At 66.7% G+C, this 105669-nt stretch carries 96 protein-coding genes and 1 pseudogene; 33 read left to right on the plus strand and 64 right to left on the minus strand.

The genetic code is table 11. The annotated features are described in order from the left end of the window. Positions 1-43 precede the first annotated feature (43 nt). The 6 genes from AC1DES_RS09890 to AC1DES_RS09915 all read left to right on the plus strand — a co-directional run bounded on the left by AC1DES_RS09890 (position 44) and on the right by AC1DES_RS09915 (position 7021). A complete protein-coding gene (locus AC1DES_RS09890; protein ID WP_476895528.1) occupies positions 44-775 on the plus strand; it encodes a GntR family transcriptional regulator in 732 nt (243 codons plus the stop codon). 186 nt (positions 776-961) lie between these two features. Continuing rightward, on the plus strand, positions 962-1666 hold the full coding sequence (locus tag AC1DES_RS09895; protein WP_476895529.1) for a hypothetical protein: 705 nt from the start codon (positions 962-964) through the stop codon (positions 1664-1666). A gap of 81 nt (positions 1667-1747) precedes the next feature. Beyond that, positions 1748-2170: an alternative ribosome rescue aminoacyl-tRNA hydrolase ArfB gene (arfB, locus tag AC1DES_RS09900; RefSeq protein WP_476895530.1), complete on the plus strand. Its 423-nt coding sequence runs from the start codon at positions 1748-1750 to the stop codon at positions 2168-2170. Between the two features lie 134 nt (positions 2171-2304). Continuing rightward, positions 2305-4755 carry a phosphoketolase family protein gene (locus tag AC1DES_RS09905; RefSeq protein WP_476895531.1) on the plus strand — a complete coding sequence of 817 codons (2451 nt, stop codon included), beginning with the start codon at positions 2305-2307 and terminating at the stop codon, positions 4753-4755. Positions 4756-4860: 105 nt separating this feature from the next. Beyond that, the gene (locus tag AC1DES_RS09910; RefSeq protein ID WP_476895532.1) at positions 4861-5778 is read left to right on the plus strand and encodes a helix-turn-helix transcriptional regulator; all 918 of its coding nucleotides are present in this window, start codon (positions 4861-4863) and stop codon (positions 5776-5778) included. After that, positions 5771-7021, plus strand: a complete 1251-nt coding sequence (locus tag AC1DES_RS09915; protein WP_476895533.1) for an MFS transporter — start codon at positions 5771-5773, stop codon at positions 7019-7021. Before AC1DES_RS09910 ends, AC1DES_RS09915 begins: the two co-directional genes overlap by 8 nt. Positions 7022-7074: 53 nt before the next feature. On the opposite strand, the gene AC1DES_RS09920 is transcribed toward AC1DES_RS09915, so the two are convergent. Further along, positions 7075-7629, minus strand: a complete 555-nt coding sequence (locus tag AC1DES_RS09920) for a cysteine hydrolase family protein (protein ID WP_476895534.1) — start codon at positions 7627-7629, stop codon at positions 7075-7077. A gap of 139 nt (positions 7630-7768) precedes the next feature. Between AC1DES_RS09920 and AC1DES_RS09925 the strand changes: the two genes are divergently transcribed. The 4 genes from AC1DES_RS09925 to AC1DES_RS09940 all read left to right on the plus strand — a co-directional run bounded on the left by AC1DES_RS09925 (position 7769) and on the right by AC1DES_RS09940 (position 10676). Beyond that, on the plus strand, positions 7769-8593 hold the full coding sequence (locus AC1DES_RS09925; protein ID WP_476895535.1) for an alpha/beta fold hydrolase: 825 nt from the start codon (positions 7769-7771) through the stop codon (positions 8591-8593). Then, positions 8586-9179 carry a TetR/AcrR family transcriptional regulator gene (locus AC1DES_RS09930; RefSeq protein WP_476895536.1) on the plus strand — a complete coding sequence of 198 codons (594 nt, stop codon included), beginning with the start codon at positions 8586-8588 and terminating at the stop codon, positions 9177-9179. The genes AC1DES_RS09925 and AC1DES_RS09930 overlap by 8 nt, the downstream gene beginning before the upstream one ends. A 272-nt stretch (positions 9180-9451) precedes the next feature. Beyond that, positions 9452-10117 carry a cysteine hydrolase family protein gene (locus AC1DES_RS09935; protein ID WP_476895537.1) on the plus strand — a complete coding sequence of 222 codons (666 nt, stop codon included), beginning with the start codon at positions 9452-9454 and terminating at the stop codon, positions 10115-10117. After that, complete coding sequence (locus AC1DES_RS09940; RefSeq protein ID WP_476895538.1) at positions 10110-10676, plus strand: phosphotransferase; 567 nt, start codon at positions 10110-10112, stop codon at positions 10674-10676. The genes AC1DES_RS09935 and AC1DES_RS09940 overlap by 8 nt, the downstream gene beginning before the upstream one ends. Before the next feature lie 231 nt (positions 10677-10907). Here the strand turns inward: AC1DES_RS09940 and AC1DES_RS09945 are convergent, their stop codons facing one another. Together AC1DES_RS09945 and AC1DES_RS09950 are read right to left on the minus strand one after the other, a co-directional pair. Then, entirely contained in the window at positions 10908-11534 is a 627-nt protein-coding gene (locus AC1DES_RS09945; protein WP_476895539.1) for a cation efflux transmembrane domain-containing protein, read from the minus strand. A gap of 86 nt (positions 11535-11620) precedes the next feature. Next, complete coding sequence (locus AC1DES_RS09950; protein WP_476895540.1) at positions 11621-12421, minus strand: glycoside hydrolase family 16 protein; 801 nt, start codon at positions 12419-12421, stop codon at positions 11621-11623. Here AC1DES_RS09950 and AC1DES_RS09955 point away from each other — a divergent pair. Then, on the plus strand, positions 12420-12899 hold the full coding sequence (locus tag AC1DES_RS09955; protein WP_476895541.1) for a DUF6278 family protein: 480 nt from the start codon (positions 12420-12422) through the stop codon (positions 12897-12899). The two genes, AC1DES_RS09950 and AC1DES_RS09955, sit on opposite strands and share 2 nt — an antisense overlap. Before the next feature lie 26 nt (positions 12900-12925). Here the strand turns inward: AC1DES_RS09955 and AC1DES_RS09960 are convergent, their stop codons facing one another. Beyond that, positions 12926-15106, minus strand: a complete 2181-nt coding sequence (locus AC1DES_RS09960; RefSeq protein ID WP_476895542.1) for an elongation factor G-like protein EF-G2 — start codon at positions 15104-15106, stop codon at positions 12926-12928. A 125-nt stretch (positions 15107-15231) separates the two neighbouring features. On the opposite strand from AC1DES_RS09960, the gene AC1DES_RS09965 reads away from it, so the two are divergent. After that, on the plus strand, positions 15232-15669 hold the full coding sequence (locus tag AC1DES_RS09965) for a DUF3054 domain-containing protein (RefSeq protein WP_476895543.1): 438 nt from the start codon (positions 15232-15234) through the stop codon (positions 15667-15669). Positions 15670-15768: 99 nt separating this feature from the next. Then, positions 15769-16050, plus strand: a complete 282-nt coding sequence (locus AC1DES_RS09970; RefSeq protein WP_476895544.1) for an Lrp/AsnC family transcriptional regulator — start codon at positions 15769-15771, stop codon at positions 16048-16050. 852 nt (positions 16051-16902) lie between these two features. Here the strand turns inward: AC1DES_RS09970 and AC1DES_RS09975 are convergent. Together AC1DES_RS09975 and trpD are read right to left on the minus strand one after the other, a co-directional pair. Continuing rightward, the gene (locus AC1DES_RS09975) at positions 16903-17406 is read right to left on the minus strand and encodes a hypothetical protein (protein WP_476895545.1); all 504 of its coding nucleotides are present in this window, start codon (positions 17404-17406) and stop codon (positions 16903-16905) included. A gap of 261 nt (positions 17407-17667) precedes the next feature. Then, positions 17668-18729, minus strand: coding sequence for an anthranilate phosphoribosyltransferase (gene trpD / locus AC1DES_RS09980; protein ID WP_476895546.1), 1062 nt, complete (start codon positions 18727-18729; stop codon positions 17668-17670). Positions 18730-18877: 148 nt separating this feature from the next. Between trpD and ctaE the strand changes: the two genes are divergently transcribed. From ctaE to qcrB, 4 genes are all read left to right on the plus strand, one after another. Beyond that, positions 18878-19516 carry an aa3-type cytochrome oxidase subunit III gene (gene ctaE, locus AC1DES_RS09985; protein ID WP_476895547.1) on the plus strand — a complete coding sequence of 213 codons (639 nt, stop codon included), beginning with the start codon at positions 18878-18880 and terminating at the stop codon, positions 19514-19516. A gap of 83 nt (positions 19517-19599) precedes the next feature. Then, positions 19600-20388, plus strand: coding sequence for a cytochrome bc1 complex diheme cytochrome c subunit (qcrC, locus tag AC1DES_RS09990; RefSeq protein WP_476895548.1), 789 nt, complete (start codon positions 19600-19602; stop codon positions 20386-20388). A gap of 98 nt (positions 20389-20486) precedes the next feature. Beyond that, a complete protein-coding gene (qcrA, locus tag AC1DES_RS09995; protein ID WP_476895549.1) occupies positions 20487-21557 on the plus strand; it encodes a cytochrome bc1 complex Rieske iron-sulfur subunit in 1071 nt (356 codons plus the stop codon). Continuing rightward, entirely contained in the window at positions 21535-23214 is a 1680-nt protein-coding gene (gene qcrB / locus AC1DES_RS10000) for a cytochrome bc1 complex cytochrome b subunit (protein WP_476895550.1), read from the plus strand. The genes qcrA and qcrB overlap by 23 nt, the downstream gene beginning before the upstream one ends. A gap of 170 nt (positions 23215-23384) precedes the next feature. Here the strand turns inward: qcrB and AC1DES_RS10005 are convergent, their stop codons facing one another. Next, positions 23385-24176 (minus strand): GntR family transcriptional regulator, encoded by a 792-nt coding sequence (locus tag AC1DES_RS10005; RefSeq protein ID WP_476895551.1) that lies wholly within the window; start codon positions 24174-24176, stop codon positions 23385-23387. Between the two features lie 181 nt (positions 24177-24357). Here AC1DES_RS10005 and AC1DES_RS10010 point away from each other — a divergent pair, with 181 nt between their 5' ends. Continuing rightward, positions 24358-24663, plus strand: a complete 306-nt coding sequence (locus AC1DES_RS10010) for an HPr family phosphocarrier protein (protein WP_476895552.1) — start codon at positions 24358-24360, stop codon at positions 24661-24663. A 150-nt stretch (positions 24664-24813) separates the two neighbouring features. On the opposite strand, the gene AC1DES_RS10015 is transcribed toward AC1DES_RS10010, so the two are convergent. The 5 genes from AC1DES_RS10015 to AC1DES_RS10035 form a co-directional block, all read right to left on the minus strand. Continuing rightward, a complete protein-coding gene (locus AC1DES_RS10015) occupies positions 24814-25215 on the minus strand; it encodes a cytochrome c oxidase subunit 4 (RefSeq protein ID WP_476895553.1) in 402 nt (133 codons plus the stop codon). Further along, positions 25212-26933 (minus strand): aa3-type cytochrome oxidase subunit I, encoded by a 1722-nt coding sequence (gene ctaD / locus AC1DES_RS10020; protein WP_476895554.1) that lies wholly within the window; start codon positions 26931-26933, stop codon positions 25212-25214. Before ctaD ends, AC1DES_RS10015 begins: the two co-directional genes overlap by 4 nt. A gap of 10 nt (positions 26934-26943) precedes the next feature. Next, the gene (ctaC, locus tag AC1DES_RS10025) at positions 26944-27816 is read right to left on the minus strand and encodes an aa3-type cytochrome oxidase subunit II (protein ID WP_476895555.1); all 873 of its coding nucleotides are present in this window, start codon (positions 27814-27816) and stop codon (positions 26944-26946) included. Between the two features lie 198 nt (positions 27817-28014). Further along, the gene (locus tag AC1DES_RS10030) at positions 28015-28404 is read right to left on the minus strand and encodes a HesB/IscA family protein (RefSeq protein ID WP_476895556.1); all 390 of its coding nucleotides are present in this window, start codon (positions 28402-28404) and stop codon (positions 28015-28017) included. A 171-nt stretch (positions 28405-28575) separates the two neighbouring features. Further along, positions 28576-30006 (minus strand): M20/M25/M40 family metallo-hydrolase, encoded by a 1431-nt coding sequence (locus AC1DES_RS10035; RefSeq protein ID WP_476895557.1) that lies wholly within the window; start codon positions 30004-30006, stop codon positions 28576-28578. A gap of 105 nt (positions 30007-30111) precedes the next feature. Between AC1DES_RS10035 and AC1DES_RS10040 the strand changes: the two genes are divergently transcribed. Continuing rightward, entirely contained in the window at positions 30112-30711 is a 600-nt protein-coding gene (locus AC1DES_RS10040; protein ID WP_476895558.1) for a DUF3043 domain-containing protein, read from the plus strand. Positions 30712-30816: 105 nt separating this feature from the next. On the opposite strand, the gene AC1DES_RS10045 is transcribed toward AC1DES_RS10040, so the two are convergent. Continuing rightward, a complete protein-coding gene (locus AC1DES_RS10045; RefSeq protein WP_476895559.1) occupies positions 30817-31890 on the minus strand; it encodes a quinone-dependent dihydroorotate dehydrogenase in 1074 nt (357 codons plus the stop codon). Positions 31891-32007: 117 nt separating this feature from the next. On the opposite strand from AC1DES_RS10045, the gene AC1DES_RS10050 reads away from it, so the two are divergent. Together AC1DES_RS10050 and AC1DES_RS10055 are read left to right on the plus strand one after the other, a co-directional pair. Continuing rightward, a complete protein-coding gene (locus AC1DES_RS10050) occupies positions 32008-33714 on the plus strand; it encodes an FAD-binding dehydrogenase (RefSeq protein WP_476895560.1) in 1707 nt (568 codons plus the stop codon). A 9-nt stretch (positions 33715-33723) separates the two neighbouring features. Next, a complete protein-coding gene (locus AC1DES_RS10055; RefSeq protein ID WP_476895561.1) occupies positions 33724-34716 on the plus strand; it encodes an alpha/beta hydrolase in 993 nt (330 codons plus the stop codon). Between the two features lie 22 nt (positions 34717-34738). Here AC1DES_RS10055 and AC1DES_RS10060 read toward each other — a convergent pair whose 3' ends face one another. From AC1DES_RS10060 to leuA, 3 genes are all read right to left on the minus strand, one after another. Then, positions 34739-35542 carry an isoprenyl transferase gene (locus AC1DES_RS10060; RefSeq protein ID WP_476895562.1) on the minus strand — a complete coding sequence of 268 codons (804 nt, stop codon included), beginning with the start codon at positions 35540-35542 and terminating at the stop codon, positions 34739-34741. A 62-nt stretch (positions 35543-35604) separates the two neighbouring features. After that, a complete protein-coding gene (recO, locus tag AC1DES_RS10065) occupies positions 35605-36357 on the minus strand; it encodes a DNA repair protein RecO (RefSeq protein WP_476895563.1) in 753 nt (250 codons plus the stop codon). Between the two features lie 98 nt (positions 36358-36455). Next, entirely contained in the window at positions 36456-38195 is a 1740-nt protein-coding gene (leuA, locus tag AC1DES_RS10070) for a 2-isopropylmalate synthase (RefSeq protein WP_476895564.1), read from the minus strand. A gap of 252 nt (positions 38196-38447) precedes the next feature. Between leuA and AC1DES_RS10075 the strand changes: the two genes are divergently transcribed. Further along, complete coding sequence (locus AC1DES_RS10075) at positions 38448-40400, plus strand: M13 family metallopeptidase (protein WP_476895565.1); 1953 nt, start codon at positions 38448-38450, stop codon at positions 40398-40400. 39 nt (positions 40401-40439) lie between these two features. Here the strand turns inward: AC1DES_RS10075 and AC1DES_RS10080 are convergent, their stop codons facing one another. The 5 genes from AC1DES_RS10080 to AC1DES_RS10100 form a co-directional block, all read right to left on the minus strand. Then, the gene (locus AC1DES_RS10080; protein ID WP_476895566.1) at positions 40440-42008 is read right to left on the minus strand and encodes an LCP family protein; all 1569 of its coding nucleotides are present in this window, start codon (positions 42006-42008) and stop codon (positions 40440-40442) included. Positions 42009-42126: 118 nt separating this feature from the next. Beyond that, complete coding sequence (gene era / locus AC1DES_RS10085) at positions 42127-43086, minus strand: GTPase Era (RefSeq protein ID WP_476895567.1); 960 nt, start codon at positions 43084-43086, stop codon at positions 42127-42129. Next, positions 43070-44413, minus strand: a complete 1344-nt coding sequence (locus AC1DES_RS10090; RefSeq protein WP_476895568.1) for a hemolysin family protein — start codon at positions 44411-44413, stop codon at positions 43070-43072. Before AC1DES_RS10090 ends, era begins: the two co-directional genes overlap by 17 nt. Continuing rightward, a complete protein-coding gene (gene ybeY / locus AC1DES_RS10095) occupies positions 44410-44883 on the minus strand; it encodes an rRNA maturation RNase YbeY (protein ID WP_476895569.1) in 474 nt (157 codons plus the stop codon). Before ybeY ends, AC1DES_RS10090 begins: the two co-directional genes overlap by 4 nt. Next, on the minus strand, positions 44880-45968 hold the full coding sequence (locus AC1DES_RS10100) for a PhoH family protein (protein WP_476895570.1): 1089 nt from the start codon (positions 45966-45968) through the stop codon (positions 44880-44882). Before AC1DES_RS10100 ends, ybeY begins: the two co-directional genes overlap by 4 nt. Positions 45969-46433: 465 nt before the next feature. Between AC1DES_RS10100 and AC1DES_RS10105 the strand changes: the two genes are divergently transcribed. Further along, the gene (locus tag AC1DES_RS10105; protein ID WP_476895617.1) at positions 46434-47309 is read left to right on the plus strand and encodes a GerMN domain-containing protein; all 876 of its coding nucleotides are present in this window, start codon (positions 46434-46436) and stop codon (positions 47307-47309) included. Between the two features lie 78 nt (positions 47310-47387). On the opposite strand, the gene AC1DES_RS10110 is transcribed toward AC1DES_RS10105, so the two are convergent. The 3 genes from AC1DES_RS10110 to hrcA form a co-directional block, all read right to left on the minus strand. Then, positions 47388-48170 carry a 16S rRNA (uracil(1498)-N(3))-methyltransferase gene (locus AC1DES_RS10110; RefSeq protein WP_476895571.1) on the minus strand — a complete coding sequence of 261 codons (783 nt, stop codon included), beginning with the start codon at positions 48168-48170 and terminating at the stop codon, positions 47388-47390. Between the two features lie 2 nt (positions 48171-48172). Continuing rightward, on the minus strand, positions 48173-49303 hold the full coding sequence (gene dnaJ / locus AC1DES_RS10115) for a molecular chaperone DnaJ (protein WP_476895572.1): 1131 nt from the start codon (positions 49301-49303) through the stop codon (positions 48173-48175). 87 nt (positions 49304-49390) lie between these two features. Further along, the gene (gene hrcA, locus AC1DES_RS10120) at positions 49391-50404 is read right to left on the minus strand and encodes a heat-inducible transcriptional repressor HrcA (protein ID WP_476895573.1); all 1014 of its coding nucleotides are present in this window, start codon (positions 50402-50404) and stop codon (positions 49391-49393) included. 310 nt (positions 50405-50714) lie between these two features. Between hrcA and AC1DES_RS10125 the strand changes: the two genes are divergently transcribed. Continuing rightward, complete coding sequence (locus tag AC1DES_RS10125) at positions 50715-51566, plus strand: DUF3097 domain-containing protein (RefSeq protein ID WP_476895574.1); 852 nt, start codon at positions 50715-50717, stop codon at positions 51564-51566. Positions 51567-51694: 128 nt separating this feature from the next. Beyond that, the gene (locus tag AC1DES_RS10130; RefSeq protein WP_476895575.1) at positions 51695-52114 is read left to right on the plus strand and encodes a DUF4870 domain-containing protein; all 420 of its coding nucleotides are present in this window, start codon (positions 51695-51697) and stop codon (positions 52112-52114) included. Positions 52115-52191: 77 nt separating this feature from the next. Here AC1DES_RS10130 and hemW read toward each other — a convergent pair whose 3' ends face one another. Beyond that, a complete protein-coding gene (hemW, locus tag AC1DES_RS10135; protein WP_476895576.1) occupies positions 52192-53430 on the minus strand; it encodes a radical SAM family heme chaperone HemW in 1239 nt (412 codons plus the stop codon). A gap of 45 nt (positions 53431-53475) precedes the next feature. Continuing rightward, a complete protein-coding gene (lepA, locus tag AC1DES_RS10140; RefSeq protein ID WP_476895577.1) occupies positions 53476-55329 on the minus strand; it encodes a translation elongation factor 4 in 1854 nt (617 codons plus the stop codon). 262 nt (positions 55330-55591) lie between these two features. Here lepA and AC1DES_RS10145 point away from each other — a divergent pair, with 262 nt between their 5' ends. Both AC1DES_RS10145 and rpsT read left to right on the plus strand, forming a co-directional pair. Beyond that, on the plus strand, positions 55592-56188 hold the full coding sequence (locus AC1DES_RS10145; RefSeq protein WP_476895578.1) for a type II toxin-antitoxin system PemK/MazF family toxin: 597 nt from the start codon (positions 55592-55594) through the stop codon (positions 56186-56188). 283 nt (positions 56189-56471) lie between these two features. After that, on the plus strand, positions 56472-56732 hold the full coding sequence (gene rpsT / locus AC1DES_RS10150; protein ID WP_226775157.1) for a 30S ribosomal protein S20: 261 nt from the start codon (positions 56472-56474) through the stop codon (positions 56730-56732). A gap of 103 nt (positions 56733-56835) precedes the next feature. On the opposite strand, the gene holA is transcribed toward rpsT, so the two are convergent. From holA to AC1DES_RS10165, 3 genes are all read right to left on the minus strand, one after another. Continuing rightward, complete coding sequence (holA, locus tag AC1DES_RS10155) at positions 56836-57852, minus strand: DNA polymerase III subunit delta (RefSeq protein ID WP_476895579.1); 1017 nt, start codon at positions 57850-57852, stop codon at positions 56836-56838. Then, a complete protein-coding gene (locus AC1DES_RS10160; RefSeq protein ID WP_476895580.1) occupies positions 57786-59498 on the minus strand; it encodes a ComEC/Rec2 family competence protein in 1713 nt (570 codons plus the stop codon). The genes holA and AC1DES_RS10160 overlap by 67 nt, the downstream gene beginning before the upstream one ends. A gap of 436 nt (positions 59499-59934) precedes the next feature. After that, positions 59935-60846 (minus strand): helix-hairpin-helix domain-containing protein, encoded by a 912-nt coding sequence (locus tag AC1DES_RS10165; protein WP_476895581.1) that lies wholly within the window; start codon positions 60844-60846, stop codon positions 59935-59937. A gap of 214 nt (positions 60847-61060) precedes the next feature. Here AC1DES_RS10165 and AC1DES_RS10170 point away from each other — a divergent pair, with 214 nt between their 5' ends. Beyond that, on the plus strand, positions 61061-61450 hold the full coding sequence (locus AC1DES_RS10170; protein ID WP_476895582.1) for a hypothetical protein: 390 nt from the start codon (positions 61061-61063) through the stop codon (positions 61448-61450). A 3-nt stretch (positions 61451-61453) separates the two neighbouring features. Here the strand turns inward: AC1DES_RS10170 and AC1DES_RS10175 are convergent, their stop codons facing one another. The 6 genes from AC1DES_RS10175 to AC1DES_RS10200 all read right to left on the minus strand — a co-directional run bounded on the left by AC1DES_RS10175 (position 61454) and on the right by AC1DES_RS10200 (position 70151). Continuing rightward, complete coding sequence (locus AC1DES_RS10175; RefSeq protein ID WP_476895583.1) at positions 61454-61639, minus strand: hypothetical protein; 186 nt, start codon at positions 61637-61639, stop codon at positions 61454-61456. A gap of 146 nt (positions 61640-61785) precedes the next feature. After that, positions 61786-62841, minus strand: a complete 1056-nt coding sequence (locus tag AC1DES_RS10180) for a DegV family protein (protein ID WP_476895584.1) — start codon at positions 62839-62841, stop codon at positions 61786-61788. Between the two features lie 124 nt (positions 62842-62965). Then, positions 62966-65497: a leucine--tRNA ligase gene (leuS, locus tag AC1DES_RS10185; protein ID WP_476895585.1), complete on the minus strand. Its 2532-nt coding sequence runs from the start codon at positions 65495-65497 to the stop codon at positions 62966-62968. Positions 65498-65898: 401 nt separating this feature from the next. Continuing rightward, positions 65899-67413: a glycerol kinase GlpK gene (glpK, locus tag AC1DES_RS10190; RefSeq protein WP_476895586.1), complete on the minus strand. Its 1515-nt coding sequence runs from the start codon at positions 67411-67413 to the stop codon at positions 65899-65901. Between the two features lie 57 nt (positions 67414-67470). Then, the gene (locus AC1DES_RS10195) at positions 67471-68220 is read right to left on the minus strand and encodes an MIP/aquaporin family protein (protein ID WP_476895618.1); all 750 of its coding nucleotides are present in this window, start codon (positions 68218-68220) and stop codon (positions 67471-67473) included. A 158-nt stretch (positions 68221-68378) separates the two neighbouring features. Then, a complete protein-coding gene (locus AC1DES_RS10200) occupies positions 68379-70151 on the minus strand; it encodes a glycerol-3-phosphate dehydrogenase/oxidase (RefSeq protein ID WP_476895587.1) in 1773 nt (590 codons plus the stop codon). Positions 70152-70275: 124 nt separating this feature from the next. On the opposite strand from AC1DES_RS10200, the gene AC1DES_RS10205 reads away from it, so the two are divergent. The 4 genes from AC1DES_RS10205 (at position 70276) to AC1DES_RS10220 (ending at position 74229) form a co-directional block, all read left to right on the plus strand. Next, positions 70276-71238 (plus strand): sugar-binding transcriptional regulator, encoded by a 963-nt coding sequence (locus tag AC1DES_RS10205; RefSeq protein WP_476895588.1) that lies wholly within the window; start codon positions 70276-70278, stop codon positions 71236-71238. A 101-nt stretch (positions 71239-71339) separates the two neighbouring features. Continuing rightward, positions 71340-72209 carry an aldo/keto reductase gene (locus AC1DES_RS10210; protein WP_476895589.1) on the plus strand — a complete coding sequence of 290 codons (870 nt, stop codon included), beginning with the start codon at positions 71340-71342 and terminating at the stop codon, positions 72207-72209. A gap of 11 nt (positions 72210-72220) precedes the next feature. After that, positions 72221-73147 (plus strand): alpha/beta fold hydrolase, encoded by a 927-nt coding sequence (locus AC1DES_RS10215; protein WP_476895590.1) that lies wholly within the window; start codon positions 72221-72223, stop codon positions 73145-73147. Beyond that, positions 73144-74229: a glycosyltransferase family 4 protein gene (locus tag AC1DES_RS10220; protein ID WP_476895591.1), complete on the plus strand. Its 1086-nt coding sequence runs from the start codon at positions 73144-73146 to the stop codon at positions 74227-74229. The genes AC1DES_RS10215 and AC1DES_RS10220 overlap by 4 nt, the downstream gene beginning before the upstream one ends. A 170-nt stretch (positions 74230-74399) precedes the next feature. Here the strand turns inward: AC1DES_RS10220 and AC1DES_RS10225 are convergent, their stop codons facing one another. From AC1DES_RS10225 to AC1DES_RS10360, 28 genes are all read right to left on the minus strand, one after another. After that, the gene (locus AC1DES_RS10225; RefSeq protein ID WP_476895592.1) at positions 74400-76604 is read right to left on the minus strand and encodes a primosomal protein N'; all 2205 of its coding nucleotides are present in this window, start codon (positions 76602-76604) and stop codon (positions 74400-74402) included. Between the two features lie 175 nt (positions 76605-76779). Then, complete coding sequence (metK, locus tag AC1DES_RS10230) at positions 76780-78015, minus strand: methionine adenosyltransferase (protein ID WP_476895593.1); 1236 nt, start codon at positions 78013-78015, stop codon at positions 76780-76782. 77 nt (positions 78016-78092) lie between these two features. Then, positions 78093-79439, minus strand: a complete 1347-nt coding sequence (locus tag AC1DES_RS10235; RefSeq protein WP_476895594.1) for a bifunctional phosphopantothenoylcysteine decarboxylase/phosphopantothenate synthase — start codon at positions 79437-79439, stop codon at positions 78093-78095. 40 nt (positions 79440-79479) lie between these two features. After that, a complete protein-coding gene (gene rpoZ / locus AC1DES_RS10240) occupies positions 79480-79740 on the minus strand; it encodes a DNA-directed RNA polymerase subunit omega (protein WP_011692102.1) in 261 nt (86 codons plus the stop codon). A 39-nt stretch (positions 79741-79779) separates the two neighbouring features. Then, positions 79780-80352 carry a guanylate kinase gene (gmk, locus tag AC1DES_RS10245; protein WP_476895595.1) on the minus strand — a complete coding sequence of 191 codons (573 nt, stop codon included), beginning with the start codon at positions 80350-80352 and terminating at the stop codon, positions 79780-79782. A gap of 26 nt (positions 80353-80378) precedes the next feature. After that, positions 80379-80714 carry an integration host factor, actinobacterial type gene (gene mihF / locus AC1DES_RS10250; RefSeq protein WP_476895596.1) on the minus strand — a complete coding sequence of 112 codons (336 nt, stop codon included), beginning with the start codon at positions 80712-80714 and terminating at the stop codon, positions 80379-80381. A 180-nt stretch (positions 80715-80894) separates the two neighbouring features. Next, on the minus strand, positions 80895-81761 hold the full coding sequence (gene pyrF, locus AC1DES_RS10255) for an orotidine-5'-phosphate decarboxylase (RefSeq protein WP_476895597.1): 867 nt from the start codon (positions 81759-81761) through the stop codon (positions 80895-80897). Beyond that, positions 81754-85095 (minus strand): carbamoyl-phosphate synthase large subunit, encoded by a 3342-nt coding sequence (carB, locus tag AC1DES_RS10260; protein WP_476895598.1) that lies wholly within the window; start codon positions 85093-85095, stop codon positions 81754-81756. The genes pyrF and carB overlap by 8 nt, the downstream gene beginning before the upstream one ends. Then, complete coding sequence (gene carA, locus AC1DES_RS10265) at positions 85095-86396, minus strand: glutamine-hydrolyzing carbamoyl-phosphate synthase small subunit (protein ID WP_476895599.1); 1302 nt, start codon at positions 86394-86396, stop codon at positions 85095-85097. The genes carB and carA overlap by 1 nt, the downstream gene beginning before the upstream one ends. Then, complete coding sequence (locus AC1DES_RS10270; protein ID WP_476895600.1) at positions 86377-86895, minus strand: PH-like domain-containing protein; 519 nt, start codon at positions 86893-86895, stop codon at positions 86377-86379. Before AC1DES_RS10270 ends, carA begins: the two co-directional genes overlap by 20 nt. Then, positions 86895-88262 carry a dihydroorotase gene (locus AC1DES_RS10275; protein ID WP_476895601.1) on the minus strand — a complete coding sequence of 456 codons (1368 nt, stop codon included), beginning with the start codon at positions 88260-88262 and terminating at the stop codon, positions 86895-86897. Before AC1DES_RS10275 ends, AC1DES_RS10270 begins: the two co-directional genes overlap by 1 nt. Beyond that, entirely contained in the window at positions 88262-89284 is a 1023-nt protein-coding gene (locus AC1DES_RS10280) for an aspartate carbamoyltransferase catalytic subunit (RefSeq protein ID WP_476895602.1), read from the minus strand. Before AC1DES_RS10280 ends, AC1DES_RS10275 begins: the two co-directional genes overlap by 1 nt. Beyond that, positions 89281-89880 carry a bifunctional pyr operon transcriptional regulator/uracil phosphoribosyltransferase PyrR gene (gene pyrR / locus AC1DES_RS10285; RefSeq protein WP_476895603.1) on the minus strand — a complete coding sequence of 200 codons (600 nt, stop codon included), beginning with the start codon at positions 89878-89880 and terminating at the stop codon, positions 89281-89283. The genes AC1DES_RS10280 and pyrR overlap by 4 nt, the downstream gene beginning before the upstream one ends. 220 nt (positions 89881-90100) lie before the next feature. Next, positions 90101-90511: a transcription antitermination factor NusB gene (gene nusB, locus AC1DES_RS10290; RefSeq protein ID WP_476895604.1), complete on the minus strand. Its 411-nt coding sequence runs from the start codon at positions 90509-90511 to the stop codon at positions 90101-90103. Then, entirely contained in the window at positions 90511-91074 is a 564-nt protein-coding gene (efp, locus tag AC1DES_RS10295; protein ID WP_090581102.1) for an elongation factor P, read from the minus strand. The genes nusB and efp overlap by 1 nt, the downstream gene beginning before the upstream one ends. Before the next feature lie 144 nt (positions 91075-91218). Then, the gene (locus tag AC1DES_RS10300) at positions 91219-91737 is read right to left on the minus strand and encodes a tetratricopeptide repeat protein (protein WP_476895605.1); all 519 of its coding nucleotides are present in this window, start codon (positions 91735-91737) and stop codon (positions 91219-91221) included. Then, positions 91737-92828 carry a 3-dehydroquinate synthase gene (gene aroB, locus AC1DES_RS10305; protein ID WP_476895606.1) on the minus strand — a complete coding sequence of 364 codons (1092 nt, stop codon included), beginning with the start codon at positions 92826-92828 and terminating at the stop codon, positions 91737-91739. The genes AC1DES_RS10300 and aroB overlap by 1 nt, the downstream gene beginning before the upstream one ends. After that, a complete protein-coding gene (locus tag AC1DES_RS10310; RefSeq protein WP_476895607.1) occupies positions 92828-93448 on the minus strand; it encodes a shikimate kinase in 621 nt (206 codons plus the stop codon). Before AC1DES_RS10310 ends, aroB begins: the two co-directional genes overlap by 1 nt. Beyond that, positions 93448-94647: a chorismate synthase gene (gene aroC / locus AC1DES_RS10315; RefSeq protein WP_476895608.1), complete on the minus strand. Its 1200-nt coding sequence runs from the start codon at positions 94645-94647 to the stop codon at positions 93448-93450. Before aroC ends, AC1DES_RS10310 begins: the two co-directional genes overlap by 1 nt. Positions 94648-94673: 26 nt before the next feature. Next, a complete protein-coding gene (locus AC1DES_RS10320; protein ID WP_476895619.1) occupies positions 94674-95558 on the minus strand; it encodes a shikimate dehydrogenase in 885 nt (294 codons plus the stop codon). Next, the gene (gene mltG / locus AC1DES_RS10325) at positions 95555-97249 is read right to left on the minus strand and encodes an endolytic transglycosylase MltG (RefSeq protein ID WP_476895609.1); all 1695 of its coding nucleotides are present in this window, start codon (positions 97247-97249) and stop codon (positions 95555-95557) included. The genes AC1DES_RS10320 and mltG overlap by 4 nt, the downstream gene beginning before the upstream one ends. Continuing rightward, positions 97246-97830 carry a Holliday junction resolvase RuvX gene (gene ruvX / locus AC1DES_RS10330; protein ID WP_476895610.1) on the minus strand — a complete coding sequence of 195 codons (585 nt, stop codon included), beginning with the start codon at positions 97828-97830 and terminating at the stop codon, positions 97246-97248. The genes mltG and ruvX overlap by 4 nt, the downstream gene beginning before the upstream one ends. 11 nt (positions 97831-97841) lie before the next feature. Then, positions 97842-100520, minus strand: coding sequence for an alanine--tRNA ligase (alaS, locus tag AC1DES_RS10335; RefSeq protein WP_476895611.1), 2679 nt, complete (start codon positions 100518-100520; stop codon positions 97842-97844). A gap of 147 nt (positions 100521-100667) precedes the next feature. Next, the gene (locus AC1DES_RS10340) at positions 100668-100934 is read right to left on the minus strand and encodes a DUF6167 family protein (protein WP_476895612.1); all 267 of its coding nucleotides are present in this window, start codon (positions 100932-100934) and stop codon (positions 100668-100670) included. Positions 100935-100954: 20 nt separating this feature from the next. Next, complete coding sequence (locus AC1DES_RS10345; protein WP_476895620.1) at positions 100955-101329, minus strand: DUF948 domain-containing protein; 375 nt, start codon at positions 101327-101329, stop codon at positions 100955-100957. A 166-nt stretch (positions 101330-101495) separates the two neighbouring features. Next, a complete protein-coding gene (gene rpsD, locus AC1DES_RS10350; RefSeq protein ID WP_476895613.1) occupies positions 101496-102122 on the minus strand; it encodes a 30S ribosomal protein S4 in 627 nt (208 codons plus the stop codon). A gap of 199 nt (positions 102123-102321) precedes the next feature. Continuing rightward, positions 102322-102696, minus strand: a complete 375-nt coding sequence (locus AC1DES_RS10355; RefSeq protein ID WP_476895614.1) for a cupin domain-containing protein — start codon at positions 102694-102696, stop codon at positions 102322-102324. Between the two features lie 249 nt (positions 102697-102945). Continuing rightward, positions 102946-104355, minus strand: a complete 1410-nt coding sequence (locus AC1DES_RS10360) for a replication-associated recombination protein A (RefSeq protein WP_476895615.1) — start codon at positions 104353-104355, stop codon at positions 102946-102948. Between the two features lie 54 nt (positions 104356-104409). On the opposite strand from AC1DES_RS10360, the gene AC1DES_RS10365 reads away from it, so the two are divergent. Continuing rightward, complete coding sequence (locus tag AC1DES_RS10365) at positions 104410-105066, plus strand: acVLRF1 family peptidyl-tRNA hydrolase (RefSeq protein WP_476895616.1); 657 nt, start codon at positions 104410-104412, stop codon at positions 105064-105066. Between the two features lie 185 nt (positions 105067-105251). On the opposite strand, the pseudogene AC1DES_RS10370 reads toward AC1DES_RS10365, so the two are convergent. After that, a pseudogene (locus AC1DES_RS10370) lies at positions 105252-105669 on the minus strand (HNH endonuclease signature motif containing protein); the annotation flags it as partial.

Consider the following 105669-nt stretch of genomic DNA (forward strand, 5'->3'; position numbering starts at 1 on the left):
CAAGCACTACCATTCTAGTGTGTCAAGAGAATAGACTGAGAGCATGGCATCCGATAAACACAGCAAGGTACAGCCGCCGAGACTGTCCGTGCGCGACCAGACTTTGGAAACGCTGCGGCGTCGCATCATTTCCCTGCAGCTCCCTCCGGGCGAGCCACTCTCCGAAAACGAGCTGGCGCAGGAACTGGGCATCAGCCGTACGCCGGTGCGGGAAAGCCTGATCCTGCTCAGGGAAGAGGGGCTGGTGCAGGTGTACCCGCAAATCGGTTCCTTCGTCTCGCTCGTGGATCTGGGAAGGGTCTCAGAAGCGCAGTTCGTCCGCGAGGCCATCGAATGCGCCTCCCTGCGCGAACTCTCGGTCGACCATGCAGGCATTGCCGGGCTTCGCGTGATACTTCAAGGCCAAGCCGACGCGGATGCCAGCAGCGACGTGGAGGAGTTCTTCCGCCTGGACGAGGAATTCCACCGCGAGCTCCTCCGGCTGGCAGGGCACGAATCCGCTTGGGCCGCCGTCAACTCCGCCAAGGCGCACCTGGACCGGGCACGACGCCTCAGCCTCCTGGAGACGAGGCCCGTCGCGACGCTCATCCAACAACACACCGCAGTAGTGGACGCACTGGAAGCCAACAACCTGGCCGACGCCGACAGCTCCCTCCGCCTGCACTTGCGCGGCGTTTTCGAGGATGTTCAACGGATCCAACAAGCAACCCCGCAACTGTTTTCCGACGGCGCCGCCCTGCGGCCGACCCGCAGAAGTGTCGCCCGCCTGGCCTGACCGGACCCCTTGCGGAGATCCTGAACCCCTGGTCGGCAGGGACCATCCTGGGGCGGCATACGCCTGCTCCGGATTTGCACCTCGATCCGAGTTCATCTATCTGCGTCCCATGTCAGGGCAGGTCACCGCGGAGTATTCTCCATCTATGGGCGGTCAACGCCCGCCCAACATCATTTGGGGGCCAAGTTGGAGTCGCACACCCTGCTTCGTTCACTGGCCGCAGCTTCTCTGTTGGCCGGGTTGCTCCTCGTCGGGGCTGCCTGCGCAGATCCGCAGGCGGAGGCACAGCTTTCCGCTACGGCACCGGTGGACACCTCGACGCCGGCGACAACACCGCCGCCGGACGGGCACATCTCCTTCACCTATCCGGCAGGTTGGACTGTTCGCACCGAACAGGGACCTTACCTGAGCGCGGAGACCAACGCAGGAGCTGTCAACGCCGTCGTCTCGGATGCGTCCGGATCCGAGGTGGCACACGTCCTCAGCGGGATGTACGGTGACGGCGCCGCCGGCAGGGTGCAGCGGACTGTCCTGGAACACGTTCCGGTGGAAGGGATCACGGCGGCCGCCGGGGAACCCGTCGAGTTCGGCTTCGTCATGGACCAGGGCTTATCCGCGCCCTCCCCTTACCCCGGGGAACCTGCCGCGCCTGCCGATGGCAGCCTCAGGTACTACTTCATGGATGTCCGGCGCGCTGGTGAGTTCCAGCCGGCGCAGATCAGTTCCGGATCCAATCAGGTCACCCTTCCAAACGGGGTCATGTCAGCTTTTGTTGTCTTCGACCCTGCTAAACAGCCTGTCTTCGCAACGCCTGACGCAGCGAGGGCCTGGATGGCGAGTCAGCAGTACGCCCAGCTAAAGGCCCTTCTGCTCAGCCTCAGGTACGCCTAGGCCAGGCTCGCCGCGGTGCGACCCCGGAGGCAACATACGAGCTGCCTGGGACGGGGGCCCGGATCGTGCAACGCTTGGTGCATGGATCTGGAGGTTTCGCCCGCACTCACGATTCCCGCGTCGGAACTCGGCTGGCGGTTCTCGCGCTCATCCGGGCCGGGTGGCCAACACGTCAACACCTCGGACAGCCGCGTCGAACTCTCGTGGAACGTCACCACCACGGCGGCGCTTTCGGATGGCCAGCGGCAGATGCTGGTCAGACGCCTCGGACAACGCCTCATCGCCGGGGTGGTCACCGTGACCGCCTCCGAACGGCGCTCTCAGCTGCGCAATCGCGAGATCGCCCTGGCCAAACTCTCCGACCTCGTGGCCGAGGGCCTCGCCCCCGAAGCGGCCCGCCGCCGGGCGACCAAACCCACCCGGGGCTCAAACCGGCGGCGCCTCGCCGCAAAGGAACAGCGGTCGGCGACGAAACAGCAACGAAAGCGGCCTTCTGCCGAATAGCGCCCACAGTCGATATCACCGGAGCAGGCCGACGTCAGTGTCCTATCCGAATGAGTTGCCCTAAAGGGCCGAAGGTGTTGCTATGGTCACTGACCATGCCCCGAATGAGTCCCCATACAACGGAGGTCTTGCCAATGAGCCACCTGGATCAGGTCCCGGCCAGCACCAGACACGATTCTGCCAAGGACCATCAACCGGGACATCCAGCTCTAGACGACGAGTTGGCCTTAGTGGACCGCTGGTGGCGTGCCGCCAACTACCTCTCCGTCGGACAGATCTACTTGCGCTCCAACCCGCTCCTGCGCAGTCCCCTTCGCGCGGAGGACACCAAGCCACGCCTGTTGGGGCACTGGGGAACAACCCCGGGACTGAACTTCATCTACGCGCACCTCAACCGTGTCATCCGCCGGGATCGGCAGGACATGCTGTTCATCGCCGGCCCCGGCCATGGAGGCCCCGCAGTGGTCGCCAACGGCTGGCTGGAGGGCACGTATTCCGAAATCTACAACCACGTGGGAACCGATGAGGCCGGCATGGCAGAGCTGTTCCGGCAGTTCTCCTACCCTGGCGGGATCCCCAGCCATGCCGCCCCGGAAACTCCAGGGTCCATCAGCGAGGGCGGGGAACTCGGCTACTCGCTGGCCCACGCCTACGGCTCGGTCTTTGACAACCCGGACCTGATCACCGCCGTCGTGATTGGTGACGGCGAAGCGGAGACGGGGCCGCTGGCTGCGAGCTGGCACTCGCACACCTTTTTGGACCCGGTCGCGGACGGGGCGGTGCTGCCCATCTTGCATCTGAACGGCTACAAGATCGCTAACCCCACCATCCTGGCCCGGATGCCGGAAGCCCAGCTCGAGCAACTCTTACGCGGTTACGGCCATGTGCCACATTTCGTGACAGTTCCCGATCCGGAGGCGACTGCCGCCGCACACAAAGATTTCGCCGCGGCGCTCGACGACTGCCTGACCGAAATCCGAACCATCCAGGACCGGCACCGCACCGCGGACCGCACCGAAGATTCGGCTGGACGGGCCTCCCCCTCCGTGACGGGCTGGCCGATGATCGTCCTGCGCTCGCCCAAGGGCTGGACCGGTCCCCGGACGGTGGACGGCCTCCGGGTCGAAGGCACCTGGCGCAGCCACCAGGTGCCTTTGTCCGAAGTCCGCACCAACCCCGACCACCTCGCCCAGCTCGAAAGCTGGTTGAAGTCCTACCGGCCGGATGAGCTCTTTGACGAAGACGGCCGGCTGCGCGCCGCGGTCGCGTCCAATGCGCCCTCGGGCAGGCTCCGCATGAGCGCCACGGACCATGCCAACGGCGGTACGTTGCTGCGTTCCCTGGCACTTCCGGACTACGCCGATCATGCCGTCCCGGTGCCCCGGCCCGGCGTCGAGCGGATCAGCCCGATGGTCACTCTGGGATCCTGGCTCGGAGAGGTCATCACCGGCAACCCGGACAATTTCCTCCTCTTCGGCCCGGATGAGACCGCGTCGAACCGCCTGCAGAACGTTTTCGAGGTGACGGACAAGGTGTGGCAGTCCAGGATCGACGACGTCGACGAGCATCTGGCCCGGGCAGGAAGGGTCCTTGAAGTGCTCAGCGAGCACCTGTGCCAGGGCTGGCTCGAGGGATATCTCCTCACCGGACGGCACGGAGTCTTCAACTGCTATGAAGCCTTCATCCACATTGTCGATTCGATGTTCAACCAGCATGCAAAATGGTTGAAGGTGCACCGGGAACTGCCGTGGCGGCGGCCGGTCGCGTCGCTGAACTACCTCCTCTCCTCCCATGTCTGGCAGCAGGACCACAACGGCTTCTCCCACCAGGACCCCGGGTTCATCGACCATGCCGTGAACAAGAAGGCCGAAGTCATCCGTGTCTATCTGCCACCGGACGTGAACACCCTTCTTGCCGTCATGGAACACTGCCTGGAATCCAGGGACTACATCAATATTGTGGTCAGCGGCAAACAGCCCTCTCCCACGTGGCTGGGCCCCGGCGAGGCTGCCCTCCACTGCCGGCGGGGCCTGGGCATCTGGGACTTCGCCGGCTCGGAAATTCCGGGTGAAGAACCCGATGTGGTGATGGCCTGCGCCGGGGACGTTCCCACGATCGAAACGGTGGCTGCGGCCCGGCTCCTCGCCGGGGAACTGCCCGGCCTCAAGATCAGGGTCGTCAATGTGGTGGACCTCATGCGGCTTCAGGAGGCCGGCGAGCACCCGCACGGACTCTCAACGCCGGACTTCGAGGGCACCTTCACGGCAGACCGGCCGATCATCTTCGCCTACCACGGCTATCCGGCCCTGATCCATCGGCTCACGTACCGGCATGGCAGCCAGGAACGGCTGCATGTGCGCGGCTATCAGGAAGAGGGCACCACCACAACACCATTCGACATGGCCATGCTGAACGGCATAGACCGCTTTCAACTCGCCCTCGACGTTCTTGACCGGGTGCCGGGGCTGCGCGGGCGTCATCCGGGTCTGCACCAATCCCTTCAAGACCGCAGACTCCGGGCACGGAACCACACCCGCCAGCACGGCGAGGACCCTGAAGAGATCCGCAACTGGGCCCTGGACTGACGGTCCCAAACGCCGCCCATGACGGTCCTCGCCATGGGGGTTCTGACGAGGCAGGCCCTGACAGGGACTGCCTCGGTGTCGCCTTCGGGACGTACCGTGGTGTGCATGAACAACCGGAATGAGATTCGGGATTTCCTCGCCTCCCGGCGGGCAAAGCTCACGCCCGAGCAGGCGGGACTGCCCAACTTCGGTGGGGTGCGGCGCGTACCCGGGCTGCGCCGGGAAGAGGTATCGCTGCTGGCCGGCGTGAGCGTCGAGTACTACACCCGGGTGGAGCGCGGCAGCCTTGCCGGCGTGTCCGACTCGGTCCTGGAGGCTATCACGCGGGCGCTGAAGCTGAACGAGGCCGAACGCGAGCACCTGTTCAACCTCGCCCGGGCCGCGGGCCCCGCCGCTCGTAAGCGGCGACAGCCCGCGCAGGCGATCCACCCGAGCGTGCAGCGCATCCTCGACGGCATGACGGGCATTCCCGCATTCGTCCAAAGCGGCCGTCTGGACATCGTCGCCATCAACGACCTTGGCCGTGCCTTGTATTCGCCAGCGTTCGAGGATCCGGCACGGCCCGTGAACTTCGCCCGGTTCGCGTTCCTCAACCCCCGCTCGCAAGACCTGTATCCGGACTGGAACCTGGCGGCCGACACGTCTGTAGCGATGCTGCACACCGAGGCCGGCCGCAACCCGTTCGACAAGGGCCTGGCTGACCTCGTCGGGGAACTGTCGACCCGCAGCGAGGACTTCCGCCAACGGTGGGCACAGCATGACGTCCGCCTGCACCTGCACGGGATCAAGTCGTTCCGGCACCCGGTGGTGGGCGACCTGGAAGTTCACTTCGATGCCCTGGAACTGCCGGCCGCACCGGGTTTGACCATGATTACCTACACTGCCGAGCCAGGCTCGCCTTCCGAGGATGGTTTACGGTTGCTGGCCAGCTGGGCGGCAACCACCAAAGAAGCCTGTGAAGGCCGAATAGCCCCTGCCCACCGTGAGAGGGCCGACGACGGCGGTCACCGGGGACGTGACTGACGTGCGCCCGGAAACCTTGCCCTACGGGGACCCGGGCGCTGTTGAGGAGGCGACAGCTTCTGCCCCAGCGACTGTCCCTGCCCGGCGGGACCGGCTGCCCTGGGCCGCACTGCTGGTCATGGCCCTGATGGGGTTTATCCTCATCGCCACTGAAACGATGCCCGCCGGCCTGCTGCCGCAAATCGCCGCGGGCCTGAACATCACCGAGGGCACCGCGGGGCAGTTCGTCAGCGCCTATGCCCTGGGAACAGTGGTCGCGACGATGCCCGCGGTTGCCCTGACCCGGGGCCTGCGCCGAAAGCCCGTTTTCGTCGTCGGCATCCTGGGATTCCTTGCTGCCAACATCATCACCGCGGTTTCCAGTGACCTTGCGCTCTCTCTGGGGGCGCGGATCCTCGCCGGCGCCTTCTCCGGGCTGATATGGGGGATGCTGGCCGGATATGCACGCCGCATCACGGCTCCCGAACACGCCGGCCGGGCTCTGGCGGTCGCGTCGATCGGGACCCCGATCGGCTTGGCACTCGGAACTCCCTTCGGTTCCTGGCTGGGGACAACATTCGACTGGCGCTGGTCCTTCGGCGTGCTCTCGGTCCTGACGATCATCACGGCCGTACTCGCCGCCGCCGCGGTCCCCGATGCCGCCGGTCAACGTACCGCGTCCCGCGTCCCGCTGATCCGCGTCCTCGCCATTCCCGGCGTCGCGGTCATCCTCGCTGTCATCGTCGCGTGGATGCTTGCGCACAACATCGTCTACACGTACATCGCGTCCTACCTCCGCTCCGCCGGCCTTCAACTCCCGGTCGACATCGCCCTCGTGACGTTCGGCGTCGCCGCGCTGATCGGCATCGGCATCACCGGTGCCGTGATTGACCGCGCCCTCCGGGCCCTGGTCGTCCTCAGCATCGCCCTGTTCATCACCGCCGGCGTGATCTTCATAGTCGGTCACGAGTCACTCGTCGCTGTCCTCATCGCAATCGCCCTCTGGGGCATCGCCTTTGGCGGTGCGGCAGCCCAGCTGCAGACCGCGATCGGCACAGCAAGCGGCGAGAACGCCGACGTCGCGAACTCCATGCTCGGCGTCGCCTTCAACCTCGCCATCTTCGCCGCCGGTGTCACCGGCGCCGTCCTGATCAGCAGCTACAACGGCATGGTTCTGCCCGCCGCCATGATCGGGCTCGCCCTCACCGCCCTCGTCATCGCTTTGGCGGGACGCCGCACAGCGTTCCCTACCGGACGTCCTTGACCTTTTCACCGGCCTCCTGCAACCTGGCCTGACCCGGCCACGTGGCAACCTGCTCAGCAGCCGAACGTCACGTCCTTCGTCGCTGCGACCCGGGCGGTTCGGCCCGGCGCCGACTGACTCCGCCAATACAGATTCGTATGCGCGATAACCTGGTCCGGCGGCGGCGCGCCCCATGCGCTCTGGTCCTCCGTCGTGTGTGCGTCGCCGACGAGCGTCACGTCATATCCCCGCACAAAAGCGCCATGGATTGTGGACCGGATGCACTCATCCGTCTGGGCGCCCGTGACAATAACCCGTCCTACGTGGGCTTTCGCCAGGACCGCTTCCAAGTCGGTGTCCTCGAAGGAATCGCTGTATTTCTTGTGAACGAGCGCTTCCGAGTCCTGGGGCGCCAGCTCCGGCACAATCTCCCATGCGCCGCTCCCCTTCTCCAGCTGTTCGTCCGAGTGCTGCACCCAGACGACCTGGACCCCTGCGTCGCGGGCCTTGCCGATGAGAGTTCCGATGTTGGCGACCACCGCGTCGCGCTGATGCGTGCCGGCCACTACGCCATTCTGGGCATCGATCACTATCAAGGCCGAGTTGGGCCGATCGAACAGCGTAGTCATGAGGTCCTCCTGTTGGCTTGGGCACACCCTGGCGACAAATATTAGTGCGCCGGGACTTTCCCGGGAACCTCTTGTTATTCAAAACTAATGAGATTAGTATCTTAGCTACATAGCGTAGTAAACCTCAGGAGCTGCAGCCATGCATGAACCCACCACACTCCACCGGCACTACTTGGCCCGCCCGGGCGGCCGAATTGCGTACGACCTTCAAGGTGAAGGTCCCCTCGTCGTATGCGTGCCAGGTATGGGAGACCTCCGGACGGTCTACCGCTTTCTGGCTGAAGCGCTCACCCAGTCCGGCTACAAGGTCGCCGTCATGGACCTGCGGGGGCATGGCGGGAGCGATGCGACTTTTGCCGAGTACGACGACGTCGCCACCGGAAACGACATCATTGCCCTGGTCACGGAGCTTGGCGGGCCGGCAGCGGTCATCGGCAACTCCATGGGCGCGGGGGCCGCAGCGTGGGCGGCTGCCGAAGCGCCGCACCTCATCACCGCGCTCGTCCTGATCGGTCCCTTTGTCCGCAACCCGGCCATGAACCCCGTCATGGCCGCTGTTTTCAGGCTGGCGCTGCTCCGGCCATGGGGTCGGTTGATGTGGCGCGGCTACTTCAAGAGCCTCTATCCAGGGCGCAAGCCAGCTGGTTTTGAGGAGCATGCCAAGGCGGCGGACGACAGCCTGCGACGGCCCGACTACTGGCAGGCTTTCACCAGGACCACCCATACGTCCCATGCGCCGGTCGAGGCGCGACTGGCCGAAGTGAACGTACCGAGCCTGGTGATCATGGGCGAGAAGGATCCGGATTTCGCCGATCCGAAGGCGGAGGCCGCACATGTCGCCGATCGACTCCACGGCAAGGTGTTCCTGGTCCCGGACGCGGGTCATTACCCCCAGGCGGAGGCAGCCGGGTCCGTATCCCCCGCCGTCGTGTCGTTCCTGAAGGGACTCCCGGCCGGTGGCTAGGGCAGGACTGACCCAGGCGCGGGTAGTGGAGGCCGCCGCGACCCTGGTCGACGCCCATGGCCTGGGGCCGCTGGGTCTGGCCACCCTTGCAAGGGAGCTCGGAGTGAAAACCCCGAGTCTTTACAACCACGTCGCAAGCCTCGACGCGCTGCATCGGGAATTATCGCTCCTGGCCCTTCGTGAACTCGCCGCTGACCTCGCGGCCGCCGCGGTGGGGCGTAGCCGTGAGGCCGCACTCCGCGCGCTGGCGTCCGCTTACCGCAGCTACGCCAGGCAACATCCGGGCCGCTACGCATTCAGCGTTCGCGCACCCGAAGCGGACGACGGCGAACACCTCGCCGCGGCGGCGGCCGTGCTCGACGTCGTGACGGCCGCACTCAGCGGCTACAACCTGACCGGCGACGATGCCGTTGACGCGGTCCGCGCCCTCCGGGCAGCACTCCACGGGTGGGCCGGCCTGGAGGCTGCCCACGGATTCGGCATGCCCCGCGATGTTGACGAGAGTTTCGACCGGATGGTCGACAGTTTCGACATCATTCTTGCCTCGTGGTCGCGCCCGCTGCCGCGATCCTCGCCGGCGGACTAGCCAGCCGCAGCCGAAATTCCCCATCCCCGCAACGACCCCGCACCTCGAGAGGCAAGAACAATGAACGTTTTAGGAGCCGAAGACCTCCTGCGTCTGGACTCCCGGCATCGCGCCGAGCTGGCCGCCGGCTGGCCGCCGCCCGGTGGCCATCGAGTTCACCGGCATGTCCACCGCACGGCCAGGGCCGCATTCGTGGCCCTGCATAGCGGTCCGGCAGCCCGTGACAAGGCTGCCCGGCCTAGTGGCAGCGCCAGAGGAAGGAATCGATCCCGTTGAACCGTGCCCTCCTCGTCATCGACGTGCAGAACGAATATATTTCCGGCAATCTCCCCGTCAGCTACCCGCCCCTTGCCGTGAGCCTGGTGAAAATCGGCGCAGCGATGGACGCGGCACGAGACGCAGGCATCCCTGTGGTCGTCGTCCAACAGACGGCCCCGGAAACGTCGCGCATTTTCGCGCGGGGCAGTCACGGATTTGCCCTTCACGCAACGGTCGCGGGCCGCCCGAACGACCATCTGATCCAAAAGACCCTGCCGTCCTGTTTCGCAGGCACGGACCTGGCCGGGTGGCTCGCCGGACACGGCGTCGATACGGTCGTCATCTGCGGGTACATGACCCAGAATTGCGATGAATCCACTGCCCGGGACGCCGTACACCGGGGCCTTGGCGTTGAGTTCCTCTCCGACGCCACCGGAACGCTCGATATGGCAAACCACGCCGGCGCGCTGACGGCGGAAGGGCTGCACAAAGCTGTCCTCCTCGTTTTGCAATCACGTTTCGCCTCCGTGCTGACCACAGATCAATGGATCGACGCCCTGGCGCAGGGCACGGCGGTGCCGAAGCCGGACATCTTCGCCAGCACCCAGGCCGCGCGCGACGCCGCCGGGAGTGGCGCGGCCTCGACAGCCCGAGGGGCGTTAGATTGGACCGGTGGATGAGGGAGAGGATCTTGCCGGCGGTAATTCGACTCTCGTAACGCGCATTGGCCAGACCGTTCGGCGGGGCGCCGGGCCATGGACGCCAGCCGTACATGCATTCCTCGACGTCCTCCGGGCCGCGGGCATCACCGAAGTCCCCGAAGCACTCGGCATGGACCACCATGGCCGTGAAGTCCTCACCTTCATGCCGGGCGAGGCAGCGCACTATCCGCTGCCGCAGTGGGTGTGGGATCCGTCGATCCTGCACGACGCCGGGACTCTCCTGCGACGCATCCACGACGCCAGCGTTGGGATTGTCCGAGCGGACCTCCAATGGCAATTGCCGACCCATCAACCGGCAGAGGTCGTGTGCCACAACGACGTCGCACCTTACAACATGGTCTTCCGGCACGGACAACTGGTAGGGCTCATCGACTTCGATACAGCATCGCCGGGCCCAAGAGTCTGGGACTTCGCCTACCTGGCATACCGGCTCGTGCCGTTGGGAGAAAATGGCGGCGGGGCGGCCCCAGGCGGAAATGGTAGATGGTCACGGCTCGATGCCTTGACCAAGGCCTAGGACCTCCCTTTCGAGCCCCGGGAGGTCCTTGAAACCCTCGCAACCAGGCTGGATGAACTAGCGGAACTCACGGAGCGCCGCGCTGCGGCTACCGGACGGGCAGAATGCCTCGACCACTCCGCAATGTACCGCCGCGATCGCGACAGGGCAGCCGGGCTGGCTGATGGACTGCGCGGGGACGGACAGACGCCTCCTGGTGCCTCGATTCTGAGTGCACATTCAGTTGCGCGTTCATCCCGGGGCCTCACCGGCGGTGTGCGTCCAGGCGTGGCGTGCCTCGCGGACGGCGTAGTAGATGATGACGGCCCCGGCGAAGGGGTCGGCCCACCACCATCCGAAGAGGGAGTTCAGGACCAGCCCGGCCAGGACCGCACCCGCCAAGTACGCATCGACCAGGGTCACTTTCCCTTCGGCGCGCAGCACCGGATTGCCCAAGGCCTCCCCGGTGAGGATCTTGCCCCGGGCCAGGGCGAGCATGACGACGAAGGTCAGGGCCGTCCACACGATACCCAATCCGGAGGTGACGGGCCGCAGTCCGGCGGCAACGACAATGACCAGCTGGATGACAAGGTACGCGGCGAGGACCGCGAAGGCCGCCCCGATCAGGTGCATCGCCCGGGTCTCGCGATCTTTGTGGATGCCTTTGAGCTGCCAGACCACGACCAGTGAAGCGAAGACCTCGATCAGGGAATCCAGACCGAACCCGGCCAAAGCCGGCGATCCGGCGCCAAGGGCGGCGGCGGCCAGGACGCCGAGGCCAAGCACGTTCCAGCCCAGGGTCGCGTATTCAAGCCGCAGACCGCGGCGAAGAAGGACGTCGTGGTTCAACGTGGTGGCAGAGCCGTCAAGACTGGTCATGGGCTTCTGTTTCCTTACGGTGGGCTGCCCCTGATCATGCGGGCCGCTCCAGGCTGCAGGGGTTGAGTGGCGCGGTGGGCATCGCGTCAGTTGTAGACGCGGATCCAGTCGACCTGCATCTGACTGGGCACGGTGGCAGTCCCGTCCGGGAACCAGTCTAGCTGGACCGTTTGGTGCATCCCGGCCATTGGCTGGTGTGCGGGGTTCGTGTCGGTGAACCATTGCACGCCGTCGACGTATCCGGTGATGCCGGAAGCGGTCCACTGGACCGCGTAGTTGTGCCACTGGGCGGTATCGGCCGGCTGCGCTGCCTGAGTCTGGAAGCTCGAGCCGCTGCATGCGTAGTGCAAGAAGAACTTGACCCTGTTCGTGTCGGACGTTCCTTCGGCGTAATCAACCTCGGCACAGTTAGGGGACGTGTTGTTGTTCGGCCACAGGATCAGGACGGGGTGGTATTTGGGATCCCGGACACTGGTTCTCATCCGGGTTTCCCAGCGGCCGTACTGCTGCCGGGCAAACTTGGCTGACATGCCGCCGGTAGTGCCGGACAGGTCACCACTGACGGTAGCGACGCTGCCGTCCACGTTCCAGGCCAGCGGGCTCCGGATCCCGTTGCCCGCATGCCCCGGACCGTTATAGACGTTCCACTTCAGCGGGTCCGGCGCGCCCGTATAGGAAAATTCGTCCCCGGCAATTACCGGACCCCAGCCGAAGACGACGGCGGCCTGCGTACCGTCCGCTGATTGGGCGCGGTTCACGGTGATCATCGTCCCGAGCATGTTTCGACTGCCGGCAAGGAGATCATCGATCGTCGTTGGACCGCTGCCGACGGTGCGGATGGCCGCGCTGAAGCCCTGAACATACCCGTAAGAGTAGTCTGCCGCCATGGACAATACTGCCGACGGTGTCGCTGACGATCCGGAGCCGCTGGAGGACCTCCCGCCCGGCACGAGCCGATACTTTGCCGAGTATAAGCCGGTTGATCCCCACGCCGTCAGGAAAGCACCCCCCACAAATGTCGGCGGCTATGAAGACTTACGGAGGGAGTTCCGGGTAAAGGGCCGGGAACTCCCGCGCTCGCCCTTGGGCCTGGCCGCCGTCGACCTTTTCATCGAGGAGGCCCGCGGCAGTGAAGCCCTGGCCGGGCTCGCCAGGGCGGTCGGCATGTTCTACGGCGATGTCCTGACCCACACGATTCCCGGGGCACACTGGGAGGTCATTGTCGAAGGCAGCCCGGCTGTCAGAGTCACGCGTAAGACATCCGTCAACGTCGTCGGAGTCGCCGAACGGCGGATCGGCATCGGTACGCCGACACTGGTGCAGAACTACTCACATGTCCGTGACCTGCTCGCCGGCGAGGTTTGATCCCGAAGTTCAACCGCGCGGCGGCTTCACACCTTCTTCGCCGCGGGAGCAGCGGTGGGGGGCACCGGTTCGTGCCGCAGGTAAGTCCGGCGGAAGCGGCCGCTGCCCGCGGTCAGAGCACGCAGGTCACGCGCGTACTGCAACAGTTCCTGATCCGGGACCTCGGCACTGATGTCGGTGCTGCCTCCCCCGCCGGACGAGGTTCCGGTCAGGCGTCCACGGCGGGCGGACAAGTCGCTCATCACAGCCCCGACGTATTCGTCTGCAACGCTGATGGTGACGGCCGAGACAGGTTCCAGCAGCTGGATGCGGGTCGCGGCCGCGGCCTCCCGCAGGGCCAGCGCCCCGGCCGCCTGGAATGCCGCGTCAGAGGAGTCGACGCTGTGCGTCTTTCCGCCGACCAGCGTCACGCGGATGTCCACTACCGGGAATCCCGCGGACACGCCTTTTTGCATCTGTGACCGCACGCCCTTCTCCACGGAGGTGATGAACGCCCCGGGAATCACGCCGCCCACCGTCTTGTCCACGAACTCGAACCCGGCACCGCGGCCGAGAGGCTCGACGTCGATGTCACAGATGGCATACTGCCCGTGGCCTCCGGATTGTTTCACATACCGTCCGTGGCCGGCGGCCGGTGCAGCGAACGTCTCCCGGAGCGGCGTCATAACTCCGACTGTCTGCAGGTTCACGCCCTGGTCGCGCAGTCGGCCCAGCACGACGTCCGCGTGCGCCTCACCCATGCACCACAAAATCAGCTGATGTGTTTCGACGTTCCTTTCCACCCGGAGGGTCGGGTCGCCGGCGGTAACTTTTCCCAGGCTCTTGGCCAGGGCGTCCTCATCACCGTGCGAGGCAGCCTCAATCGCTACAGGCATCAGCGGTTCCGGCATCTCCCAGGGCTGGATCAGCAGCGGCATCTCCTTGGCCGAAATGGTGTCACCTGTCTCGGCGGTTCCCAGTTTGGTGAGCGCACAGATGTCGCCCGCCACGCAGTAGGGCACCGGCCGCAGGCTGGCACCGAGCGGGGAGTAGAGGTGGGCGATCCGCTCGTCACTGTCATGGTCTTCATGGCCCCGGTCCGCCAGCCCGTGCCCGGCCACATGCACTTCGGTGTCCTCCCGCAGCGTGCCGGAAAAGATGCGGACCAGGCAGACGCGGCCCAGGAACGGATCGGTGGTCGTGCGCACCACCTCGCCTGCCAGCACGCCGGCCGGATCACAGTCCAGCCGCCCGGCCGGCGTGCCGTCAAGGTCGGACACTTTCGGCAGTTCCCGCTCGATCGGTGCCGGGAACGCACGGGTGAGGACCTCTAGGAGCTCGGACATACCGACGCCGGTCTCCGCAGAAGTGGCGAGCACGGGATAAAAGGATCCACGGGCCACTGCTGTCTCCAGATCGTCGGCCAGCGCCTCGGGCGCGATCTCTTCGCCGCCGAGGTACCGGTCCATCAGCGTCTCGTCCTCGCTCTCGCCGATGATTCCTTCGATGAGCGCCGTCCGTGCGGTCTCCGACGCGGCACGTTCGACGTCGGTCGAGTCCCGGCGGGTGGGCCCCGTGTCTGTCGGAGCAGGTCCTGAAACAGTCCCCGACAGGATCCCGAGCAATCCGGTAACCGCGCCGGCCGAGCCGACCGGGAGGTAGAGCGGCATCACGGAGTCGCCGAAGGCGGACCGGCATCGGGCCAGGGCCGCGTCGAAGTCCGCCCGCGGATGGTCGAGCCGGCTGATCACGACCGCGCGGGGCATACCGAGCCGGGCACACTCGCTCCAGACGGCCGCGGTCGCGGCGTCGACGTCGTCAACCGCGGACACGACAAACAACGCGGCGTCCGCCGCGCGGAGTCCGGCGCGCAGTTCGCCGGTGAAGTCCGTGTGCCCCGGGGTGTCCAGGAGGTTCAGTTTGACGTCCCCGACCACGACAGGCACCACCGAGAGCGTCACGGAACGCTGCTGATGGATCGCGGCCGGATCCGAATCGCTGACGGTGGTGCCGTCGGCGATCGACCCCATCCGCGTAATGGCACCGGTGGCGGCCAGAAGTGCCTCGACCAGCATCGTCTTGCCCGCCCCGGAACGACCCACGAGCGCGACGTTTCGGATTTTCTCCGGGCGCTCAGGGGGCGGGCCGTCGGACGCGTCGGCGCGCCTGAGATCAGATGCGCCCCGGCCAGGGGTTCTCACGGGGACTTTTGCGCCTTTCGCAGGCATGAGTACCTCCTGGAGTCGTATCCATCATCAGCATCGTGCCTCGTAGGCGCATCCTGTTAAGGATTTGACACCCTGCGGGGACCCGACAGCAAGGGCCCCGGCCCGGCCGGACTAGGCTTGGAGGCATGCCTTCGTCATCACCGCTCCCCCGCCCGTCAGCCGACGGGTCCACCAGAACATTCACGCCCAAACGGCCGGCCGTGCTCGCCGCCTGCGCCGATGCGCTCCTGATCCTCCTCTTCGCCGCCATCGGCCGCGACGCCCACCAGCGCGGGGACATCATCACCGGCGTTTTCGCCACGGCCTGGCCGTTCCTCGCCGGAGCGGCCGTGGCCTGGCTGGCGCTGCGCCTGTGGCGCGCTCCCATGGCGCTTTGGCCGGCCGGCGTCGGTGTCTGGCTCGGCACCGTGGTTGTGGGCATGCTCCTGCGGGCAGTCACGGGCCAGGTCGTGGTCGTGCCGTTCGTGATCGTGGCATTGATCAGTCTCGGGGTATTCCTGCTCGGCTACCGGCTGGGAACGGCCGGCGTGAGACGCTTCAGGACACGCCGCCGTCAGGCCTGATGTACTAGGCTTGCAGGAGCATGGCACGGGCCGCCAAGGGCCCGGCAAGGGCCCGGAAACGGGCGAGTAACGGCGCAACAGATCCGGAAAGGTTCACACGTGGTCACCGCTTTCGTCCTGATCAAGACAGACGCCTCCCGCATCCCGGAGACCGCGGAGGAAATCTCCGCCATTCAGGGCATCAGCGAGGTCTATTCCGTGACCGGTGAATGGGACCTCATCGCCATCGCCAGGGTTGCCAAGCATGAGGACCTGGCGGATGCAATCGCGGACAAGCTCTCCAAGGTGCCCGGCGTCGTGCACACCACCACTCAGATCGCCTTCCGGGCCTACTCGCAGCACGATCTCGATGCGGCCTTCGCGCTCGGGTTCGAGGAGTAACCGCGCCGTCACGGACAAAGAACGCAGGGCCCGGCAGATTGAACTGCTCCCCGAAAGTTGGACTGAAAATTCAGTTCTGACTTACGGGGAGCAGTTTCATGTTGAAGGGCAGTGCGTTGTCGGAGGAGCAGCGCAAGGCCGCGGTGGCGTTTGAGATCGGTTGGGGCTCCAGGGCTGTAGCAACCAAGCTTGGGGTGGGTCGGAAGGCAGTCCTCCGGTTGCACGACAGATGGCGCATCAAGGAAGAACCCCAAGGTACCCGCGGAACCGGAGCTGCAGCGGCTGTGGCGTGAGAATGAGCGCTTACGTGCAGAGCTGGCCTGCCTGGGCAGAGTGAAAGCCTTGGGGGTCGGGGAACAGCGCCAAAGGTCCGCGCTGTCATCGCTCTCAAAGCCGAACACCGGTTGGAAGTTCTCCTGGACGTAGCCGGGTTAGCCCGGTCCACGTTCTTCGACCACCAGTCCCGCCTCCAAGGACCCGATCCACGGGCGCCCCTGAAGGCCGCTAATACAGAGATTTTCAAGAAGAACCATGGCCGGTGCGGGCACCGCCGGATCCATATTGAACTGCTCAAATCGGCGCTTCGCCCAATCTGGAGCTGGCCAATGCCTCGCTGCGCGACGCTCTGGCGATACTGAAGGACGGACAGAAGCCACTCGTGCACTCCGATCAGGGATTCCACTATCAGCACAACTCCAGGCGCGCACTCTTGGAGGACGCAGGCGCGGTCCAATCGATGTCCCGCAAAGCGAACTGCTACGACAACGCCGTCATGGACAATATCTAACGATGGGCACGTGAGGCGTTGGCGGGACTAAGAGGCCGGCGAGCGAGAGAGGTGGTTTCCTGGCATTAGGACGATTTGGCACCGTTCAGCGATCTGAATTTGCCGCCGAGTTCCTGAGCCAGTCCCCTGAGGTCTTTATCGCTTGGAGGCTCACCCAGTGCTTCCGACATGTCTACGACCATCCAGTTCGCGCCCTCCACGATGGACAGAGGCTGAGCTGAATCACCGTACAGCTGGTGCTCGGCACCTCGGGCGTCTTCCGTCCTGAACCACTCGACTTGGACGCGGTTTGCACACACGACGTATTCAGCCGTGAAACCTGCAAGGTCCGGATTGATGATGGGATCTGTCTTGGGCTCATCATCGCAGCCGATCACGCCGTCAACGGCTCGACGGGCATCATCGACAGAATCGAATTCCTTGAGCTGCGGAGCGGCTGGGGGTTGCGTGGTTGTGGACTGCTGCGGCGCGGCTGCCTGCTCGCCGGTGACCGCGCAGCCTGTGAGACCGACGATCACACCGAAGACTGCGATGGCTACCGTGTCCCTGCGTCTGCCCTTGACCATCATTGATACCCCGTCCCCCCGGAGGTTGGTTCGGCCATCCTTGCATACGACCTTCGTTGCGTACAGGAAAAGAACGGACCTGAAAGAGCTGCACACAGAAAGGCCCCGCCCTCTTTTGGACGGGGCCTTTGGGGAGTGGCCGATCACTGGCCGCTAGAGTGGAACTCGCACATTAACGAGTCCAACTTTTGGGGACCAGTGCAGAATGCCGGGCCCTGCGTTGTTTGCGTCTTCCTGCCGGAGAAGTCCCCGGCCGCGTTACCCTTAGGCAGCCTGCGAGAGGGCGACCCATCTGTCCAGCACGGCCTTGGCGGCGCCGGACTCGATGGACTCCTCGGCACGCTTCAAAGCAGTAGCCATGCGGTCCGGGAACGGACCGGCGGCGTCGAGGTCGTAGGCCACCAGACCGGCGGCAGCGTTCAGCAGCGCAGCTTCGCGGGCGGGCCCCGGAGCGCCGGCCAGGACGGCACGCACGACGGCGGCGTTGGCCGCCGCGTCACCGCCCCGCAACTCATCGAGCGTCGCCTGGCGGATGCCGAGCCGGCGCGGATCGAACATCTGCTCCGTCACCCCGCCGTTCCGGATTTCCCACACCCGGGACGGGCCCGTGGTGGTCAGTTCGTCGAGCCCGTCGTTGCCGCGGAACACGAGTCCGCGGCTGCCCCGTTTGGCCAGCACACCGGCCACCAGCGGGGCCATTGTTTCATTGGCGACGCCGACAGCTGACGCTTGCACGTTGGCGGGATTAATCATGGGACCCAGGAAATTGAACGCGGTCGGCACCCCGAGCTCGCGGCGGGCGACCGCGGCATGGCGCATCGAGGGGTGGAACACCTGCGCGAAGCAGAACGTGATCCCGGCCTCCTCCGCGTTCAGTGCTACACGCGGAATCGGCAGGTCCAGCCTGACGCCCAGGGCCTCAAGGACGTCGGCGGAGCCCGAGGTGGAGGACGACGCACGGTTGCCGTGCTTGACCACCTTGGCCCCAGCGCCGGCAGCGATCAGGGCCGCCATGGTGGAGATGTTGACCGTGTTCTGCTGATCTCCGCCGGTTCCGACAATGTCAAGCTTTTCGCCTGCGATATCGATGGGGTTGGCGTTCGCGATCATCGCCTCGACCAGTCCCACTACTTCATCCACCGTCTCGCCCTTGGCGCGCAGCGCCACCAGGAATCCGGCCACCTGCACGGGAGTGGCCTCACCCGACATGATGGAATTCATCGCCCACTCGGTGTTCCCGGCGGTGAGGTCAGTGCCGTTGATGAGTGCGTTGATGAGCCGGGGCCAGGTGTTGCCTGCCGCCTGTGCAGATGCCTGAGAAGTCACCTCCTGATGCTATCGAGGTGGGCGGCGCAAAGACCAATGTGAACGGTGCCGGGAACTTTTCCGCGCGAATTCGCGTCTTTGTAGAAAAAGTCCTCCGAAAACGCGGTTTGCGTTGGGCAGGACAGACTTTTATAGACATAATGTCTATGTGACATCTGCGACCCATGCCCCCAGTACCCCGGCGCACCCGACGCTGAACCGCCCGAACATGGTTTCTGTTGGAACCGTAGTGTGGCTGTCCAGTGAGTTGATGTTCTTCGCCGGTCTCTTCGCCATGTACTTCACACTCCGTTCGACTTCCGGACAGATGTGGGCCGAAGAGACAGCCAAGCTCAACTTTCCCTTTGCGCTCGTAAACACCATCGTCCTCGTGGCAAGTTCCTTCTCTTGCCAGATGGGCGTCTTCGCTGCCGAGCGGCTCCAGCCGCGCCGCACCGGAGGACGCCTGAGCTTTACCCGCTGGGGGATGAACGGATGGTTCATCCTCACGTTCCTCATGGGCGCCTTCTTCGTGGCCGGCCAGTCGACCGAGTACGCCATGCTTGTTTCCGAGCACGTCACGCTGTCCGCCAATGCCTACGGCTCGTCCTTCTACATCACGACGGGCTTCCACGGCCTGCACGTCATCGGCGGCCTGATCGCGTTCCTGCTCATTATCGGCCGCTCCTTCGCTGCGAAGAAGTTCGGCCACTTTGAGGCAACGTCGGCGATCGTCACCTCGTACTACTGGCACTTCGTGGACGTTGTCTGGATCGGCCTCTTCCTGGTCATCTACGTCCTCAAGTAGGCTGCTCCACCCTTTTTTACAAGAGGTAGAATTTCAGAATCGGCTCCCGGAGCCAACGCAGGATCGAATAAAGGAACCACCACGTGAAGGCACTCTCGCAGAAGCGACGTCACCCACTGGCAGCCATTGCATTGCTGCTGCTGGGCCTCTTGGTCACTGGTGGGCTGTACGCCGTTGCCACCACCGTCAACCAGGCCAAGGCCGACACCACGAGCGCCAGCGCAAGTGACGTAGCAGAAGGCGGCAAGCTCTTTGCGGCCAACTGCGCCACATGCCACGGCATGGGTGCCAGCGGTTCGCAGTCCGGACCTTCCCTGGTCGGCGTCGGTGCAGCCGCCGTTGACTTCCAGGTCGGCACAGGCCGCATGCCCATGGAGATGAATGGCCCGCAGGCCTACAAAAAGCCCGCCCAGTTCAACGACCAACAGACCCAGCAGCTGGCCGCATATGTCGCCTCGCTCGGCCCCGGCCCGTCCATCCCCGAAGCAGGTGTCCTCGATGAGAAGGGCGACGCCGCCAAGGGCGGCGAGCTGTTCCGCACAAACTGCGCCATGTGCCACAACGCCGCCGCTGCCGGCGGTGCACTGACCCGGGGCAAGTTCGCCCCGGCCCTGGCGGACGTCTCCGGCAAGCACATCTACGAGGCCATGGTCTCCGGCCCGCAGAACATGCCGGTCTTCAATGACGCCAACGTCTCCCCTGAGGGCAAGCGCGACATCATCACCTTCCTGAAGCAGATTGAAGCCAACGGTTCACCCGGCGGCAATGACCTTGGCGCTTTGGGACCGGTCTCCGAAGGCCTCTTTGTCTGGATCGCCGGCCTGGGCGTCATCATCGCCTTCACCATCTGGCTGACGTCCCGGTCGTCCTAACCGGACTTGCACCTGTAAGAATTTCTGCTGATGCGTCAGCAGTTCGAATTGAAAACTAACTCGGCACACGCCGGGACGAGAGAAGGATGAGGCGAATTATGGGCAACCATAGTGACGGCAGTCCGAGCCACTCGGGCACCGTAGCTACGGCTGGTCAGAATGAGGTGGAGAAGTTCCAGGATCCTGGAATTCCCCCGCACCGTTTGCGCCTGGCTGACACGAACCCGAGGGCCGCTAAGCGAGCAGAACGGCAGGTAGCCCTTCTTTTCGGGACCTCGGTCGTTGGCACCCTGATATTCCTGGTGGCGTACTTCGCCATCGACCTTGGAAGTGATTCCACGATCGCCGACATTCGGCTCCAGAATATACTTCTGGGTGTCGGCACCGCCTTCGCGATGCTCGGCATCGGCACCGGAATCGTCCACTGGGCCAAGGCACTCATGCCTGACCATGAGGTTTCGGAAGAGCGCCACGCGATCCGCACCGAGGAAGACCGCCTTGCTGCCGTCCGGATTGTGGACGACATCGTGGAGGAAACCGGCATCAAGCGCCGTCCACTGATCCGCAACACCCTTCTGGGCGCCGTCGCACTCGCTCCCCTGCCGGCACTTGCCGTCTTCGGTGATCTCGGTCCCCGTCCCGACGACAAACTGGCACACACGATGTGGGCGCCTGAGGGCGGCAAGCTCAAGCGGCTCACCCGGGACCCTGATGGCACCCCCATCAAGGCCACGGACGTCACCATCGGCTCCGCCTTCCACGTGATTCCGGAAGGCCTGAACGAGCTCCAGGAAGGCAAGCTGAACGCGAAAGCCAAGGCCGTCGTCCTGCTCATGCGCCTGAACCCGGACTCCCTCACGCCCTCCGCGGGCCGTGAAAACTGGAGCTACAACGGGATCGTCGCCTACTCGAAGATCTGCACCCACGTTGGTTGCCCTGTTGCCCTGTACGAGCAGCAGACCCACCACCTGCTGTGCCCGTGCCACCAGTCAACCTTCGACCTGACCCAGGAATGCAAGGTTATCTTTGGCCCGGCCAGCCGGCCTCTCCCCCAGCTGCCTATCGCAGTCGACGACGAAGGCTACCTGGTCGCTACCAGCGACTTCCATGAACCTGTAGGACCGAGTTACTGGGAGCGTGATGAGCATGAGCGCAACAACAACGCCTAATGCCCCCGCCTTCGTCGCCAAAACCAAGGGCGGCCGCATCACCGACTTCGTTGACGAGCGCGTCGGCGGATCTGGCATCCTCCGTGAATTTGGCCGCAAGGTCTTCCCGGACCACTGGTCGTTCATGTTCGGCGAAGTCGCGCTGTACTCGTTCGTCATCCTGCTCCTGTCGGGCACCTTCCTGACATTCTTCTTCGACCCGTCAATGGCCGAGACGCACTACGCCGGCTCCTACACGCCGCTGCGGAATGTCGAAATGTCCTCCGCGTACAACTCCTCGCTGGACATCTCGTTCGATGTCCGCGGCGGCCTGTTCATGCGCCAGGTGCATCACTGGGCGGCACTGCTGTTCGTAGCGTCAGTCTCGGTCCACATGCTGCGCGTGTTTTTCACGGGTGCATTCCGCAAGCCCCGCGAAATGAACTGGGTAGTGGGCGGCGTCCTGCTGATCCTCTCGATGGCTGCCGGCTTCACGGGCTACTCGCTCCCCGATGACCTGCTCTCCGGCAACGGCCTGCGCATCATCGACGGCGTCATCAAGTCCATTCCCGTGATTGGCACGTACATCTCGTTCTTCCTCTTCGGCGGCGAGTTCCCCGGTACGGCCATCATCAGCCGCCTGTACACGCTCCACATCCTGCTGGTGCCTGCGCTCATCCTGCTGATGATCGTGATGCACCTGTTCATGGTGGTCGTGCACAAGCACACCCAGTACCCCGGCCCGGGACGCAACGACGGCAACGTCGTGGGCTACCCACTCGGGCCGGTCTACGCGGCCAAGGCCGGCGGCTTCTTCTTCATCGTCTTTGGCGTCATTGCCCTCATGGCAGGGTTCTTCACCATCAACCCGATCTGGAACTACGGGCCGTACGACCCCTCACCCGTGTCCGCGGGCACGCAGCCTGACTGGTACATCGGTTTCGTTGACGGTGCCTTGCGCCTGATGCCGGGCGTGATCGGTAACTTCCACTTCGAGTACGTGATCTTCGGCCATGTGCTGACGCTGAACGTCTTGCTGCCGGCGCTGGTTCCGGCCGGCATCATCTTCACGGTGCTGTTCACGTACCCGTGGCTGGAACGCTGGATCACCAAGGACAACCGCGAACACCACGTGCTGGACCGTCCCCGGAATGCTCCCACGCGAACCGCAATCGGTGTTGCCGGCTTCACCTGGTACTGCGTGATGTGGGCCGCCGCCGGTTCCGACTTGATCGCCACGAACTTCCATGTCGCGCTGAACGATGTGACCTACTGGCTGCGTACCTTGTTCTTCATCGGCCCTTTCATCGCCTTCGCAGTCACGAAGCGCGTAGCCCTGGCCCTGCAGCGGAAGGACCGCGAAATCGCCCTTCACGGCCGTGAAACGGGACGCATTGTGCGCCTGCCGCACGGTGAGTTCATCGAGGTCCACGCCCCGCTGGACGAGTACAAGCGCTACAAGCTGGTCGGCTTCGAATCGCCGGTTCCGCTCCCCGCAGTGCCGAACGAACACGGCGTGGTGGACCGCAAGGAGAAGCGCCGCGCTATGCTGTCCCGCATGTTCTTCGAGGACCGTGTCGCTCCGGCCACTCCGGCCGAGCTTGAGACGGCCCATGGCCACCACGGCGGCCACGAGCCTATCGAGTCTGCAGAGTCCCAGAAGACCCTCAGTCACTAAGTAGCTCTTCGGTCAGTACAAGCAGTAGGCCCGGTCCCGGTGGGACCGGGCCTACTGCGTTTCCGGAACCGGCGCGGGGATCCTTCCCGCCCATATTCGTCCGCGGGCTGGGCCATCGGCGGCGCCGCGCTGCGTGGACAGGCGTGTTGCCTGGAGGGGCGTTGCCTGACTCAGGGGCGGTACCCGGAGGCATAGTTGCGGGTAGGACGCACGCCGGGGCGCTGCAGAGGCACCCAGAGCTTGTAGCGGTCGGCACGGTAATAGGACACCGAATAGTCGACCATGGCCCGGGCGACGAACGCGTGGCGCTGAATCTTCAGCAGCGGCGAACCGACCTCAACGTTGAGCAACCGCGCCGTTGACGGCGACGAGGCCGTCGCCTCGATCATGTCCTCGCCCCATTCCATCACGAGCCCGTACCGTTCACTCAGCACGTTATAGAGCGACGTAGGCGGCTCGCCGTCGAGCAGTCCGGGGACCCGGTGCGCCGGAATGAAGTTCTCGTCCACGCTCATGGGCTCGTTGTCGGCCAGCAGCAGGCGGCGAAACCGGACAACGGGCGTCCCCTCCTCCAACTGAAGTTCGCGGGCCAGGAAGGCACTCGCCCCGATCTGTTCGAAGCTGAGGACTTTGGCGGCCGGGACCATGCCGCGTCGCTGCATCTCTTCGCTGTAGGACGTCAGTTTGACCTGGAGATCGAGCTTGGGTTTGCGGACAAAGGTGCCAAGGCCCACCACACGCTCGATCACCTCCTCGCCCACAAGGGCGTCGATGGCCTGCCGGACGGTCATGCGGGCGAGCCCGAACCGCTCCGCGAGATCGCGCTCGGACGGCAAGGCAGAACCGGGCGGACAGGCAGCCACGATGTGGGACCGAAGGATTTCCCGCAGCTGGACGTAGATGGGCACGCCGCTTTGCCGGTCGATCTCGCCGCCCATCCGTGCAGCGTTATTGGACGCCATGGTTCCGCCGGGAGAATTCGCTCATATATCAAGGGTAGGGCAAGCCCAGGTCAGGTCTAGACCACTCCGGCCGGGGCTGTCGTCCCTGCTGCTCCCCCGACGCTACCCTTGGAGGAACGGAGGGACCGCGCGCTGAAGCGCCGCCACAACCCTCGACGTATGGGATGACAGAGGAGGCCCGTTGCCGACACGGAACGCTACCGTCCGGGCAGCCGTAGGCCTCCACGCGCGGTCCGCCGCAGTGTTTGTCCGGGCCGTCACGGCCACCGGGCTCCCGGTCACCATCAGCAAGGATGGAAAGCCCGGCGTCGACGCCCGCTCGCTGCTGGAGGTCATGACGGAAGACTTCCACTGCGGCTGCAAAGTCGCACTCGCCGTGGCCCTCGACGCCCTGCCGGCCCGTTACAGCCCCGCTGACGCCGTGCGTGCCCTCGAGGACCTGGGCGCACTGCTGGAGTCGCCCAGCACCCCCCGGGCGTCCGCGTAGGAGGCGCCCACGGCGGCGCGGCAAGCGCCCGGCGACGCTGCCGGCGTCGTCCGGCCCGGCGTCGTCCGGCAGGCGGCACAAACGACGGCGGGCCCCACCATTGGTGGGGCCCGCCGTCGTTTGCGCTATGAAATTAAGTCCTGCAGGACGCTAGTGTGCGTGGTCGCCGCGGCTGTACTCGTAGACCCAGCCTACGAGTGCGACGATAGCGAGGCCACCGGCAATGAACGTGATCCAGAATCCCACGGCGAGGCCGAGGAATCCACCGGCGCATGCCAGGCCCAGGACCATCGGCCACCAGCTCCACGGGCTGAAGTGGCCCTGCTCGCCGGCTCCTTCGTGGATCTCGGCGTCGCTGCGGTCCTCGGGGCGCATGCCGACGCGTCGGCCGGTGAACCCGAGGTAGGCGCCAATCATGCCGACCAGTCCGCCAACCAGCAGGATCGCCAGGGCACCGACCCATTCCGACCAGTGGGTCAGGTAGCCATAGATGAACGCCATCGGGACGAAGAAGAAGGCACCGAGGCCAAAAATCCTTGATTCGATCTTCACTTTGCGGTGTCCTTCTGGTCGGCGTTACCGAGCGCTGCTGCTGCCGGGGAAGGAGAGTCAGCGGTGTAAGACAGGGAGAGCTCCGGGTGGTGGAGGTCCAGGGCAGGACGCTCCGAGCGGATGCGCGGCAGTGAGGTGAAGTTGTGCCGCGGGGGCGGGCAGGATGTAGCCCACTCCAGGGAGGCGCCGAAGCCCCACGGGTCATCGACTTCAACGCGTTCGCTGCTGCGCCAGGTGATGTACACGTTCCAGAGGAACGGGATCATCGAGGCGCCGAGAACGAACGAGGAGATGGTGGAGAACTGGTTCATCCAGGTGAAGTTGTCCTGCGGCAGGTAGTCGGCGTAGCGGCGGGGCATGCCCTCGACGCCGAGCCAGTGCTGGATCAGGAACGTGCCGTGGAAGCCCAGGAAGAGCATCCAGAAGTGGATCTTGCCGAGGCGTTCGTTGAGCATCTTTCCGGTCCACTTCGGCCACCAGAAGTAGAACCCTGCGAACATCGCGAACACCACGGTGCCGAAGACGACATAGTGGAAGTGTGCCACCACGAAGTAGGAGTCCGAGACGTGGAAGTCCAGCGGCGGCGAGGCCAGGATGATGCCCGTCAGGCCGCCGAACAGGAAGGTCGCCAAGAAGCCGATACTCCAGAGCATGGGTGTCTCAAAGGTGATGGAGCCTCCCCACATGGTGCCGATCCAGTTGAAGAACTTCACGCCGGTCGGAACGGCAATCAACATCGTCATGAAGGAGAAGAACGGCAGCAGTACCGAGCCGGTGACGTACATGTGGTGTGCCCACACGGTGACGGAAAGCGCGGCAATGGAGATCGTTGCGTAGACGAGGCCCTTGTAGCCGAAGATCGGCTTCCGGCTGAACACCGGGAAGATCTCCGAGACGATACCGAAGAACGGCAGCGCGATGATGTAAACCTCGGGGTGGCCGAAGAACCAGAACAGGTGCTGCCAGAGGACGGCGCCACCGTTGGCGGGGTCGAAGATGTGCGCCCCGAAGCGGCGGTCAGCGCCGAGTGCGAACAGTGCGGCGGCCAGCGGCGGGAAGGCCATGAGGACGAGGATTGCCGTCACGAGAACGTTCCAGGTGAAGATCGGCATGCGCCACATGGTCATGCCCGGGGCGCGCATGCAGATGATCGTGGTAATGAAGTTGACCGCGCCAAGGATGGTGCCGAAGCCGGACAGGGCCAGGCCGAAGACCCAGAGGTCGCCGCCGATGCCGGGGCTGAACGTCGTGTTGGACAGCGGGGCGTAGGCGAACCAGCCGAACGACGCCGCGCCCTGGGGTGTGATGAACCCGGAGACGGCGATGGTGGAGCCGAAGAGGAAGAACCAGAAGGCGAGGGCGTTCAGGCGTGGGAAAGCGACGTCGGGCGCGCCGATCTGGAGCGGCATGATGACGTTGGCGAAGCCGGCGAACAGCGGCGTTGCGAACATCAGGAGCATCACCGTGCCGTGCATGGTGAAGAGCTGGTTGTACTGCTCTTTGGTCTGCAGGATCTGCATTCCCGGTTCGAAGAGCTCGGCGCGCATCAGCAGCGCCATGATGCCGCCAAGGCAGAAGAACACAAAGGAGGCAATCAAGTACATGTACCCGATCGTCTTGTGGTCGGTTGAGGTGATCCAGTTGACGACGATGCGTCCCTTGGACCTGGGTACTACGGGAGCCTCGAGGACCCCGGCGGATTGAGTGTAAGTTGCCACGTCGCTCCCCTTACTTGGTTTCGGTCGGGACCGGGTTGCGGTCGTACTCGTCACCGAGCAGGCCGGTGTTCCCGTCCTGGCGCAGCTGGTTCAGGTGGGTGTCGAATTCTGACTGGGAGACAACCTTGACGCGGAACAGCATTTCCGAGTGGTACTCGCCGCAGAGTTCGGCGCACTTGCCGTCGTAGGTCCCCTCCTTGGTGGGGGTGAACCTGATGTAGTTCGTCTTGCCGGGGATCACGTCCCGCTTCTGCAGGAACGCCGGGACCCAGAAGGAGTGGATGACGTCGCGGGCGTTCAGTTCGAGGTCGACCGACTTGTTGACCGGAAGGTAGAGCGTGGGAAGCTTTTCCTTGTCCACCTCGTTGCCGGTCAGGTGCGCCTGGACGCCGGCTTCGTGGACGTCGCCCGTGATGACGTCGCCCTTCTTGTAATTGAAGTCCCACGCCCACTGCTTTGCACGGACGTCGACCGTGACGTCGGCGGGCTTGGAGCGGTCATCGATTGACTGGACGTCACGGTCGGTGAAGTAGAAGAACACCAGGACCATGAACAGCGGGATGGTTAGGTAGAAGACCTCCAGCGGCAGGTTGAAGCTGCTCTGCCGGGGGAATCCTACGGTGCCCTTCCGGCGCCGGTACGCGACGATGCACCAGATCATCAGGCCCCAGGTGATGATGCCGACGACCAGCGCGGCAATCCATGAGTTGACCCAGAGGTCCATGATGGTGCCAGTGTTGCTGGTGGTGTCACGCTCGGTGGGCAGCCACCCCTTCTGTACCTCTGGTGAACATCCAGTCAAAGCCAACGCGCCGGCTAGTGCCAAGCCAGTGATCGTAGTGATCTGTTTGCGTCGGCTGCCGGTTCGGTTCTGCGAACTCACAGACGGCCCTTCCTACTTGTTGCTGTCGCCCTACCGCCATTGACGGCCAGGGCACACGAAAAGTTTTACTACTCGGTGTAGAGCTTACCGCTCCCCGGGAGTTTTCGCCCACATGTCCGCACCGTGCGTCGGGACCCATTTTTTGGGTCCCCGCTACCGGAATCCGGACGGCACTAAGGCCGGGCAGTATGCCCGGCCTTAGTGGAAGGAATCACCGCAGGCGCAGGAGCCGCCGGCATTCGGATTGTCGATCGTGAACCCCTGCTTGGAGATGGTGTCCTCGAAGTCGATGCTGGCCCCGCTGAGGTAGGGGACGCTCATCTTGTCGACGACTACTTCGACGCCGTCGTAGTCGCGGACGGCATCTCCGTCGAGGAGCCTCTCATCGAAGTAGAGCTGGTAGATCAGGCCGGAACAACCGCCGGGCTGCACGGCGACGCGGAGGCGCAGATCAGTGCGGCCTTCCTGCTCGAGGAGGCTGCGGACCTTGCCGGCCGCGACATCGGTCAGCTGGACCTCGTGGGTGGCCAGGTCACCGGCCGCCGTGACGGTGCTGTCGGCGCTGTTTTCATTGGTTGTAGTGCTCATGGCCTACCTTCTTGCAACGGTGGTGGCGGCTCCGCTCTCACGGCGCCCGCCCCTACTTAAACGGTATGGGCTACAGCTACATGCTACGTCGATCAGCCCTGTAGCTCTAACTCCTGACGTAACCGTCGCAGCCGGCTGGATGTTCCCCCGGAATACACGCCGGCCGCCCGGTCAGGCCGCGCCTTCCTCGTTCAGGCGTGCCAGCAGGAGCGCCTCGGCGATGATGGCGTTCCGGAAGTCGCCCAGGTGGAGGGATTCGTTGGCGCTGTGCGCGCGGGAATCCGGGTCCTCCACCCCGGTCACCAGGATCTGCACGTCAGGGTACAGATCTGTCAGGTCGGCGATGAAGGGAATGGAGCCCCCGATCCCCATCTCGACCGCCGGTACGCCCCACGCCTCCCCGAGGGCCCACATGGCAAGGCTCGCGGCCTTGGAGGCCGTGTCTGTCAGGAACGAGTTGCCGCTCTCCCCCGGGGTGAATACCACTTCGGCGCCGAAGGGCGCGTGGGACTGAACGTGATTCCGGACGGCTTCCATGGCGGCCGCCGGATCCTGGCCGGGGGCCAGCCGCATGCTGAACTTGGCACGGGCCCGCGGCAGCAGCGTGTTCGAGGCGACATCCACCGCGGGGGCGTCAAAGCCGATGATGGACAGTGCGGGCTTGGTCCACATCCGTGAGGCAATGCTGCCGGTACCGGCGAGCTTCACGCCGTCGAGCACGGAGGCATCCGCGCGGTATTCGGCTTCGGTGAGGTCAACGTCGACGTCGTCCCGGCTAACCAGGCCTTCAATAGCCACGCTGCCCTCGTCATCGTGCAGCGTCGCGATGAGGCGGGCGAGAAGCGTCGGAGCATCCAGGACGGGGCCGCCGAACATCCCGGAGTGCACGGCGTGATCCAGGACCCTGACCTCGATGGTGCCGTCCACGAGGCCGCGCAGGCTCGTAGTCAGGGCCGGCACTCCGACCTTCCAGTTGCTCGAGTCGGCGACGACGATCACGTCCGCGCGCAGCATTTCCCGGTGGGTCTCAAGGAAGGTCCGGAACGTCGGCGATCCGGCTTCTTCCTCTCCTTCGAAGAAGAACGTCACTCCAAGGCCCAGCTCATCCCCCAGCACCCGGGTCACTGCGGAGTAGGCTGCAATGTGGGCCAGGATGCCGGCCTTGTCGTCCGCGGCACCGCGGCCGTAGAGGCGTCCGTCGCGTTCGACGGCGGTGAACGGCCCGGTTTCCCACAGCGCAAGATCGCCGGTGGGCTGCACGTCGTGGTGGGCATAGAGAAGGATGGTCGGCTTGCCCTCGGCGGCGGGACGGCGCGCGACGACGGCCGGCCCGCCGGGGGTGCCATCCTCCTTGTCGCAACGGAGGATCCGGACGTCGTCGAAACCGCTGGCTCGCACGAGTTCGGCGACGGCATCGGCGCTTCGGTTCAGCGGGGCCGGGTCGAAGCTCGGCCAGGCGATGCCCGGGATCGCGACGAGGTCCTTCAACTGGCTGATCGTCTCATCGAACGATTCGGTGACGGCGTGACGGAGGGCCCCGGCGTCGAAGTTTCCGACGTGGGCGGTGGTGGACTGCGGGTTCCCCGCGGTTGATGAAGTCATGGCGAAAAGACTACCCGCGTCCGGAATCACCGCAAACAGCCCCTCGGCCGCCTGACGCGGTGTGGGCTGGGTCTCGCGCCCGCCGGCGCGGGGTATTCTTTAGGGGTGTTTGGACGTAAAAAGGAAGCGCCATCGGCGCAGGACGTAGTTGACCAGCAGGCCGCCGGGGCAGCAGCCCGGGGCGCCGCCATCGGCAAGGGAGCACCCACGCCAAAGCGCAGTACGCAGGTGGCCGCCCGCAAGCGCCCGCTCGTGCCGGAAGACCGCAAGGCATCCAAGGCCGCGGAACGCACGGCCATGCAGGACCAGCGGCTCAAGATGCGGCAGGCCATGGACACCGGGGATGAGAAGTTCCTGCCGCTGCGGGACAAGGGCCCGCAGAAGCGCTTCGCCCGCGACTTCGTCGACGCACGCTTCAGCCTGGGCGAGTACCTCATGTTCGGCGCCCTCGTCTTCGTGGTCGTCTCGCTCCTCGTCCCGGCCTCCAGCGACCAGATGATCTATGTGCTGGGCGCCTTCTGGGTCATGTTCCTGGCCGTCTTCGTGGACGTCTTTATCCTCTCCCGCAAGCTCAAGAAGCGCCTGGCCGGGAAGTTCGGCGATGTCGAGCGCGGCACCGTCTGGTACGGCTCGATGCGCTCGCTCCAGTTCCGCCGCCTCCGGCTGCCCAAGCCCGTGGTCAAGCGCGGCGAGTTTCCCGCCTGACCCGGCACCCCACACCCGACGTCCCCGGGCGGCCCTGCACCAGTGCGGACCGCCAACAGAAAGCCCCGGCAGTCAACTGCCGGGGCTTTCTTGTGCCGGGGTGCCTCAGCGCCGGCTTGGATGCTTCGCCAGCAGGCGGTTGATGCGTGCAGCCCAGAAGGGCCCCTCGTAAAGGAACGCCGTGTATCCCTGCACCAGGGTGGCGCCTGCGTCGAGCCGCTCCTGGACATCCTGCGCGGACTCGACGCCGCCGACGGAGACCAGGGCGAGGTCACCGTTGCAGGCGGCCTTGAGCCGGGCAAGCACTTCCAGGGATCGCTTCTTCAGGGGCGCCCCGGAGAGGCCGCCCGCACCGCAGGCCTGCACCTTGTCCGGGCTCGAGACGAGTCCGGTGCGGGCGATCGTGGTGTTGGTGGCAATGATGCCGTCCAGCTTCAGGTCCAAGGCGAGGCGTGCGACGTCGTCGATGTCCTCGTTGCTCAGATCCGGCGCGATCTTCACCAGCAGCGGCACGTGGCGGCCGGCGGCCTTGTCGGCTTCCTCCCCCACTGCCATCAGCAAGGGGCGCAGCGTCTGGACGTCCTGCAGCAGCCGGAGCCCGGGAGTGTTCGGGGAGCTGACGTTGACAACGAGGTAGTCCGCGGCTGGTGCAAGGCTGCGGGCGCTGATGAGGTAGTCCGCGACCGCGTCCTCAAGCTCGACGACCTTGCTCTTGCCGATGTTGATCCCGATCACCGGACGGACGGCAGGGTGGCGGCGCTGCAGGGCAGCCCGTGCGGACTTGAGGCGCGGCGCAACTGCGGCGGCGCCGTCGTTGTTGAACCCCATCCTGTTGATGACGGCCCGGTCCTCGACAAGGCGGAACAGCCGCGGTGCCGGGTTTCCCGGCTGGGCTTCTCCGGTAATGGTTCCGACTTCCACGTGGCCGAAGCCGAGCTCGGTCAGCGCCTCGATGCCGTGGCCCTCCTTGTCGAAGCCGGCAGCCAGCCCGAAGGGTGACGGGAACGTCAGGCCAAAGGCCTGCGTCTGAAGCGAGGCCGCGGGGGCCGTGAACTTTTGCAGCACCCGTCCGGCGCCGCAGCTGTGGGCCAGGCGGATGGCCTTGAAGCCGATCCGATGGGCGCGTTCGGCGTCCATCCACGAAAAGGCCAGCCTGAAGAATGTCGGGTATACGCGCATGGCTCTAGTTTTGCCGTTCGGACCGCCCAGACCAAACCCGCACTCCGGTCCCCCCGCCTGTGTGACCGCCCGGCGGCGCAACGAGCCGCCCTGGTGGCGGAGCGTTAGCATGAAGCCATGACCAGCAATGATGGTGTCACGACGGATATCCGCAGCACTCCAGGGCCCCTGATCGAAGCTGATGTGGTTGTCGTGGGCGCAGGGCTCGCCGGGCTTGTGGCCGCGGCGCAGGCGTATGCGGCCGGCCGGCGGGTGGCTGTCCTGGATCAGGAGCCTGAGGCGTCCGTGGGCGGCCAGGCGCACTGGTCCTTCGGCGGACTCTTCCTGGTCAATTCCCCGGAGCAGCGCCGGTTGGGCGTCAGGGACAGTGAGGACCTGGCCCTGGCCGACTGGCTGTCCTCTGCCGGATTTGACCGGCCGGAAGATGAGCTTGCGCGGGACTGGGCTGAGGCTTACGTCAATTTCGCGGCCGGGGAGAAACGCGCGTGGCTCTCCTCGCTCGGCGTGCGGCTCTTCCCTCTCGTGCAGTGGGCAGAACGTGGCGGCTACGGTCCCGACGGCCACGGCAACACCGTGCCGCGCTTCCACGTCGCATGGGGCACCGGACCGGCCCTCGTGGCCCCCTTCCTGGCAAAATTGCGCGAAGGCGAGGCCGCCGGCCGAGTGGCCTTCCATTTCCGGCACCGCGCGACGGAACTCGTGACGACGGCGGGACGCGTAAGCGGCGTGCGGGGCGAGGTCCTTGAGCGCAGCGGCGCAGCACGCGGCGAGGAGTCGTCGCGGGGCATCGCAGGCGGTTTCGAAGCTTCGGGATCGGCCGTGGTGGTCACGACCGGAGGCATCGGCGGCAACCACGGGGCTGTGCGGAAGCAGTGGCCGGGACAGCCCACGGGCCACGGAGCGCCGGAGGCCATGCTGAGCGGCGTGCCGGCCTCCGTGGACGGGGACTTCCTGCCCGCCGTAGCCCGGACCGGTGGCAGGCTCATCAACGGTGACCGGATGTGGCACTATCCGGAGGGCATCCACAACCATTCCCCGGTGTGGCCGCGGCACGGCATCCGGATCCTGCCCGGCCCGTCCGCCCTGTGGCTGGACGCAACGGGGCGCACGCTCCCCGCTCCCCTCTTTCCGGGATTCGACTCCCTCGGCGCCCTCCGGCACATCCTGGGCACCGGCCACTCCTATTCGTGGTTTGTGCTCAACAAGACCATCGCCACGAAGGAATTCGCCCTCTCGGGTTCGGAGCAGAACCCCGATCTCACGGGCAAGGACGTGCGGCTGCTGGCCTCACGGCTCCGGCGCGGCAGCGACACGCCGCTGCAGCGGTTCCTGGATCGCGGGGTGGACTTCCTCCAGGCCGGCACGCCTGCGGAACTGGCGGAGCGGATGAACCGGCTTACCGGCGCGCAGCTGATTGAACCGGCGGCGTTGGACCGGCTCCTCCGCTCCCGCGACCGGCAAGTAGTCAGCGGCCTTGGCAAGGACCCGCAGCTGGCTGCCATCCGCGCCGCCCGCCGCTTTGCCACCGACAAGATCATGCGTGTGGCACCTCCGCACCGGATGCTCGATCCCCGCCACGGCCCCCTGATCGCGGTCCGGCTTTCCGTCCTGACGCGCAAGAGCCTGGGCGGGATCCAGACGGATCTGCGGTCGCGGGTCCTGGACTCCACCGGGCAGCCCGTGCCCGGACTTTTCGCCGCAGGTGAAGCTGCCGGGTTCGGCGGTGGCGGCATCCACGGCTACCGCGCGCTCGAGGGTACGTTCCTCGGCGGATGCCTCTTTTCCGGCCGCTCGGCCGGCCGCGCTGCGGCGTCGGCCGTCTAGGTGGGCACCATGGACTGGCAGACGGACATCCTGGGCGAGGATTTCCAGGCCTGCGCGTTTCAGGCAGCCGGACCGGACGGCGTCCAGCGGACGGCCACCCTCGTGCGGCATGTCCCCGGCGGCCGTGACCACCCGGGCGGATTCCCGCGGCGGGCGGTGCTGTTCCTGCATGGCTGGAGCGATTACTTCTTCAACGAAGAACTCGCGGAGTTCTGGACGGGCCAGGGATTCGGGTTTTTCGCCCTGGACATGCACAACCACGGGCGGAGCCTGCGCCCGGGCACCCACGGCGGCTACGTCGCCGATCTTGACGACTACGACGCCGAGATCACGGCGGCCTTGGGCATCATCGGTTCGCTCCGCCCGGAAGGGTCACCCTCGCCGCTCCTGACCCTCATGGGGCATTCCACCGGGGGCCTCATTGCGGCGCTGTGGGCCAGCCGGCACCCGGGGAAGGCCGCCCAGCTGGTCCTCGACAGCCCGTGGCTGGAGGTGCACGGCAGCCCCGCGCTGCGCCGCGCCGCCCGGACGATGGTGGAGCCCTTCGCGCGGCTCTGGCCCGAATCCGTCATCCGCCTCCCTGAGCGGGCGTTCTACTGGCGCAGCATCAGCAGCTCGGCCGAGGGCGAATGGGCCCTGGATGAGACGTACCGGCCCCCGCATGCCTTCCCGGTCCGCGCCGGCTGGCTCAGTGCCGTGCTCGCCGGCCAGGCCAAGGTGGCGCGCGGGCTCAACATCGACGTCCCGATCCTCGTGCTCATCTCGGGCGCCAGCGCCAACGGGATGTTCTGGAGGGAGTCGATGCGCCGCATGGACGCGGTCCTGGATGTCAATACCATCGCCCTCCGCGCGCTCAGCCTGGGCCGCACCGTGACGCTGGAGCGGATCGACGGCGCGCTGCATGACGTGTTCCTGTCCGCGCCACGCGTGCGCGCCGACGCCTATGCCCGGCTCGCCCGCTGGATCCGGGCCTACGTCGCGGACGGCAGCGACGTAGGATGACGGCCCGGGACCAGGATCTGGATTAGGCCACCGGGCTGCCGGCCGCGGCGTCGATCGCCCCGCCATAGCGGCGGTCCCGTTTCGCGTAGATCTCGACGGCGTCCCACAAGGTGCGCCTGTCCACGTCCGGCCAGAGCGTATCCAGGAAGACGAATTCGGCGTACGCGGACTGCCACAGCATGAAGTTGGACAACCGCTGCTCGCCGGAGCTGCGCAGGAACAGGTCAACATCCGGAAGGTCGGGTTCGTCCAGGTACTTCTGGATGGTCTTTTCGGTGATCGCCCCGGGCTTGAGGCGCCCGGCTGCCACTTCCCCGGCGATCGCGGACACGGCGTCGGCGATCTCGGCACGTCCCCCGTAGTTAACACACATGTTCAACGTGCAGGTGGTGTTGCCCCGGGTGTAGTCCTCGGCTTCTTCGAGCTCGCGGATCACCGAGCCCCACAGCTTCGGGCGGCGGCCGGACCATCGGATGCGGACGCCCCACTCATCGAGCTGGTTCCGCTGGCGACGCAGCACGTCCTTGTTAAATCCCATAAGGAAGCGGACTTCTTCCGGAGAGCGGCGCCAGTTTTCGGTTGAGAAAGCGTAGACGCTGACGTGCTCGATTCCGAGCTCGATCGCGCCGGCCATGACGTCCAGCAGGGCCGGCTCACCGGCCTTGTGTCCTTCGATCCGTGGCAGTCCCCGCTGGTTTGCCCACCGGCCGTTGCCGTCCATGACGATCGCGACGTGCCGCGGAATCAACTCAGCGGGGATGGCAGGGGGCACCTCGCCGGAGGGGTGCGGGTAGGGGGCGGCCACCGGGGTGCTGCGCTGCCGCACCGGGCCCTGTTTTCCCGCATTCTTTTCCAGGTTCCTGCCTAAATTTCTTCCCAGGGCCACAGTTAGGTTCGCTCCACATGTTTGAGGGATTTCAGGACACGTTCAAGATGCCACTGCAGGTAGCCGGCGACGAGGCCGGCTGCTTCGCGGCGGTGGACCGGTTCGGAGGAATCCGCCGCCGTCCAGTTTCCCGTCAGCAGCGCGCCCAGCAGGAGGACTGTTTCCGCGGCGGGTGCCGGGGATCCCGGCGGACGGCACTCGGGGCATACCATGCCGCCAAGCGGGGCAGAGAAGGCGTTGTGCAGCCCGGGCGCGCCGCAGCGCGCGCAGTCCGTGAAGCTCGGGGCCCAGCCTCCGGTGGACAGGGCACGCAGCAGGTAGGAATCCAGGATCAGCTCCGGCGCGTGGTCGCCCCGGCTCAGCGACGCCAGCGCGCCAACGAGCAGGTTGTACTGGGCGGTTCCGGATTCGCCGTCAACGTCGGTGAGTTTCTCGGCAGTTTCGGTCATCGCTGCTGCCACGGTGTAGCGGCCGTAGTCGGCGGCAATGTTGCCGCCATAGACTCCCTTGGCGACGGCCTGGGTGACTATGTCCAGACTGCGCCCGGAAAGCAGCTGGAGGTCGGCAACCATGAAGGGCTCCAGCCGGGCGCCGAAGCGGCTACTGGTGCGCCGGACCCCTTTGGCGACTGCCCGGACCTGGCCGTGGTGCTTGGTCAGCAATGTGATGATGCGGTCCGCTTCGCCCAGCTTGTGGGTGCGCAACACAACGGCGTCGTCGCGGTAGGTGCGCGCTGCAAAGGATTGTTGGGCCACAGTTAATCTTCGCACTGTCTTTCGGGAAACACGGCAAGGGAACGCGCTGCGCCGCCGGGACGTCCCGCCGGCGCAGCGCGCGGAGTCTCAATCGGCGGTCAGCCGCGGACGTCCCGGATGGCCCGGTTCACGGCCGAGATGACGGCCTTGAGCGAGGACGTGGTGGTGTTGGCGTCGATGCCGACGCCCCACAGCACCCGTTCCCCCACCGCGCATTCTACGTACGCCGCGGCGAGGGCGCTGCCGCCTTCGGACAGGGCATGCTCGGTGTAGTCGAGCACCCGGACGTCGACGCCGTCTTCACGCAGGATGCCCAGCAGTGCCGCGATGGGCCCGTTTCCGGTTCCGGAGCGGCGGACCTGGGTGCCGTCCACCTTCAGTGCGGCGGTCAGGGTCATCGTGCCGTCCTCATCGGATTCGGTGCTGACGGCGCCGAGGGCGTACCGCCCCCACTGCTGGTCCGCGGAGCCGGACGGCAGGTACTCGTCCTGGAAGACCTGCCAGAGCTGGGCGCCGCTGACTTCGCCGCCGACCGTGTCGGTCCGCTTCTGGATGACGCCGGAGAACTCGATCTGGGCGCGGCGTGGCAGGTCCAGGCTGTGCTCGTTCTTGAGCAGGTAGGCCACACCGCCCTTGCCGGACTGGGAGTTGACACGGATGACGGCCTCGTAGCTGCGTCCGAGGTCCTTCGGATCGACCGGCAGGTACGGGACCTGCCAGGTGTAATCGGCGACGTCCTTGCCGGCAGCGGCGGCATCTTTTTCGAGGGCTTCCAGGCCCTTCTTGATGGCGTCCTGGTGCGAGCCGGAGAACGCGGTGAAGACGAGGTCACCGCCGTAGGGGGAACGCTCGGCGACCGGCAGCTGGTTGCAGTACTCCACCGTGCGGCGGATTTCATCGATGTCGGAGAAGTCGATCATGGGGTCCACGCCCTGGACGAACATGTTCAGGCCCAGCGTTACGAGGTCCACGTTGCCGGTCCGCTCGCCGTTGCCGAACAGGCAGCCTTCAATCCGGTCCGCCCCGGCCAGATACCCCAGCTCGGCGGCGGCGACCCCGGTGCCGCGGTCGTTGTGCGGGTGCAGGGACAAGATGATGCCCTCGCGCGGGTGCAGGTGGCGGCTCATCCACTCAATGGAATCGGCGTAGACGTTGGGCGTGGCCATTTCCACCGTGGCGGGCAGGTTGATGATGACCTGGCTGTCGGCGGATGCCTCAAAGACGTCGGCGATTGCGTTGCAGACCCGGACTGCGTATTCGAGTTCGGTCCCAGTGAAAGATTCCGGCGAGTACTCGTAGGTGATGTGGGTGTCGGCGAGGGTCTCCTCGTACTTCTTGCACAGCCGGGCGCCCTGGAGCGCGATATCCAGGATGCCGTCCTCGTCCTGGTTGAAGACCACACGGCGCTGCAGGACCGACGTCGAGTTGTACAGGTGGACGATGGCCTGCCTGGCGCCGACGAGGGACTCATAGGTCCGCTCGATCAGGTGCTCGCGGGCCTGGGTCAGGACCTGGATGGTGACGTCGTCCGGGATGTGGTTGCCCTCGATCAGCAGCCGGACGAAGTCGAAGTCAGTCTGGGATGCCGAGGGAAAGCCGACCTCGATCTCCTTGTAGCCCATACGGACGAGCAGCTTGAACATTTTCATCTTGCGGGCCGGGCTCATGGGGTCGATCAGGGCCTGGTTGCCGTCCCGCAGGTCTACGGCGCACCAGCGCGGGGCCTTCGTGATGACCTTGTCAGGCCAGGTGCGGTCCGGGACGTCAACCGTGATCATGTCCTGGAACGGGACGTAGCGGTGGACCGGCATTCCTGAGGGTTTTTGTGCGTTTCGCATTACTATCGGGGCCTTTTCTGTGATTCCTGCTAAAAGGGTGGCCGGGCAACACAAACTCCGCAGCGAGGGTGGGCCTTGCGCTAGATCGCGTCTAAAGCCTCGCCGCGGCAGCTAAGAAGGAGCAGTTCTGCGCGCACCTTTTCACAGTAACACGGGTGCGTAAGATGAAGGAGCCATACCAGCGCAACGTCCACCATGCAGACCTCGGACCGCCACCGGCCCGGTGCCGGCCCGCCTCTCAAAGGAGAATCCGTGCCACTTTCGGGGATCGACCTGTCCTATATCGACGCCACCGTCCGGCCGCAGGACGACCTGTACCTCAACGTCAACGGCGGCTGGATCAAGAGCTCCGCGATTCCCGACGACCGCGCAGTTGAGGGCGCCTTCACCGCCCTCCGCGATGCCTCGGAGCTGGCCGTGAAGGACATCATCGAACAGGCCGCCGGAAAAGGCGACGATGCCACGGGAATCGAGCGGAAGATCGGCGACCTCTACAACAGCTTCATGGACGAAGCGGCTGTGGAGGCCAAGGGCCCGGAGCCGATCCGGAACCGTCTTGCTGAGGTGTTCGCCACGACGTCAATGACCGAACTGATCATGCTCGCAGGCCGCCTGTTCCGTGCCGATGTTCCGGGACTTTTCTACATCTACCCGGCCCCGGACGCCGGCAACCCGGACCGGATCCTGCTGTACACCGGCCAGGGCGGGCTCGGCCTTCCGGACGAATCCTACTACCGGGAGGAGAAGTTCGCTCCCGTGGTCCGGGCCTACCGCGAACACGTCCAGGCGATGTTAGCCCTGGCAGGTGTGGCCGACTCCGGAGCCGCCGCCGGCCGTGTGGTGGAACTGGAGACTTCCCTCGCCTCGCACCACTGGGACAACGTCACGTTGCGGGATCCGCAGAAGACCTACAACCTGAAGTCCGCCGATGAGGCGGGACACCTCTTTCCCCTCCTCGCCACGTGGTTCGACGCGGCCGGCATTGCGGCCGAAAAGCGCGCCGAGATCGTCGTAAGCACACCGGAGTTCTTCGCCGGGGCCGCATCCCTGCTCGACACGGTGCCTCTCGCCACGTGGCAGGAGTGGCTCGCCCTGCGTGTCATCGGCGCGGCAGCACCGTACCTCTCCGCGGAGTTCGTGGACGCGAATTTCGCGTTCTACGGCACCACCCTTAGCGGCACCCCGCGCAACAAGGACCGCTGGAAGCGCGGCGTCGCCGTCGTCGAGGCCGCCCTCGGCGAGGCGGTGGGCCAGATCTACGTCGCCCGGCATTTCCCGGAAACGCACAAGGCGCGCATGCAGTCGCTCGTCGCGAACCTGATCGAGGCGTACCGGCAGTCCATTACCGGACTGGCCTGGATGGGCGAGGACACGAAGCTGGAGGCGCTCAAGAAGCTCGAGTCCTTCCGGTCCAAGATCGGCTACCCGGAGAAGTGGATCGACTATTCGGCAGTGGAGATAGATCCGGCCGATCTGCTGGGGAACGTGGAGCGCGCGCACAACGCCGACGTCGACCGGCACCTCGACGAGGTCGGCAAACCCGTGGACCGGGAGAAGTGGCTCATGACCCCCCAGACGGTCAACGCCTACTACCATCCGCTGCTCAATGAGATCGTGTTCCCGGCCGCCATGCTCCAGCCGCCGTTCTTCACCGCTGACGCCGACGACGCCGTGAACTACGGCGGCATCGGTGCCGTGATCGGCCACGAGATCGGCCACGGCTTCGACGACCAGGGCTCGCAGTATGACGGCCGCGGCCTGCTCAGGAACTGGTGGACCGGGGAAGACCGTGCAGCGTTCGAGGCACTGACGTCGAAGCTCGTGGCGCAGTTCGACGCGCTCTCCCCCAGCGCCGCGCCCGGGCATAATGTCAACGGCCGGCTGACCCTGGGCGAGAACATCGGCGACCTTGGCGGCCTGACCATTGCGTACAAGGCGTACCTCATCAGCCTCGAGGGGGCAGAGCCGCCCGTACTGGACGGCCTTACCGGCTACCAGCGGTTCTTCGCCTCATGGGCTGCCAGCTGGCGGCAAGTCATGCGGACTGAGGAAGCGATCCGCCGGCTCGCCACCGACCCTCATTCCCCCAACGAGTTCCGCACTAACGCCATTGCGAAGAACCTCGACGCATTCCATGCGGCCTTCGGCGTCACCGAACACGACGGCATGTGGATGCCGGCCCAGGAGCGCGTCAGCATCTGGTAACCATGGGCGGGGCCGGCAGGCAGCCGGCCCCGCAGCTGATCAGCGCGTGATCAGCGCCGGGTTCGCCTGCTGGCAGACCGTGTCCCCGGCCGTCTGGTTGACGATGTCTGTGGGCAATGCCACCGGGGCATCCCCGGTGGCCGGGCTGCTCGCAAAATCGCTGCCCAGGTAGACCTGGACGCCCGCCACACCGGCGGCCGGAAGGACCTGGCCCGCGGGAATCCCGAGCAGGGCGGCAACGTCCCCGGCCACGTCGGCGTACTGGGCGCCGTAGTAGACCGCCGTTTTGGCAACGGGCCGGGCGGTGATCTGGCCCAGTTGGGTGAAGCCCCCGATGGTCAGGGTCTGCAGAACTTCCTGGGTCCGTGCGGGGACCCCCGATCCGTTGGCCACGGTGACCGCCTGCAAGGCCTTGTCGTAGGCGGGGGCGGAGGGAGTGGCCGTCGGCTCCGCGCTGGCACTCGGCTCCGCCGAGCCACTCGGCTTCGCCGTCGGGTCTGTCAGGTCCACGTTCTTGCGCATCGCGGCGAAGAGTTGGGAGGCTCCGGGCTCCGACATCTGGAGCCGGTTCGGATCGGACGCCGCCGGGACGGTCGGGACCGCCGCAAACGCAACCTTACTGACGTCGATGTCTTTCAGCCTGTTCGCCACGGTCAACAGGGTCGGAACGGACGCCAGGCCGTCGTCAATGGTCAGGTTCTTGGTGATGGCATCAGCGATGTTCAGCATCCGGCCCGGGTTGGTGAGTGTGCCGTCGCTCTTGATCTTCCGGGTCAGCGAGGACAGGAAGCCCTGCTGGGCCTTGATGCGCCCGAGGTCGCCGCCGTCGCCGAAGGCGTGGCGGGTCCGGACGAACGACAGGGCTTGTTCGCCCTGGACCTGGGAGGTCCCCTTGGGCAGCCGGAGCTTGGAATCCGGGTCGTAAACGGCATCGCTGACGCAGACATCCACGCCGCCGACGGCGTTGGAGAGTTCCTTGACGGCGTTGAAGTCGGCCATCATGAAGTGGTCGATTTCCATCCCTGTGATCTTGTTGACGGTGTCGACGGCGCAGCCGATGCCGGCCTCGGACATCGCCGAGTTAATCATGACGTTCTTCTGGGCCGGGTACTCGGTGCCGGTCTTGGGGTCCTTGCACTTGGGGACGTCGACGAGCAGGTCACGGGGAAAGCTGATGACATTGACGCGCTTGTTGTCAGCCGAGATGTCCAGGAGCATCATGACGTCCGAATGCCCGTACCCGGTGGAGTCGTCGGCGCTGCCGTACTGGGAGTTCTTTCCGTCGCGGGTGTCGGAGCCCAGGACCAGGATCTGCATCCGGTCTGTTGAGTCGCTCACCGCGCCCTCGGTCTTGGTGCTTCCCGCCGTCAGCGGCGCCTTGCTGATGTTGCCCTGCAACCGGATGGTCCAGTAGGCGCCGAAGGCGATGACGCCGACGAGGAGGACGGCGACCACTGCCGTGCCGATCTTCAGCCAACCGGGAGTACGTCGGACAGCGCCGAGATGGCGTGCCGGACCGACGGAAGGATCTTCCGTATGCCGGGCCGCCGCGCCTGACCGGACCGGCGAGCCGTTGCCGCCTGCACGGTCTTCACGGGGTCGAACCACTTGTTAAGCCTTCCTTCACGAACGGGAGTCAACCTATTTTAGTGTCCGAATCTGGGAAAACGCCCATGTTCGCCTTTTGGGAGCGGCGGGGCGGGCCCGAGGCCCCCGTTGGCCCTGTTCAGAAGCCAAGTTTTACGAGCTGCTTCGGGTCGCGCTGCCAGTCCTTGGCGACCTTCACGTGCAGGTCAAGATAGATCCGGGTGCCCAGGAGCGCCTCGATGCCCTTGCGGGCGGTCGTGCCGACTTCGCGGAGGCGGGCGCCGCCCTTGCCGATGATGATGGCTTTCTGTGAGGGCCGTTCGACGTACAGGTTGACCCGGACGTCCAGGAACGGACTGTCCTCGGGCCTGCCCTCGCGCGGCACGATCTCGTCAACCACCACGGCCAGGGAGTGGGGCAGCTCGTCGCGGACGCCTTCCAGGGCGGCCTCCCGGATGAGTTCGGCGACCATCACGGCTTCCGGCTCATCGGTCAGGTGGCCGTCCGGGTATAGCGGGGGCGACGGCGGCATGTGGCTGATCAGCACGTCCGCCACGGTGCCCACCTGGAAGCCGTCCGTGGCGGAGACCGGAACGATGTCTTTCCAGCCCTCTTCGCCCAGGACGCTGCGGCCGAGCTCCGCGACGGCGAGCAGCTGCTCGGTCAGGGCCTGGCGGTCCACGAGGTCCGCCTTCGTCACGATGGCGATGATCGGCTTGTTTCCGACGGCCGCGAGCTGGGCCGCTATGAACTTGTCTCCGGGGCCGATCTTCTCGTTGGCCGGCAGGCAGAAGCCGATCGCGTCGACTTCGGCGAGGGTGTCGGCAACGAGCTCATTGAGCCGCTTGCCGAGGAGGGTGCGCGGGCGGTGCAGCCCGGGGGTGTCCACGAGGATCAGCTGGGCGTCGTCCCGGTGGACGATGCCGCGGATGGTGTGGCGCGTCGTCTGCGGCTTGGCGGAGGTGATCGCGACCTTCTTGCCCACCAGGGCGTTGGTGAGGGTGGACTTGCCGGCGTTCGGTCGCCCTACCAGTACTGAGAATCCGGCGCGGTAGCCGCCGTAGGCTGCTTCGCCGTCGGTCTTATTCTGCTTGCTCACGTGGGGCTCCCTGTTGGATTGGTGCGGCCTCGTCGATAAGGTCTTCAAGGTCAGTTTCATTCGGAACGGCGGTCTTGGCAACGGCGGCGGCAATGATGTGGCTGACGCGGTTCCGCCGGCCTTCCAGCCGGTCGGCGCGGAGCGTCAGTCCGTGGACCTGGACGGTGCTGCCGACGATCGGAACCCGCCCGAGCGCCTTGGCGAGCAAGCCGCCCACGGTGTCCACTTCGTCGTCGTCGAGCTCCATGTCAAAAAGCTCGCCGAGGTCATCGATGCTCATGCGGGCGCTGACGCGGTAGCTGCCGTCACCGAGCTCGACGGCCTCGGCGCTCTCGGTGTCATATTCGTCCACGATCTCGCCGACGATTTCCTCGATCAGGTCCTCGAGCGTGACCAGACCGGCCGTTCCGCCATATTCATCGATGACAATCGCGACGTGCGTCGATTCCTTCTGAAGCTCGCGCAAGAGCTCGCTGACCGGTTTGGAGTCCGGCACGTAGCGGACTTCGCGGGCGAGCTCATCCACGAGGGGCGGTTCCTCGCCGGGGCGGAGATTGTGGATCACGGCGGCGACGTCCTTGAGGTACACGATGCCGAGGATCTGGTCCGTGTTCTCGCCGATCACCGGGATCCGCGAGTACCCGGAGCGAAGGAACAGCGACATCGCGCGCCGCAGGCTGGATCCGGAGTCGATGCAGAGGATGTCGGTGCGCGGCACCATCACGGAGCGCACCAGCGTGTCCCCGAAGTCGAAGACCGACTGGATCATTTCGGCCTCGTTGTCCTCAATTACGTCTGACTCGGACGCACGGTCCACGAGTTCGCGGAATTCCTCTTCACTGAAGAACGCCTCGTTGTCAGCCGGCGCACCGGGCGCGACAGCGCTGCCCAGGGTGACCAGCCACCCCGGAATCGGGCCCAGCACCGCGTACAGCGAGCGGACCAGGGGGGCGCTGAACCGGACCAGGCCGGTGGCGTGGACGCGGCCCAGCTGCCTCGGCGAGACGCCGACAATCACGAATCCGATCAGCGCCATGATGCCGGTAGCGGCCAGCCCGGCGAGCCAGACATTGTCGAGCACGCTGTGCAGCAGTACGGTCACGGCGACGGCGGAGGCCATTTCGAACCAGATTCTCCAGAACCTGAGGGCCCGCATGTGAGCCACTGGCTGGGCCAGGATGCGTTTGAGCGCGGTCCCCCGGCTGTGCATGACCGCCTGTTCGGCCTCGTGCCGGGGAAGAAAATTGAAGGCGGACTCGGCCGCGGTCAGCACGGCGGCAAAGCTCAGGAACACCAGCGCCATGCCGGCAAGGATCAGTGGGGTCACTGAATCGTCTCTGAGGGGGCCTCTTTGCCGGTGAAGGCCGAAAGCAGCTCACGCTGCAGCCCGAACATTTCTTCCTTATCCTCCGGCTCGGCGTGGTCATAGCCAAGCAGGTGCAGGATCCCGTGGGTGGTGAGCAGCAGCATCTCGTCCTGGGTGGAATGGCCGGCGTCCCGGGCCTGGACCTCTGCCACCTGGGGGCAGATGGCGATGTCGCCGAGCATCCCCTGCGGGGTTGGCTTGTCCGGAGTGCCCGGGGTGAGCTCGTCCATGGGGACTGAGAGCACATCCGTGGATCCGGGCTCGTCCATCAGTTCGATATGCAGCTTCTCCATGGCCGGTTCGTCCACGAGCAAAATGGAGAGTTCGGCCTGGGGGTGGATGAAGAGGCGTTCGAAGATGAACCGCGAGAGCGACACCAGCTCGGCCTCGTCGACGGTGACGCCGGATTCGTTGTTGACCTCGATGCTCATGCGCGCTCTCCCCGCGTTTCCCGGGCAACGGAGTGCTTGACCCGGCTCCGCTGGATCTCGTCCCAGATGCTGTAGGCATTGACGATGTCGCCCACGAGGCGATGCCGGACGACGTCGGATGCGTCCAGCACTGTGAAGTTGACGTCCTCAATGCCCTGCAGGATCTCTTCGACAATCCGCAGCCCCGATCGGGTGCCGAACGGCAGATCCACCTGGGTGATGTCGCCGGTGACCACCATCTTGGAGCCGAAGCCCAGGCGGGTGAGGAACATCTTCATCTGTTCCGGGGTGGTGTTTTGCGCCTCGTCAAGAATGATGAAGGCGTCATTGAGCGTGCGCCCGCGCATGTAGGCCAGCGGCGCGACCTCGATGGTTCCGGCCGCCATCAGGCGGGGAATGGATTCGGGGTCCATCATGTCGTGCAGGGCGTCGTACAGGGGCCGCAGGTAAGGGTCGATCTTGTCGCTCAGGGTACCGGGCAGGAAGCCGAGCCGCTCCCCCGCTTCCACGGCAGGCCGGGTCAGGATGATGCGGCTGACTTCCTTCTGCTGCAGGGCCTGGACGGCCTTCGCCATCGCCAGGTACGTCTTGCCGGTGCCCGCCGGTCCGATCCCGAAAATCACCGTGTTCGCATCAATGGCGTCCACATAGTTCTTCTGGTTCAGGGTCTTCGCTCGGATGGTCTTCCCGCGGGTGGAGAGGATGTTGGTGGTCAGCACGTCAACGGGGTTCTGCAGTGACTGGCTGCGGAGCAGCGAGACGAGCTGCTGCAGCACCGCCGGGGTGATGACGGTGCCCCTGGCGACGAGGCCGCGCACCTCGTTGAGCAGGCGCATGATCCGCGGCACGTCGGCGGAGGGCCCGCTGATCGAGAGTTCGTTCCCGCGGACGTGGAAGTCAACGGCCGGGAACTGGTTTTCGATGAACCGTAAGGCTTCGTCGTGGCTGCCCAGCGACTGGACCATCTGATCCGAATCGTCGAACAGGACCACCTCCGTCCGCAGCCCCGGCAGGGAGTGTGGGAATTCACCCGCGGTGCGCCCTCCGGCGCTCATCCGGGCCTTGCTGTTCGCTGCTTCAGTCATGGTGTTGGCCCGCGGGCCTCTGGTCCCCTCCAGTACGGAAATGGTCTGTCCCCCCGAACCGGTCCGACGGCGGTGCTCGCCTTCGGGGCCGGGTTCAGCAGGTCCTTCCATCTTACGCCAGCACGGCGCGCCGCACGCCGGGGGCCGCCGAACGGACGGCCTCCGGCCCGCTTTTCGCCAATTTAGGTATCAACTTTGTATCGGCCTCATATCGTTCCCGTTGCAGTTCCGGCCCCCGCCGGCAAAGCACGGTGCTGCGCCGGACCGGTGTGCCATGCTGGAAATCGGCCACGGCCCGGGTGCGGGCGGCAGGAACGGGCCCCGGGACCTGGCAGGGTTGCCGGGCAGTTGGCCGGGGAAAGCATCGAAGAAAGGACAGCGGCAATCAGGCAGCGTGCAGTTGGACAGTCAGCGGCAGTCGGGCGCATCCGCCCGGGCGTGCTGCTCCTGCTGCTGCCCGCGGCCATGGTGCTGTCCGGCTGCGTGGCAACGCCGCAGTCCGGGATCACAAACTCCAGCAGCCCCTCCCAGGTCGTCCCGGGCCCCGCCTCCTCCGGGGCCCCGAGCACCAGCGCTCCGCTCGAAACCACCCAGACCTCCAACAAGGCCCCGGTCTACTGGATCGGCCGGAGCAATGAGAATGTGTTCCTGTACCGGGAGTTCCGTGACGTTCCGGAACAGGACAACCCGGTGACGCGCGCCCTCCGGGTGATGATGTCCCAGAAACCCCTCGACCCGGACTACTTCACGCCCTGGCAGAACCCGAAGAAGCTGGCCACGTCCATCTCCGGAAAAAACGTCATCACGGTGGACGTGTCGGCGGATGCGTTCAACAGCAACGTGGATGCGGCAATGGCCGAGCGCGCAATCCAGCAACTCGTCTACACCGCGACGGCGGCGGCCGCCAGCGCGGGGCTGATTGATTCCGGACAACAGATCCAGGTGGTGGTGCTCGTCGACGGGCACACCGACTATGTGGCGTTCAACCATGTCCGGCTCGGCTCGCCAACCTCCCGCAGCGCCGGAATGGTCGCTCCCGTGTGGATCATCGATCCGCAGGAAGGAACATCAATCGGCGAAGGGACCGTCAAGATCAACGGGCGGAGCACTGCCCCGGGCGGGAAGCTGCACTGGGAGATCCTGCGCGTGGACGGCAGCAACGCCAAGTCCGCATACCTCAACGGCAGTACGACCGCCTCCGCCGACGCAGCCCAGTCCGGTGTGTTCAACTTGTCCGTGAACCTCGCACCGGGCAACTACGAGGTCCGGGTGTCCCAGCTGGACCCGGCCGGCACCGCCCAGGACTTGAACGTCGACACCCGCGGTTTCACCGTCAAATAAGCCCGTCGAACACGTCCGGCAAGCAGGCCTTTGAGGTGGGTCCGGCGGGCTGGCCAGCCAGTGACGGCTGCCGGCCGCCTACCAGCGGCCGAGGACGTCGCTTGCCAGCACGGTCGCGGCCGGGCCGGCGGTGGATGAGCGCAGCACGTGGTGCCCCAGCAGGGCGGTAACCGCACCGGCGTCGCAGAGCCGCGTGACTTCCCGCGGGCTGATGCCGCCTTCCGGGCCGACGATCAGGAGCACTTCGCGGCCCTGCCGGGCGGACCCGCCGTCGGGCTCCTGGGTGTCCGCCCACGCCTGCAGTACCTCCCGGAGGGGCCGCACCGCGTCCTCGTGCAGGATGACCGCGAGGTCGGCGGCGGCAACGGCCGACTGCAGGCCGGCGCCGTCGACGGCGGCACGCACCTCGGGAATCCAGGCACGCCGTGCCTGCTTCGCCGCCGCCGTGACCACCGACTGCCATTTGGCATGCGCCTTGGCGGCACGTTCGGCCTTCCACCGGACGATGGAACGCTCCGCCTGCCAGGGGATGACAGCGTCGATGCCCAATTCTGTGGCGGTCTCGGCCCCGAGCTCGTCGCGGTCTCCCTTGGCGAGGGCCTGGACGAGGACAAGGCTGATCGCAGGCCGGGGCTCGGCGGAGATGCCAGAGCACTCCACGGTCAGCGTTCCGGGCGCCACGGCTGTCACGGTGCCGGTGAGCCGCTTGCCGGCGCCGTCGGCAATGTCCACGGACTCCCCGGCGGAAAGCCGCTTCACCGTGACGGCGTGGCGCGCCTCGGAGCCCTCGAGGACAAAGGTCGACCCGGGGACCTGCTGGTCCAGGGATCCTGCGGGGGTGAAGAAGACCGGGTTGCTCACCGCTACAGGTTACCGAGCCTGTCCCGCAGCTTCGCGAACACACCGCCGCTCGCGGCCAGCTTTCCGTCGGTGAACTGCTCGCCGCGCAGCTTGGCGAGCTGCCGCAGCAGGTCTTCCTGGGCGGTGTCGAGCTTACCGGGGGTATCCACCTGCAGGTGGACCTTGAGGTCCCCGCGGCCGTAGCCGCGCAGGTGCGTCACGCCGAGCCCGCGGAGGGTGATGACCTCCCCTGACTGGGTCCCGGCCTTGACGTCGATCTCCTGCGGCCCGTCGAAGGTGTCCAGGCTCAGCTCCGTGCCCAGGGCGGCGGCCGTCATCGGGATGTTGAGGCTGGCGTGCAGGTCGTCGCCGTCGCGGACGTAGGTGGCGTCGTTGTTGACGCGGATTTCGACGTAAAGGTCGCCCGGGGGGCCGCCGGCAGGGCCCGCCTCGCCCTGTCCGGACAACTGGATGCGGGTGCCCGTGGCTACACCGGCGGGAACCTTGACGGTCAGGGAACGGCGGCTGCGGATCCGGCCCTGGCCGTTGCACTCGTTGCAGGGGTCCTTGATGACGGTCCCGAAGCCCTCGCAGGAGCCGCAGGGGGCCGACGTCATGACCTGGCCGAGGATGGACCGGACAGCGCGCTGGACCTGTCCGGAGCCGCCGCAGATGTCGCAGCGTTCCGGGTGGCTGCCTGCGCGGCAGCAGGAGCCTTCACAGGTCGGGCACGTGACGGCAGTGTCAACCTCAAGCTTCCTGTTGACGCCGAACACGGCGTCACGGAGGTCGATCCGGACGCTGATGAGGGCGTCCTGGCCGCGGCGGACCCTGGACGCCGGGCCGCCCTGGCCGCCTCCGCCGCCGAAGAACGTGTCGAAGATGTCCTGGAAGGCGAACCCCTGGCCGGCGTAGCTGCCGCCGCCGAAGCCGTTGTCGGTGCCGTTCTCATTGCCGGTGGTGTCGTAGACCCGGCGTTTCTGCGGATCGGAGAGGACCTCGTACGCGTGGGTGACGGCCTTGAACCGGTCCGAGGCGTCCTCCCCCGGGTTCACATCCGGGTGCAGGGTTCGCGCCAGTTTGCGGTAAGCCTTCTTAATCTCTTCACCCGTTGCTTCGCGGGAGACTCCAAGAACGTCGTAATGGCTGCTCAAAGTTCGTATCTCTTCCTTGTAGTACTGCCTGTGGGGCAAGAAGTCTGGTGCCGAAGCCCGGGGGCCGGCTGTCGGTCAAATGGCCGGTCAGGGCCCGAGGATCCTCGAAAGGTAGCGGGCCACCGCGCGGACCGCGGCCATGGTGGTCGGATAATCCATCCGGGTGGGCCCCAGCACGCCGACCTTCGCTGTGGCGTCCGGGCCATACCCGGTGGCCACCACGGAAGCCTCGGCAAGCCCGTCGTAGGGGTTCTCACGTCCGATGCTCACGGTGACGCCGCGCGGATCCTCGGCCATTTCGCTGAGCAGCCGGAGCATCACCACCTGCTCCTCGAGTGCTTCCAGGACCGGGCCGATACTCAGCGGGAAATCCACGTTGGAGCGGGCAAGGTTGGCGGTGCCGGCCATGACCATGCGCTCTTCGCGGCCGCTCGTGGCGAGGGCCTCCAGGCCGCGGGCCAGGGCCTGGGCGGCGCCGCGCCGGACTGGCGGGCAGCTGGCGACGACGGCCTGCAGGGACTGGGGCAGCAGGTTCAGCGGCAGCCCCGACAGGATGCCCAGGAAGCGGGTACGCAGCTCCGAGAGCGCCTCGTCGGGGAGGTCCTGGCCGACGTCGATGACCCGCTGCTCGACCTTCCCGGTGTCCGCGATCAAAACCGCCAACACCTTCCTGGGTGCCAGCAGCACGAATTCGACGTGCCGGACCTTGGCGCGGCTGAGCAGCGGGTACTGCACGACGGCGACCTGGTTGGTCAGCTGCGACAGGAGCCGCACAGTCCGGTCAAGGACGTCGTCGAGGTCATCCGAGCCCTCGAGCAGCGCCTGGATGGCGCGGCGTTCCGCATGGGAGAGGGGCTTGACGGCCGAAATCTGGTCGACAAAGAGCCGGTAGCCCTTGTCCGTAGGGATTCTGCCTGAACTCGTGTGCGGTGCTGTGATGAGGCCCTCATCTTCCAGCGCCGCCATGTCGTTGCGGATCGTGGCGCTGGACACGCCAAGGTGGTGCCGTTCAACGAGCGCCTTGGAGCCAACGGGTTCACGCGAATGGACGTAGTCCTCCACGATTGCGCGCAGCACTTCGAGTTTGCGTGGTTCGCTCACGCTCCGCCTCCAATCGTCGGTCCAGTATCCGGTCTGGCGTGCGGCGCCTGCCCCGCGCCGCACCTGGCGGGCGGCCTACGGTTAGCACTCGACATGCCTAAGTGCTAACCAGTCTAATATGACTCGCCGCGTTGTTAGCATTGGATTCGCTCCAGGCGTTGCTCCCGGATCCGTGTTTCCGGGCACAGCGCTCCGGGCACGGGGGACGCAGCGGCCCTGGCAGCGCATCCCGTCGCGCGGCGTACGCCGCGCGTCCCCGGATGGTTTCACTGACCGCCGTACATTCCGAGTGCAAAGCAGTGTGTAAGAGATGTCGTACCAGAACTGGGGACCCCAGGACATGTCCGCCCCCGCCAAGACCCAACTGCCCGAGATCCCTGTGGAACGCGGCATGGTGCTCGAGGATGTGCAGTCCGGGTGGGTCGGGGCCGTCACCCGGGTCGAAAAGTCCGGCGGCATGCATGTTGTGGCGCTCGAGGATCGGCGGGGCAAGTCGAGGTCCTTCCGCCTGGGCTTCGGCTTCCTGCTGGAGGGCCAGCCCGTCCGGCTCATGCCGCCGGCTCCACGGGGTGCGGCACCGGGCGCCGGAGCAGGCCGCACGGCGTCGGGCTCGGTCCGTGTGGAGGGCCAGCGTGCGCAGGTGGCCAAGGCCAGCCGGATCTGGGTGGAAGGCAAGCACGACGCCGAACTCGTCGAGAAGGTCTGGGGCGACGATCTCCGGGTCGAGGGCATCGTGGTCGAGCCACTGCACGGCATTGATGACCTCACGGCAGCGGTTGCAGCGTTCCGGCCCGGCCCGGGGCGCCGGCTTGGAGTCCTGGTGGACCACCTCGTCCCTAATTCGAAGGAATCCAGGATTGCCGACGCCGTCATGGCCTCCCCCGGCGCGGCGGGCAATGTGCTGATCGTGGGCCACCCCTACGTGGACGTCTGGCAGGCCATTCGGCCCGCGACCCTGGGCATCGAGAAGTGGCCGGTTATTCCCCGCGGGATGGACTGGAAGACCGGCATCCTGACGGCGTTCGGCTGGCCGCACACCACAAAGGAGGACATCGGGCTCGGCTGGCAGAAACTCCTGGGCGCCGTGCGCAGCTACGCCGACCTGGAGCCGTCCCTGCTCGGCCGGGTCGAAGAGGTCATCGACTTCCTCACCGTGCCGTAGGGATCCACGACGCGGCACCGAACATCATTTAGGGGCCAGAGCAAGTATTCTTGAAACGGAGCCGTACATCCTGCGCGGCACCGGCGCTTCCAGGCAGCAACGCATCACCGCAATCCGAAGGACTTACCGTGGCAGAGAACGAACGCGAACGCACGGGCAACCAGGCCAGCCATGGCCAGCCCCCGTACCATGGCGTTCCCGCAAATGCGCTGCCGCTGACGGCCAGCGAGGACCGGCAGTGGGCCACGTTGGCACACTTCGGCGGCATCCTGGGCTGTGTTCCCTCGCTCTTGATCTACCTGATATTCAAGGACCGCGGGCCTTTCACGGCGCAGGAGTCCAAGGAAGCCCTCAATTTCACGTTGCCCCCGACGATCGCGGCAGTGCTCGCCAACCTCCTCGTCTTCATCCCCGTGGTCGGCAACCTGTTCGCGGTCCTCGCCACGGTGATCTGGATCGCCGTCACCTGTTTCTCGGTGGCCGCGGGCATTCACGTCAACCGCGGGCAGCCGCACCGCTACGAGTTCAACCTGCGCTGGATCAAGTAGGCGCGAACTCCGCGGCGCCGCTCCCAAGACAAGAGCCGGCCGTTGCCCCCACGGGGCAACGGCCGGCTCTTTGCGCCTTAGTCCGGCAGGATCCTGCGGACCACGGCGTCGGCCAGCAGCCGGCCCTTGAGTGTGAGGACCAGCCGGCCCTTGAAAGCCGCGGCGGGGTCCACGAGTCCATCGGCGATCAGCCCCGCCACGGCGTGCCTGCCGGTGTCGCCCAGGCCGCCGAGGCTCGGGATGTCCAGTCCCGTGTTCAGCCGGGCCTCAAGCATGACGCGTTCCACGTTGCGCGTTTCGCTGTCGAGCGTTTCGCGTCCCGCGGCGGGCGAGACGCCGGCGCCGAGCCGGTTGGCGTAGGCGGTGGGGTGCTTGACGTTCCACCAGCGCACGCCGCCGACGTGGGAGTGCGCACCCGGCCCGATGCCCCACCAGTCGTCCCCCCGCCAGTAGGCGAGGTTATGCCGGCAGGCCTGCCCGGGCGTCCGCGACCAGTTGCTGACCTCGTACCAGGCGAGCCCGGCCGCGGTGATCAGTTCGTCGGCGAGCTCGTACTTGGCGGCGTGGTCGTCGTCGTCGATTCCCGGGACTTCGCCGCGGCGGATCTGCGCGGCGAGTTTGGTGCCGTCCTCGACAATCAGGGCGTAGGCGCTGATGTGGTCCGGGTTGTAGGACAAGGCGGTCTCGAGCGAGCAGCGCCAGTCGACCAGTGACTCCCCCGGGGTCCCGTAGATCAGGTCGAGGCTGACTGCGAGCCCTGCGTCCCGTGCCCATTGGACCACCTGGGGCACCCGGCTGGGGGTGTGGGTGCGGTCCAGGACCTTCAGGACATGCGGAACGGCCGACTGCATGCCGAAGGACACCCGGGTGAATCCGGCGTCGGCCAGCAGCTGCAGGGACTCGGGGGTGACGGAATCCGGGTTGGCCTCCGTGGTGACCTCGGCGCCGGGCTGCAGTCCCCACGCCGCGATGGCGGCGGTGAGGATGCCGGCGAGGTCCTCAGCCGGGAGCCGCGTGGGCGTGCCGCCGCCGAAAAAGACTGTGCTGAGCGGCCGTTCAGGCAGGCCAGTTTCCTTCAGGACCCGGGCAGCGAAAGCAACTTCCGCGATCGCTGTGGCGGCGTACGCGTCCTGGGAGGCCCCGCCGCCCAGCTCGGTGGCGGTGTAGGTGTTGAAGTCGCAGTACCCGCAGCGGACCGCGCAGAACGGGATGTGCACGTACAGCCCGAAGGCACGTTGACCGGCGCCCTCGCGCGCCTGCGCTGGCAGCAGCCCGTCCGGCGGAGCCGGGTCTCCCAGGGGAAGAACGCTAGGCACGGGCCCGGCCCGCCGGTGTTGTGGCAACAATCATTGCTGGCACCGCTACTTCTTGGCCTTGTCCTTGGACTCGTCCGTGGTGAGGGCGGCGATAAAGGCTTCCTGCGGCACCTCGACGCGGCCCACCATCTTCATGCGCTTCTTGCCTTCCTTCTGCTTTTCCAGCAGTTTGCGCTTTCGGGTGATGTCACCGCCGTAGCACTTGGCGAGGACGTCCTTGCGGATGGCGCGGATGCTTTCACGGGCAATAATCCTGGAGCCGATGGCGGCCTGGATGGGCACCTCGAACTGCTGCCTGGGGATCAGTTCGCGCAGCTTGCCGGTCATCATCACGCCGTAGGCGTAGGCCTTGTCGCGGTGCGTGATGGCTGAGAAGGCGTCGACCTGCTCGCCCTGGAGCATGATGTCCACCTTAACGAGGTCGGCGACCTGCTCGCCGTCGGCCTTCCAGTCCAGCGACCCGTAGCCGCGGGTCTTGGACTTGAGGATGTCGAAGAAATCGAAGACGATTTCGGCCAGCGGCAGGCGGTACCGGATTTCCACCCGGTCCTCGGAGAGGTAGTCCATGCCGCCCATGACGCCGCGCCGGCTCTGGCACAGCTCCATGATGGCGCCGACAAACTCGTTCGGCGCAAGGATGGTGGCGGACACCATCGGCTCGCGCACTTCAGCGATCTTGCCGGTGGGGTATTCGCTGGGGTTCGTGACGTGGACAACCTTCTTGTCCTCCAGCGTCACCTCGTATTCCACGTTGGGGGCGGTGGAAATCAGGTCCAGGTTGTACTCGCGCTCGAGCCGCTCGCGGGTGATTTCCAGGTGCAGCAGGCCCAGGAATCCGACCCGGAAGCCGAATCCCAGCGCGGCGGACGTCTCGGGCTCATATACCAGCGCGGCATCGTTGAGCATCAGCTTCTCCAGCGCATCCCGGAGCACCGGGTAGTCGGTGCCGTCCAGCGGGTACAGGCCGGAGAAGACCATCGGCTTGGCGTCGGCATAGCCGGGAAGGGACTCGGTGGCCGGCTTGGCCAGATTGGTGATGGTGTCGCCCACCTTGGACAGGCGGACGTCCTTCACACCGGTGATGAGGTAGCCGACTTCGCCGACGCCGAGGCCCTTGGAGGGGGTGGGCTCCGGGGAGCTGACACCGATCTCGAGGAGCTCGTGCGTGGCGCGGGTGGACATCATCTGGATGCGTTCGCGGGGGTGCAGCATTCCGTCGACTACGCGGACGTAGGTGATCACACCGCGATACGTGTCGTAGACCGAGTCAAAGATCATGGCCCGGGCCGGGGCGTCCGGGTCGCCCACGGGAGCCGGCAGGTCGCGGACGATCTTGTCGAGCAGGACTTCGACGCCCATGCCCGTCTTGCCGGAGACACGGAGCACGTCGTCGGGGTCGCCGCCGATCAGGTTGGCGAGTTCCGCCGCGTACTTCTCGGGCTGGGCTGCCGGGAGGTCGATTTTGTTCAGGACCGGGATGATCGTGAGGTTGTTTTCCATCGCCAGGTACAGGTTGGCGAGGGTCTGGGCCTCGATGCCCTGGGCCGCGTCAACCAGCAGGATCGCACCTTCGCAGGCCGCGAGCGAGCGGGAGACCTCATAGGTGAAGTCGACGTGCCCGGGAGTGTCGATCATGTTCAGCGCGTAGCTGGTGCCGTCGAGCTCCCATGGCATGCGGACAGCCTGGGATTTAATGGTGATGCCGCGTTCGCGCTCAATGTCCATGCGGTCCAGGTACTGGGCCTTCATGTCGCGGGACTGGACGACGCCGGTGAATTGGAGCATCCGGTCCGCCAGCGTGGACTTGCCGTGGTCAATGTGCGCAATGATGCAGAAGTTCCGGATGATGGCCGGATCTGTTGCGGCGGGCACCGGGGCGGTGCGGGCCATGGGAGACACGCAGGGTCCTTACTGTTGGCATTTCCACGGCTCTGCGCGGGCGGCAATCCGCCAGCCTGCAACATGCCGCATATCTGAACTCCTAGTCTCCCACGTCCGGGCCCCGGAAGTGCATTTCCCGATCGCCCGATCGCCCCTGGCTGCCGGCACCGCGGCTGGATTTGCCTTGGCGGCGCGGAAGGGTTGGCTGCCGGCACCGCGGCTGGATTTGCCTTGGCGGCGCGGAAGGGTCGGAGGCCGGTAGTGCCGGTATGGTTTCCCCATGGCTCTGAATCTCCGCTCGATCGGCAATGCTGTCCGTGGCGCGCTGCGCCTCCTGGATAGGCTCGGCAGCTCCGCGCCGCCTACCCAAGGGAAGCCGGCCGGAAAGACCCGTCCCGGGCAACGGCCTGCGAGGCCCGGAGCCCGGACCGGCGCTGCCCGCGGCTCCGGCGGCACCCCGAGCACCGGACTAACCGCAAAGTACCCCGGCGACTTCCAGGGAACGGCGGCCGTCCGCTATTCGCCGTCTCCGAACGGGCTCCCCGAACCGGGCGAGGTGATCTGGACCTGGGTTCCCTATGAAGAGGACCATTCCCAGGGCAAGGACCGGCCGGTGCTGCTGGTAGGAACCAGCGGCCGGTACCTGCTGGGCCTCATGTTGACCAGCAAGGACCACGACGGCGATTCCCGCCGCGCGGACGAGTACGTGGACATCGGAACGGGACCCTGGGACCGCGAGCGGCGCCCCAGCGAAGCGAAGCTCGACCGCGTCCTGCGGATCAACCCGAAGGACATCCGGCGCGAAGGGGCCGTCCTCGATGCCGGCCGCTTCGCCCCCATCGCCTCCGCACTCCGGGCACGGCACGGCTGGTCCTGACCCGCGGGCCGTGCCGGTCCTGGCCCGCGAGCCCGGCGGGGCGTCCGGCGCGGATCCCGGCCTGGAGTCCGGGCGCGGCCTGGTGGACGCCTGGTGTCCGCCGCCGGACGAGATGCCGCGATCGTCACGGCAACAGGGTTTCTGCTATGATTTACAGCTGTGTGTCCGTGCAGGTCGACGGCCACATATGGTTGGTCGCCATAGGTATCCCCACGCCGCTCAGTCAATGGCCAATCTGAAAGCCCTCTAGACCATTTTCCGCATTGAAAAAGAGAGTTCACACGTGGCTAATATCAAGTCCCAGAAGAAGCGCATCCTCACCAACGAGAAGGCCCGCCTGCGCAACAACGCAGTCAAGTCCGAGCTGAAGACGGCCATCCGCGCCGTCAACACCGCCGTTGAGTCCACCGACAAGGATGCTGCTGCTACTGCACTGCTTTCTGCCAGCCGCAAGCTGGACAAGGCTGTCAGCAAGGGCGTTCTCCACAAGAACAACGCCGCAAACCGCAAGTCGGCCATCTCCAAGAAGGTCAACGCGCTGTAAGGTTTCCAGTTCAACTGAACTGATGATTGTGGCCGGCACCCCCTGGGTGCCGGCCACATCTCTTTAAGCTATTAGGCCCGGAATCCGGGCAACGACGCGGATGTCAGGAACGACGCACCGAACCCGCAATCACAGTTACGGCGTGTTCCACGGCGTAGACGGGATCCCGGGAGAGACCCTTTACCTGCGCATCAGCCTCGGCGGTGACCTGGATGGAGCGGACGAGCCCTTCGGGGGTCCAGCGCCGGACTTCGCGCTGCGCCTGCTCCACAAGCCAGGACTGCATACCCAACTGCTTCGCAATCTGCGAAGAAGACCCATGCGCGCCCGCGACCTTGGCCAGTGACCGCAGCTTCGATGCCAGAGCCGCCACGATCGGAACCGGGTCCGCGCCCGTGGCAAGGGCGTGACGGAGCGTGGAGAGTGCCAGCGGTGCGTTGCCGGCCATTGCGGCGTCGGCGACTTTGAAGGCCGTGGCTTCCACCCTGCCGCCGTAGTACCTGTTCACCATGGCGGCATCAACAGCGGTGGTGGCGTCGGCGATCAGCTGGCTGCAGGCAGCCGCGAGCTCGGCCAGGTGGGCGCCCACGGCGTTGACGAGGGCGTGTACGGCATCAGGCTCGATCCGGCGGGATGCTGCCTTGAACTCGGTGGTCACGAACGCGATTTTGTCCGCGTCTTTTTTGAGGGGCTGGCAGTCGACCACCGGCCAGCCGCCGGCCTTGATGGCGTCCAGCAATTTCTTGCCGCGGACTCCTCCGCCGTGGCGCAGGACCAGGACGGCGTCAGGCTCGGGTTGCGCCACATACCTCAGGGCGTCGGCGAGGAAGGCGTCGTTCATCGCCTCCACCCCTTCGACCTCGATGAGCTTCTGCTCGCCGAAGAGGGACGGGCTGACGTTCATGGCCAGCGAGCCCGCCGCATAGCTGCCGGCGTTGAGCCTGGTGACTTCGACGTCGGGCGCGGCCTCACGGACCTGCGAACGGATGCGGTCCATGGCACGGCTGCCCAGGTAGTCTTCCGGCCCGCCCACCAGGACCACCGCGGCCGGTGTCACATCACGCCAGGTGGCGGTTTTCGACGCCGAAATCCTGGGGCGTTGGGTCTGGGCAGCAGCCACTCGTGATTCCTCCGGGACGTTGGTTTGCAGACTCTAAGCCTGCCACGCCCGGACCGGTCCACCAAGCCACGGCGGCCGGACCGCCCTACGGCGTGCACGGCTGCCAGCGAGGGCTTCCGGTCGAGGAGGGCGACCGTCCCGGAGTGTGCCGAGAGGGCCAGCCGCACGCCCGCGGCGGGGTGCAGGGCCAGCCAGGTCGCCCCCAGTGAGACGGCGGACAACAGCGCCATGGTGCACAAGCCAAAGGCGCCTTCCGGCCAGGGCAGGGCCGCTCCGGGGAGGGACGCGAAGAAGCGTGCTATCCCTGCCACCGCTGACGCGAAGAGCCCTGCGAGTGCGATCAGGGGGTCGGCGGCCGCCGGAACCAAGGACACAAGCGGCACGGCGGCGGTCCCGAGCAGCGTGACGGGGACAACCAGTGCTGCCGCGGCCACATTGGCAGGCAGGGCGTAAGCGGCAAACTGGGGCTGCAACAGCACGATCACCGGGCCGCAGAAGATCTGCGCGGACAGGGGAACGGCCAGTCCCGCAGCCGCCCAGCGCGGCACTACCGGCGGACACCAGTCCATGAGGCGCCGTCCCGTGACCACAATGCCCAAGGTGGCGAGCACGGACAGGAGGAATCCGAAGCTCGTGCCCAGCACCGGGTCGGCCAGCAGCAGGACGATCACGGCAACGCAGAGGAAGCTGAGGCCGCGGCCGGCACGGCCGAAGGCCACCGAGGCAAGGCCGATAGCCCCCATGAGGGCAGCCCTCAACACGCTGGGGTCCGGACCGACCATCAGGACGAACAGCCCGAGCCCCGTGGCGCACAGGACTGCGGCTGCCGGCCGCGGAAGCCGCAAAGTCCGGGCGATCAGCAGCAAGGTTCCGAGGACCAGGCTGCAATTTGCCCCGCTGACCGCCGTCAGGTGCGTCATCCCGACTGTCTTCATCGCGGCGTCCAGCTGCGGGTCCAGCACACTGGTGTCTCCCGTCACCATCCCGGGGAGGAGGCCCTGGGCGTCTCCGCCGAGTTTTTCGGAGGCTGCGGTGAAGTTCCTGCGCAGCCGCGCGGGACCTTGCTGCCAGGCATCCGGGGCCCGGAGCAGGGCTGGGACCGACGAGGCAGACAGAATCCCTGCCTCCTCCTGGCCGGGACCGGACGGCCCGAGCTTCCCGGTTGACCGGACGCGCTCGCCCGGGACGGCGCTCTCCCACCCTGGGCCGCCCACGACCAGCAGCTTGGCGTCGGCAGCGACCCGGAGCCCATCCGCGTACATCACGCGAAGCGTCGCGGGAATTGCGAAGCGGTCCGCCAGCCCCGAGGCGCCGGGAATCCTGAGCCGCGCCGGGGCCCCCGCGATCTCCACTTCAACGACGACAGCCGCGTGGGCAGCAGCGGCCTCGGCGATGGGACCATCGTGGCGTTGGGAGGCCGCGACGGCCGCGTGGGCACCCGTTGCGGCGGACAGGAGCATCGCGACGGCCAGCGTGGACAGGAAACTCCGCGGGGCTGGCGGGGCCGGGTTATGGTGGCACGGGGTCTTTCGCCGGACGACGGCGAACAAGACAACCCCCGCAGCGGTGATCAGCGACGTACAGACGGCTGCCAGCTCGACCGGTCCGAGCCAGCTACCGGCCGCGGCAACAGCCCACACCAGCATGGCCGGAGGAACAAGACGCAGGTCCGTTCTGCGCGGCCATGGTTCCACACGGCGCGGGCCAGCACGTTCCCTCAACAGGCGGGCCCGGACGTTGTTCCTGAACCAGCTGACGGCCTCCCGCCGCCCACCCGGCGGCGTCTCCCCGGGGAAGTGCCGCGCCCCGGGGAGGGGCCGCGCCCCGGGCGTCTTCTCCCGGAGGGGCCGCGCCCCGGGCGGCACCTCCCCCGGACCGGCTGCGCGCCAGCCACGCGCCGAGCTCGCGGGATCCCCGGACCGCGGGACACCAACTGCGGAGTCCACGTACCGGTGCCAACGGCTGCGCTGTTTCAGCTCCGGCGGCAACAGGTCCGGCGGCAACATGACCGGCCGTTGGCTTGCCACTCCCTCTTTCTGCGCTCCAGGCTGGTGCGCTGCAGGCCGGTCGGACGCAGGCATCTCACACGCTCACGAGAGGCAGCAGGGCTTCGAGCATTTTCGGACCGACGCCGTCGACGGCATCGAGTTCTTGCACAGTCTTGAACCGGCCGTGCTGCTTACGCCAGTCCACGATCCGCTGGGCAAGCACCGGACCGACGCGAGGGAGGGTTCCGAGTTCCTCGACGCTGGCGGAGTTCAGGTTGATCTTTCCGCCCCGGGTGCCCGGGCTGCCGCCGGGTCCGGCAGGCCCGGCTGTCGCACCGGAAACGGGCTCCGCCGGATCCGGCTCCCCGCGGGTCGGCACAACAATCTTCTGGCCGTCCTCCAGCACAGAAGCCAGGTTGAGTTTCTGCGGATCCGCTGCATCGGTGCTGCCGCCTGCCGCTGCGATGGCTTCATGCAGGCGGCTTCCCGCCGGCAGCTCGATCACCCCAGGGTTGGCAACTGCGCCAGCAACGTGGACGATGATCCTGCCCGGCACCGTCGTGGAACTGTCCGCCGGAGACTGGTCCCTGCCCGTGGCCGTGGCTCCCGTGACGGCCGGGTCGGCCGCACCTGCCCGGCCAGTAGCCGCCGGGGAGGTCTCGCTGAGCGGCAGGACCTCAGGGCTGCTTGTGGCGGTGTGCCACCAGAACCAGCCGCCCAGCAGGACCGCCAGGACGCCGAGCAGGACCGCCGCCCTGAACCCGGTCCGGCTTCTCAGCCGGGCACTACGTGGCAAATCATGAGGCCCGGGAGCCGCAGGCAACTCCAGGAGCCCTCCGAGGCGGCCTCCCTGCCCGCCGGCATCCCGCGCGCCGGCGTCCGGCCCGCCGGCATCCGGCCCGCCGGCGTCCTGCGCGTCCCGCGCACCTCCCAAGGTGGCCGACCAACGGTCCCGTCCGGCCCTGAGGCCCGTGGCGGATTCGGCTCCCGGCGTCCGGCGTGACATAGGACCCACCCTAGGAAGAGCCATGGCACGCGTACACCCTGGATTCGTCCTATGTGGAAACAAGTAGTCAGCGTGAAGCCATACGTAGTCCCTACGCTTTCTTGCACCGCAGCCCGGTGGTAGCGTCGGCATCGTAATTCGAAGAATGACCTTGCCGGCTGGGGGCAACACTATTCGTCTGGCAGTCCCGCCAGGCGTCGAGAGCTGGTGTGCCATGAATAAGGCGACTCTTCCGGCCGCATTGTTTGCAGTCCTGGGCGCAACCCTGCTGGCTCCGCCGGCGCAGGCAGCCTCAATCCAAACCGTTGGCTTTTCGGTGGCCGGTGCCTACTGTCCTGATTACGGCGTCTATGGAATTTCGCACGTCTACGTCAACGGCAATGCGGGAATGACGGCCGATCAGAATTTCATCTGGAACACCCAGACCGCCGCCACATCGATTGGTTCCGTTCCCGAGGAAGGGGCACTGGCCAACGTAACGGTCGTCTTCCACTGCAACGTCAAGGTGCTGTGGTGGTTCGAAGCGGGGAGCAGCCAACAGGCGACGACTACGGCCTGGGTTTACGGTTCGGGCTGGCAGCCCACGTACACGCTGTACCCTTAGCCCTTACTGCTGGTACGTGATGTAGGCCTCGTACTGCACCCGCCACTTGTCGGGTGCTTTGGGGTCCGGCACGGTGGTCGTCAGGAACTGGACACTGGTCACCTGGCCTTTGAGGTACTTCAGCCATTTGGTGACCTCTTCCGCGACATCCCTGTCGAACTGGGCGACGTGGTGGACTTGCATAGCCATGGGGACTCCTTGGTCGGTGGGGAGACTTTACTACCGCGGTCCCCGTAAAAGCCAGCCTTCCAGCGTGGCCGAGACCTTGTCATCGCCCGGGGCCGGTGCCGGCAGTTCCCGGGGCCCTCGCCGACACCACCGGATGCAGCCTCAGGCTACTCCTGCGCCGTACCGCCTGGCGGTGCGCCGTCGGCAACCCCGGACCGCCGCCCGGGTGCCAGGACACCGCCGTCAGGCGGAGTGCTGCTCTCCCCCACGATCACCGCCAGCACGCCGAGCCCGGCATGGGCAGCAAGCACGGCCGGCAGGGCGCTGATCTGCGCCGGCGGGCACTCGGGCACCAGCACCGCGAGGCGTGCGGCGAGCTGTTCAGCCTCCGACTCGTTGCCGAAGTGGTGGACTGCAAGCCGGGCTTCACCAGCAGGGCGGCCGGAGGCGTCCGCGGCGACGATTTCCTCGAGCCGGGCAATCGCCCGCACCGCGGACCGGACCTTTTCCAGCGGAACAATCTTGCCGTCGTCGACCGCAAGGATGGGTTTGATGGCGAACATCGTGCCCCACAGCGAGGCTGCCGCCCCGATCCGTCCGCCCCGGCGCAGCTGATCCAGGCTCGGGACGTAGAAATACACTTTCGTGCGGGCCAGCCGTTCCTCCGCGAAGGCCTTGACCTCTGCAGCGCCCCGCCCGTCCGCGGCGGCGACCACAGCGCTTTGAACGCCCATGCCCTGGGCCATCCCCACCGTCCGTGAGTCAAGGACATCCACCGGGATGCCGACGCGGGCGGCGGCAAGGCGCGCAGAGTCTGCGGTGCCGGAAAGCTCCCCGGAGATATGGACGGAGACGACCGACTCGAAACCTCGCTGCTGGGCGGCCAGATAGGCCTGTTCGAACTGTCCCGGCGAGGGACGCGAGGTCTTGACGGGGGTGCCGCTGGCCAGGGCAACGGCGATCGTCTCGGCGATATCGTCCTCGCCTTCGCCGTAGATCTCGGATCCCACCATTACCGGCATGGGGACCACGGTGAGCCGGCCGTCGGCGCTGAAGGCCCGCACCCAGTCGGCCGGCAGCGCTGCGGCGGAGTCCGTCACCACGGCGGTCCGCACCGCGGGGACCGGAACGACGTCGGCGACGGCTCCCGGCCGGGTCGCGTGCCGCAGCCGGAGAAGGCGCTCCCGCAGCCACGGCCAGCCCGGCTGTTCGCGGTCGGGCACGTGCCACCTCCTGCTGCCGGGACGGGCTGACGGGCATTGCTGCCGGACTACTGTCGGGGATTACTGCCGCGGACTGATGCTGTGCCCGGCCGACGGTGAGGGTGCACCGGCGGCCGGGCCGGGGCTATGCCGGGACGATGTTGACCAGTTTAGGCGCCCGGACGATCACGGTCCGGATGCCACGGCCGTCCATGGCACGCTGGACGTTTTCGGAGGACAGCGCCAGCTCGCGCAGCTCGTCCTCGGAGATGTCCGGCGAAACCTCCAGGCGGTCCCGGACCTTCCCCTGGACCTGGACGACGGCTGTGACCGTGTCTTCCACGAGCAGGGATTCGTCGTGCGTGGGCCAGCCCGCATTGGCCACGGAAGCGGGATGCCCCAGCACGTTCCAGAGGTCCTCGGCCGTGTACGGCGCGAAGAGGCTCAGGATGACTGCGACAGCCTCCACGGCTTCGCGGACGGCCGGGTCTGCCCCGCCGGCGCCGGTGGCTGCGTCAATGGTTTTGCGGGTCGCGTTGACCAGTTCCATCAGCTTGGCGACGACCACGTTGAATTTGTTGTGGTCCAGCAGCGCCGCGGCGTCGGCGATCGTGCGGTGGGTGACCGTGCGCAGGGCGCGGTCACCGGTGGTGAAGTCGACGCCCGGCTCGCTTGCGACGTCCTGGCCCAGCCGCCAGGCACGGGCCAGGAACTTCGCCGAACCCGACGGCGAAACGTCGGCCCAGTCGACGTCGTCCTCCGGCGGGGAGGCGAAAATCATGGTGAGCCGCACGGCGTCGACGCCGAACTTGTCCAGTTGCTCGCTGAGGTCCACGCCGTTGCCCAGGGACTTGCTCATGGCCTTGCCCCCGTTGAGGACCTGGCCCTGGTTGAGCAGGGCTCTGAAAGGCTCGTCGGCGTCGATCATGCCGAGGTCGTGGATGACCTTCGTGAAGAACCGCGCGTAGAGCAGGTGCAGGATTGCGTGCTCCACACCGCCCACGTACTGGCCCACCGGCATCCAGTCATTGATCTTGGCCGGGTCGAAGGGTCCCCCGGTGTACTGCGGGGAAACGAAGCGCAGGAAGTACCAGGACGAGTCAACGAACGTGTCCATGGTGTCCGTGTCGCGCTTGGCCGGGCCGTGGCAGCTGGGGCATTCGACGTTGACCCACGCCTCGGCGGCGGCCAGCGGCGACGTGCCCTTGGGGGACAGGTCTTCGCCGCGCAGGTTGTCCGGCAGGCGCACGGGCAGCTGGTCGTCCGGAACGGGTACCTCGCCGCAGTCGGGGCAGTGGATGATCGGGATCGGGGTTCCCCAGAAGCGCTGGCGGCTCAGCAGCCAGTCGCGCAGGCGGAAGTTCACGAACTTCTCCCCCGTGCCCTGCTCACGCAGGATCCCGATCGCGGCCGGGATCGCTTCTGCCTTGGGCAGGCCATCCAGCGCGCCGGAGTTGATCAGGGTGCCTTCCCCGGTGGTCGCAGTGCCGGTGACCGCGGGATCTTCCGCGCCCGTGTCCAGCACGGCCCGGACCGGCAGGTCGAACGCGCGGGCGAAGTCGAGGTCGCGCTGGTCGTGGGCCGGGACGGCCATGATGGCGCCGGTGCCGTAGTCGGCGAGGACGTAGTCCGCGGCCCAGACGGGCAGCTTCTCGCCGTTCAGCGGATTAATGGCGTAACGGCCGGTGAAGACGCCCGTCTTTTCGCGTTCGGTGGACTGGCGTTCGATCTCAGACAGCGCCTTGACCTTCTCGCGGTAGGCGTCGAGGGCCCCAGCATGCTCGTCAGTGACCAGCTCGACCGCCAGCGGGGCATCGGCCGCGACGACGAAGAACGTGGCGCCGTAGAGCGTATCGGGCCGGGTCGTGAACACGGTGACGTCCTTGGCCGGTTTGCCGGCGTCGGCCTCGACCACGAAGTTGACATGGGCACCCTCGGAACGCCCGATCCAGTTCTTCTGCATCGCCAGGACGCGCTCCGGCCAGTGGCCGCGCAGCTCGTCCATGTCATCGAGCAGCCGGTCGGCATACTCGGTGATCTTGAAGTACCACTGGTTCAGGGACTTCTTGGTGACCGGGGTGCCGCACCGCTCGCATGCGCCGTTGACGACCTGCTCGTTGGCCAGCACGGTCTGGTCTTTGGGGCACCAGTTGACGGGCGAATTCTTGCGGTACGCCAGGCCGCGTTCGTAGAACCGGGTGAACAGCCACTGGGTCCAGCGGTAGTACTCCGGGTCGGAGGTTTGGATGCGGCGGGACCAGTCGGCGGAGATCGCGTAGCGCTTGAACGACGCAGCCTGGGTCTCGATGTTGGCATACGTCCACTCGCTGGGGTGGGCGTTGCGTTTGATGGCGGCGTTCTCGGCCGGCAGGCCGAAGGAGTCCCAGCCGATCGGGTGCAGCACGTCGTACCCCTGCTGGCGCAGGTAGCGCGCGACGACGTCGCCCATGGCGAACGCTTCGGCGTGGCCCATGTGGAGGTCACCGGACGGATACGGGAACATGTCCAGCACGTAGCGGCGTTCCTTCGAACCGTCGTCGACCGGGGTAAAGACCTTCAGGTCTTCCCAGACCTGCGGCCATTTGGCTTCCATCGCCGCAAAGCTGTAGGCACCCTCTTCGGGGGCCTCCGCCGCGGCTGCTGCTGTTCCGGTCTCTGTCTCCGGCTGAACGCTCACTGCTGGCCTCTTCTGTTCTGTCCGGGCGTCTGTTCCGCCCCGACCCCTTGATCCCCTGCCTCCGGCCCGGGAAAGCCCCGGACACACAAAAGCCCCTCGACATGGAGGGGCTGCCGCTCGGTATTCCGTGTATATCGGGCTACCGGGCGGCTAGCTAAGCAGAAGGATCGCACGCATACGAATACTCTAGCGCACCCGCACCACCGGCTAAACGTAAGTCGCCACGAGCGGGGCAAAGCGATGAAACGAAAGAGGGGCCGGTGACTCCCCGCCATGGTGTGGTGGGCACCGCGGTGGGCCCCCTGCTGCGAGGGCCCCGACACGAGCTTGCGAGTGTCAGGGAGCAGCAGGGGACGGGCGGGCGGGAGCCACCGGCCCCTCTGACTCAACTCATCTGGCGCCTACTTCACGTCCTCGTCGACCCAGTCCATGGACTTCGTCACGGCCTTCTTCCAAAGCCGCATCTGGCGGTCCCGCTCGGCCGGTTCCATCTTCGGTTCCCAGCGCTTGTCCTCGGACCAGTTGGCCGAGCACTCGCCCAGGTCTTTCCAGAAGCCGACGGCGAGGCCGGCCGCGTAGGCAGCGCCCAGCGCGGTGGTCTCGACGACCTTGGGCCGGATCACCGGAACGCCGAGGATGTCGGCCTGGAACTGCATGAGGGCGTCGTTGGCCACCATGCCGCCGTCGACCTTCAGCTCCGTGAGCGGCACACCGGAGTCGGCGTTGACGGCGTCGAGCACCTCGCGGGTCTGGAAGGCGGTGGCTTCCAGCGCCGCGCGGGCGATGTGGTTCCTGTTCACGAAGCGGGTCAGGCCCACGATCGCACCGCGGGCGTCGGAGCGCCAGTACGGGGCGAACAGGCCGGAGAACGCCGGAACAATGTAGACCCCGCCGTTGTCCTCGACCGCGGCGGCAAGGGTCTCCACTTCCGGGGCGCTGCTGATCATCCCCAGGTTGTCGCGCAGCCACTGCACGAGCGACCCGGTGACGGCGATCGAGCCTTCCAGCGCGTAATGCGGTGCCGCGTCGCCGAGCTTGTAGCCCACCGTGGTCAGCAGCCCGTTCTTGGAGTGCACAATCTCCTCGCCGGTATTGAAGATGAGGAAGCAGCCCGTGCCGTACGTGTTCTTGGCTTCCCCGGCGTCGAACGCGGCCTGGCCGAAGGTCGCCGCCTGCTGGTCGCCCAGGATGCCGGCGACGGGAACCTCGCGGAGCAGCTGGGACGTGTGCACCGTGCCGTAGACCTCGGAGGAGGACTTGATGGCAGGCATCATGGAGGCCGGAACCCCGAAGGCGGCCAGGATTTCCTGGTCCCAGGACAGTGTGTCGAGGTCCATGAACATGGTCCGCGAGGCGTTGGTCACGTCCGTGACGTGCACGCCGCCGTCGGTGCCGCCGGTCAGGTTCCAGAGCACCCAGCAGTCGGTGTTGCCGAAGACCAGGTCCCCGGCCTCGGCCTTGGCGCGTGCCCCGTCGACGTTGTCCAGGATCCATTTGATCTTCGTGCCGGAAAAGTAGGTTGCCAGCGGCAGCCCGACCTTCTGCTTGAAGCGTTCGGGTCCCCCGTCCTTGGCCAGCTCGTCCACGATCGGCTGGGTGCGGGTGTCCTGCCAGACAATGGCGTTGTAGACAGGCTCTCCGGTGGTCTTGTCCCAGACGACGGCGGTTTCGCGCTGGTTGGTGATCCCGACGGCGGCAATGTCGTGGCGGGTCAGGTTCGCCTTCGAGAGGGCGGAGGCGATGACCTCACGGGTGTTGTTCCAGATTTCGGCGGGATTGTGCTCCACCCATCCGGCCTGCGGAAAGATCTGCTCGTGCTCCATCTGGCCGGAGGAGACGATGTTGCCGCCGTGGTCGAAAACAATGGCGCGGGTGCTCGTGGTGCCCTGGTCGATTGCGATTACGTACTGGTTCATGTTGACGTCCTTGTCTTTATGGCCTGGTGGTTGGATTGCGTGAAGCTGGGGTGGTAACTACTTTGCGGCGGTCATAATGATGGGCACGATCGCGGCGACGACGCCGGCGAGTCCGCCCCCGATGAGCGGGCCCACGACCGGGATCCACGAGTAGCTCCAGTCGGACGAACCCTTGCCCTTGATGGGCAGCAGGGCGTGGGCGATGCGGGGGCCGAGGTCGCGGGCAGGGTTGATGGCGTACCCTGTGGGTCCGCCGAGTGAAACACCGATGCCGACAACCAGCAGGGCCACCGCCAGGGGGCCCAGTCCGGACGGTGTCCCGCCGAACGTCAGGATGACGAAGACGAGCACGAAGGTGCCGATGATCTCGGTGATCAGGTTCCAGACGTTGGAACGGATGGCCGGACCGGTGGAGAAGACGGCCAGTTTGCTGGCGGGCAAGGGTTCGGCGTCAAAGTGCTGCTTGTGGGCCAGCCACATGACGACTGCGCCAAGGAAGGCGCCGAGCAATTCCCCGCCGAAGTAGGTCAGTGTCGAGCCGAAGTCGACCTTGACCCCGGGAGCGTACTCCGCCTTGCCGTTGAGCAAAAAGCCGAGAGTGACGGCCGGGTTCAGATGCGAGCCGGACCTGGAGGCCACATAGACACCCGAGAAAACGGCGATACCCCATCCCCACGTGACCATCAGGAACCCGCCGTTGTTGCCCTTCGTGCCCTTGAGTGCAACGTTTGCCACTACGCCACAGCCCAACAGGGTCAGCATCCCGGTTCCGAATACTTCGGACAGGAAAACAATTCCAAGAGACATCATTGACTCCTCTATTTTCTGTTGTCGGCCCTTCGCGAGTTTGAAAGGCCGTTGGGCCGGCAGCATGTCGGCGCCGCCGGCCAGCCACTGCGCCGGCCGCCAGGGCGGACCGCGCAGTGCTTGCACCCGGGTGTCCCTGCCCGGGCACGCAAGTCGTGTCAGGCGACCAGGCTGTGGACCCGGACGCCGTGGAACCGCTGGAGCACCTCCTGGGCGTGGGCGATTTCTGAGGCCCGTCTGGCGGCATCCCAGCCCAAGGGACCGGACAGGATGTCGGCAACCTCATTCAACAGTTCGCCGGTCACAAGTCCCCGGAAGGCCAGGGACGAGCGCCGTATCAGTACGTCAACCAGGTGCCCGATCTGCTCGTTCCGGGCCATGAACTCCAGTTCGCGGGTGCTGAGTTCGCGGGTGGAATGCAGGAGCCGGTCCGGGGCACCCTCCAGGAAGCCGATGACTTCCTCGGCGCGGGTCCCGTACCGGGTCAGCAGCCCGCTGACACGGGCGGCGTCACGGCCCGCCGACATGTGCGCCTTGATCCACCGCTGGACTCCGTCCTCGCTGTCCGGGAACCCCGCGCCGCCGCCGATCGGGAGCTTCGCCGTCGAGACCTTACGTTCCATGCCGAGTTCGGCGAGGACGTCGTTGCTCAGGTGCTCGGCGAGGGCCCGGAATGTGGTCCATTTACCGCCCACGAGGCTGAGCACGGCGGCGCCGGTCTGGCCTGTTTCGGCTGCGCGCCGCTCGATCCGGTAATCGCGGCTGACGAACCCGGGCTGGGTCGCGTCGTGCCTGGGCAGCGGGCGGACGCCGGAGAAGGTGTAGACGATCTGCCCGCGGTCCACGGCCACATCCGGGAACACGTGGCCGATCAGGTCGAAGAAGTAGTCGATTTCCGCTTCGGTGCAGACAGCGTCCTCTGCCATGTCGGCGTCGACGTCGGTGGTGCCGACGAGGACCCGGTCACCCATTGGGTAGATCAGTACGATCCGGCCATCCGTGTGCTCGAAGAAGATTTCGCGGCCTTTGCAGGCCTCGAGGAGCTCCGGGTGGTCCAGCACGATGTGCGAGCCCTTGGTCCCGCCCATGAAGGACGACGCCGCGCCCATCGCCTCGTTGGTCAGGTCCACCCAGGCGCCGGTTGTGTTCACGATGATGTCGGCCGTGAAATCGAAAACCCCGCCGGAGAGCTCATCACGGAGCGTGACGGTGCTGCCAGCGCCCGCGCCGCCTCCTTCGCCGTTCAGGGAGACGAGCGAAAGGTAGTTGCTGGCGCGTGCTTGCAGTCCGCCGGCCTTTTCGCCGTCCTGCAGGACATCAAGGGTCAGCCGCTCCGGGTTGTGCACCGAGGCATCGAAGTAGGTGGCGGCGTACTTGATGCCCGGGTGCAGCCGGGGCAGCTCGGCCAGTGCGCGCCTGCGGCCGCGGAACTGGTGGCGCGGCACGGTGCCGCCGTCGCGGGAGAAGAAATCGTACATGCTCAGGCCCAGTTTGATCAGGAAGGCCCCGCGCTCCTTGGGCTTGCCCTGCTGCTTGTGGGTCAGGAAGCGCAGCGGAGCGGCAAGGACACCGGAGAAGGTGCTGAAGATCGGAATGGTGGTCTGAAGGGGCTTCACGTAGTGCGGGGCAATGCGCAGGAGCCGGTTGCGCTCGACGACGGACTCCTGGACGAGGCGAAACTCACCGTTTTCCAGGTACCGGATGCCGCCGTGGATCATGTGCGAGGAGGCGCCGCTGGCGCCCTGGCAGAAGTCGCCGCGCTCCACGAGCGCTACGTCCACGCCCTGCAGCGCCAGGTCCCGGAAAGTACCCACGCCGTTGATGCCGCCGCCGATGATCAGCACCTGTGCATGCCGCCGCTCCTGCAGCCTCTGCACCGATGCCCGGTTACTCGCGGGTCCCGAGGTGGGAGATGAATCCTTCTGTCCCAAAACTGCTCCTTTGGGTCTGGTTCTGCGCGCCGCGCCCTGGGGCGCGGCGCCGTTCAACTCTATTGTTTGGAATAATGGAAAATGGAGTCAAGCACTATGCACAAACGTGCAGAACGGAATTGGGATGACGGCTTCTCGCCACTCCGACGCCCTCAGGGCGGCCCAGCTTTATTACCTGCAGGACCTGACCATGGACGCGATCGCCCGGGAACTCCGGACGTCCCGGTCCACCGTTTCGCGGCTGCTGTCCTCGGCACGCGAATCGGGTCTGGTGCAGATCCAGATCCGCAGTCCGCTGGACACGGGCCCCGAACTCGAAAGCATGATCCGGGCCGAGTACCGGGTGGATGTGCACGTGGTTCCCGTCGTGGACACGCTCAACGAGGCGGAAACACTGGACCGGGTGGCAATGCAGGCGGCCCGGACGATCGGGCCGCTGGTGGATTCCAACGCCATCATCGGCGTGGCGTGGGGCTCCACCCTGAGCGCCGTCAGCCGGCACCTGACCCGGAAGATCACCCACGACAGCGTGATCGTCCAGCTCAACGGCGCCGGCAATATGCAGACCACCGGCATCACCTACGCCTCGGACATCATGCGGCGGTTCGGCAGCGCCTACGGCGCCCGGGTTGAGCAGTTCCCCGTACCGGCGTTCTTCGACCATGCCGCAACCAAGAAGGCCATGTGGAATGAGCGCAGTGTTCAGCGCATCCTGGAACTGCAGGCCCGCATGAGCATCGCGATCTTCGGGGTGGGGTCGGTCGACGCCGATTACCCCAGCCACGTTTACGCCGGCGGCTACCTCGACGAAGACGACCTGAACATCCTGGCCACGTCCGACGTCGTGGGAGACGTCGCCACTGTTTTCTTCCGGGCGGACGGCTCCTCGGACGGCATCACACTTAACGAGCGCTCGACGGGGCCGGACCTCGCCCAGCTCCGCCAGGTCCGGCGGCGGATCTGCGTGGTCTCCGGCGCCTCCAAGATCAACGGCCTGCGCGGTGCGCTGGCGGCGGGCCTGGCCACCGACCTGATCCTTGACGAGGCCAGCGCCCGCCGGCTGGTGAGGTTTGACGGCCTGGCCTGAGCCGCCCCGCCGGAGCGGCGACCCGGAGAGCGGCCCCAGCTCCGGTCCGTGCCCCGGCTCCGGTCCGCACCCCGGCTCCGCCAGTGGGTAAAGTCATTGCTATGAGACTCTCCCCCCGGCTGACCCTGAACAACGGCGTGATGATCGACCGGTTGGGGTTCGGGCTCTACAAGGTGCCCCCGGCTGACGCGGCGGACCTCGTGACCATGGCGGTCGAAGCCGGCTACCGGCACTTCGACACGGCGGCCATGTACGGCAATGAGACGGCCGTGGGCAAAGGCATCGGCGCTTTGTCCGGATTCCAAGGCACCGGCGGGGAACGCGGAGAGTCCGCCCCGTACGTGTCCCGCCAGGATCTGTTCGTTACCACCAAGGTCTGGAATGACGACCAAGGCTACGACGCCACGATGCGCGCCTTCGATACCTCCATTTCCAACCTTGGCATGGAGTACATCGACCTTTACCTGATCCACTGGCCTTGCGCGAAGCGCGGCCTGTTCACCGAGAGCTACCGGGCCCTCCAAACGCTGTACCGCGAGGGGAAAGTCCGCGCCATCGGCGTCTCCAACTTCCAGCCGCAACACCTGGACCGGCTGCTGCAAACGGCCGAAGTGGTTCCGGCCGTCAACCAGATCGAGCTCCACCCCTGGCTCCAGCAGGCCGAACTGCGTCTCAAGCATGAAGAACTTGGCATCCGCACTGAGGCGTGGAGTCCTCTTGGCCGCGGCCAGGTCCTGAAGGATCCAGTGATCCTGGCCCTTGCGGCCGAGCACGACCGGACGCCGGCGCAAATCATCCTCCGGTGGCACCTGCAGCTCGGTAACATCGCCATTCCGAAGGCCAGCTCTTCGGGCCGGATCCGCGAGAACCACGATGTGTTCGGATTTGAACTGTCCGCCCTGGACATGACCGAAATCGCTGCCCTCGAGCGCGGTTTCCGCACCGGCTCCCACCCCGACAACGTCAACTAGGCTTCGACCGAATGGAACAAGTGCACACCGAGTCCTCCCCCACGCCCCTGTTCAGCGATGACCTCGAGGCCCGCACCCGGGCCGCAGAGGTGGACCTGGACGGCGTCCGCGTTGCCTACTGGAACTACGAGCCCGTCCGCGTGACCCCGGAAACCCGGACGGTCCTGGTCGTGCACGGCTTCCGCGGGGACCACCACGGCCTCCTCCGGGTGGCCGACCAGCTGCCCGAGATGCGCCTCATCATGCCGGACCTGCCCGGGTTTGGCAGTTCCGCCGCCTTCACGGCTGCCGAGCACAGCGTGGCAGGCTACGTCCGCTTTGTCACCGACTTCATGGCCGCGCTGGGCCTTGGACCGGACACGGTCCTGCTGGGCCATTCCTTCGGCTCGATCGTGGCAAGCCATTTCGTCGCGGCCCACCCCGGCGCGGTCGCCGGGCTCATCCTGATCAACCCCATCGCCTCCCCCGCCCTGGAAGGACCCAAGGGACTGATGACCCGGCTCGCTGTGCTGTACTACGAGGCCGCCGCGCGTCTGCCCCGGAGCGTAGGTCAGGCCCTGCTGCGCAGCCAGCTGATCGTCCGGGTCATGAGCGAGGCCATGGCCAAGACCCGGGACAAGGAACTCCGCCGCTTCGTCCATGCCCAGCACAGCTCCTACTTCTCGGCCTTCGCGGACCGGGAAAGCCTGCTGGAGGCGTTCAAGGCCTCTGTTGGCAGCAACGTATCCGAGGTGGCAGCCGGGCTTAAGCTCCCAGTGCTCCTGATCGCGGGCGAAAAGGACGAGATCGCCACCCTGCCGGACCAGCATAAACTCCTGGCCCTCCTGCCGGACGGGACCCTGGACGTCATCCCCGGCGTCGGACACCTGATCCACTACGAGACCCCGGAGCCCGCCGCCCGCTTCATCCGACGCTTCCTGAAGGACAACGCCGCGTGAAAATTCTTATCGATGCCCGCTTCACCCGGGTGGACCACCACGACGGCATCAGCCGGTATGGTTCCAGCCTCATCGCGGCCGCGGCCAAGATTGCAGACGTCTCGATGCTGATCAGCGACCCGCGGCAGCTGGCCCTCCTGCCTGATGTGCCATACACCCTGATCAACAGCCCGCTGTCCCCGTCCGAGCTTCTCGTGGCCGCCAAGGTCAACCGGCTCGGCGCCGACGTCGTGGTGTGCCCCATGCAGACCATGGGCAGCTGGGGCCGGAAGTACGCCCTGGTACTGACCCTGCACGACCTCATTTACTACGAGCACCCGGCCCCTCCCGGATTCCTGCCGGCCCCGGTCCGTGTCCTCTGGCGCCTCTACCACAAGGCCTTCTGGCCCCAGCGGCTCCTGCTGAACCGGGCCGACGTCGTCGCGACCATCAGCTCCACCACCGCGGCCCTGATCGCCAAGTACCGGCTCACGAAGCGTCCCGTCAGGATCGTGGGCAACGCCCCGCAGCACGGCCACACGCCCCGGGACCCCGGTGCCGGAGCGGACAAGACGTTGCTCTACATGGGGTCCTTCATGCCGTACAAGAACGTGGAGACCATGATCCGGGGCATGGCGGAGTTGCCGGACATGACCCTGCACCTGCTGAGCCGCATCACCCCGCAGCGCCGCGCCGAGCTCGAGGCCCTGGCTCCGGCGGGCGCGAATATCGTGTTCCACAACGGCGTGACCGACGCCGAATACGAGGCCATGCTGGCACGCACCACGGCCCTGATCAGCCTCTCCCGGGCCGAAGGCTACGGATTGCCCCTCGTGGAGGCCATGTCCCACGGCACCCCGGTGATCGCCAGCGACATCCCAATTTTCCGGGAGGTGGGCAAGGACGCCGTCGGCTATGTGCATGCGGACTCGCCGGCCGGATTCGCTGCGGCCGTGCGGCAGCTGGAGGATCCTGAGGTGTGGAAGGCCCGCTCCCGGCGATCCGTGGAACGCGCCGCGGATTTCAGCTGGGACGAATCCGCGCGCAGGCTCGTGGAAGTCGCCGGGGAAGCCGTCACGCTCCGGAGCCGGAACAAGCGCTAGAGCCCGGCGCCGGCGTCACCGCGCTCAGGCCACCGCGCTCGGGCCACCGCACGGAGTTTTCCCGCCATTGCGACCGCGACGCCGGGACGCCGGGACGCGCCGGCATTTAAGGCAGACACGCGCCGGCAGAAGCCGGCAAAGGTGGGGAAACCCGGGGGCTCTCGCCGGGCTTAGAGGACGTCGACCCCGTCAAGCCGCAGCTGGACGGGGTCATCCGTGCGCTTGGCGGCGGCCGCAGCCTTGACAGCACGCATCGCGGTGGTGGCGGCAGCGGCCTGGGCGTACGGGATGAACAACAGGGTCCGGACGTCCTCACCGGATTCCCGCGCGCCCGGTCTGGCGCCGGACGCTGCCCCGCTGGGCGTGGCCCCGCCGGGCGCGGCACCCGGCGTCCCGGAGGGCGGCCCGGCCATCACGAGGGGCGCGGGGCCGGCGGTCCTGAGCACGGTTCCCTGCGCGGCCATCCGTTCTTCGACGGCCCGGGTGAAGTGCCCGACGGCGGTGCGGCCGCCGGTGATGGAGGCGATCCGTACGGCGGGCGGCAGGTGAAGTTCCTGCCGCAGCGCCAGCTCACGCCGGGCGTAGCCGGACGGATCCCACCGCAGCAGGGCCCCGATCCCGGCAGCGTCATCCGCGGTGATGACCACCAGCCCGCCTTCCGGCGCCGGTCGCACGAGGGCTGCCGCATTGAACCAGCGGCGCACGGCGTCCTCCCCGGCGCGCAGGTTCTCGCGCCGCAGCAGGGAATCGCCGTCGAGCAGCAGGGCTGCTGCGTAACCTCCGGCGGCGACCGGCTCGGCCCCGACAGTGGCCACCACGAGGGCCTTCGTGTCGGGAACGGTGGCTTTGACCTGGTCACCGGAGGAGGTGATGACCGGCTTTCCGGGGAAGGCACGGCCGAGCTCCTCGGCCGTGCGGAGGGCTCCGGCGGCTCCGCGGCGGAGCCGGGTGCCGTTGCAGGTGGTGCACCGCCACGCCTGGGCCGGCGCCGAGCACCAGCGGCATTGCGGCACGGCCGAACTTCCGCTGGCCCCGGCGATCGCCAGGGGGCCGCTGCAGGCGGCGCAGCGTGCCGGTTCACGGCACGTTTCGCACGCCAGTGACGGTGCGTAGCCGGCCCGGGCCACCTGCACCAAGACCGGTCCGCGTTCCAGGCCGTCCTTTGCGGCACGCCAGGCAGCCCCGGGCAGCCGGGCGATGCGGGCGAGGGGATCATGCTCGAGTTCGAATCTGTCCGCCGTGTTGAGCACCCGCGGGACCGTCCGCCGCACCACGGTGCGCTCTGCCTCCACCGGCCATGCCCAGCCGGATTCGACGAGCCGTTCCGTTTCGGTACTTCGGGAGTGGGCCGCCAACAGGCAGGCAGCCCCTTCCTGGCCTGCGCGCAGCAGCAGCACCTCGCGGGAGTGCGCGTACGGCGAACGCTGCTCGATGTGGAGGTCGTCGCCGTCGTCCCAGCAGACCACGAGCCCCAGGTTATGGACCGGCGCGTAGGCCGCGGACCGGGTGCCCACGGCGACCCCGGCGGCGCCGCTGAGGATGCGCAGGAAGCTCCGGTACCGCGGGGTCTGGCCGTCGTCGGCGGTGAGCCGTGCGACGTCGCCCGCGGGGAGCAACTCCAGGAGCGCGGCCTCCACGCGGTCCAGGTCCCGGTAGTCGGGGACGACGACGACGGCGCCCCGGCCGGACAGGCGGACCGCAGCCACGGCCTCCGCGATCAGTCTCGGCCAGCCGCCCGGGCCGAAGCCCTGCAGCGCGTTCAGCACGGCACGGGGTGACTCCCCGGAGCCCAGGTGCTGGAGGAACGCCGGCCCGTTGCGGTAGGAGGACCAGTGGGAGGCTTGCAGCCCCGACGGAACCGTGGCCCCTGGCTCCTCGCCGGCCGCGAACAACGCCGCGTCCAGCCGCCCGCCGGGAGCGAACTCCTTCTCCAGTTTGGCCATCCGGGGCGGAACGGCGACACGCAGGACGTCGCTGACCGTTCCCGCGTAGCGCGCAGCGACCCGGCCGGCCAGTTCGGCGACGGCGGGCGTCAGCACCGGCGCGGGCGAAACCACCTTGTGCAGCGGCACCAGGGTGTGGCCGGCGTCGGATTCCGCGCTCCGCTCGAGCACGTATCCCGCCAGTTCCTGGCCGTTGAACTTCACCTTGACCCGGACGCCCGGTTGCGCCTCCGCGTCGAGGGTGGCCGGAACGCTGTAGTCGAAAGGCCGGTCCAGATGCGGGAGGGACGATTCGAGCAGCACCCTTGCCACGGGCCGATCGGCGGCGAGGACCGGACCGGAGGCGGCTGCGGGCGCCGACGGAAAGCCCTGGAGCAAGGACAGCTGGAAGGGTTCATCCGGCACCGTCGCACCGCCGCGGACTTTCGTCATCGCTCCTACCTCCGTTCAACTCCAGCCGGGCCACGGCAAACAAGAAACGAACAACAACCCAGCACCGACGACGACCCGAAAATGGGAAGCCAGGCCGCCGGAATGGCGGCCTGGCTTCAGCACATCACATGCCAGTGACATTTTGCGCACCGACAATGGGGGTCAGGCTCGTGAATCAGGCGTTGAAGAAAGCCTTCAGGTCATCGACCCGGTCCAGGCGCTCCCACGTGAAGTCGGGATCTTCGCGGCCGAAGTGCCCGTGGGCGGCGGTCTTGGCGTAGATCGGGCGCTTGAGGTCCAGGGCGTCGATGATGGCGCGGGGGCGCAGGTCAAAGATTTCGGCGATGGCGGCGCTGATCCGGGCAGGATCCACAGTCTCGGTGCCGAAGGTTTCCACGTAGGTTCCCACCGGGCGCGCCTGGCCGATGGCGTATGCGATCTGGATTTCAGCGCGCTTTGCGAGCCCGGCGGCCACTACGTTCTTGGCGACCCAGCGCATCGCGTAGGCAGCGGAGCGGTCCACCTTCGACGGGTCCTTGCCGGAGAAGGCCCCGCCGCCGTGGCGGGCCATGCCGCCGTAGGTGTCGACGATGATCTTGCGGCCGGTGAGGCCGGCGTCGCCGACCGGGCCGCCGATGACAAAAGCACCGGCCGGGTTCAGGATGTTCCGGGCCCGCGAGATGTCCAGGTTGGACAGCGCCATGACGGGATCCACGACGTACTCCGCGAGGTCGGCCCGGAGCTGGTCGAGGCTGGCGCCTTCGGCGTGCTGGCTGGAGATGACGACGGTCTCGACCGAGACCGGGCGGTCGCCGTCGTAGCCCACAGTGACCTGGGTCTTGCCGTCAGGGCGCAGGTAGGGCAGCTGGCCGTTCTTTCGGACCTCGGTGAGGCGCTCGGAGAGCCTGTGTGCGAGCCAGATCGGGACGGGCATGTAGGAGGGGGTTTCGTCGCTGGCGTAGCCGAACATGAGGCCCTGGTCTCCGGCACCCTGGAGGTCGTAGTCGTCTTCCTGGCGTCCTTCCCGGGCTTCCAGGGAGTTGAACACGCCGCCGGCGATGTCGTTGGACTGCTGCCCGATCGAGACGGATACACCGCAGCGGGCGCCGTCGAAGCCGTTGGCCGAGGAGTCGTAGCCGATGCCGAGGATGGTCTCCCGGACGATCTGGGGGATCTCGACGTAGGCGTCCGTGGTGACCTCGCCGGCCACGTGGACCAGGCCGGTGGTGGCCAGCGTCTCGACGGCGACCCGGGACTCGGGGTCCTTGGCCAGCAGGGCGTCGAGGATCGCATCGCTGATCTGGTCGCAGATCTTGTCGGGGTGCCCTTCGGTCACCGACTCAGACGTGAACAGCCGGAGCGAGGCGGGCGTGGACCCGTGGAAGTCAGGAATGTGCAGCGGTAAAGTCACTCAACTACCTTACTGGTTGGAAAACGGACGTCCGGCGGCGTGTGTCCCCATGCTAAGGAGACGTTGGTTACGCCGGCTCAAGCCGGCGGAACAACCCGGCTCAACTCGGCGCTGACCCGGTCAATCACGGCAGCCGCAACATCGGATTTGGAACCCGACGCCTCCTGGGGTTCGGAGCCGGAGCGGGAAAGGATGACTACGGCGTTGGTGTCCTCGCCGAAGACCTTGTCCTGGCCCACATGGTTGACCACCAGCAGGTCGCAGGCCTTGCGGCGCAGCTTGGCCTCGGCGTACTCCAGTACATCACCTTCGGCGTCGCCCGTTTCCGCGGCGAAGCCGACGATGAGCTGATCGCGGGAAGCCGCGTCGCGGACCTCGACGAGTTCCTGCAGGATGTCAGGGTTGCGCACCAGGGCAATGACCGGATTGGCGCCGTCGTCGCGCTTCTTGATCTTGGTGCCCGAGACGTCGGCGGGACGGAAGTCCGCCACGGCGGCCGCCATGATCACGACGTCGGAATCCGCGGCAGCGTGCAACGCCGCTTTCCGCAATTCCAGGGCTGTCTCGACTTTGACGATCTCGACGCCCTCCGGCGCCGGAACCTCCATATGGGCGGCCAGCAGCCGGACCCTGGCGCCGGCGTTGCGGGCGGCAATGGCGAGTGCCACGCCCTGCTTGCCGGAGGACCGGTTGCCCAGGAAGCGGACGGGGTCCAGCGGTTCGCGGGTGCCGCCGGCGCTGATGGTCACAGTCAGCCCGGCCAACGGGCGGGCTGCCGACGGCTCTGCCGACGCAGGATACGGCAGATCCGACGGCGGAGCGGCGGGCGCGTCCGGCACGGCCGGCGCACCCGGCAACCCAGGGGCCGACAACCGGGCGGACTGCGCACCAGCCTGCGCACCGGCCAGCGCCAGCGCAGCCTCGAAGATGGCCTGGGGCTCGGGCAGCCGGCCGGGGCCGGAGTCCGCCCCGGTCAGCCTGCCGCTGGCAGGCTCCAGCACGGTGACGCCGCGGCTGCGCAGGGTTTCGACGTTGGCCTGGGTTGCCGGGTGCTGCCACATTTCGGTGTGCATGGCCGGGGCCATGAGGACCGGGCAGTCCCCAGCCATCAGCAGGGTGTTGGTCAGGAGGTCATCCGCCTGGCCGGACGACGCGCGGGCCAAGAGGTCGGCAGTGGCCGGAGCCACGACAATCAGCTCCGCCTCGTGGCCGAGCCGGACGTGGTTAACCGTGGGGACCGCGTCGAAGACGGTGCTGCTGACCGGGTGGCCGGACAGGGCTTCCCACGTCGCGACACCGACGAAACGCGTTGCCGCCTCCGTGGGGATGACCGTGACGTCATGGCCGGCTTCAGTAAAAAGCCGGAGGAGCGACGCCACCTTGTAGGCGGCTATCCCTCCCCCGACTCCGAGGACTATGCGCACGTGACCTCCGTCAACAGGCAGTCTATGTATTTTGCCGTTACTACTCTGCAGGTTCGATCGGCGTGGAAACGAGCTTGCCTTCGTTGATCTCCCGCAACGCGATCGACAACGACTTCTCGTTCAGCTTCGTGTCGACCAGCGGGCCGACGTACTCGAACAGGCCCTCGTGCAGCTGGGCGTAGTAGGCGTTGATCTGGCGTGCGCGCTTGGCACCGAAAATCACCAGGCCGTACTTCGAGTCGGCAGCCTTCAGCAGCTCGTCGATCGGCGGGTTGATGATGCCTTCAAGGTTCGTGGACACGAATTCTCCAAATTCTAACGGGCCGATACGTCCCGTCGCCTAGCGCGGGTTCGGGGTCAGCCCCATGAGTGAAACAAGCTCGTCCGCTGCCCGACGAACGTCATCATTGATGACGGTGTGGTCAAACTCCGGTTCAGCGGCAAGTTCTAGTTTAGCGGTTTCCAGCCTCTGCTGCTGTTCTTCGGCCGTTTCCGTGCCGCGGCCGACCAGCCGGCGGACCATTTCGTCCCAGCTGGGGGGCGCGAGGAACACGAACTGGGCATCGGGGACGGCCTTCTTGACCTGCCGGGCGCCCTGCAGATCGATTTCCAGGAGCACGGAACGGCCCTCGGCGATCGCCGCGTTCACGGTGCTGCGGAGGGTGCCGTAGCGGTTGCGGCCGTGGACGAACGCCCATTCGAGGAGTTCGCCGTCTTCGACGAGCGAATCGAATTCCTCGGGCGACTTGAAGAAGTAGTGGATCCCGTCCTGCTCACCCGGCCGCGGCGGGCGCGTCGTCGCCGACACGGAGAGCCACACGCCGGGATAGTTGTCCCGGATGTAGGTGGACACGGTGCCTTTGCCAACAGCCGTCGGGCCGGCGAGGACTGTCAGTCCCGGTTTCTTGCTCACATATTCCTTTGGGCGGTGTTCGGGGATCAGCCCGGCGGAGCGGGCTGTTTGTCGTCTACAAAATCTACCAGCGCCCGGCGCTGGTGGATTCCCAGCCCGCGTACCCGCCGGGACTGCGCGATGCCGAGCTGTCCCATGATCGCCGCGGCACGGACCCGCCCGATACCCGGCAGGGCCTCCAGCATCTCCACGACCCTCATCCGGGCGATGGCATCATCGGATGCTCCGGAGCTGAGGACCTGGGCGATCGTCGTCTGGCCGGATTTCAGCCGTTCCTTGGCCGCGGCCCGGGTGGCCCTGGCCGCAGCGGCCTTGCGCAAGGCGTCGGCACGCTGCTGCGGAGTGAGGGGTTGCAAGCTCACTGAAGTCCTCCCTGCCTGGTCAGACGGGCCGTCCGGGCCGGCCAGTCAGCCGGGCCGTTCACACCGGTCCGTCAGACAGCCCCCGCGCCGTTGCCGTGTCCTGAACCTACCGTCTCGGAGCGGCAGAAATCAATGGACAACTGCCGGACGCCGGCGGCGGGCACAGCGCGGACAGGACAGCTAGGCGGCCAACAGTTCGTCAAGGGTCCGGCGGGCCGCGTCGTGGAGCGCCCGGATTTCCGGTCCGGCCCCAAGGATGTCCCGGCTGGAGGTGCCCAGGACCTGGGGGTAGGCCGATCCGAAGGTGCGCCGCAGGTCCGCGGCGGTCGCGCCCTGGGCGCCCAGCCCGGGGGCCAGGATCGGTCCGCGCACCGCCGCCAGATCCACATCAAGTTCGGTGAGGGCCGAACCGACCGTGGCCCCGACAACGAGCCCGACCGAGCCCAGCGCCCCCGTGTACCGGCGGTTCTCTGCAGCCGCGGCCTGCACGATGCGACGGGCTACGGAGTCCGCCCCGCCAACGTGCTGCACGGAGGCGCCCTCGGGGTTGGAGGTCAACGCCAGCACGAACACGCCGCGCCCGGACTGGGCCGCGAGGTCCAGGCCGGGACGCAGCGACTCGAAGCCCAGGTACGGACTCAGGGTCACGGAATCCGCGGCCAATGCCGAGCCGTCCCGGAGCCAGGCGTCGGCGTAGGCGGCCATGGTGGAGCCGATATCGCCGCGCTTGGCGTCCGCGATGGTCAGGACGGAAATCTCCGCCGCCACGGCCAGCGTGCGCTCCAGGACGGCAATCCCGGCAGAGCCATGCCGCTCATAGAGCGCCACTTGCGGCTTCACCGCCGCGGCGAGCGAGCCGACAGCCTCCAGGACGGTCAGCGAGAACCGTTCCAGCCCGGCGACGTCGTCGCCCAGGCCCCAATGCTGCAGCAGCGCCGGATGCGGATCGATGCCGACGCACAGCGGACCGCGGACCGCCATGGCCCGGCCCAGCCGGGAGCCGAAGGGCTCCCGGCTGGCCGTATCAGCGGTGGGAGCCTCAGGCATGCGTGTGAGCGTTCTGCGAGGCCGCGTTCTGCGAGGCCGCGTTCTGCGAGGCCGCGAGGGCCGCCGCGTGCTCCTGCAGGCTCGTGACGGACCATTCGTAGGTGCGCAGCGCCTCGATGGCCTGGACGGCGGCGTTGAATTCGGCCACCGTGGTGATGCACGGAATGCCGATCGACGTCGCGGCGGCGCGCAGCTCGTAGCCGTCGCTGCGGGCTTCGCCGCCGGAGGGCGTGTTGAAGACCATGTCGATCTCGCCCGCCACGATCAGGTCCGCGATGGTTCCCTCGCCTTCGGCGCTGGAGCCTTCGGCGACCTTCCGGACCGGGGTGGCCTGGATGCCGTTGCGGCGCAGGACGTCGGCCGTGCCGCCCGTGGAGACGATCTCGAAGCCGAGGTCGGAGAGCCGCTTGACGCCCATGATTACCGAACGCTTGTCCCTGTTCGCGACCGAGACGAAGACCTTGCCTTCGGTAGGCAGGGCGTTGTTGGCCGCTGCCTGGCTCTTGGCGAAGGCCGTGTCGAAGTGCTTGTCGATGCCCATGACCTCACCCGTGGACCGCATTTCCGGGCCGAGGAGTGAGTCGACGACCTTGCCTTCCGGGGTGCGGAAGCGGCTGAACGGCAGCACGGCCTCCTTGACCGAGACCGGCGCGTCCAGCGGGAGCGTGGAGCCGTCGCCGGTTTCCGGCAGAATCTTGTAGGCCGTGCGGAGCTGGTTGATGGTGACGCCCGTGCCGATCAGGGCGGCCGCCTTCGCCATCTGGACGCCCGTGGCCTTGGAGACGAACGGCACGGTCCGTGAGGCCCGGGGGTTGGCTTCGAGCACGTAGAGCACGTCGGAGGCGAGGGCGAACTGGATGTTGATCAGCCCGCGGACCCCGACGCCCTCGGCGATGGCGAGGGTGGCGGTCCGGACACGGTCCAGCACGTTGTTGCCCAGGGTGATGGGCGGCAGGACGCAGGCCGAGTCGCCGGAGTGGATGCCCGCCTCCTCGATGTGCTCCATGATGCCGCCCAGGTACATGTCCGTGCCGTCGTAGAGGGCGTCGACGTCGATCTCGACGGCGTCCTCGAGGAACCGGTCGATCAGGACCGGGTGCTCCGGGGTGATCTCGGTGGCGTTGGCGATGTAGCGGGAGAGGTTCGGCTCGTCGTAGACGATCTCCATGCCGCGGCCGCCCAAGACATAGGACGGGCGGACCAGCACGGGATAGCCGATCTCGTCGGCAATCTTCTTCGCGTCTTCGAAGGACACTGCGGTGCCGTTCTTGGGCGCGATGAGCCCGGCCTTGTCGAGGACCTGGGAGAAGGCCCCGCGGTGTTCGGCGAGGTCGATCGCCTCGGGCGAGGTGCCCAGGATGGGCACACCGGCGTCAGCGAGCTGCTGGGCGAGCTTGAGCGGGGTCTGGCCGCCCAGCTGGACGAACACGCCCATCACGCCGCCGGTGCGCTCCTCGGCCGCGATGACCTCAAGGACGTCCTCCAGGGTCAGCGGCTCGAAGTACAGGCGGGTGGAGACGTCGTAGTCGGTGGAGACGGTTTCCGGGTTGCAGTTGACCATCACTGTCTCGTAGCCGGCTTTGCGCAGGGCCATGGATGCGTGGACGCAGGAGTAGTCGAACTCGATGCCCTGGCCGATCCGGTTGGGCCCGGAGCCCAGGATGATGATGGACGGTTTGGCGTGCAGCGCCACCTCGTCCTCCTCGTCATAGGAGGAGTAGTGGTACGGCGTGTACGCGGCGAATTCAGCGGCGCAGGTGTCCACGGTCTTGTACACGGGGCGGATGCCGAGGGCCTGCCGGACGCCGCGGACGACGTCCTCGGAGTTGTGCGTCAGGGCGCCGATCTGCTCGTCGGAGAAGCCGTGGCGCTTGGCGCGCTGCAGCATGTCCGGGGTCAGCGCGCTGGCCTTTCGGATTTCGACGGAGATCTCGTTGAGCAGCTGAAGCTGGTCCAGGTACCAGGGGTCGATCTTGGTGGCTTCGAAGAGCTGCTCCACGGTGGCGCCGCCGAGCAGGGCGCGCTGGACCTGGTGCAGGCGTTCGGTGGTGGGCCGTTTGGACTTTTCGATCAGTTCCGGGACTTCCCATTCCGGGACGTGGCTGAAGTCCAGCTGGGAGCCCTTCTGCTCCAGGGACCGCAGCGCCTTCTGCAGCGCCTCGGTGAAGTTCCGGCCCATGGCCATGGCCTCGCCCACCGATTTCATGGTGGTCGTCAGCGTGGGGTCCGCGGCCGGGAACTTCTCGAACGCGAAGCGCGGGACCTTCACGACGACGTAGTCGAGGGTCGGTTCGAAGGACGCCGGGGTCTTCTGGGTGATGTCGTTCGGGATCTCATCCAGGGTGTAGCCGAGGGAGAGCTTGGTGGCGATCTTGGCGATGGCGAAGCCGGTGGCCTTGGAGGCCAGGGCGGAGGAACGGGACACGCGCGGGTTCATCTCGATGACAACGACGCGTCCGGTGTCCGGTTCGACGGCGAACTGGATGTTGCAGCCGCCGGTGTCGACGCCGACCTCGCGGATAACGGCGATGGAAATATCGCGCAGCCGCTGGTATTCGCGGTCCGTGAGGGTCAGCGCCGGGGCGACGGTGATGGAGTCACCGGTGTGGACGCCGACGGGATCGAAGTTCTCGATGGAGCACACGACCACGACGTTGTCGTTCTTGTCGCGCATCATCTCAAGCTCGTATTCCTTCCAGCCCAGGATGCTCTCTTCGAGCAGCACTTCGGACGTGGGGCTGTACTGCAGGCCCTGGCCGACGATCCGGCGGAGGTCGTTCTCGTCGTACGCCAGGCCCGAGCCGAGGCCGCCCATCGTGAAGGAGGGCCGGACCACCATGGGGTAGCCCAGGTCCTCGGCCGCGGTGAGGGCTTCGGCCATGGTGTGGATGATGTGGCTGCGGGCCGACTCGGCGCCGCAACGCTCCACGACGCCCTTGAACTTCTCGCGGTCCTCGCCAAGCTCGATCGCGGCGATATTGGCACCGATCAGCTCGACGTTGTACTTCTCCAGCACACCGTTCTTGTCCAGCGCGATGGCGGTGTTGAGCGCGGTCTGGCCGCCCAGGGTGGGCAGGAGGGCGTCGGGCCGCTCCTTGGCGATGATTTTCTCCACCACCTCGGGCGTGATCGGCTCCACATAGGTGGCATCGGCGAACTCGGGGTCCGTCATGATGGTGGCCGGGTTGGAGTTCACGAGGATGACCCGCAGGCCTTCCTCCTTGAGGACGCGCAGAGCCTGGGTGCCGGAGTAGTCGAATTCGGCAGCCTGGCCGATCACGATCGGGCCGGACCCGATGACCATGACGCTCTTGAGGTCAGTTCTCTTGGGCATTACTTCTTGTCCTCAGTCTTGGAATCGGTGGAAGTCTTGGCATCGGCCGCCGGGGCAGCGGAAGACGCCGCCGTGCCGGCGCCGGCCATCAGCTCGATGAAGCGGTCAAAGAGGTACGCGGCATCGTGCGGGCCGGCCGCGGCTTCGGGATGGTACTGCACCGAGAAGGCCGGGATGTCGAGGCAGGACAGTCCTTCCACGACGTCGTCGTTGAGGCTCACGTGGCTGACCTCGACACGGCCGTACCGTTCCTCGGGGGCCCGGGTGGCACCGTTGAGCGGCGCGTCGACGGCGAAGCCGTGGTTCTGGGAGGTGATCTCCACTTTGCCGGTGCGGCGGTCCATCACGGGCTGGTTGAGTCCACGGTGGCCGTAGCGCAGCTTGTAGGTTCCGAAGCCGAGGGCGCGGCCCAGGATCTGGTTGCCGAAGCAGATGCCGAAGTACGGGATCTTCTCATCGAGCACCGAGCGCAGCAGCGCCACCTGGTTGTCCGCAGTGGCCGGGTCTCCGGGTCCGTTGGACATGAAGACGCCGTCCGGGTTGACAGCCTTGACGTCGGCCAGCGTGGCCGTGGCCGGAAGCACGTGCACGCGGACGCCGCGCTCGGCGAAGCGGACCGGAGTCATCCGCTTGATGCCGAGATCGATCGCGGCGATGCTGAACCGGGGTTCGCCGTCCCAGCCGAAGTCCTTGGGCTCCACCGTGTAGGCGGTGTCCACGCTGACTTCCTCGGCCAGCCGGGAGCCCTCCATCGGCGCGCTGGCGAGCACGGCGTCGAGGAGTTCCTTGTCGGTGGCGCGGGCGGCGTCCCCGGAGAAGATGCCGGCGCGCATGGTCTTGTGTTCGCGCAGGTGGCGGGTGATGGCCCGGGTGTCGACGCCCTGGATGCCGACGATCCCCTGCTCGACAAGCTCGTCGTCGAGGGATCGCTCGGAGCGCCAGTTGGAGGGCCGGCGGGCGGCGTCACGGACGATATAGCCGGCGACCCAGATGCGCCGGGATTCGGCGTCGTCCTTGTTCACGCCGGTGTTGCCGATGTGCGGGGCGGTCTGGACCACGAGCTGGCGGGCGTAGGAGGGATCGGTGATGGTCTCCTGGTAGCCGGTCATGCCGGTGGCGAAGACCGCCTCCCCCAGGGCCGTTCCGGTGGCGCCGTAGCTGGCGCCGCGGAAGATCCGTCCGTCCTCGAGCACTAGTGCTGCGGGGGTGGATGCTGGTGCGTTCTTTGTCACTTCGGTGTTCACTACGGCGTCTTTCACTTCGTGGGATTCGCTCACTTCGTTACTTTCCACTATCGGCATTGGCCTGGGGGGCCGCGGAGATCAATTCTTGCAGGGCGTTGAGGAGGGTTGTCTTGTCCTCAGCGCGCCGGGTACGGAACCCGGTGTCCAGTTCGCGGGAGCCGAGCATCCAGCTGACCACGAGCAGCCCGTCCTTTTCGACGAATTTTCCGGCCATGCCGCTTTCCAGGCGCACTCTGGTGAGCCGTGCGGCCGGGATGTAGACCGGGCCGGCGCCGGCGCGGTTGAAGAGCACCCCTTCGGGGTGGACGCTGAGTTCGGCGTTGGTGCGGATGCCAAGGTTGTGGACGGCGATCCGGTCCAGCCAGTCACCGGCACTGGTGGACGTGACGTACTGGCCGTCAGCCACGGCCAGCGGGGCGGCCAGCTCCGCTGGGGCCTCCGGCAAGGCCTCAACGTCGGACTGGCGGCGCAGCCGGCTCCGCCAGCCGAGGCCGAGCAGGACGACGACCACTGCGGCGAGGGCCACCATGAGCAGTACGGGGAGGAGCCTGTCCATCAGTTCCGGCCCGCCCCTGCGGGATCGGGGGTCCCGGACGCCCAGCGGTAGGGGCTGTTGAGCTTACCGTCTAGGACGGTGGGATGACCCTTGAAGAACGTGGCCACCACCTTACCGGGCAGTTCCCGGCCGGCGAACGGAGAGTTTCTGCCCATGGTTGCCATCTTAGAAGGGTCCGCCGTCCAGCGCGCAGCCGGGTCCACGAGTATGACGTTGGCCGGTTCGCCGGCGTCAAGCGGGCGGCCCTGGTCTTCGACCCGGCCGATCGCGGCCGGCGCGCTCGAGGTGACGCGGGCGAAATCAGCCCAGGTCATCAGACCGGTTTCGATCATGGTGTGCTGGACCACCGAGAGCGCGGTTTCCAGCCCGGTCATGCCCATGGCTGCCTGCGCCCACTCGCATTCCTTGTGTTCACTCGGGTGCGGGGCGTGGTCGGTGCCGACGACGTCGATCGTGCCGTCAGCCAGGGCGGCGCGCAGGGCCTGGACATCGGCGTCGGTGCGCAGCGGCGGGTTGACTTTGTAGACGGGGTCGTAGCTGCGGGCGAGTTCGTCCGTGAGCCAGAGGTGGTGGGGCGTGACTTCGGCCGTGACGTTTACCCCGCGGGACTTGGCCCAGCGGATGATCTCCACGGATCCTGCGGTGGAGACGTGGCAGACGTGGAGCCGGGAGCCGACATGCTGGGCAAGCAGTACGTCGCGGGCGATGATGCTTTCCTCGGCGACGGCCGGCCAGCCGGTGAGGCCGAGCACGGCGGAGACCTCCCCCTCGTTCATCTGGGCGCCGGCGGTGAGGCGGGGCTCCTGGGCATGCTGGGCGACGACGCCGTCGAACGCCTTGACGTATTCGAGGGCGCGGCGCATCAGCACGGGGTCGTGCACGCAGATGCCGTCGTCTGAAAAGACGCGGACCCGGGCGCGGGAGTCGGCCATGGCGCCGAGTTCGGCCAACTGCTCCCCCGCGAGGCCCACGGTGACGGCGCCGACGGGCCGGACGTCCACCCAGCCGGCGGTGCGGCCGAGCGTGAGGACCTGCTCCACGACGCCGGCGGTGTCCGCAACCGGGGTGCTGTTCGCCATCGCGTGCACGGCCGTGTAGCCGCCCAGGGCGGCCGCACGAGTGCCGGTCTCCACGGTTTCGGCGTCTTCGCGGCCGGGTTCCCGCAGGTGGGTGTGGATGTCGACCATGCCCGGCAGGGCTACAAGGCCGGTGGCGTCAATGACCGTGGCACCGTCGGGCTGGAGGTCGTGGCCGCGTTCGGCGATGATGCCGTCACGGATCAGGAGGTCCTCGGCGGCTCCGCCGAGGATTGCGGCACCGCGGATGAGATAGGCGCCGCTGTTGGCGTCCTGTTGCTGTTCGGCCATCAGTGGCTCTCCTTCGAAGGGGCGGCGGTGGAAAATGCGGGCGTGGATGGGGCTGGTTCGCGGTTGTCTCCGGAAAGCAGCAGGTAAAGGGCGGCCATGCGCACGGACACGCCGTTGCGTACCTGTGCGAGCACGGTGGAGCGGGGTGAGTCGGCGGCGGCTGAGGAAATTTCAAGGCCCCGGTTCATCGGGCCGGGATGCATGATGATGGTGTCCTTCAGTCCTAAGCTGTCCAGCGCGCGGAGGCGGTTGTCGTCGAAGCCCCATCGCCGCGAGTATTCCCGCGTGGAGGGGAAGAAGGACGCGTTCATCCGTTCGCCCTGCACGCGGAGCATCATCATGGCGTCCACGCCTGCGGCGAGGGTCTCGTCGAGGTCATAGCTGACCGTGCACGGCCACTTTTCGACGCCGATAGGAAGGAGCGTGGGCGGGGCGACGAGAGTGACTTCCGCGCCGAGGGTGCGCAGGAGCCAGACGTTGGACCGCGCCACCCTCGAGTGCAGCACATCGCCGGCGATCGCGACCCTCATGCCCGTCAGGTCCGCCCCGGCGGAGGGCGTGCCGGCGAGTTTGGACCAGTGGCGGCGCATCGTGAAGGCGTCGAGGAGGGCCTGGGTGGGGTGTTCGTGGGTGCCGTCGCCGGCGTTGATGACGGCGGCATCGATCCAGTCCGTGGCTGCCAGCCGGTGCGGAGCGCCGGAGGCCCAGTGCCGGATGACGACGGCGTCGGCTCCCATCGCGGCCAGGGTCTGGGCGGTGTCCTTGAGGGATTCGCCTTTCGAGACCGAGGAGCCCTTTGCGGCGAAGTTGATGACGTCCGCGGAGAGCCGCTTGGCGGCCGCTTCGAAGGAGATGCGGGTCCGGGTGGAGTCTTCGAAGAACAGGTTCACCACGGTGCGCCCCCGAAGCGCGGGCAGCTTCTTGACCTCGCGCTCCCCCACGGCAGCCATTTCCTCGGCGGTGTCGAGGATGCGGACGGCGTCCGCCAGGCTCAAGTCTTCGGTGGAAAGCAGGTGCCTCACGCGAGAGCCTCAATGACCACTTCGTTGACGGGCACGCCGTCGACGGAGTCGGTTTCCTCGAGCCGGACCCGGACCTTTTCGGCCGATGACGTGGGGAGGTTCTTGCCGACGTGGTCGGCGCGGATGGGCAGTTCCCGGTGGCCGCGGTCGATCAGCACGGCGAGGCGGACGATGCGCGGACGGCCGAGGTCGATGATGGCGTCCAGGGCCGCGCGGATGGTCCGTCCCGAGTAGAGGACGTCGTCAATCAGCACGACGACTTTGTTGTCGATCCCGGTGCGCGGCAGCACCGTGGGGTACGGCGGCCGGGTCGGCTGGTGCGAAAGGTCATCGCGGAACATGGTCACATCGAGCTGGCCGACGATCGCGGCGGCGTCCACGGCGGGGTCGGCGGCGGCGATTTTGGCGGCGAGGCGGACGGCGAGGGGGTAGCCCCGGCGCGGGATACCGAGCAGGACGATGTCCTGGGAGCCCTTGTTGGCCTCGAGAATTTCATGGGCGATACGAGTAAGCGCGCGGTCGATGTCTGCCTGGTTCAGGACAACCCTGGTGAGCACAACCCTTGCCGGACCCGGTGCTGCTGGCACAGTAGTCAAAGCTCGTCTCCCCTTTCCCCGCCTCACGGGACGGAATTAAAAAAGGATCATTTGCCCTTTCAAATTACCACACGGGCCGCCATCGCCCGGCCCCTGCCGGGGGCGGTCTGCGTCACAGCCGCCCGGGCCACGGGCGCGAATCCTCTGCACAAAACAGCACAGAAAAAGGGCCGGTGCCCGCCCATGAGGCGGCCACCGGCCCTTTCGGGGGAATCGCCGATCAGGCGAGCAGCGAGGGTTTCAGCTGCTGCAGCCGGCCCAGCAGGCCGTTGATGAACGACGGCGACTCGTCCGTGGAGAGCGTCTTGGCCAGTGCCACCGCTTCGCTCACCGCGACGCCGTCGGGGACGTCGTCGTTGTAGAGCAGCTCCCAGGTGCCGATCCGCAGGATGATGCGGTCCACCGAAGGCATGCGCTCCAGGGTCCAGCCCTGCGAATACGTTTCCAGGAACTCGTCGATCGCTGCCTGGTGGGACACAACGCCTTCGACGATTTCGAGGGTGTAGGGGTTGACGATCTGGTCGGTCTGTTCCCGACGCGACCTCAGTACATCAAACGCCGAGACGGAACGCTGCTCCGCCTCGAAGAGAACATCCAGGGCCCGGTTCCGGGCCTTACCGCGGGCGCTCACTAGTCGTTGACCCGGCCGAGGTAGCTGCCGTCGCGGGTGTCGACCTTGACCTTGGTGTTGTTCTCAACGAACAGGGGCACCTGGATCTCATAGCCGGTCTCGAGGGTGGCGGGCTTCGTGCCGGCCGAGGAGCGGTCGCCCTGCAGGCCCGGCTCCGTGTAGGTGATCTCGAGCACGACGCTCGGGGGCAGCTCGATGTACAGCGGGTTGCCTTCGTGGATGGCGATGTTGACCATCTGGTTCTCGAGCATGAAGTTGGTGGCGTCGCCCACGGTGGCCGCAGAGACCGTCAGCTGGTCGAAGTCCGACGTGTCCATGAACACGAAGTCGGTTCCGTCCTGGTACAGGTACTGGTAGTCGCGGCGGTCAACCGTGGCGGTCTCGATCTTGAGTCCGGCGTTGAAGGTCTTGTCGACGACTTTGCCGGACATCACGTTGCGCATCTTGGTGCGGACGAACGCGCCACCCTTGCCGGGCTTGACGTGCTGGAACTCGATGATGTTCCAAAGCTGGCCCTCAAGCTTGAGGACCGTTCCGTTCTTGATGTCGTTAGTGGTTGCCACTGTATCCTCTGGTTTCCTATTGGCTGGGTTCTAGGTGCCAGCCGCTTATGCCAGGCAGGCATGCCAAGCGGCCCGCCAGCGCGTAGTTATCAAAAATCCAAGATCCATTCTACCGGTTCCGCCGGACAGCTGACCGACGGCGGCTCAGGACTGCTGGTCGAGCACTTCCCGGGCGCGCTGCAGTGCCACGGCGGAGGCGTAGATCAGCGCTGCGTCGGCGGAGCCTGCCACGCGCAGATCCAGGGCTTTCGCGAAGGATTCCACCGCGGCGGCGATATTGCCGCCGGCAAAGTAGGAACGGCCCAGGTGCTGGCGGATGGCGGCCTCGTCCAGTGGCCCCTGGGTCTCCGCCAGGAGTTTGCGGAACACCTCCACGGACCGGTCGAACCGGTTGGAGACCCGGAGCACGTCGGCCTCGAAGATGCGCAGCCGCATCGAGCCTGGATCCTTGTACCGAGCCTCGGCGAGAAGCTCCGCAGCCTCCGCCGGGTGCCCTTCGACGAGCCGGACGAAGACCAGGTCCGCCGGGTCCGTGGACTCTGCCAGCGCCGCAGCCAGGGCCTCGTCGTCAACGATCTGGGGCATGAGGGTCTGCGGGTTGATCCGGATCCCGGGGAACCCGGCGTCCGGCCATTCGCTCGTGCCGCCCTTGACCATGTTCATCAGGAAGCGATCTCCTGGTAAGCGGCGAAGAGCAGCGACGTGTCGGGGACGTCGAGGATGCCGGGGCGGGCAATCCCGTCGAGCACCACGAACCGCAGGAGATCGCCGCGGGACTTCTTGTCCCGGCGCATGCCGTCCAGCAGGGCCTGCCAGCGGTCCCGCCGGTAGGTGATGGGCAGCCCCAGGCTTTCCAGGATATTCCGGTGCCTGTCGGCGTCCGCGTCGCTGAGGCGGCCGACGCTGCGGGCCAGTTCGGCAGCGAACATCATGCCTACGGACACCGCCGCGCCGTGGCGCCAGGAATAGCGCTCGGCGAGCTCAATGGCGTGGCCCAGGGTGTGACCGTAATTGAGGATCTCGCGCTGGCCTGTCTCCTTGAGGTCCTCGGAGACCACCTTGGCCTTGACGCTGATGGCGCGTTCGATCAGTTCCTGCAGGATCGCGGACCGGGGATCGGACACGGCGGCGGGGTCCTTTTCAATGAGGTCCAGGATGGCCGGATCGGCGATGAACCCGCACTTGATGACCTCGGCCATGCCGGAGATGATCTCGTTTTTCGGCAGGGTGTCGAGCGTGTCCAGGTCCGCGAGAACCCCTGCCGGCGGGTGGAAGGCGCCGACGAGGTTCTTGCCCTCGGCGGTGTTGATGCCGGTCTTGCCGCCGACGGCGGCGTCCACCATGCCAAGCAGGCTTGTGGGCATGTGGACAACCTTGACGCCGCGCAGCCAGGTCGCCGCGACGAAACCTGCGAGGTCTGTCACGGCGCCGCCGCCGACGGCAACCACGGCGTCGGACCGGGTGAAGTCGTTCTGGCCCAGCACCTGCCAGCAGAAGGAGGCGACCTCGATGTGCTTGCCTTCCTCGGCGTCCGGGATTTCCGCGGTCAGCGCGGTGAACCCTGCCGAGGACAGTTCTTCACGGACGGTGTCGCCGGTGAGCCTGAGCGCCCGCGGGTGGATGACCAGGACGCGTTTGACGCGTTCGCCCAGCAGGCCGGGAAGGCTTGCCAGCAGGCCGCGGCCCACGACGACGTCGTAATTCTCGCCGGGGGTCTGCCCGGTGACTTTGATGACAGTTGATTCGGTACTCACTATTGAACTTCCTTCGTCGCCGCTGGCGTGGGCGCGGTAGCGGTTTTCGCTGCGGCGTACTCCCCCAGCGCATCTTCCAGCCGGTGAGCCAGTTCCGGAACGGTTCCGGTCCGGACATCGAGAACAAGGTCGGCGAGCCGTTCGTAGACCGGCTGCCGGGTGGCGAACAGGGCGTGCCAGCGGCCCATGGCGTCGCCGGCCAGGAGGGGCCGGCCCGAACTCCGGGCGATCCGTTCCGCGACCGTGTCGGCGTCGCATTCGAGATAGACCACGGTGCAGCGGCCCAGGAGCTGCTGCGTGCCCGAATCCAGGACCGCGCCGCCGCCGAGGGAGATCACGGTGCTGCTTCCCTGCGCGTCTTCAATGGCCTGGGCCACGGCCCGGGCCTCGAGTTCGCGGAAGGCATGCTCTCCCCGGCTGGCGAAGATCTCGGCAATGGTCCCGTGGTTGGCGACAACCAGGACGTCGGTGTCCACAAAGGCGGACCCCAGGTGCTGGGCGAGCTGCTGTCCGACGGCGGATTTGCCCACGGCCATCGGTCCGATGAGGACGATCGGGCGGGCGGGAACATCGGCCTGGTGTGCCCCGGCTACGCTGCCGGCGTCGTTCCGGTTCGGCACTAGTGGCCGATCGAGTCCAGGGAAGCCGGAATGTTATCCAGGTAACCCTTGATGTTGCGCGCGGTCTCCTCCACGGAATCTCCGCCGAACTTTTCAGTGACAGCTTCCGCGAGGACCAGGGCGACCATCGCCTCGGCCACGACGCCGGCGGCCGGGACGGCACAGACGTCCGAGCGCTGGTGATGGGCCCGGGCAGCCTCCCCCGTGCTGACGTCGACAGTCTTGAGGGCGCGCGGAACGGTCGCGATCGGTTTCATGGCGGCACGGACGCGCAGCACGTCGCCGATGCTCATGCCTCCTTCGATCCCGCCGGCGCGGTTGGAGGTGCGGATGATCTTGCCGTCCGCATCCTTGACGATCTCGTCGTGGGCGGCCGAGCCGCGACGGGAGGCCGTGAGGAAGCCGTCGCCGACCTCGACGCCCTTGATCGCCTGGATGCCCATCAGTGCGGCGGCGAGACGTGAGTCCAGTCGCCGGTCCCAGTGGACGTAGCTGCCCAGTCCCGGCGGCAGGCCGTAAGCGAGGACTTCCACGACGCCGCCGAGGGTTTCGCCCTCCTTATGCGCGACGTCGACTTCGGCCACCATGGCGTCGGAGGTTTCCCGGTCAAAGCAGCGCAAGGGATCGGCGTCGAGGGCCAGGACATTGCCGGGAACCGGCAGGGGCCGGCCTTCCGGGACGGCGACGCTGGCGATCGACACGGTGTGGGAGATGAGTTCGATGCCCAGCTGTTTGAGGAAGGCGGCAGCGACGGTGCCAAGGGCCACGCGGGTGGCGGTCTCACGGGCGCTGGCGCGTTCCAGGACCGGGCGGGCCTCATCAAAGCCGTACTTCTGCATCCCGGTGAAGTCCGCGTGGCCGGGGCGGGGCCGCGTGAGCGGGGCGTTCCGGGCCTGGTCTGCGAGGATTTCGGGCGCCACCGGGTCAGCAGACATGATCTGCTCCCACTTGGGCCATTCGGTGTTGCCCACCTGGATGGCGACGGGTCCCCCCTGGGTCAGGCCGTGGCGGACGCCGCCGAGGATCGTGACCACGTCCTGCTCAAACTTCATCCGTGCGCCGCGGCCATAGCCGAGGCGCCGGCGCGCGAGTGCATCGGCGATTTCCGCGCTGGTGAGTTCCACACCGGCGGGCACGCCTTCGATAATTCCGACCAGGGCCGGACCATGGGATTCTCCGGCAGTCAACCAACGCAACATAAAATCCATCCTGCCATGTATGGCCCTCAGAACACCCGCCGGGGCGCCCCCACTGCGTCACACATCACATCTATGACCTCGGCCGGGACGGCCCCGCCCAGGCCACTGAAGTGGCGGACTTGTTCGACCGCCTGGTAGATCAGCATTTCCAGGCCCGGGACAACCGTCCCGCCCGCCGCCTGCCACACCGAGGCGAGTCGGCTGGGCCAGGGATCGTAGGCAACGTCCAGGAGTACGCCGGTTACCCGGGCGGAGCTCCCCGCCAGTTTCTGGGCCAGTTCTGCGGCCAGCGGGTCCGCCGCGCGGGGCGGCAGGGTGGAGATGACGACGTCGGCACCGGCGACCGCGCCCGCCGCGCCCGAGATGGGCAACACCCGCACGGGCAGTCCGAGGGCGGCGGAGGCGGCGCGCGCTTCGGCGGCGCGGCCCACATCGCGGACAAACACATCCGCGGCCGCAGCGCCCAGGTCTTTCAGCGCCGCGATGGCGGCAGCCGCTGTGCCCCCTCCGCCGAGGATGGCTGCTGCCGGTGCTGCGCCGGCGCCGGCGTTGCGGAGGGCGTTGACGATGCCGGCGACGTCCGTGTTGTAACCGACAAGGCGGGTTGAGCCGCCGTCGTGCTCAAAGGCAACCGTGTTCACGACGCCCAGGGTGCGGGCCACTCCGCGGACCTCGTCCACCTGGCCGACCATGCCCGTCTTCAGCGGCATGGTCACCGAGAGGCCCCGCCAGCAGTCCTGGTCGCGGACGTCCGCGCGCACCTGGACCATGAAATCCGGCAGGCCAGCCTCCGTCACGTCAATGGCGGAATAGTCGACGTCCAGCCCCAGGTAGGCGTAGGCGGCCCGGTGGAGTGCCGGGGACTTCGAATGACTGATCGGATGCCCGAGCACCGCCGCCCGCAGGGTCATACGCAGCGGTTCGGGTTGGCGTCGCACCACGCGTTGTACTTTTCCACGTTGACGTTGTGCTCCGCCAGGGTCTTGGCGAACTTCGTCTCCTTGGTGTCGAGGTTGATCGTGACCCAGTAGAGGTAATCGTTGGACTTTGGCTTGGCGGCAGCGTCGATGGCCGTCTTGCCGGGCGAGCCGATGGGCCCTGCCGGGAGTCCAGGGTTGGCGTAGGTGTTATACGGGTTGGACTTATCGGCCTTCTGGGCTTCGTCAACCTGGAAACTCTTGATGCCCAGACCGTAGGTGACCGTGGCATCGGACTGGATCAGCCCGTTGGTCTCGGTGTTGTTGGGCTTGAGCCGGTTGTAGATGGCACCGGCCACGTCGCCGTAGTCGGCCTGGCCGCCCTCGGCCTGGACGATGCTGGCCACCGTCAGGACATCGAACTGCTTCGCCGGATCGGTGACGCCCTGCGCCTTGAGCTCGTCCAGGGTGGTGCCGACGAGCTTCTGGATGACGTCTTTCGCGGACGTCCCGAGGGGGAAGCGGTACTCGCCCGGGAAGAGGTAGCCCTCGAGATTCTTGGCCTTGGCCGGGAGGCCGAACTGGGCGGGCGCATCGCTGAGGGCCTTCAAATCCGATACAGGGATGCCGGTTCCTTCGGAGATCGCCTGCAGTGATTCGCTGATCCGCTTGCCGGCGCTGAGGGCGAAGTACATCACCTTGGCCTTGTCCTTGTTGAGCAGGATGGCGACGGCGTCGGAATTCTTCATCTCTTTGCGCATCGTGAAGTCACCGGGGCTCAGGGCGCCGCCGGAGGCCGCGAACTCCTTCAGGAACGTGTCCGCATTCGCAATGACCTTCTTGTCCTGGAGGTCGGTGGCTACGGACTTGGGGCCGGCACCCGGTGCCACGGTAATCGCCACGTCGCCGGTTCCGGGACCCGGGTAGTCGGCCATCGTGTCGGCGCCGAGGAGGGGCTTGAGGAACTGCGCGCCGACGACGATCGCGACGACGAAGACGGTCAGAGTCAGTACCAGCGCCAGGAAGCGGCGGCGGCGCCGGACCTTCTTGGACGGCCCCTTGGACGTGCGGATGGTTGCTGCGCCGGCCATCAGCTCGTGCCCGGTTCCGGCGTGGTCTTCGTACCCGTCGTGGATGTCCGGGTGGTGGACATCGGCGTCGTCGTAGACATGGTGGGCCTCATCTTCAGGGTGGAGTTCGGCCGCGTGCAGTTCGGGATCGTGCAGTTCGGGATCGTGCAGTTCGGGATGATGCAGTTCGGGATCGTGCAGTTCGGTTTCAGAGTGCAGGGAATCCTGGCGGACAACGTCCTCGTCCTCAGGACGGAGTCCTTCGTGCGCGGGCTCTTCGGGCTCCACACGGACCTCCTCCTGCACGGGCTCCTCGGGCGCTGCCTCCCGGGGTGCCGGGGCAGGCGTCACTTCGTGCACGGTCGGCGCGGACTCGGGGAGCTCCGGGGCTTCCGCCGGCAGGACCTGTTCCGGCGCCTGCGGGTGGCCGTCTCCGGAAGTCCTCGGAGCCGGCGTCGGGATCTTCTCGCCGGTTTCGAAGGCCTGCGGCGGGATCACGTCATGGCCCTGGGTCGCCAGGAACTTCTCCCGGGCCCTGATTTCTTTGCGCGTCAGCGGCCGGCCTGCACCGCTGAAAGCGTCATCGAAGGAGTCATCACTGTTGACCGGGCTCACTGTAGCCTTCCGTGTTCTGAAGAGTGCGTCTGTACTGCCGGGTCGGTCTGTGCGCCGCCTCCGGTCGGCCCCGGCGCAGACTCCGCGTACACGCGGCTTCCGACCTCCGTTCCCCTGGCCTTTTGCATATCAATCGCATGTTGCAGAATACCTGCCGCCGCAACCTGATCAACTACTCTACGGTGATTCCTGCTGCTCATGCCAGCTTCATGCAGGTTCCGGTGGGCTGTCACGGTGCTCAGCCGCTCGTCGACGAGCCGCACCGGAACGTCGTAGCCGGCGTTCCGCAACGCACTGGCCAGCAGCTTGGCATAGTCGGTGGCCATTCGTGCCGACGCATGCTCTTCGCCCTTGAGGGTCCGCGGAAGCCCCACGAAAATCTCCACGACGCTGAGTTCAGCGGCCAGCCCGGCCAGGATCCGCACGTCGGTGTTCTTCTTCACGTTCCGTTCCAGGGTGCGCAACGGCGTCGCGAGGATGCCGTCGCGGTCACAGATTGCAACGCCAACGCGGACCGTCCCGACGTCCACCCCGAGTTTCACGCCCTGGGGGTAGTCGCCGGGCACAGCAGCTTCAGTCACGTGGATTCCTGTTATCGCCGGGTAATGGCATCCACGACGGCGCTGAGGGCGGCGTCGACCTTGGCGGCGTCTGTGCCGCCGCCCTGGGCGACGTCATCCTTGCCGCCGCCGCCGCCGCCAAGGATTCCGGCGGCGAGGCGCACAAGGGCCCCCGCTTTTACGCCGGCTGCCCGGGCAGCGTCGTTCGTGGCGATCAGGATCACCGGACGGTCGTTGCTGACGCCCGCGACGGCGACCGCGGCGGCGTCGGACCCGAGGCGGGTCCGCAGGTCCAGGGCCAGTCCGCGGAGGTCATCCGCGCCACTGACCTGGCCGGCGTCGTGCGCGATGACCTTGACACCGGCAGCGTCTTTCGCGGTGCCGACAATTTGCGCCGCGGCCGCCGTGAGCTGTTCCTTGCGCAGGCGCTCGAGTTCCTTCTCCGCCGACTTGAGCTTGGCCAGGGTAGCGGCGATTCGGTCCGTCAAGAGTCCCGAGGGAACCTTAAGCATTTCCGTTAGCTCGGTCACGAGGGCACGCTCGGCGGCGAGGTGCCGGAAGGCATCCATGCCGACGAACGCTTCCACGCGGCGGTTTCCCGAACCGACGGACTGCTCGCCGAGCAGGGACAGGCTGCCGATCCGGGCGGTGTTCTCGACGTGGGTTCCGCCGCAGAGCTCGCGGGACCAGGCGCCGTCGATCTCCACGACGCGGACCTCGTTGCCGTAGTTCTCGCCGAAGAGCGCCATGGCGCCCAGTGCCTTGGCCTCTGCGAGGCCCATGACCTTGGTCTCCACCCGGTAGTTGTTCCGGATGGCGATGTTGGAGACTTCCTCGATCTCGGAGCGGGTCGCGGCGCTGAGGCCCTCACCCCAGGCGAAGTCGAAACGCAGGTAGCCTGCCTTGTTGAATGATCCGCGCTGCAGGGCCTCCGGGCCGAGGATCTGGTGCAGGGCGGCGTGCACGATGTGCGTGCCGGTGTGGGCCTGTTCGGCTGCGTGGCGGCGTTCGCGGTCCACGGCGGCCTGGACGAGGGCGTCCGCACCAATTTCGCCTTCGCGGACGATTGCCTTGTGCACGCTCAGGCCCTTGAGCGGGCGCTGGACATCCAGGACCTCGACGACGAAGCCGTCGCCGGTAATCAGGCCGGTGTCGGCAGCCTGGCCGCCGGCTTCCGCGTAGAACGGGGTTTCGGCCAGGACGAGTTCGATTTCGTCGCCCGTGGAGGCCTGGGAGACCTTGCGGCCGCCGGAGAGGATGCCGCGGACCCTGGATTCGCCGCTGAGCTCGGTGTAGCCGGTGAAGACGGTCTCGCCGGCCGCGAGCAGCTCCTGGAAGGCGCTGAGGTCCGCGTGGGCACCCTTCTTGCCCTTCGCGTCAGCCTGGGCGCGCTGGCGCTGCTCGAGCATGAGTTTGCGGAACTCCGGCTCGTCGACCTTGAGCCCGGCCTCCTCGGCCATTTCGAGGGTGAGGTCGATCGGGAAGCCGTAGGTGTCGTGCAGGGCAAAGGCGTCAGCGCCGGAGAGCGGCTGGCCTGCGGCCTGGGACTCCTTGACGGCGTCCTCCAGCCGGGCCGTGCCGGAGGCGATGGTGCGCAGGAAGGCCTTCTCCTCGGCGTAAGCGATCCGGCTGATGCGCTCGAAGTCGGTCTCCACGATCGGGTAGACACCCTTCATGGCGTCCCGGGACGCCGGGAGGAGCTCGGGCAGGCAGGCCTTCTCGACGCCGAGCAGGCGCATGGAGCGCACGGCACGCCGGATGAGGCGGCGCAGCACGTAGCCGCGGCCTTCGTTGGAGGGGGTGACGCCATCGGCGATCAGCATCAGGGAGGAGCGGATGTGGTCGGCCACTACGCGCATGCGGACGTCGTCGGTGTGGTGCGGGTCCTCGGCGGATTCCGCGGAGGTGTACTCCCGGCCGGAGAGCGCCGCGGCACGGTCGATCACGGGACGGACCTGGTCGGTCTCGTACATGTTCTCGACGTCCTGGAGGATCATCGCGAGGCGCTCCATACCGAGGCCCGTGTCGATGTTCTTCCTGGGCAGCTCACCGGTGATGTCAAAGTCCACCTTGGAGCGGACGTTGTCGATCTGGTACTGCATGAACACGAGGTTCCAGATCTCGACGTAGCGGTTTTCGTCGGCGATGGGGCCACCCTCGACGCCGTAGGACGGGCCGCGGTCGTAGTAGATCTCGGAGCACGGACCGGCTGGGCCTGGCTGGCCGGTGGACCAGTAGTTGTCTGACTTGCCCATCCGCTGGATCCGCTCGGCCGGCATGCCGGTGTTCTTCAGCCACAGCTGCTCGGCCTCGTCGTCCTCTTCGTAGACGGTGACCCAGAGACGCTCCGGCGGCAGCCCGTACCCGCCGTCGTCCACGCTGGTGGTGAGGAGCTCCCACGCGAACTTGATGGCATCTTCCTTGAAGTAGTCGCCAAAGGAGAAGTTGCCGCACATCTGGAAGAAGGTGCCGTGGCGTGCGGTCTTTCCGACTTCCTCGATGTCACCGGTCCGGATGCACTTCTGCACGCTCGTGGCCCGGTTGAAGGGTGCTTCCTCCCGCGCGGTCAGGTACGGGATGAACGGGACCATGCCGGCCACTGTGAACAGCAGGGAAGGGTCGCTGGAGACCAGGGAGGCGGAGGGCACGGCGGTGTGCCCTTTACTGACAAAAAAGTCGATCCAGCGCTTGGTGATCTCCTGCGACTTCATGAGCTGATTTCTTACCCTTCAATATTCACTGCGTTGTGTGGTCCTCGCGTTCGGTCCGCGGGACAAACTGGATTCCGGCGTGGATCCGGCCATGAGGGCCGTGCCGGCGCGCCCTGCCGGGCACCCTATGTACTAATTCTCTCCCGGCTAGCGCCGGACTGCATCCCGGCCGGCGATGCCTTTGCCAATGCGGGCGTCAACGGCCGCGTCAATGCCGAGGGCCGTGCGGAGCTCGGTTTCCCGCTCTCCCATGCCTTCCCGGACCGCGTCGGCAAAGTCGTACAGCCCGTCGGCGAGCCGTCCAACAGCCCGGTTAAGGCCTTCAGGGCCAAGGTTTGACTGCGCCTCGGTGATCTTGCGGAAGGCGATGACGCCGATCGCGACGCCGATTCCCATCCAGATGATTCTGTTCATGTCAGTTTCTCCAGCTGGACTTAGCGGCTGCGGCGGCCGGTGGCGGGCTTTTTACGGGCGCTGAACGCAGAGCGCACGCCGTAGCTGAAGGCAGCCACTTTGATCAGGGGCGAACCCACGGTGGCGGCAACGAGTGACGACAGCGCCGAAATGTTGGCGGAGGCGTCCGAGACGTTGGAGGCGATTCCGTCGACTTTCTTCAGCTGCTCGTTGGTGGTGGAGACGGTGGCGGTGACTTCGTCCATGAGCGGAGTGGCGCCGTCGCTGATGGAGCGGATGGAGGTCCGCACCTCGTCAAAGACTCCCCCGAGCTTCAAGATCGGCACGGCGAGCAGCAGGACCAGCAGTGCAAACACTCCGGCCGCGATCAGGCCGGCAATATCGCCACCAGACATAGACATTCATCTCCTTGAACTGCAGTGGATTCCTGCGTGTTGCGTCGTGATCCTACGGGTTCCTCCGACTGAAACTGTCGGCAACCGGGGAACTCCCCCAAGTACCTTACATACAAAGAAGCCCGCGGCGCTTGCCACGGGCTTCTTTGTAGGTGCTGCCTTGGATCTAGCGTGCGTAGAATTCCACGACGAGCTGCTCTTCGCAGGTTACGGGAACCTCGGAGCGCTTCGGGCGGCGCACGAGGCGGGCCTGGAGGGCGTCAAGCTTGACGTCCAGGTAAGCGGGAACCATCGGCAGGACGTCGCGGTGCGCGCCGGCTGCTGCAACCTGGAACGGAGGCATGATTTCACTGCGGCTGTGGACGTGGACCAGTTGGCCCTCACCGACGCGGAAGGACGGGCGGTCAACGCGGATGCCGTCAACCAGGATGTGGCGGTGCACAACCAGCTGTCGGGCCTGGGCGATGGTGCGGGCGAAGCCTGCACGCAGCACGAGGGCGTCGAGACGCATTTCGAGCAGTTCGATCAGATTCTCACCGGTCAGGCCCTTGGTGCGGCGGGCTTCTTCGAAGGCGCGGGTCATCTGGGCTTCGCGGATGCCGTACTGCGCGCGCAGACGCTGCTTTTCGCGCAGACGTACGGCGTAGTCGGAGTCCTGCTTCTTGCGGGCACGGCCATGCTCACCGGGGCCGTACGGACGGCGCTCCATGTACTTGGCGGCCTTGGGGGTCAGAGCGATGCCGAGTGCACGCGAGAGGCGTGCTGTACGGCGAGCACGAGTGTTGTTAGCCACTTGTGTCCTTCCAATATCTGCGGTGTGTCAGTGTTACTGGCCTCCACGATGGAGAGCATCGGCCAACCGCTGCCTTTTGCTACTGGGCACAGCGCAACCCTCATCAAATCAGGGATTTGGTGGATTGTGCGTCCGTGCCTTGCCAGACAACGAACCAGCCTACCATGACGCTGCCGATGGCATCGCTTTCAGATAGCACTCACACCTTGGCATGCAGGCCCCGGCCGCTGCGCCGGCCGAGCGATGCCGCGCCCAGGAATTCCACGGCGACGAACGGTTCCGATCCCACCACCCATTCATCGTGGTCCGGCGGAATCGCGTACGTGTCATTGGCATGGATCGTGGAGCGCAGCCCGTCAACTGTCTCGACTTCCATCACGCCGGAGATGCAGAATCCGAGGTGGTGGTGCTGGCAGAGGTCGGTCTTCTCAAAGGGTCTGATGTAGTCGGACCATCGCCATCCCGGACCGAGGATCAGCCGTGCAACCGAGTAGTCGTTCACGGAGACAAGGTCGAATTCGGCTTTGTCCGGGCACCGCTTCCTGTCGGGGACATCGAAGGACTTTACTGCCATGGCTGTGACGCAATTTACGGACATGGGACACTACCTCGGAACTGAGTGAGGCCGCTGGGTGGAAACTAAGCTGTTGCCGGCCGCCGTTCGGGAGACCAAGGGTATGACTGCCGGCGTGGTGCGCAGCTGTCCCCGGCGCCGCACGGACGTTCAGCAGATCCGTGCTGAACGTATTTCCACGTTAGACCTCATGCACCGGAAGTCAACGGTGGATTCCTTGACGGCCCCGCCACGGCCGGCCGCCGCAGGTCAGTTGCCGCGGATGATCTTCCGAAGCCGCTCCAGCCGGGTAGCAATGTCCCGTTCCGCGCCGTTCGCCGTGGGCTGGTAATAGTCGCGGCCCACCAGGTCATCCGGCGGGTACTGCTGGGCGGCCACCGAGTGCGGGGCATCGTGCGCGTACTTGTAACCCTGCCCGTGGCCAAGCTGCTTCGACCCGGGGTAGTGGGCGTCCCTGAGGTGGGCGGGGACGCCGTTGCCGAGCCCGGCCCGGACATCCGCAATGGCCTGGTTGATCCCCATGTACGCCGCATTGGACTTAGGCGCCGTGGCCAGGTGGACGACCGCCTCCGCGAGCACGATCCGCCCCTCGGGCATGCCGATCAGCTGCACGGCCTGGGCTGCCGCCACCGCGGTTTGCAGTGCCGTCGGATCGGCCATGCCGACGTCTTCTGCCGCCGAGATCACGATGCGCCGGGCCACGAATCTGGGATCTTCACCTGCCTCCAGCATCCGCGCCAGATAGTGCAGGGCCGCGTCGACGTCGGAGCCACGGATTGACTTGATGAAGGCGCTGGCGACGTCATAGTGCTGGTCCCCGGCCCTGTCGTAGCGGACTGCGGCAACGTCGAGCGCGCGTTCGGTGTGCCTGAGTTCGACCACCACGGTGGCGTCGGCGTCGGCGTCGTCCGCATCCCCGAACGCGACCCCGGCAGCAGCCTCCAAGGCGGTCAGGGCACGCCGGGCGTCCCCGCCGGAGAGCCGGACGAGGTGCGCCAGGGCTTCGGCGCTCAGTTCCACCTCGCCGCCGAGGCCCCGGACGTCCGTGACGGCCCGCTGGAGCAGACCCTCAATGTCCGCGTCGGTGAGCGGCTTAAGGGTCAGCAGCAGGGACCTGGACAGGAGCGGGGACACGACCGAAAAGGACGGATTTTCGGTGGTTGCCGCCACCAGCACCACCCAGCGGTTCTCGACTCCGGGCAGCAGCGCGTCCTGCTGGGCTTTGTTGAAGCGGTGGATCTCGTCGAGGAAGAGCACGGTGGTGGTCTTGAACAGGTCCCGGGCGGTCAGGGCCTCCTCCATGACCCGGCGCACGTCCTTGACACCGGCGGTGATGGCTGAGAGCTCGACGAATTTCCGGCCGGTTCCCTTGGCAATGACATGCGCCAGCGTGGTCTTGCCGGTCCCGGGAGGCCCCCAGAGGATCAGCGAGCTCGGGCCGGCGGGTCCCGTTGCGTCCGTACCGGCGGCCAGTTGCCGCAGCGGGGATCCCGGTCCCAGCAGGTGCTGCTGGCCCACGACCTCGTCCAGCGTCCGCGGACGCATCCGGACCGCCAGCGGACCACGCTGCGAGGCCGCCCGGCCCGCACCCTTGCCTGCCTCGGAGGACCCGGCGTCGCCGTCTTCGCTGTCGGGCCCCGGGCCAAAGAGATCATCCACATAGATAGGCTACTTCTAGTTTCAACAACCAATGTTCAGACGAAGGATCCACCCATGACAGTCAATGACGGCGCCGCCTCCCGCGTGGCCTTCGTCTCCGGCGCCCGGCTGCCGGGCTGGGTGGAACGCTTCACCGCCAGCCACGGGCACCTGTCGGCCAAGGAACTCGACGGCGGACTGCAGCTGTGCGCGGCGGACGGCGCCATCGCGCTGCTCCAGCCGCCCTGGCCGGTGGATGGCAGGCCGGGGCGCGGCCCTGACGCCGTGACCCGGCTCGCGTCCTTGGCCGGACAACCCAGACGCATCGGCGCGGTACTTATCCGCCGCGGCGGGTACTCCGTGGCGGTCATCGGCGGCGGCGCCGTGCTCGCATCCAAGACCGGCACCCGCCACGTCCAGTCGCGCACGGCGGCGGGCGGCTGGTCCCAGCAGCGCTTCGCCCGGCGCAGGGCCAACCAGGCCGATGCCCTGGTGGAGGCCGTCGCGGAACACGCCGGACGGATCTTCGCGGACAACCGGATCGAATATGTGGCACCGGGCGGCGACCGGACGCTCGCCGAACTTGTGCTTGCCGAGTCCGTGCTGAAGCCCTACGCGGCGCTGGCCAGGCTGCCGTTCCTCGACGTCCCCGACCCTCGCGCCGCTGTCCTGAAGAAGGCCGCCGCCGACCTGTGTTCCGTGCGCATCCTGGTGACCGACCCGGCGCCGTAGCTGCTCCGCCGAAGCCGGTCCATCCGCCGAAGGGTGCAACGGCGGCCGCGGACGGAACGGCCTATATTTCGGGCGCGAGCGTGACGGTGACGTCGTCGAGGTCGCGGCTGTAGTCGAGCCGGCACGAGAGCCTCGAGGCGCATTCCTGATAGCCCCCGGCTTCGACCAGCAACTCGAGTTCGTCCTTAGACCAGGAAGCATTCCGGAATGGGGTCGTTGAGGGGTGCTGGCCAGCCCGGGTCGTCCGTGTCGGTGACTCGGAATTGGTGCCCGGCCGTGAAGTGGTGCCAGTCCGGGAAGGGGTCCCGGGGCAGATCCGGTTCTGTGGGCAGGCCTTCGTCGGGGCCGGATTCCTGGCCGGGATCCTGGCCGGGGTGCCCGGTGGGCGGCGGGTCCGGATGGTGTCCCGGATCCGCGGGCAGGCCTTCGTCCGGGCCGGTGTCCGCGGCCGGGATGTGGTCCGGCCAGTGGGGTGGTTCCCAGTCCTGGTGCTCGCTCGCGTAGTACCGGCCCGTCGGTGAAATCCACCCCGGCGGGCTGTCCTTGCCCGCCCCGGCGGGTGTCCACGCGGAGCCGTGTTTGAGGCGGTGGTGTTTGCGGCAC

This window comes from Arthrobacter sp. 05T442, from assembly GCF_056395945.1.

Coding starts and splice junctions, on each gene's coding strand:
- AC1DES_RS09890 (WP_476895528.1), top strand. CDS start 44: ATGGCATCCGATAAACACAGCAAGGTACAGCCGCCGAGACTGTCCGTG.
- arfB (WP_476895530.1), top strand. CDS start 1,748: ATGGATCTGGAGGTTTCGCCCGCACTCACGATTCCCGCGTCGGAACTC.
- AC1DES_RS09905 (WP_476895531.1), top strand. CDS start 2,305: ATGAGCCACCTGGATCAGGTCCCGGCCAGCACCAGACACGATTCTGCC.
- AC1DES_RS09910 (WP_476895532.1), top strand. CDS start 4,861: ATGAACAACCGGAATGAGATTCGGGATTTCCTCGCCTCCCGGCGGGCA.
- AC1DES_RS09920 (WP_476895534.1), bottom strand. CDS start 7,629: ATGACTACGCTGTTCGATCGGCCCAACTCGGCCTTGATAGTGATCGAT.
- AC1DES_RS09925 (WP_476895535.1), top strand. CDS start 7,769: ATGCATGAACCCACCACACTCCACCGGCACTACTTGGCCCGCCCGGGC.
- AC1DES_RS09945 (WP_476895539.1), bottom strand. CDS start 11,534: ATGACCAGTCTTGACGGCTCTGCCACCACGTTGAACCACGACGTCCTT.
- AC1DES_RS09955 (WP_476895541.1), top strand. CDS start 12,420: ATGGACAATACTGCCGACGGTGTCGCTGACGATCCGGAGCCGCTGGAG.
- AC1DES_RS09950 (WP_476895540.1), bottom strand. CDS start 12,421: ATGGCGGCAGACTACTCTTACGGGTATGTTCAGGGCTTCAGCGCGGCC.
- AC1DES_RS09960 (WP_476895542.1), bottom strand. CDS start 15,106: ATGCCTGCGAAAGGCGCAAAAGTCCCCGTGAGAACCCCTGGCCGGGGC.
- AC1DES_RS09965 (WP_476895543.1), top strand. CDS start 15,232: ATGCCTTCGTCATCACCGCTCCCCCGCCCGTCAGCCGACGGGTCCACC.
- AC1DES_RS09975 (WP_476895545.1), bottom strand. CDS start 17,406: ATGATGGTCAAGGGCAGACGCAGGGACACGGTAGCCATCGCAGTCTTC.
- qcrA (WP_476895549.1), top strand. CDS start 20,487: ATGGGCAACCATAGTGACGGCAGTCCGAGCCACTCGGGCACCGTAGCT.
- qcrB (WP_476895550.1), top strand. CDS start 21,535: ATGAGCGCAACAACAACGCCTAATGCCCCCGCCTTCGTCGCCAAAACC.
- AC1DES_RS10005 (WP_476895551.1), bottom strand. CDS start 24,176: ATGGCGTCCAATAACGCTGCACGGATGGGCGGCGAGATCGACCGGCAA.
- AC1DES_RS10030 (WP_476895556.1), bottom strand. CDS start 28,404: ATGAGCACTACAACCAATGAAAACAGCGCCGACAGCACCGTCACGGCG.
- AC1DES_RS10035 (WP_476895557.1), bottom strand. CDS start 30,006: ATGACTTCATCAACCGCGGGGAACCCGCAGTCCACCACCGCCCACGTC.
- AC1DES_RS10045 (WP_476895559.1), bottom strand. CDS start 31,890: ATGCGCGTATACCCGACATTCTTCAGGCTGGCCTTTTCGTGGATGGAC.
- AC1DES_RS10050 (WP_476895560.1), top strand. CDS start 32,008: ATGACCAGCAATGATGGTGTCACGACGGATATCCGCAGCACTCCAGGG.
- AC1DES_RS10055 (WP_476895561.1), top strand. CDS start 33,724: ATGGACTGGCAGACGGACATCCTGGGCGAGGATTTCCAGGCCTGCGCG.
- leuA (WP_476895564.1), bottom strand. CDS start 38,195: ATGCGAAACGCACAAAAACCCTCAGGAATGCCGGTCCACCGCTACGTC.
- ybeY (WP_476895569.1), bottom strand. CDS start 44,883: ATGAGCATCGAGGTCAACAACGAATCCGGCGTCACCGTCGACGAGGCC.
- AC1DES_RS10100 (WP_476895570.1), bottom strand. CDS start 45,968: ATGACTGAAGCAGCGAACAGCAAGGCCCGGATGAGCGCCGGAGGGCGC.
- AC1DES_RS10105 (WP_476895617.1), top strand. CDS start 46,434: ATGGTGCTGTCCGGCTGCGTGGCAACGCCGCAGTCCGGGATCACAAAC.
- AC1DES_RS10125 (WP_476895574.1), top strand. CDS start 50,715: ATGTCGTACCAGAACTGGGGACCCCAGGACATGTCCGCCCCCGCCAAG.
- AC1DES_RS10145 (WP_476895578.1), top strand. CDS start 55,592: ATGGCTCTGAATCTCCGCTCGATCGGCAATGCTGTCCGTGGCGCGCTG.
- AC1DES_RS10160 (WP_476895580.1), bottom strand. CDS start 59,498: ATGCTGGTGTGGGCTGTTGCCGCGGCCGGTAGCTGGCTCGGACCGGTC.
- AC1DES_RS10165 (WP_476895581.1), bottom strand. CDS start 60,846: ATGTCACGCCGGACGCCGGGAGCCGAATCCGCCACGGGCCTCAGGGCC.
- AC1DES_RS10170 (WP_476895582.1), top strand. CDS start 61,061: ATGAATAAGGCGACTCTTCCGGCCGCATTGTTTGCAGTCCTGGGCGCA.
- AC1DES_RS10175 (WP_476895583.1), bottom strand. CDS start 61,639: ATGGCTATGCAAGTCCACCACGTCGCCCAGTTCGACAGGGATGTCGCG.
- glpK (WP_476895586.1), bottom strand. CDS start 67,413: ATGAACCAGTACGTAATCGCAATCGACCAGGGCACCACGAGCACCCGC.
- AC1DES_RS10195 (WP_476895618.1), bottom strand. CDS start 68,220: ATGTCTCTTGGAATTGTTTTCCTGTCCGAAGTATTCGGAACCGGGATG.
- AC1DES_RS10205 (WP_476895588.1), top strand. CDS start 70,276: ATGACGGCTTCTCGCCACTCCGACGCCCTCAGGGCGGCCCAGCTTTAT.
- AC1DES_RS10210 (WP_476895589.1), top strand. CDS start 71,340: ATGAGACTCTCCCCCCGGCTGACCCTGAACAACGGCGTGATGATCGAC.
- AC1DES_RS10215 (WP_476895590.1), top strand. CDS start 72,221: ATGGAACAAGTGCACACCGAGTCCTCCCCCACGCCCCTGTTCAGCGAT.
- AC1DES_RS10225 (WP_476895592.1), bottom strand. CDS start 76,604: ATGACGAAAGTCCGCGGCGGTGCGACGGTGCCGGATGAACCCTTCCAG.
- pyrF (WP_476895597.1), bottom strand. CDS start 81,761: ATGCCTGAGGCTCCCACCGCTGATACGGCCAGCCGGGAGCCCTTCGGC.
- carB (WP_476895598.1), bottom strand. CDS start 85,095: ATGCCCAAGAGAACTGACCTCAAGAGCGTCATGGTCATCGGGTCCGGC.
- carA (WP_476895599.1), bottom strand. CDS start 86,396: ATGCCGATAGTGGAAAGTAACGAAGTGAGCGAATCCCACGAAGTGAAA.
- AC1DES_RS10270 (WP_476895600.1), bottom strand. CDS start 86,895: ATGGACAGGCTCCTCCCCGTACTGCTCATGGTGGCCCTCGCCGCAGTG.
- AC1DES_RS10275 (WP_476895601.1), bottom strand. CDS start 88,262: ATGGCCGAACAGCAACAGGACGCCAACAGCGGCGCCTATCTCATCCGC.
- AC1DES_RS10300 (WP_476895605.1), bottom strand. CDS start 91,737: ATGAACATGGTCAAGGGCGGCACGAGCGAATGGCCGGACGCCGGGTTC.
- aroC (WP_476895608.1), bottom strand. CDS start 94,647: ATGTTGCGTTGGTTGACTGCCGGAGAATCCCATGGTCCGGCCCTGGTC.
- AC1DES_RS10320 (WP_476895619.1), bottom strand. CDS start 95,558: ATGACCCTGCGGGCGGCGGTGCTCGGGCATCCGATCAGTCATTCGAAG.
- alaS (WP_476895611.1), bottom strand. CDS start 100,520: ATGAAGTCGCAGGAGATCACCAAGCGCTGGATCGACTTTTTTGTCAGT.
- AC1DES_RS10340 (WP_476895612.1), bottom strand. CDS start 100,934: ATGAACAGAATCATCTGGATGGGAATCGGCGTCGCGATCGGCGTCATC.
- AC1DES_RS10345 (WP_476895620.1), bottom strand. CDS start 101,329: ATGTCTGGTGGCGATATTGCCGGCCTGATCGCGGCCGGAGTGTTTGCA.
- AC1DES_RS10355 (WP_476895614.1), bottom strand. CDS start 102,696: ATGGCAGTAAAGTCCTTCGATGTCCCCGACAGGAAGCGGTGCCCGGAC.
- AC1DES_RS10365 (WP_476895616.1), top strand. CDS start 104,410: ATGACAGTCAATGACGGCGCCGCCTCCCGCGTGGCCTTCGTCTCCGGC.